The sequence below is a fragment of the Streptomyces anulatus genome (assembly GCF_000721175.1).
Classification (GTDB): Bacteria; Actinomycetota; Actinomycetes; order Streptomycetales; family Streptomycetaceae; genus Streptomyces; species Streptomyces anulatus_C.
In genome coordinates this window covers 57,672-171,279 of sequence record NZ_JOEZ01000004.1, presented here as the reverse complement: position 1 = coordinate 171,279, position 113,608 = coordinate 57,672, and the positions used below count along the sequence as shown (strand labels likewise).

The 113,608-nt window shown below is 70.5% G+C and carries 115 protein-coding genes and 2 pseudogenes (2 of these 117 only partly in view); 82 read left to right on the top strand and 35 right to left on the bottom strand.

The window, feature by feature from the left end; all coding sequences use genetic code 11:
* From IG90_RS41595 to IG90_RS0106120, 5 genes are all read right to left on the bottom strand, one after another.
* Window positions 1-151, bottom strand: partial view of a sulfurtransferase TusA family protein gene (locus IG90_RS41595; RefSeq protein ID WP_078585211.1) — the 5' portion only. 86 nt of this gene lie to the left of the window's left edge; 151 of the gene's 237 nt are visible here — the first part of the coding sequence; its start codon is at window positions 149-151; its stop codon lies beyond the left edge, outside the window.
* The gene (locus IG90_RS0106135; RefSeq protein WP_030578687.1) at window positions 148-1,416 is read right to left on the bottom strand and encodes an MFS transporter; all 1,269 of its coding nucleotides are present in this window, start codon (window positions 1,414-1,416) and stop codon (window positions 148-150) included. The genes IG90_RS41595 and IG90_RS0106135 overlap by 4 nt, the downstream gene beginning before the upstream one ends.
* A 132-nt stretch (window positions 1,417-1,548) precedes the next feature.
* Window positions 1,549-2,733 carry a trans-sulfuration enzyme family protein gene (locus IG90_RS0106130; protein WP_030578684.1) on the bottom strand — a complete coding sequence of 395 codons (1,185 nt, stop codon included), beginning with the start codon at window positions 2,731-2,733 and terminating at the stop codon, window positions 1,549-1,551.
* A gap of 50 nt (window positions 2,734-2,783) precedes the next feature.
* Window positions 2,784-3,965 (bottom strand): cysteine desulfurase family protein, encoded by a 1,182-nt coding sequence (locus IG90_RS0106125; protein ID WP_030578681.1) that lies wholly within the window; start codon window positions 3,963-3,965, stop codon window positions 2,784-2,786.
* Window positions 3,962-4,639: an ArsR/SmtB family transcription factor gene (locus IG90_RS0106120; protein ID WP_030578679.1), complete on the bottom strand. Its 678-nt coding sequence runs from the start codon at window positions 4,637-4,639 to the stop codon at window positions 3,962-3,964. Before IG90_RS0106120 ends, IG90_RS0106125 begins: the two co-directional genes overlap by 4 nt.
* Window positions 4,640-4,726: 87 nt before the next feature.
* Between IG90_RS0106120 and IG90_RS0106115 the strand changes: the two genes are divergently transcribed.
* The 19 genes from IG90_RS0106115 to IG90_RS0106025 all read left to right on the top strand — a co-directional run bounded on the left by IG90_RS0106115 (window position 4,727) and on the right by IG90_RS0106025 (window position 22,566).
* Window positions 4,727-6,106 (top strand): MBL fold metallo-hydrolase, encoded by a 1,380-nt coding sequence (locus tag IG90_RS0106115; RefSeq protein ID WP_030578677.1) that lies wholly within the window; start codon window positions 4,727-4,729, stop codon window positions 6,104-6,106.
* Complete coding sequence (locus IG90_RS0106110; protein WP_030578675.1) at window positions 6,103-7,383, top strand: MFS transporter; 1,281 nt, start codon at window positions 6,103-6,105, stop codon at window positions 7,381-7,383. Before IG90_RS0106115 ends, IG90_RS0106110 begins: the two co-directional genes overlap by 4 nt.
* 181 nt (window positions 7,384-7,564) lie before the next feature.
* Window positions 7,565-8,971 (top strand): AbiJ-related protein, encoded by a 1,407-nt coding sequence (locus IG90_RS0106105; protein WP_030578671.1) that lies wholly within the window; start codon window positions 7,565-7,567, stop codon window positions 8,969-8,971.
* A gap of 96 nt (window positions 8,972-9,067) precedes the next feature.
* Window positions 9,068-9,403 carry a hypothetical protein gene (locus tag IG90_RS0106100; RefSeq protein WP_030578668.1) on the top strand — a complete coding sequence of 112 codons (336 nt, stop codon included), beginning with the start codon at window positions 9,068-9,070 and terminating at the stop codon, window positions 9,401-9,403.
* 111 nt (window positions 9,404-9,514) lie between these two features.
* Complete coding sequence (locus tag IG90_RS0106095) at window positions 9,515-10,081, top strand: hypothetical protein (protein WP_233435927.1); 567 nt, start codon at window positions 9,515-9,517, stop codon at window positions 10,079-10,081.
* Window positions 10,082-10,156: 75 nt separating this feature from the next.
* On the top strand, window positions 10,157-10,519 hold the full coding sequence (locus IG90_RS0106090) for a DUF7715 family protein (protein WP_030578663.1): 363 nt from the start codon (window positions 10,157-10,159) through the stop codon (window positions 10,517-10,519).
* A gap of 52 nt (window positions 10,520-10,571) precedes the next feature.
* Window positions 10,572-11,129 carry a hypothetical protein gene (locus IG90_RS0106085; protein ID WP_233435926.1) on the top strand — a complete coding sequence of 186 codons (558 nt, stop codon included), beginning with the start codon at window positions 10,572-10,574 and terminating at the stop codon, window positions 11,127-11,129.
* The gene (locus tag IG90_RS0106080) at window positions 11,126-12,031 is read left to right on the top strand and encodes a DNA methyltransferase family protein (RefSeq protein ID WP_030578657.1); all 906 of its coding nucleotides are present in this window, start codon (window positions 11,126-11,128) and stop codon (window positions 12,029-12,031) included. The genes IG90_RS0106085 and IG90_RS0106080 overlap by 4 nt, the downstream gene beginning before the upstream one ends.
* Before the next feature lie 78 nt (window positions 12,032-12,109).
* Window positions 12,110-12,349, top strand: coding sequence for a hypothetical protein (locus tag IG90_RS0106075; protein WP_030578654.1), 240 nt, complete (start codon window positions 12,110-12,112; stop codon window positions 12,347-12,349).
* A 66-nt stretch (window positions 12,350-12,415) separates the two neighbouring features.
* The gene (locus IG90_RS0106070) at window positions 12,416-12,742 is read left to right on the top strand and encodes a hypothetical protein (protein ID WP_030578651.1); all 327 of its coding nucleotides are present in this window, start codon (window positions 12,416-12,418) and stop codon (window positions 12,740-12,742) included.
* Window positions 12,743-13,347: 605 nt separating this feature from the next.
* Window positions 13,348-14,085, top strand: coding sequence for a hypothetical protein (locus tag IG90_RS0106065; protein WP_157846296.1), 738 nt, complete (start codon window positions 13,348-13,350; stop codon window positions 14,083-14,085).
* Between the two features lie 249 nt (window positions 14,086-14,334).
* Window positions 14,335-16,398 (top strand): NAD-dependent DNA ligase LigA, encoded by a 2,064-nt coding sequence (gene ligA, locus IG90_RS0106060; RefSeq protein ID WP_030578643.1) that lies wholly within the window; start codon window positions 14,335-14,337, stop codon window positions 16,396-16,398.
* 241 nt (window positions 16,399-16,639) lie between these two features.
* A complete protein-coding gene (locus IG90_RS0106055; RefSeq protein ID WP_030578640.1) occupies window positions 16,640-18,397 on the top strand; it encodes a hypothetical protein in 1,758 nt (585 codons plus the stop codon).
* Between the two features lie 100 nt (window positions 18,398-18,497).
* Window positions 18,498-18,959, top strand: coding sequence for a hypothetical protein (locus IG90_RS0106050; RefSeq protein ID WP_030578637.1), 462 nt, complete (start codon window positions 18,498-18,500; stop codon window positions 18,957-18,959).
* A gap of 549 nt (window positions 18,960-19,508) precedes the next feature.
* Window positions 19,509-20,135: a TetR/AcrR family transcriptional regulator gene (locus tag IG90_RS0106045; RefSeq protein ID WP_030578634.1), complete on the top strand. Its 627-nt coding sequence runs from the start codon at window positions 19,509-19,511 to the stop codon at window positions 20,133-20,135.
* 35 nt (window positions 20,136-20,170) lie between these two features.
* Window positions 20,171-20,560, top strand: a complete 390-nt coding sequence (locus IG90_RS0106040) for a hypothetical protein (RefSeq protein ID WP_030578631.1) — start codon at window positions 20,171-20,173, stop codon at window positions 20,558-20,560.
* A 114-nt stretch (window positions 20,561-20,674) separates the two neighbouring features.
* Entirely contained in the window at window positions 20,675-21,073 is a 399-nt protein-coding gene (locus IG90_RS0106035; RefSeq protein WP_157846295.1) for a hypothetical protein, read from the top strand.
* Between the two features lie 30 nt (window positions 21,074-21,103).
* Complete coding sequence (locus IG90_RS0106030) at window positions 21,104-21,460, top strand: hypothetical protein (RefSeq protein WP_030578624.1); 357 nt, start codon at window positions 21,104-21,106, stop codon at window positions 21,458-21,460.
* A 128-nt stretch (window positions 21,461-21,588) separates the two neighbouring features.
* Window positions 21,589-22,566, top strand: a complete 978-nt coding sequence (locus IG90_RS0106025) for a hypothetical protein (protein ID WP_233435925.1) — start codon at window positions 21,589-21,591, stop codon at window positions 22,564-22,566.
* Window positions 22,567-23,413: 847 nt separating this feature from the next.
* Here IG90_RS0106025 and IG90_RS0106015 read toward each other — a convergent pair.
* Window positions 23,414-24,232, bottom strand: coding sequence for a helix-turn-helix domain-containing protein (locus IG90_RS0106015; RefSeq protein WP_033893745.1), 819 nt, complete (start codon window positions 24,230-24,232; stop codon window positions 23,414-23,416).
* A 135-nt stretch (window positions 24,233-24,367) separates the two neighbouring features.
* On the opposite strand from IG90_RS0106015, the gene IG90_RS0106010 reads away from it, so the two are divergent.
* The 19 genes and pseudogenes from IG90_RS0106010 to IG90_RS41585 form a co-directional block, all read left to right on the top strand.
* Window positions 24,368-25,240, top strand: coding sequence for a helix-turn-helix transcriptional regulator (locus IG90_RS0106010; protein ID WP_030578614.1), 873 nt, complete (start codon window positions 24,368-24,370; stop codon window positions 25,238-25,240).
* A gap of 70 nt (window positions 25,241-25,310) precedes the next feature.
* Complete coding sequence (locus IG90_RS0106005; protein ID WP_030578611.1) at window positions 25,311-26,282, top strand: MBL fold metallo-hydrolase; 972 nt, start codon at window positions 25,311-25,313, stop codon at window positions 26,280-26,282.
* Between the two features lie 309 nt (window positions 26,283-26,591).
* A complete protein-coding gene (locus tag IG90_RS0106000; RefSeq protein ID WP_030578608.1) occupies window positions 26,592-27,116 on the top strand; it encodes a hypothetical protein in 525 nt (174 codons plus the stop codon).
* Between the two features lie 170 nt (window positions 27,117-27,286).
* The gene (locus tag IG90_RS0105995; protein WP_030578605.1) at window positions 27,287-27,511 is read left to right on the top strand and encodes a hypothetical protein; all 225 of its coding nucleotides are present in this window, start codon (window positions 27,287-27,289) and stop codon (window positions 27,509-27,511) included.
* 61 nt (window positions 27,512-27,572) lie between these two features.
* Window positions 27,573-28,151, top strand: a complete 579-nt coding sequence (locus IG90_RS0105990; protein ID WP_233435924.1) for a hypothetical protein — start codon at window positions 27,573-27,575, stop codon at window positions 28,149-28,151.
* Window positions 28,145-29,107 carry a hypothetical protein gene (locus IG90_RS0105985; RefSeq protein WP_030578599.1) on the top strand — a complete coding sequence of 321 codons (963 nt, stop codon included), beginning with the start codon at window positions 28,145-28,147 and terminating at the stop codon, window positions 29,105-29,107. Before IG90_RS0105990 ends, IG90_RS0105985 begins: the two co-directional genes overlap by 7 nt.
* A gap of 18 nt (window positions 29,108-29,125) precedes the next feature.
* Entirely contained in the window at window positions 29,126-29,815 is a 690-nt protein-coding gene (locus IG90_RS0105980) for an SAF domain-containing protein (RefSeq protein ID WP_030578596.1), read from the top strand.
* Window positions 29,767-30,636, top strand: coding sequence for a CpaE/TadZ family protein (locus IG90_RS0105975; RefSeq protein ID WP_233435923.1), 870 nt, complete (start codon window positions 29,767-29,769; stop codon window positions 30,634-30,636). Before IG90_RS0105980 ends, IG90_RS0105975 begins: the two co-directional genes overlap by 49 nt.
* Entirely contained in the window at window positions 30,633-32,198 is a 1,566-nt protein-coding gene (locus IG90_RS0105970) for a TadA family conjugal transfer-associated ATPase (RefSeq protein WP_030578590.1), read from the top strand. The genes IG90_RS0105975 and IG90_RS0105970 overlap by 4 nt, the downstream gene beginning before the upstream one ends.
* On the top strand, window positions 32,195-33,124 hold the full coding sequence (locus tag IG90_RS0105965) for a type II secretion system F family protein (protein WP_030578587.1): 930 nt from the start codon (window positions 32,195-32,197) through the stop codon (window positions 33,122-33,124). The genes IG90_RS0105970 and IG90_RS0105965 overlap by 4 nt, the downstream gene beginning before the upstream one ends.
* Window positions 33,121-34,020: a type II secretion system F family protein gene (locus IG90_RS0105960; RefSeq protein WP_051860015.1), complete on the top strand. Its 900-nt coding sequence runs from the start codon at window positions 33,121-33,123 to the stop codon at window positions 34,018-34,020. The genes IG90_RS0105965 and IG90_RS0105960 overlap by 4 nt, the downstream gene beginning before the upstream one ends.
* A gap of 27 nt (window positions 34,021-34,047) precedes the next feature.
* Window positions 34,048-34,245, top strand: coding sequence for a hypothetical protein (locus IG90_RS0105955; RefSeq protein WP_030578581.1), 198 nt, complete (start codon window positions 34,048-34,050; stop codon window positions 34,243-34,245).
* Complete coding sequence (locus IG90_RS0105950) at window positions 34,242-34,664, top strand: TadE/TadG family type IV pilus assembly protein (RefSeq protein WP_030578579.1); 423 nt, start codon at window positions 34,242-34,244, stop codon at window positions 34,662-34,664. The genes IG90_RS0105955 and IG90_RS0105950 overlap by 4 nt, the downstream gene beginning before the upstream one ends.
* Window positions 34,661-35,098 (top strand): TadE/TadG family type IV pilus assembly protein, encoded by a 438-nt coding sequence (locus tag IG90_RS0105945; protein WP_030578577.1) that lies wholly within the window; start codon window positions 34,661-34,663, stop codon window positions 35,096-35,098. Before IG90_RS0105950 ends, IG90_RS0105945 begins: the two co-directional genes overlap by 4 nt.
* A 12-nt stretch (window positions 35,099-35,110) precedes the next feature.
* Complete coding sequence (locus IG90_RS0105940) at window positions 35,111-35,548, top strand: TadE/TadG family type IV pilus assembly protein (protein WP_030578575.1); 438 nt, start codon at window positions 35,111-35,113, stop codon at window positions 35,546-35,548.
* A gap of 5 nt (window positions 35,549-35,553) precedes the next feature.
* Window positions 35,554-39,384: a LysM peptidoglycan-binding domain-containing protein gene (locus tag IG90_RS0105935; RefSeq protein ID WP_233435922.1), complete on the top strand. Its 3,831-nt coding sequence runs from the start codon at window positions 35,554-35,556 to the stop codon at window positions 39,382-39,384.
* A gap of 196 nt (window positions 39,385-39,580) precedes the next feature.
* The gene (locus IG90_RS0105930; protein ID WP_030578569.1) at window positions 39,581-41,023 is read left to right on the top strand and encodes a DUF2637 domain-containing protein; all 1,443 of its coding nucleotides are present in this window, start codon (window positions 39,581-39,583) and stop codon (window positions 41,021-41,023) included.
* 116 nt (window positions 41,024-41,139) lie between these two features.
* Window positions 41,140-41,379, top strand: a complete 240-nt coding sequence (locus IG90_RS45595; protein WP_233435921.1) for a hypothetical protein — start codon at window positions 41,140-41,142, stop codon at window positions 41,377-41,379.
* A pseudogene (locus IG90_RS41585) lies at window positions 41,312-42,088 on the top strand (DNA-3-methyladenine glycosylase family protein); the annotation flags it as partial. The gene IG90_RS45595 and the pseudogene IG90_RS41585, both read left to right, overlap by 68 nt.
* Window positions 42,089-42,161: 73 nt before the next feature.
* Here IG90_RS41585 and IG90_RS0105920 read toward each other — a convergent pair.
* A complete protein-coding gene (locus tag IG90_RS0105920) occupies window positions 42,162-42,509 on the bottom strand; it encodes an immunity 49 family protein (protein WP_030379323.1) in 348 nt (115 codons plus the stop codon).
* Between the two features lie 85 nt (window positions 42,510-42,594).
* On the opposite strand from IG90_RS0105920, the gene IG90_RS0105915 reads away from it, so the two are divergent.
* From IG90_RS0105915 to IG90_RS41575, 5 genes are all read left to right on the top strand, one after another.
* Window positions 42,595-43,077: a hypothetical protein gene (locus tag IG90_RS0105915; RefSeq protein ID WP_030578565.1), complete on the top strand. Its 483-nt coding sequence runs from the start codon at window positions 42,595-42,597 to the stop codon at window positions 43,075-43,077.
* Between the two features lie 133 nt (window positions 43,078-43,210).
* The gene (locus tag IG90_RS41580; RefSeq protein WP_078585208.1) at window positions 43,211-43,930 is read left to right on the top strand and encodes a prepilin peptidase; all 720 of its coding nucleotides are present in this window, start codon (window positions 43,211-43,213) and stop codon (window positions 43,928-43,930) included.
* A 284-nt stretch (window positions 43,931-44,214) separates the two neighbouring features.
* Complete coding sequence (locus IG90_RS0105905; protein WP_233435920.1) at window positions 44,215-44,574, top strand: SH3 domain-containing protein; 360 nt, start codon at window positions 44,215-44,217, stop codon at window positions 44,572-44,574.
* Between the two features lie 232 nt (window positions 44,575-44,806).
* On the top strand, window positions 44,807-45,649 hold the full coding sequence (gene trpA, locus IG90_RS0105900; protein ID WP_051707564.1) for a tryptophan synthase subunit alpha: 843 nt from the start codon (window positions 44,807-44,809) through the stop codon (window positions 45,647-45,649).
* A gap of 188 nt (window positions 45,650-45,837) precedes the next feature.
* A complete protein-coding gene (locus IG90_RS41575) occupies window positions 45,838-46,518 on the top strand; it encodes a GNAT family N-acetyltransferase (RefSeq protein ID WP_078585207.1) in 681 nt (226 codons plus the stop codon).
* Between the two features lie 108 nt (window positions 46,519-46,626).
* On the opposite strand, the gene IG90_RS39200 is transcribed toward IG90_RS41575, so the two are convergent.
* The 5 genes from IG90_RS39200 to IG90_RS0105865 form a co-directional block, all read right to left on the bottom strand.
* The gene (locus tag IG90_RS39200) at window positions 46,627-47,115 is read right to left on the bottom strand and encodes a gamma-glutamylcyclotransferase family protein (RefSeq protein ID WP_078585206.1); all 489 of its coding nucleotides are present in this window, start codon (window positions 47,113-47,115) and stop codon (window positions 46,627-46,629) included.
* Window positions 47,116-47,128: 13 nt separating this feature from the next.
* Entirely contained in the window at window positions 47,129-47,674 is a 546-nt protein-coding gene (locus tag IG90_RS0105885) for a GNAT family N-acetyltransferase (RefSeq protein ID WP_030578556.1), read from the bottom strand.
* A 22-nt stretch (window positions 47,675-47,696) separates the two neighbouring features.
* Window positions 47,697-49,013, bottom strand: coding sequence for an NsdA family TPR-like regulatory protein (locus IG90_RS0105880; RefSeq protein WP_157846294.1), 1,317 nt, complete (start codon window positions 49,011-49,013; stop codon window positions 47,697-47,699).
* 884 nt (window positions 49,014-49,897) lie between these two features.
* Window positions 49,898-50,386: a TrmO family methyltransferase domain-containing protein gene (locus tag IG90_RS0105870; protein WP_030379314.1), complete on the bottom strand. Its 489-nt coding sequence runs from the start codon at window positions 50,384-50,386 to the stop codon at window positions 49,898-49,900.
* A gap of 78 nt (window positions 50,387-50,464) precedes the next feature.
* A complete protein-coding gene (locus IG90_RS0105865; RefSeq protein WP_030578552.1) occupies window positions 50,465-51,850 on the bottom strand; it encodes an NsdA family TPR-like regulatory protein in 1,386 nt (461 codons plus the stop codon).
* Between the two features lie 209 nt (window positions 51,851-52,059).
* Here IG90_RS0105865 and IG90_RS40620 point away from each other — a divergent pair, with 209 nt between their 5' ends.
* The 14 genes from IG90_RS40620 to IG90_RS0105795 all read left to right on the top strand — a co-directional run bounded on the left by IG90_RS40620 (window position 52,060) and on the right by IG90_RS0105795 (window position 64,642).
* Entirely contained in the window at window positions 52,060-52,611 is a 552-nt protein-coding gene (locus tag IG90_RS40620; protein ID WP_051707563.1) for an ATP-binding protein, read from the top strand.
* The gene (locus IG90_RS46850) at window positions 52,608-53,183 is read left to right on the top strand and encodes a DUF5999 family protein (protein WP_267881978.1); all 576 of its coding nucleotides are present in this window, start codon (window positions 52,608-52,610) and stop codon (window positions 53,181-53,183) included. Before IG90_RS40620 ends, IG90_RS46850 begins: the two co-directional genes overlap by 4 nt.
* Window positions 53,099-53,593, top strand: coding sequence for a DUF6302 family protein (locus tag IG90_RS45585; RefSeq protein ID WP_233435918.1), 495 nt, complete (start codon window positions 53,099-53,101; stop codon window positions 53,591-53,593). The genes IG90_RS46850 and IG90_RS45585 overlap by 85 nt, the downstream gene beginning before the upstream one ends.
* Before the next feature lie 327 nt (window positions 53,594-53,920).
* Entirely contained in the window at window positions 53,921-54,841 is a 921-nt protein-coding gene (locus IG90_RS0105850) for a Scr1 family TA system antitoxin-like transcriptional regulator (RefSeq protein WP_030578549.1), read from the top strand.
* Between the two features lie 331 nt (window positions 54,842-55,172).
* Window positions 55,173-55,796 (top strand): hypothetical protein, encoded by a 624-nt coding sequence (locus IG90_RS0105840; RefSeq protein ID WP_209443548.1) that lies wholly within the window; start codon window positions 55,173-55,175, stop codon window positions 55,794-55,796.
* The gene (locus IG90_RS44220; protein WP_030379306.1) at window positions 55,793-56,209 is read left to right on the top strand and encodes a DUF6302 family protein; all 417 of its coding nucleotides are present in this window, start codon (window positions 55,793-55,795) and stop codon (window positions 56,207-56,209) included. The genes IG90_RS0105840 and IG90_RS44220 overlap by 4 nt, the downstream gene beginning before the upstream one ends.
* Window positions 56,196-57,146, top strand: coding sequence for an SAM-dependent methyltransferase (locus IG90_RS0105830; protein WP_051860012.1), 951 nt, complete (start codon window positions 56,196-56,198; stop codon window positions 57,144-57,146). Before IG90_RS44220 ends, IG90_RS0105830 begins: the two co-directional genes overlap by 14 nt.
* A gap of 14 nt (window positions 57,147-57,160) precedes the next feature.
* Window positions 57,161-57,361 carry a DUF5999 family protein gene (locus IG90_RS0105825; protein ID WP_030379304.1) on the top strand — a complete coding sequence of 67 codons (201 nt, stop codon included), beginning with the start codon at window positions 57,161-57,163 and terminating at the stop codon, window positions 57,359-57,361.
* Window positions 57,358-59,229: a glycoside hydrolase family 15 protein gene (locus IG90_RS0105820; protein WP_063738089.1), complete on the top strand. Its 1,872-nt coding sequence runs from the start codon at window positions 57,358-57,360 to the stop codon at window positions 59,227-59,229. Before IG90_RS0105825 ends, IG90_RS0105820 begins: the two co-directional genes overlap by 4 nt.
* Window positions 59,226-60,416 carry a class I SAM-dependent methyltransferase gene (locus IG90_RS0105815; RefSeq protein ID WP_030578543.1) on the top strand — a complete coding sequence of 397 codons (1,191 nt, stop codon included), beginning with the start codon at window positions 59,226-59,228 and terminating at the stop codon, window positions 60,414-60,416. The genes IG90_RS0105820 and IG90_RS0105815 overlap by 4 nt, the downstream gene beginning before the upstream one ends.
* Before the next feature lie 131 nt (window positions 60,417-60,547).
* The gene (locus IG90_RS40615; protein WP_051860011.1) at window positions 60,548-61,534 is read left to right on the top strand and encodes a helix-turn-helix transcriptional regulator; all 987 of its coding nucleotides are present in this window, start codon (window positions 60,548-60,550) and stop codon (window positions 61,532-61,534) included.
* The gene (locus tag IG90_RS0105805; RefSeq protein WP_078585205.1) at window positions 61,531-63,069 is read left to right on the top strand and encodes a hypothetical protein; all 1,539 of its coding nucleotides are present in this window, start codon (window positions 61,531-61,533) and stop codon (window positions 63,067-63,069) included. Before IG90_RS40615 ends, IG90_RS0105805 begins: the two co-directional genes overlap by 4 nt.
* Before the next feature lie 65 nt (window positions 63,070-63,134).
* A complete protein-coding gene (locus IG90_RS0105800) occupies window positions 63,135-64,160 on the top strand; it encodes an asparaginase (RefSeq protein ID WP_030578540.1) in 1,026 nt (341 codons plus the stop codon).
* Entirely contained in the window at window positions 64,160-64,642 is a 483-nt protein-coding gene (locus IG90_RS0105795) for a PPC domain-containing DNA-binding protein (protein ID WP_030578535.1), read from the top strand. Before IG90_RS0105800 ends, IG90_RS0105795 begins: the two co-directional genes overlap by 1 nt.
* On the opposite strand, the gene IG90_RS40610 is transcribed toward IG90_RS0105795, so the two are convergent.
* From IG90_RS40610 to IG90_RS0105745, 10 genes are all read right to left on the bottom strand, one after another.
* Window positions 64,602-65,180 carry a helix-turn-helix domain-containing protein gene (locus IG90_RS40610; RefSeq protein ID WP_051707559.1) on the bottom strand — a complete coding sequence of 193 codons (579 nt, stop codon included), beginning with the start codon at window positions 65,178-65,180 and terminating at the stop codon, window positions 64,602-64,604. The two genes, IG90_RS0105795 and IG90_RS40610, sit on opposite strands and share 41 nt — an antisense overlap.
* A gap of 40 nt (window positions 65,181-65,220) precedes the next feature.
* A complete protein-coding gene (locus IG90_RS0105785; protein ID WP_030578532.1) occupies window positions 65,221-66,186 on the bottom strand; it encodes a terpene synthase family protein in 966 nt (321 codons plus the stop codon).
* On the bottom strand, window positions 66,183-67,544 hold the full coding sequence (locus IG90_RS0105780) for a cytochrome P450 (protein ID WP_030578530.1): 1,362 nt from the start codon (window positions 67,542-67,544) through the stop codon (window positions 66,183-66,185). The genes IG90_RS0105785 and IG90_RS0105780 overlap by 4 nt, the downstream gene beginning before the upstream one ends.
* Window positions 67,541-69,154: a hypothetical protein gene (locus IG90_RS43325; RefSeq protein ID WP_051860010.1), complete on the bottom strand. Its 1,614-nt coding sequence runs from the start codon at window positions 69,152-69,154 to the stop codon at window positions 67,541-67,543. The genes IG90_RS0105780 and IG90_RS43325 overlap by 4 nt, the downstream gene beginning before the upstream one ends.
* Window positions 69,151-70,257 carry a polyprenyl synthetase family protein gene (locus tag IG90_RS0105770; RefSeq protein WP_030578526.1) on the bottom strand — a complete coding sequence of 369 codons (1,107 nt, stop codon included), beginning with the start codon at window positions 70,255-70,257 and terminating at the stop codon, window positions 69,151-69,153. The genes IG90_RS43325 and IG90_RS0105770 overlap by 4 nt, the downstream gene beginning before the upstream one ends.
* Before the next feature lie 127 nt (window positions 70,258-70,384).
* Window positions 70,385-71,674, bottom strand: a complete 1,290-nt coding sequence (locus IG90_RS0105765; RefSeq protein ID WP_051860009.1) for a cytochrome P450 family protein — start codon at window positions 71,672-71,674, stop codon at window positions 70,385-70,387.
* Window positions 71,671-72,282, bottom strand: a complete 612-nt coding sequence (locus tag IG90_RS0105760; protein WP_030379291.1) for a GTP-binding protein — start codon at window positions 72,280-72,282, stop codon at window positions 71,671-71,673. The genes IG90_RS0105765 and IG90_RS0105760 overlap by 4 nt, the downstream gene beginning before the upstream one ends.
* Window positions 72,260-72,640 carry a DUF742 domain-containing protein gene (locus IG90_RS0105755; protein ID WP_030578522.1) on the bottom strand — a complete coding sequence of 127 codons (381 nt, stop codon included), beginning with the start codon at window positions 72,638-72,640 and terminating at the stop codon, window positions 72,260-72,262. Before IG90_RS0105755 ends, IG90_RS0105760 begins: the two co-directional genes overlap by 23 nt.
* On the bottom strand, window positions 72,637-73,152 hold the full coding sequence (locus tag IG90_RS0105750) for a roadblock/LC7 domain-containing protein (protein ID WP_030379289.1): 516 nt from the start codon (window positions 73,150-73,152) through the stop codon (window positions 72,637-72,639). The genes IG90_RS0105755 and IG90_RS0105750 overlap by 4 nt, the downstream gene beginning before the upstream one ends.
* A complete protein-coding gene (locus tag IG90_RS0105745; protein WP_030578520.1) occupies window positions 73,149-74,465 on the bottom strand; it encodes an ATP-binding protein in 1,317 nt (438 codons plus the stop codon). The genes IG90_RS0105750 and IG90_RS0105745 overlap by 4 nt, the downstream gene beginning before the upstream one ends.
* Window positions 74,466-75,135: 670 nt before the next feature.
* Here IG90_RS0105745 and IG90_RS0105740 point away from each other — a divergent pair.
* The 8 genes from IG90_RS0105740 (at window position 75,136) to IG90_RS0105705 (ending at window position 81,274) form a co-directional block, all read left to right on the top strand.
* Window positions 75,136-76,104: an aldo/keto reductase gene (locus IG90_RS0105740; protein ID WP_051860007.1), complete on the top strand. Its 969-nt coding sequence runs from the start codon at window positions 75,136-75,138 to the stop codon at window positions 76,102-76,104.
* Window positions 76,105-76,238: 134 nt separating this feature from the next.
* Window positions 76,239-76,436 carry a hypothetical protein gene (locus IG90_RS0105735; RefSeq protein WP_030578507.1) on the top strand — a complete coding sequence of 66 codons (198 nt, stop codon included), beginning with the start codon at window positions 76,239-76,241 and terminating at the stop codon, window positions 76,434-76,436.
* Window positions 76,433-76,735 (top strand): helix-turn-helix domain-containing protein, encoded by a 303-nt coding sequence (locus IG90_RS39185; RefSeq protein ID WP_033893736.1) that lies wholly within the window; start codon window positions 76,433-76,435, stop codon window positions 76,733-76,735. Before IG90_RS0105735 ends, IG90_RS39185 begins: the two co-directional genes overlap by 4 nt.
* The gene (locus tag IG90_RS0105725; RefSeq protein ID WP_051707554.1) at window positions 76,732-77,343 is read left to right on the top strand and encodes a DUF6624 domain-containing protein; all 612 of its coding nucleotides are present in this window, start codon (window positions 76,732-76,734) and stop codon (window positions 77,341-77,343) included. Before IG90_RS39185 ends, IG90_RS0105725 begins: the two co-directional genes overlap by 4 nt.
* Window positions 77,344-77,411: 68 nt before the next feature.
* The gene (locus IG90_RS0105720; protein ID WP_233435916.1) at window positions 77,412-78,326 is read left to right on the top strand and encodes an endonuclease/exonuclease/phosphatase family protein; all 915 of its coding nucleotides are present in this window, start codon (window positions 77,412-77,414) and stop codon (window positions 78,324-78,326) included.
* Window positions 78,327-78,351: 25 nt separating this feature from the next.
* Window positions 78,352-79,248 (top strand): endonuclease/exonuclease/phosphatase family protein, encoded by an 897-nt coding sequence (locus IG90_RS0105715; RefSeq protein ID WP_030578500.1) that lies wholly within the window; start codon window positions 78,352-78,354, stop codon window positions 79,246-79,248.
* Window positions 79,245-79,961 (top strand): DUF6302 family protein, encoded by a 717-nt coding sequence (locus tag IG90_RS45155; RefSeq protein ID WP_063739472.1) that lies wholly within the window; start codon window positions 79,245-79,247, stop codon window positions 79,959-79,961. Before IG90_RS0105715 ends, IG90_RS45155 begins: the two co-directional genes overlap by 4 nt.
* Entirely contained in the window at window positions 79,889-81,274 is a 1,386-nt protein-coding gene (locus IG90_RS0105705; RefSeq protein ID WP_233435915.1) for an NsdA family TPR-like regulatory protein, read from the top strand. Before IG90_RS45155 ends, IG90_RS0105705 begins: the two co-directional genes overlap by 73 nt.
* A 435-nt stretch (window positions 81,275-81,709) precedes the next feature.
* Here the strand turns inward: IG90_RS0105705 and IG90_RS0105700 are convergent, their stop codons facing one another.
* The 9 genes from IG90_RS0105700 to IG90_RS0105660 form a co-directional block, all read right to left on the bottom strand.
* Window positions 81,710-82,270 (bottom strand): nitroreductase family protein, encoded by a 561-nt coding sequence (locus IG90_RS0105700; protein WP_030578494.1) that lies wholly within the window; start codon window positions 82,268-82,270, stop codon window positions 81,710-81,712.
* Complete coding sequence (locus IG90_RS0105695; protein WP_030578492.1) at window positions 82,267-83,541, bottom strand: cation:proton antiporter; 1,275 nt, start codon at window positions 83,539-83,541, stop codon at window positions 82,267-82,269. Before IG90_RS0105695 ends, IG90_RS0105700 begins: the two co-directional genes overlap by 4 nt.
* Before the next feature lie 73 nt (window positions 83,542-83,614).
* The gene (locus IG90_RS0105690) at window positions 83,615-84,481 is read right to left on the bottom strand and encodes a dimethylarginine dimethylaminohydrolase family protein (RefSeq protein ID WP_030578490.1); all 867 of its coding nucleotides are present in this window, start codon (window positions 84,479-84,481) and stop codon (window positions 83,615-83,617) included.
* 131 nt (window positions 84,482-84,612) lie between these two features.
* Window positions 84,613-85,047 carry a GFA family protein gene (locus tag IG90_RS0105685; RefSeq protein WP_030578488.1) on the bottom strand — a complete coding sequence of 145 codons (435 nt, stop codon included), beginning with the start codon at window positions 85,045-85,047 and terminating at the stop codon, window positions 84,613-84,615.
* On the bottom strand, window positions 85,047-85,877 hold the full coding sequence (locus IG90_RS0105680; RefSeq protein WP_030578486.1) for a DUF3865 domain-containing protein: 831 nt from the start codon (window positions 85,875-85,877) through the stop codon (window positions 85,047-85,049). The genes IG90_RS0105685 and IG90_RS0105680 overlap by 1 nt, the downstream gene beginning before the upstream one ends.
* Window positions 85,874-87,199, bottom strand: coding sequence for a JmjC domain-containing protein (locus IG90_RS0105675; RefSeq protein WP_030578484.1), 1,326 nt, complete (start codon window positions 87,197-87,199; stop codon window positions 85,874-85,876). The genes IG90_RS0105680 and IG90_RS0105675 overlap by 4 nt, the downstream gene beginning before the upstream one ends.
* Before the next feature lie 50 nt (window positions 87,200-87,249).
* Window positions 87,250-88,395: an inosamine-phosphate amidinotransferase gene (locus IG90_RS0105670; RefSeq protein WP_030379259.1), complete on the bottom strand. Its 1,146-nt coding sequence runs from the start codon at window positions 88,393-88,395 to the stop codon at window positions 87,250-87,252.
* A 111-nt stretch (window positions 88,396-88,506) separates the two neighbouring features.
* Complete coding sequence (locus IG90_RS0105665; RefSeq protein WP_030578483.1) at window positions 88,507-89,553, bottom strand: fatty acid desaturase family protein; 1,047 nt, start codon at window positions 89,551-89,553, stop codon at window positions 88,507-88,509.
* 133 nt (window positions 89,554-89,686) lie between these two features.
* Complete coding sequence (locus IG90_RS0105660) at window positions 89,687-89,965, bottom strand: hypothetical protein (protein WP_030578480.1); 279 nt, start codon at window positions 89,963-89,965, stop codon at window positions 89,687-89,689.
* 502 nt (window positions 89,966-90,467) lie between these two features.
* Between IG90_RS0105660 and IG90_RS0105655 the strand changes: the two genes are divergently transcribed.
* From IG90_RS0105655 to IG90_RS39170, 17 genes are all read left to right on the top strand, one after another.
* Window positions 90,468-91,346 (top strand): amino acid--tRNA ligase-related protein, encoded by an 879-nt coding sequence (locus IG90_RS0105655; protein ID WP_030578477.1) that lies wholly within the window; start codon window positions 90,468-90,470, stop codon window positions 91,344-91,346.
* A 29-nt stretch (window positions 91,347-91,375) separates the two neighbouring features.
* The gene (locus IG90_RS0105650) at window positions 91,376-92,218 is read left to right on the top strand and encodes a TauD/TfdA dioxygenase family protein (RefSeq protein ID WP_030578474.1); all 843 of its coding nucleotides are present in this window, start codon (window positions 91,376-91,378) and stop codon (window positions 92,216-92,218) included.
* A gap of 82 nt (window positions 92,219-92,300) precedes the next feature.
* On the top strand, window positions 92,301-93,428 hold the full coding sequence (locus IG90_RS0105645) for a DNA alkylation repair protein (protein WP_030578472.1): 1,128 nt from the start codon (window positions 92,301-92,303) through the stop codon (window positions 93,426-93,428).
* A gap of 223 nt (window positions 93,429-93,651) precedes the next feature.
* Window positions 93,652-94,491, top strand: a complete 840-nt coding sequence (locus IG90_RS0105640; RefSeq protein WP_233435914.1) for an endonuclease/exonuclease/phosphatase — start codon at window positions 93,652-93,654, stop codon at window positions 94,489-94,491.
* Window positions 94,492-94,746: 255 nt separating this feature from the next.
* Window positions 94,747-96,681, top strand: coding sequence for an ATP-binding cassette domain-containing protein (locus tag IG90_RS0105635; RefSeq protein WP_030578466.1), 1,935 nt, complete (start codon window positions 94,747-94,749; stop codon window positions 96,679-96,681).
* A complete protein-coding gene (locus IG90_RS0105630) occupies window positions 96,678-97,223 on the top strand; it encodes an HIT family protein (protein WP_233435913.1) in 546 nt (181 codons plus the stop codon). Before IG90_RS0105635 ends, IG90_RS0105630 begins: the two co-directional genes overlap by 4 nt.
* Window positions 97,220-98,257, top strand: a complete 1,038-nt coding sequence (locus IG90_RS0105625; RefSeq protein ID WP_233435912.1) for a phosphotransferase enzyme family protein — start codon at window positions 97,220-97,222, stop codon at window positions 98,255-98,257. Before IG90_RS0105630 ends, IG90_RS0105625 begins: the two co-directional genes overlap by 4 nt.
* The gene (locus tag IG90_RS0105620) at window positions 98,241-99,626 is read left to right on the top strand and encodes an MFS transporter (protein ID WP_030578458.1); all 1,386 of its coding nucleotides are present in this window, start codon (window positions 98,241-98,243) and stop codon (window positions 99,624-99,626) included. Before IG90_RS0105625 ends, IG90_RS0105620 begins: the two co-directional genes overlap by 17 nt.
* Before the next feature lie 113 nt (window positions 99,627-99,739).
* On the top strand, window positions 99,740-101,227 hold the full coding sequence (locus IG90_RS0105615; protein WP_030578455.1) for an NUDIX domain-containing protein: 1,488 nt from the start codon (window positions 99,740-99,742) through the stop codon (window positions 101,225-101,227).
* Window positions 101,224-102,492, top strand: a complete 1,269-nt coding sequence (locus IG90_RS0105610) for a protein-L-isoaspartate O-methyltransferase family protein (protein WP_078585202.1) — start codon at window positions 101,224-101,226, stop codon at window positions 102,490-102,492. Before IG90_RS0105615 ends, IG90_RS0105610 begins: the two co-directional genes overlap by 4 nt.
* Window positions 102,489-103,358 (top strand): class I SAM-dependent methyltransferase, encoded by an 870-nt coding sequence (locus IG90_RS0105605; protein ID WP_030578447.1) that lies wholly within the window; start codon window positions 102,489-102,491, stop codon window positions 103,356-103,358. The genes IG90_RS0105610 and IG90_RS0105605 overlap by 4 nt, the downstream gene beginning before the upstream one ends.
* Window positions 103,355-104,800 carry a phosphotransferase gene (locus IG90_RS0105600; protein WP_030578445.1) on the top strand — a complete coding sequence of 482 codons (1,446 nt, stop codon included), beginning with the start codon at window positions 103,355-103,357 and terminating at the stop codon, window positions 104,798-104,800. The genes IG90_RS0105605 and IG90_RS0105600 overlap by 4 nt, the downstream gene beginning before the upstream one ends.
* Window positions 104,797-105,837 (top strand): bifunctional GNAT family N-acetyltransferase/NUDIX hydrolase, encoded by a 1,041-nt coding sequence (locus tag IG90_RS41565; protein ID WP_030578442.1) that lies wholly within the window; start codon window positions 104,797-104,799, stop codon window positions 105,835-105,837. Before IG90_RS0105600 ends, IG90_RS41565 begins: the two co-directional genes overlap by 4 nt.
* The gene (locus tag IG90_RS0105590) at window positions 105,834-106,490 is read left to right on the top strand and encodes a M15 family metallopeptidase (RefSeq protein WP_030578440.1); all 657 of its coding nucleotides are present in this window, start codon (window positions 105,834-105,836) and stop codon (window positions 106,488-106,490) included. The genes IG90_RS41565 and IG90_RS0105590 overlap by 4 nt, the downstream gene beginning before the upstream one ends.
* 43 nt (window positions 106,491-106,533) lie before the next feature.
* Window positions 106,534-108,846 (top strand): methyltransferase, FxLD system, encoded by a 2,313-nt coding sequence (gene fxlM / locus IG90_RS0105585; protein ID WP_030578437.1) that lies wholly within the window; start codon window positions 106,534-106,536, stop codon window positions 108,844-108,846.
* Between the two features lie 40 nt (window positions 108,847-108,886).
* A complete protein-coding gene (locus tag IG90_RS0105580) occupies window positions 108,887-109,645 on the top strand; it encodes a PIG-L deacetylase family protein (protein WP_030578435.1) in 759 nt (252 codons plus the stop codon).
* A 64-nt stretch (window positions 109,646-109,709) separates the two neighbouring features.
* Window positions 109,710-110,639, top strand: a complete 930-nt coding sequence (locus IG90_RS39170; protein WP_078585201.1) for a carbon-nitrogen hydrolase family protein — start codon at window positions 109,710-109,712, stop codon at window positions 110,637-110,639.
* A 77-nt stretch (window positions 110,640-110,716) separates the two neighbouring features.
* Here IG90_RS39170 and IG90_RS0105570 read toward each other — a convergent pair whose 3' ends face one another.
* From IG90_RS0105570 to IG90_RS46625, 4 genes and pseudogenes are all read right to left on the bottom strand, one after another.
* Window positions 110,717-111,283 (bottom strand): peptide deformylase, encoded by a 567-nt coding sequence (locus IG90_RS0105570; protein WP_030578429.1) that lies wholly within the window; start codon window positions 111,281-111,283, stop codon window positions 110,717-110,719.
* 102 nt (window positions 111,284-111,385) lie between these two features.
* Window positions 111,386-112,228 carry an SDR family oxidoreductase gene (locus tag IG90_RS0105565; protein ID WP_030578426.1) on the bottom strand — a complete coding sequence of 281 codons (843 nt, stop codon included), beginning with the start codon at window positions 112,226-112,228 and terminating at the stop codon, window positions 111,386-111,388.
* A 150-nt stretch (window positions 112,229-112,378) separates the two neighbouring features.
* The gene (locus IG90_RS0105560; RefSeq protein WP_233435939.1) at window positions 112,379-113,368 is read right to left on the bottom strand and encodes an XRE family transcriptional regulator; all 990 of its coding nucleotides are present in this window, start codon (window positions 113,366-113,368) and stop codon (window positions 112,379-112,381) included.
* Between the two features lie 198 nt (window positions 113,369-113,566).
* Window positions 113,567-113,608: pseudogene (locus IG90_RS46625) on the bottom strand (helix-turn-helix domain-containing protein); its annotated part runs 123 nt beyond the window's last position; the annotation flags it as partial.

Below are 113,608 nucleotides of genomic sequence, written 5' to 3'. Positions count from 1 at the left end.
CGGCGGGGTCGGTGGCGATGACGTGGATGACGGTGCCCGGCTGGGCGCCGTCGATCTCCTTGCGTAGGCGCAGGAGGAGGGTGACGCAGAGCAGTCCGGTGCCGTCGACGGTGATGCCGGGCGCGGGTGTGTCGGGGGTCGTGGGTTTCATCGGCGGTAGGCGGTGGCGGCGACGGCGGGCAGGAGGGCGAGGGAGAGGGCTCCGCCGGTGAGGGCGAGGGCGGGGTAGCTGGTGGCGGCGACCATGATGCCGGAGGCCATGCCGCCGGTGGCGCCGGCGATGGCGATGGAGACGTCGACCAGTCCCTGGGTCTTGGCGCGGGTGGCGAGTGGCACGGTGTCGGTGATGATCGCGGTGCCGGAGACGAGGCCGAAGTTCCAGCCCAGGCCGAGCAGGGCCAGGGCGAGGGCGAGGAGGGTGACGGAGTCGCCGGGCGCGGTGGCGGCGAGGAGGCCGGCGGCAAGCAGGGTGGTGCCGGAGGCGGCGGCGATCTTCATGCGGCCGTAGCGGTCGACGAGCCAGCCGGTGAGCGGTGAGGGCAGGTACATGGCGCCGATGTGGATGCCGATGACGAGGCCGGAGGCGGCGGTGGAGTGGCCGTGGTCGTGCATGTGGACCGGTGTCATCGTCATGATCGCGACCATGACGAGCTGGGTGAGGATCATGACCAGGGCGCCGAGGACCACGCCGCCGCGGCCCTCGCTGGTGTCGGCGTCACCGCCGTCGGCGGCCGGGTTGGTCGCGGTGTCGGCTTCCTTGGCCTGGGCGACGGCGCGGGCCAGGAGCAGCGGGTCGGGGCGCAGCCACAGGGCGAGGACGAGGGCAGCCAGGGCGTAGGCGGCGCCGGAGATGACGAAGAGTCCGGCGAGGTGGGGGATGTGGAGGTGTTCGGCGAGGGTGCCGGCGGGGGCGGCGAGGTTGGGTCCGGCGACGCCGCCGAGGGTGGTGGCGACCAGGACGGTGGAGACGGCCCGGGCGCGGTGTCCGGGTGGGGCGAGGTCGGCTCCGGCGTAGCGGGCCTGGAGGTTGGTGGCGGTGCCCGCGCCGTAGACGAACAGGGCGATGAACAGCAGGGCGGGGTTGTCCAGGACGGCGGCGGTGATGACACCGGCCGAGCCGACGGCGCCGGTGAGGTATCCGGCGGCAAGGCCGGGGCGGCGGCCACGGGAATGCGAGATGCGACCCACGGCGACGGCGGCGAGCGCGGAGCCAGCCGTGAACAGGGCGCTGGGCAACCCCGCGAGGCTGGTGGTGCCGAGCATGTCCTGGGCGAGGAGGGCGCCGACGGTGACGCCGGCGGCGAGACCCGCACCGCTGAGGATCTGCGAGGCGACCAGGACACGCAGGATGCGGCGCTGGGCCTGGGCGGGGTCGGGTATGGAGCCCGTCGTACGGGCGGACGCGGTGCTGGTCATGTCTCTTTTCCGAAAGCGGCGCTGAGCGGTACGGGACCGGTGAGAGGGGAACTGGCCGGTCCCGGCAGGGGGGTTGTGCACCGGCCCGGTGTCCGAGGACGGCGGTGCGGGCCGGTGGCGGAGCAGTGGGGGTCAGTCGCTGTCGAGGGCCTGGGCGAGGTCGGCGATCAGGTCGTCGGCGTCTTCGAGACCGACGGACAGGCGGACCATGCTGTCGGCGATGCCGCGCTTGGCGCGCTCGGCCGGGTCCAGGCCGTGGTGGGTGGTGGTGATGGGCTGGGTGACCAGTGACTCGACTCCGCCGAGGCTGGGCGCGATGGCGAACAGCCGCAGCCGGTCCACCACCGCGGCGGTCTGTTGCGCGTTCGCGTCCAGGACGGCGCTGAGCATGCCGCCCCCGCCGCGCATCTGCGCATCCACGATGCGCTTCTGCTCGCCGGTGGCCAGCCCCGGGTAGTGGACGCGGGTCACCCGCGGGTGCGTCTGCAGGAAGGCGGCGACGGCCGCGGCGGTCTCGTTCTGCGCGCGGACCCGGACGGGCAGGGAGCGGATGGAGCGGGCAAGGAGGAAGGCGGTCTCGGGGGCGATGACCTGGCCGAGGTTCTTGCGCCACCCCATCACCGGGGCGAGGTGCTCGGCGGTTCCGGTCAGGACGCCGGCGGTCAGGTCGGAGTGCCCGCCGAGGTACTTGGTCGCCGAGTGAACGACCAGGTCCGCGCCATGGGCGAGCGGGTTCTGGTTGACCGGAGTGGCGAAGGTGTTGTCCACCACCGTCAGTGCGCCGGCCGTGCGGGCCTGCTCGGCGATGGCGGCGATGTCGAAGACGGTCAGGGTGGGGTTGGCCGGGGTCTCGAAGAACACGATCCGCGTCCGGCCGGTCAGCACCTCGGGCAGCCGCTCGACTTCGTCGGCGCGCAGGAAGGTGGTGGTGATGCCGACCTGGGGCAGGTTGTCGCCGAGGAGTTCGAAGGTGCCGCCGTAGACCTCGCCGATACACACGATGTGGTCACCGGTACGGCAGTGCGCGAGGAACGTGGCGGCCTCGGCGGCCATACCGGAGGAGAACGCCAGAGCCTGCTCGCCGCCTTCGAGGTCGGCGAGCTTGGCCTCGGTAGAGCGGATGGTGGGGTTGAGACCATAGCGGGTGTACAGATTCCCGGCCTTGCGGCCTTCGACGACGTCGAGGAGGTCGGCGGTGGTGTCGAACGCGAAGGTGGAGTGGTTGTAGAGCGGGGTATGGACGGCGCCCTCGGCGTCGCGGCGCTCGCCGGCGTGGACACTGCGGGTGGACATTCCGTGCGCGCTGGTCTCGGTCATGCCTCTCCTGCTGCTCGTCGGATCTTCTTGCGTCGGGCCGCTCGGCCCGGTCACTGCGCGCCAGCCGCCCGGATGAGGGTTGCTGCCGCCGTCTCGATCTGCTCGGCCGTGGTCCAGCGGCCCAGGGACAGCCGCAGCGCGCCGAGGGCGCGGGTCGCGTCCAGGCCCATGGCGGTGAGCACCGGGGAGGGGGTGTGGGTGCCGCTGTGGCAGGCCGATCCGGTCGACGCCGCGATCTCACCGACGGCGGCGAGGACCTCGTGGCCGAGAGCGCCGTCGACGCTGACGTTCAGGGTGTTCGGCAGGCGGTTCTTCTCCGGCCCGTTGAGGTGCACGCGGCCGGGCAAACCGATCGCCAGCCGCTGATGGAGATCGTCGCGCAGAGTCGCGACGCGGGCTGGAGCGCCGGAGGCCATCTCCTCGTCCGCGAGCCGCGCGGCGGTGCCAAGCGCGACGGCCAGGGCGACGTTCTCCGTTCCCGCGCGCAGGCCCCGTTCCTGCCCGCCGCCGTAGACGACCGGCTCCAGCCGTACCCCGTCGCGTACGAAGAGGGCGGCGGCGCCCTTGGGCGCGTACATCTTGTGCCCCACGATCGTCAGCAAGTCCACGCCCGGCTCGCCGACATCGAGGGGAATCTTGCCGACGGCTTGGGCGGCATCGCAGTGGAACAGCGCGCCACGCTCGTGGGTGAGCGCGGCGAGTTCCGCGATCGGCTGGAGGGCGCCGGTCTCGTTGTTCGCCGCCATCACCGACACCAGCACCGTGTCCTCGGTGAAGGCTGCGGCCACGGCCGCCGGCTCGACGAGCCCGTCCCCATCGACGGGCAGCACGGTCACCCGCGCGCCGTGCAGCCGCTCAAGGGCCCGGCAGGTCTCCAGGACGGCCGGATGCTCGGTGCGCTGGGTGATCACATGCGGGTGGGGGCTGCCGGAGGCCAGGACCGCGCCGCGCAGGGCGAGCAGGTCGGCTTCGGATCCCGATCCGGTGAACACGATCTCGGCCGGCCCGGCCCCGATCAGATCCGCGACTTGGGCGCGGGCCTCGGCGAGCCCCCTGCGGGGCTCCTGGGAGAAGGGGTGGCTGCTGGAGGGGTTGCCGAAGAAGTCGGTCAGGTACGGCCACATCGCTGCGGTGACTCGCGGGTCGACCGGGGTGGTGGCGTTGTAGTCGAGGTAGACCGGCCCGCCGGCCAGTCCTGGGTGCGGCGGGAGGTTGTCGCCCGGGGCGGTCACGTCAGGTCCGCGGCGTCGACGGGCAGCTCCGACAGGCGCCACTCGAGCATGCCGTCGTTGAGGCGGATGGCGCGGCGGCCGCGGTCGGTCAGCAGGCGCACCGCGTCGTAGGCCAGGACGCAGTACTCGCCGCGGCAGTAGACGACGATCTCGGTGTCCTCGGGCAGCTCGTTGATCCGGTCGGCCAGCTCGTCGACCGGGATGGACAGGGCGCCGGGGATGTGACCGGCCTGGTACTCCTCGACCGGCCGCACGTCCAGGACGACGACGTCGCCGGCCGCGATCCGGGTCCGCAGTTCCTCTCGGCTGAGCTCGGCGGCGGTGTCTTCGCCGAGGTAGGCGTCGCGTGCGGCAGGGACGGCGGCCTGGTGGCGGTCGGCGACCTTGCGCAGCAGCGCGAACAGCTGGGCCACGTCGTCGCCGGCGAGGCGGTAGTGGATGCGCACGCCCTCGCGGCGGGTGGCGACGAAACCGGCCTGCTTGAGGGTCTGCAGATGCGCCGAGGCGGTGGTCAGGTTCAGCCCAGCGGCCTTGGCCAGCGCGTCAACGGTGCGCTCGCCCTGGGCCAGAAGATCCAGCAGCTCCAGGCGCTTTCCGCTGGCCAGCGCCTTGCCGCTGGCCGCGAACGCGTCGTACAGCCGCGCCTTCGTCGCGCTCTTCGTGTTCTCCGACATGGCATCCTCCATAAATCCATGGATTATTGTAGTTGAGTCTGGTGGGTGTGACCACACGCCCCCGTTCCCGAGATCTTGGAGGACGCCGTGGGCTTCGCGGACGATCACCTCATACCGCTGGTCGACGAAGGGCTGGGCAACAGCGCCTACCTGCTCGACCTCGGCGACGGACGCGCCCTGGCCATGGACGCCAGCCGCGACCTGCGCGCTCTACGGGCAGCAGCCGAGCGGCGCGGGCTACGCATCGCGTACGCGGCGGACACGCATCTGCACGCCGACTTCCTCTCCGGCGCCGTCCAGCTCAGCCATGACACCGGCGCCACGATCCTCGCCTCCGCCGCCGGGCGCCGGGCCTTCGACCACCAGCGCCTGGCCGATGGCGACGAGGTGGACCTCGGCGGGCTGACCCTGCGGGCCCTTGCCACTCCCGGGCACACCGACGAGCACCTGTCCTTTCTGCTGCTCGACGGCGCCCGGGAGCTCGGAGTGTTCACCGGCGGCTCGCTGATCGTGAACTCCGCCGCCCGCACCGACCTCCTGGGTGCCGACCGCACCGAGGAACTGGCCCGCGCCCAGTACCGGTCGCTGAAGCGGCTGACCGCGCTGCCGGACGAGACCGCGGTGTGGCCCACGCACGGCGCCGGGTCCTTCTGCTCCGCGCCGCCCGGCACCGAGCGCACCACCACCATCGGCGCCCAGAAGCAGGCCAACCCGCTGCTCGCCGCCCCTGACGAGGACACCTTCGTGGCCCAGTTGACCGCGAGCCTGGGCACCTACCCGACGTACTTCGACCGCCTCGGCGAGATCAACCGGCGCGGCCCGGTCGTGCTGACTGCCCAGCCGCTGCTGCCCGCCCTGGGCGCGCAGCAGGTACGGGCCCTGATGGCCGACGGCGGCCATGTCGTCGACGTCCGCCCGGCCGCCGACTACGCGACCGGCCACATCCCCGGCTCGCTGTCGATCCCGCTGCGCGAGCAGTTCGCCACCTGGCTCGGCTGGCTCCTGCCCGACACCGCGCCACTCGCGTTCGTCGTCAACGACGACCAGGACCTGAGCGAGATCGTCTGGCAGGCATACAAGATCGGCTACGAGCGTCTCGCCGGCCGCCTCGCCGGCGGCATGGACACCTGGCTCGCCGACGGCAACGCGCAGGCCACCACCGTGTTCCTCACCGCCGACCGCGCCACCGGCCGCCCCTACCTCGATGTCCGGCAGGAAGCCGAGTTCGCCGCCGGGCACGTCCCCGGCTCGCTGCACATCGAACTCGGCGCCCTCGTCGAGACTACTGCCGACGCACCGGTCGGCCCGGTCGTGGCCTGCGGGCACGGCGAGCGTGCCATGACCGCCGCCAGCCTGCTGGAGCGCGCCGGCCACACCGACATCGCCGTCCTTGACGGCGGACCGGCCGACTACACCGCCGTCTATGGCCAGCAGCTCGCCCAGGGCACGGAGGGCACCCGCTCGTGAACGCCACACCCACCACGACGCCGACCGACGCCGCCGGGCGGCCCGTACGGCTCGGGCTACGGGAGAACTGGCTGCAGTTCACTCTGCTGGTCGTCGTCAACGTCTGCGTCGGCGGCCTGGTCGGCCTGGAGCGCACCACCGTCCCGCTCATCGGCTCCGAGACCTTCGGCCTGACCAGCGACCTGGCCGTCTTCTCCTTCATCATCGCCTTCGGCCTAACCAAGGCGTTCACCAATCTCGCCGCCGGTGCGCTCACCGCCCGCTTCCGCCGCAAGCAGCTCCTCGTGGCGGGCTGGATTCTCGGCATTCCCGTCCCCTTCGCCCTCGCCTACGCACCTTCCTGGGGCTGGATCGTCGCCGCCAACGTGCTGCTCGGCCTGAACCAGGGCCTGACCTGGTCGATGACCGTCAACATGAAGATCGACCTCGTCGGTCCCTCCCGCCGCGGGCTCGCCACCGGCCTGAACGAAGCCGCCGGATACACCGCCGTCGGCGTCACCGCCCTGCTCACCGGCTACCTCGCCACCAGCTACGGCCTGCGCCCCGTCCCCGAACTCATCGGCGTCATCTTCGTCGTCGCGGGCCTCGCCCTGGCCCTCGTCGTCCGAGACACCGCTGCCCACGTCGCCCTCGAACTGGCCAACCACACCAAACCGCTGCCCACGGATGAGGACACCGGTCTGAAGGCCACCTTCGCGCGTGCGTCCTGGCGCCACCGCTCCCTGCGCGGTGCCAGCCAAGCCGGACTGATCAACAACCTCAACGACGGGCTGACCTGGGGCGTTTTCCCTCTGCTCTTCACCGATCACGGCCTCGGACTCGCCGCCGTCGGCCTGATCAAGGGCCTTTACCCGATCCTGTGGGGCCTCGGGCAGATCCCCACCGGCCACCTCGCCGACCGCATCGGCCGCAAGCCCCTGATCGTCTACGGCATGCTCGTCCAGGCCGTCGGCTTCGTCCTCGCTCTCGCCCTGCTGGACCGGCCGCTGCTCGCGGGCATCCTGTCCGCGATCTTCCTGGGCCTGGGCACCGCCATGGTCTACCCGGCCCTCATCGCGTCCATCTCCGACCACGCCCACCCGGCCTGGCGGGCCAACGCCCTTGGCACGTACCGGTTCTGGCGGGACATCGGCTACGCCGCCGGGGCACTCGTCGCCGGCATCCTCGCCGACGCCCTCGGCCTGAACGCCACCGTCATCGCCGCCGCCGTCCTCACCGCCGCCTCCGGGCTCCTGGCGGCCCGCTGGATCACCGAGCACCGGTCCGACACCCAATGAACGACCGCCTGCCCCGGCCGCTGCCGGGGCAGGTCCTGGCGTCCTGTATCTGGGGCGCCCATCGCGCCATGACCAGCGCCGCTCGGCCCTCCGCCCAGCACTGCGAGCCTGACTGCCTAGACAGCTGTCCTGGACGTTACAAACTGCTGACTGCTCGGCGGAGCTCTGGGATCATCGACTGATGGTCAACGGCAGGGATCGCTCAGGACTTCGGCAGCTGCTGGACGTCGTCGTCTCACGCCACCTCAGCGGGAACACGCACGCCACCCTCAACGCAGCGTTCGCGGAGCTGGCCATGCCGGAGATCCCCAAGGAAGAAGGATCGCTGCGTGAACGGATCGAACGCAGCTACGCCCTGGTCTCCGACAACGACCTCCCCCACGTCGCGCAACGCATCCTGGCTCGTGGGAGCCTCACCGCTGCAACTCGCAACGGCATACAAGATTTGCTTTGGGCGGAGTCGTCACCCCCGGCGATACCCAAGAGGGTCCGACGCGAACTGGCCCGAGCCCTGGACCTGGCGGACATGGCACGCCACGAAGCACGATTCATGACGCTGCTGGAGCGCTTCTGGGTACTCGACCGCGAAGAATCCCTCGCTGACCTGCTACTTCCCAGCCCCAATCGCCCGCCGGGGCTGAGACAGCACATCCAGCAACACGTCTTCCGTAACCCGGAGGACTGGTCGGTCGAGGACCTTTTCGAACACCTGGGGGCGTTCGAGGCCGGCGACGCGAGGTTCGCCCGCTTCCTCGAATCGGCTGTCTCCGCCGACGTGCTCCTCGACGAGCCCGCCCAACGTCACCTCGTGGCACAGATCAACGAGCAGATCCGCAGCGCGGGAGTCGAGCTGCGTGAGACCGGGGCCGACGGCGGCTACCCGCGCTTCACCATGGTCTCCACCCGGCTCGCCGACAACCGACGGCCGAAGAACATCATCTTCGCCTCGCTCACCAAGCCGGACATCCGATTCCTCTCCGCAGTGGACAACGACATCGAGATCGTCGGTGACCCCGGCAACGTCCTCGTCTACGACCGCGAGATCACAGGCGACGGCATCCGCTGGCGAGACCTCCAAGCCTGGTGGCAGGACACCCAAAAGATCGCAGACGGGGCCGAAGCCAAGAAGACTCTCTACCACCGGCTTCGCCGCAGCCTGCCCGGCAACTCACCCGGGCAGCGCAACGTCTTCGAGCTCTACCACCACATCCTCGGCTCTGCCGTCTATGACCTCCCGGCGCTCCTACCCGAGGTGTGGCTCCACTGGGACCACAAAACAGTCCGCGAGCGGGGCCCTGAAGCACTGCTGCGCTCCCGCATGGACTTCCTGCTCCTGCTGCCCCATGGCCAGCGCGTCGTTTTCGAGGTCGACGGGTCCCAGCATTACACCCGCGAAGACGGTCAGGTACCTGACAGCTCAAAGTACGCGGAGCTGGTTGCTGGGGACCGCGAACTCAAGCTCCGAGGCTACGAGGTCTTCCGGTTCGGCCACGACGAACTCAGGGACGCGGAACGTGCCAGGCTCCTGCTCCAGGAGTTCCTGCCGGCCCTCTTCCAACGTTTCGAAGTGAACGGCCGCACCAACTGACACCGGAGACCGGGGCACGGGCCGGATGAGCACGGGTACCTATCCGGCCCCAGCCGTGAAGGCTCAACTCGCACGACCACCGCCGAAGACGGGGAAATGGCGTCCGGGTTCGGCGCACTCCGGCTCCGGGATTTCGAGAACCCGCGCGCTTCGGCGCGGTCGATCGCCAAGTTCGTCGCCGGAGACCGTGGTGCCGACGGGTTCGAGCGGCGCATCGCGGCGCTGGGCGCATCGCCGCGCCCTGCAGGGTCCGACCGGCGTGCCTGGCTGCGCACCGCACTGGAGCAGATCGGGGCCAGGCGCCAGCGGCACCCGAGGACCCACAGGTACGCCCTGCCCGTCGGCCGCAATCGGGCCGAGCGGTCGAGGGCGGTCTTCGGCATGCCCGCACTCCCCTACCCGAAGTGGGCAGAGGTCCGTCACCACACCTAGGGCGTTGTGTATTCACGAAACGATATGTAGTGTGGTTGTCGTGATCGAGCGGCGTTTCGCTCTCACGCACACCACCATCCTGGAACCTCACCCAGAGGAACGACCGTGGACATGTCCATCCCCGACCGCAAGGCTGCTCGCTTCACCGCAGCCGCGGAATCCGGCGTCAACATGAACCCCGCACGCGAGTGCACCCTCGCGGACCGCGCCGCATGGGCCCACGCGGCGCTGGAGGCCTACAACAGGCAGGCCCCCAAGGCACTGTTGCCGGTTCCCAAGCTGGCCGAGCGCGTACGGCTCGGCGTCCTCGCGGCCGAGGCCATGGCCCAGATCGCCTTCAACATCCCCGACGACCGGGTCGTGGACGACCAGGAAAGCGCCGATCGCGTAATCGGAGATCTGGTCGCTCAGGTCTTCTGCCTGACGGACGGCCGGGTCACCGCCCATGAACTCCACCAGGCCGCCGAGGGACTTCGCAGCGAGGCGTACCCCGTGAAGCTCGATGTCCTGTGCGCCGTCGCCGCCGCCGGGGCCGAACGAGAGGCCGCCATGCTCGCGGCGCTCCTGGACGCGGCCGAGTCCTTCGGGTGCGACGTCCCCGGCATGGTCGAAAGCGCCCGCAACTACTTCGAAGACCTCAAGGCCGAGGATGAGGAGGCCGAGGCGGCTCACGCCTGAGCCAGCCCCGGGAGCGAGGAACTCGGCCCCGGCGGCCGCGCTCGCTCCCGGCTGGGTCGCCACGGAACACACCCGATGAAACTAATCATCCCCGCCTTCGACCAGCACTACCGCGTGTCCGCCACGGACTACAACTGGACCAACCCCGGAGAGATTCTCACCATCGGCACCGACGACGCCTTCGTCGGCATCGACAGCCGCCGCTACACCACGCACGGCCGCGTCACCGCACTCGATGTCACCCGCGCCGACGTCAATGCCAAGATCATCAGCCTCCTCACCCAGGACGGCTTCTACGTGCCCGGACGTGAGCGGCAGAGCACCGAGACCCGCAGGCGCATGGGCGAAGTCTTCGGCCTGGCCCGCGGCTTCGAGGTCGGCACCGTCATCGGCCTTCACCGCGGCCGACCCCGCCGCCACGACGCACCCCCGAACTGACCCGCTGGGCGCAATCCATCCGCCAGCGCCCGCCGCCCCCAGGAAGGGCCTCATGGACACCATGCCCCCGAACACCCGTACTCAGCAGCACTGGTACCTCGCCACCCTCGGTCACGAGGCGCTGTTGCGGGAGCTCGCACCGCTGGATCTCCCCGCCTCCGCCACCCACGATCCGCTCACCCTCGCCGGACGGTGCCTGATCGCCGACCCGATCGGCTACCCCGAAGCCCATCGAGCCGCAGAACGGGTCCTGGCCCCGCTGCGCACCGCCCAGACATTCACCACCACCGTCCGGGACGAGGACAACGCCCTGGAGCACACCGGCGTCGTACCGGTCCTTGAGGAGCGCCAGGCCGGAGCCGTCACCGGCTGGTACGCCGAACTCCTCCTCTTCGAACACAGCACACTGCTCAACAAGGCCGCCTACCGCCTGTCCCGGATGCCCGGAGACCCGACCTGGATCATCGACAGCGACTTCCAGCGCAGCGGCCACCCCGGGATTCTGCGGCCCTTCGGCTCCCGGCGCCCGGGCAGCAAGCGGACCCTCCTGCCGCCGTTCGTCGCCGAGCTCGACCGCCTCATCGCGCAGGGGCCGGGGAGCGCGGCGTGACCCTGTACGGCATCCCGCCCGCCGGACTGCGCCGCGCCATGGCGCCCGAAAGCGGGCGGGACCACGCCCACGCCATCGCAGACGCCGCACACGCCTGGTGGACATCCAACCGCGGGGGCTCCGGCGACCGGGCCATCGCGGTCGGCACCCTGGCCGCGCTCGCCCTCTGCGCGCCTTCACGGCCGGACGGCCCCGACTACGGCCCGCTCCTGCTCCCCCTCGACGACGAACAGCTCGTCGACACCCTTCGAGCGGGATGGAACTCGTTCTGGACCTACGACCCGGACCTGACCGAGGCCGCCCGCCCGCTCCACGACTGGCTCTCCCACCCCACCGACAGCGACGTCCGCGGCCTGGCCGACTACGCCCGGATCCTCCTGCGCGCAGGGCTGCTGGAGTACTGCTCCGACACCGCCCGCGCCGAGTCCGACGATGTCCTCGGCCTGCTCATCACCCGGATGCGCAGCTACAGCGAACGACAGTCGACCGGCGAGTTCTTCACCCCGGCGGCGGCCGCCGACAACGTCGGCGACATCCTTCTCTCCGCCGACCGCAGGCCCGGCGATCTGCTCCTCGAACCCGCGGCCGGGACCGGCACGATGACCCGGGCCGCCGCTGCCACGATGCGGTACTTCGGCGCCGACCCCGCCGAGTACCGCTGGTGGCTGAACGACCTCGACCCACTCAACGCCGCGTGCTGCGCCGTGAACGCGCAGCTCTGGAGGCTCGGCCGGCACGTAACCGTCTCCTGCGGCGACGCCCTGAAGCATCCCCGGCTTCTGGAGCAGGCCGTACAAGGGCGCGCCGAGCGGGCGAGCGCCGAGCAGAAGGCCCGGCCGGTGCTGTACCCCACCACGACCCGCCCGCCGTTTTGGCCGTGGCAGTTCGTTCCACCCTCCTGACCCGGCGCGGCGGCAGTGCCGCATCCCGCGGCCGGCCGCCGCTCACCTTCTCACCCCTGCACGAAACGGAGCCCTCTCATGGCCATCAACACCACACCGCCGCCCGCCATCGCCACCTTGGTCCCCGACTCCGAGGGACACGGGACGGTCCTGCGGATCGTCTACGCCCACCGCCTGGACGGCGAGTCCCTGGCCCTCCAGCTCTTCCACCGGTACGTCCACCGCTTGCAGGCCGGCACCCAACTCCCGGACGAGATCACCCGCGCCGAGGTGATGGCCCTCCTCGGCACACAGGGCGCGGACTGCGCCGAGGGCTGACACTCCTCTGCGAACGAGCCCACCGAGGAGGCCTCGGACGAGGCGTGGGAGTGGGTCCGCGCGCAGGTGACCCGCCTGTTCCCCGGCCTGCCCTGGAAGGTCGAGCCCGACCGGCGCATGAACATCCCCGGGGTCGACGCCGACAAGGTCGCCGACATCGTGATCCGTGCACGCCCCCTGGCATCGGACGTGACCCGCCCTGCGACCATGTTCGATCCCACGCTCACCTACTACGCGGACGGAACGCACGTCGTCATGCGGGCCCGGGGAACGGAACGCTCCGGGCACACCTTCGGCATGGCCGAGGGCGCCGCCCCGTACGCCTTCCAGGCCGTGCGGTGGGATGACGGCGGCGCTGACCTCATCGCCCCCCCACGTGCTGCATCGTGTTGAGAACCAGACCCAGGACGGCGCGGCTTAGGCGACCGCAGGGGCCGGCGTGCGGAGGGGCGCGCCGCCGCTCCTGGGCTTCTCCGGCGACCAGGTTCGCCGAAAGGGAAGACGCAACGGGGCAGGGTGGTCAGTTACTTGTGACGGACCCGGCCCAGAAAATGGAGCGTTGTGTATTTCTGCTCCAGTGTGTATTGTGGTTGTCGTGAAGGCGGGAAGCCGCCCCACACCAAGCCAATTCCGAAGGAGCCGCGCTTCGCGCGGCTCGCCCTGGCCGTGGCACTCCCCTCGGCGGCCGGGGCCGCGAGGCCCGGACCGACACCCCCCGTCCGGTCCGGGCCTCGCCCCCTCGCCAAGGCCCCAAGGAGACGACGTGACCATACGGACGAGCACGGCCTCAGCCGTGAACAGGGCTCCGGCGTATCGCCTCCAGCTTGTCTTCGATGCCGGACCCACGATGGCAATGTGGAGGCCGTTGCTGCGGGAGCTGCGCCAGTCCCTCGCCCGGAGTGGCCCTTTCCAGAGTGTGACGGTGGCCGTTCTCAAGGCCGATGGCACGCTGCGAGGGCGACAAGGCGAGGACGACCGACTGGTAACCCTCGTGCTCAGTGACTGCTCCAGCCCCCCAGTGGCACCCCGGTCCGGCCGGGGAACGCTGGTACAAGACTCTGCGCAGCTGGGCACGTGTGCGCCCGGTGGCGGTGGTTCAGCCGCTGCCGGAGCGCATGTGGCAGCGCACGGCGCTGCCCGGGACGCCCGGTAGCATCTACGCCCCGGCCGCCGGAGCCGCCAACTCCGCACTGAGCTTCACGGCGTACGACAGTGCGCCCGACACGGGGGCTGACAGCATCCCTGTGCCGGTTCTGGAACCCGCCTCTCCCTGGCTGGAGAACTGGTTCACGCTCCTCGGCAGTGGCGGTTCCGAGGTCCCGGCGGCGGTCGCCTTGATTCCGCCCGCACTTCCGGCCGAAGGGACCGCCTCTCTGACGGGGCTCACTGCTGAGGAACTGGTCCTCCGCTTCCGCGCCACCGCTTCCCCCGAAGCGTTCGGTCTCGCAGGGTACTTGGCGGCAGGCGTCCCCCACTTGCCGGTGATGCAGTTGATGCACCGCTCGATCGGGACGGCTCCGTGCCCGAGCCACCTGGCCGAGGTGATTCTGAGCGGCCTGCTCCGTGCCGTCCCCGGTCGCCCCGGTACTTACGCATTCCGAGAAGACGTTGCCTCCGTGCTGCTGCGCACAGTGCCGCGTTCCTCGCTCGCCCGCACGGTGGCTCTGCTGCGGCAAGCTGAGCCGTCGATGCGGCGCGCCCTGGTGAGCGCGGAGGCTTCGCGACTCGTCGGCTAGGGGCGCGGTCTCAGCATCCACACGTCGGCGCCACCGTTCGCCGCCCCCCCCCTTCTCCCCCAGCACCGCCTGGGGCCGAACAATCCTCTGTTACCTCCTTCTCTTCACCTGCGGTGTTCGGGGCGCTGCGCGTGAATCGCCCGTCCCGACATGAAGCCGGCCGCTCATCTTCGGTGACCCGCGTTGCCCTACGTGCCCTTGCATCCGAGTGCGCGGCCACTGTCAGACCCTTACGAGAGGATCACCCTCATGACGACTCTTCCCGCCGCTCAGGCGCAGTCTGCCGTGTCCAACCGCACCGAGTACGAGGCCGCGCTCCAGCTCCTGCGCGAGGCCTCGCAGGCGTACTACGGTGACGGCGACAGCGCCCTGGACGACGCCTCGTACGATCAGCTCCGACGGTCGGTGCAGGCATGGGAGGAGGAGAACCCCGCCGAGGTCTCCCCGGACTCCCCCACCGGGCTCGTGGCCGACGGTGCAGCGCCCGTCGGCGACGTTGCGCACACCACTCGCCTCCTGAGCCTGGACAACGTCTTCGACGCCGAGGGCCTGGTGGCATGGGGCGCCTCGGTCCAGCGCCGTCTGGGCCGCGCGCCGCAGGGCGGGTTCACCGTGGAGCCGAAGATCGACGGTGCTGCCGTGGCCGCTCGGTATCGCGACGGCCTTCTGGCGCAGATCATCACCCGCGGTGACGGCAGTCACGGCGAGGACATCAGCCACGTCATCGGACAGATCGACGGCCTCCCCGAGCGTCTGGCCGATCCGGTCACCGTCGAGGTCCGCGGCGAGGTCGCCTTCACCCAGGAGCAGTTCGAGAAGGCGAACGAGGTCCGTGCCGCTCACAACGCGCAGGTCTTCGCCAACCCCCGCAACGGCACGGCCGGGACGCTGAGGGCGAAGGACCGGCCGTACCGGCTCCAGATGACGTTCTGGGCCTACGGCGCGGTCGGACTGGACGGCGTATCGTTCCTGCCCGCCGGAGCCACGCACGCCGAGACCCTGGCCGCCGTGGCCACAGCCGGTATCCAGACGACCGCGGACTCCCCGGCCGGGCTCCACGTGGTCGCCGACCTGGCCGCAGCACAGGAGCGGGTTGACGCGATCGCCGCCATGCGTGCGGACCTGCCCGTCGGAATCGACGGGGTAGTGATCAAGATGAACGACACGGGAGAGCAGACGGCGGCCGGGTTCGGCTCCCGCTTCCCTCACTGGGCCATCGCGGTCAAGCTCCCTGCGGTCGAACGCCAGACCGTCCTGGAGGACGTCGTGTGGGAGGTCGGCCGCACCGGGGTCCTCGCGCCGACCGCGATCCTCGCCTCGGTGGAGATCGACGGCTCCAACGTCACCCGGGCCACCCTCCACAACCCCGCCGACATTCGCCGCCGCGACCTCCACATCGGCGACACCGTGACGGTCTACAAGGCCGGCGACATCATCCCCCGGGTGCAGGGAGCCGTGGTCCAGCTGCGTCCGGAGGGTGCACGGGAGGTGCCGCTTCCCGAGGTCTGCCCGAACTGCGGTTGCGAGATCAACAAGGCGCAGGAGCGGTGGCGGTGCGCGAAGGGCACCGCGTGCGCCCTCCCGGCACTGATCGAGTACGCCGCGCAGCGCGAGATGCTCGACATCGACGGCCTGGGCAAGACCTACGTGGCGGCCCTAGTTGCGTCCGGCTACGTCAACGACGTCGCCGATCTGTTCACCTTGACCGTCGAGCAGCTCACCGAGGCGTCCAAGAGCGCCAAGCGCGCCGCCAAGCTCGCCGAGCAGATCGAGGCCGCCAAGGCACTCCCGCTCAGCCGGGTCTTCTGCGCACTGGGCGTGCTCGGCACCGGGCGCAGCATGTCCCGCCGTATCGCCCGGCACTTCGGGACCATGGACGCCATCCGTCAGGCGGACGCTGCCGCTCTGCAGGGCGTTGAGGGCATCGGCCCCGAGAAGGCCCCGGTCATCGTCGAGCAGGTCGCCGCCCTGGCACCGGTCATCGACAAGCTGATCGAAGCGGGCGTCAACATGACCGAACTCCAGGAGGCGTCGGCGGCTGAGGGCGCAGGTCCGCTGGCCGGCAAGGTCGTGGTGGTCACCGGCAAGATGAGCGGGCGACTGGAGGCCTACGGGCGGTCCGAGATGAACGCCCTGATCGAGAAGGCCGGCGGCCGCGCGGGCAGCAGCGTCAGCGCGAAGACGTCCATCCTCGTCGCCGCGCCGTCCACCGGAGGCAAGCCGAGCTCGAAGGCGGTCAAGGCGGCTGAGCTGGGCGTCACGGTCCTCGCCCCCGAGGCCTTCGCTGAGCTGGTTGCCGACTACCTGGCCTGACGCAAGGGGACCGGGGCGGGGCGTCGCGCGGTAGGCGCGACCACCCCGCCTCACCACCCCTGCGGACCAGGGCACCGAACGGCCGGGCCAGGACGCGTGCCTGCTGACCCTGCACCGGCCAGGCTCGGCCGTCCACTCCAGATGTTGCTTATTCATTTTTCAGTGTGTACTATCATTTCATCGCCTGGTGCTCGGCACCCGCGATCTCTCCCCAACTCCCGCGCGTCCAGGTAGGGATGACATGCACTCGAACACGCCCGAACTGTCGGACTCCGAGCTTCTGGCGATTGCGGCCCGGGCCGCCAAGCGGGCCCCGGTCAAGCCCAACGATCTCCTCATCCTCACCGAGCTCCAGCGGGCGCTCTACCGAGAACTGCACGCCTGCGTCGGCCAGTTGGTCCTGCCGCCGGTCCCGGCGGAAGTCTCGCCGGCATCCTCGGCGCGGGTGCGGAACGCCATCGACAGCATCCTCGCCGACGAAGAGGAGATGGCCGTCTTCCGGCAGATGTACGACCACCTGACCCTCGCGGCAGGAGACCAGCGGGTGGCCGATCAGATGCTGGCGCTGTCCAGCGGCCAGCACGGTCCGGGCGGCTCGTTCCTCAAGCGCATGCTGCGGTTCGCGGCGGCTGACGCGTACGCGAACACGGTCCAGATGCTCGTCGTCGACTTCCTGAGGACCACGGACAAGCAGACGCTTCGTACGGTGCTGGCCCAGCTCGCGGGCATGGAGTGGACGCTCGATCCGGACGACAGGCACCAGCGGACAATCATTGATCCGCCGGACGTCGTCGTGGATGACACCGACGCCGAGGTCCGCCGGTTCCGCGAGCTGGGGCTGCACTCCGGTGAAGCCACCCCGGGCCGGAGTCTCGCACGCTCGGACGACGCGGCCTGGGAGACTCCCGACCAGCACCGCATCCGGATCTGGCGTCGCCGGTACGTGGAGGCCCACCGGCAGAGTCTCGAGTGGGCCCGGGCGAAGGCGGAGGTGTACCGCCGGGAGCGCGAGCGGCTGGCGCCCTACGGACATCCGGAAGGCCTAGAGGCGGCCGTGGTGACGCAGCTGCGGCAGGAAGCCGACCGGGCCTCCTCCGCCCGCCTCTTCCAGATCGGCGACTCCCTCGGCCAGATGGCGCTGCGCCGCGTGGTACGGCGGGCCGAAAAGACCACGACCCCGTTCGATCCCGCCCACCTCCCCGCCTCGCGCGGGATGCTGTTCCTCGACACTCCCCTCGCCCTGCCCAACGGCCGACGCATCGTCGGCTACGTGTGGGGCCCGTGGTCACCCCAGACGGAGGAAGGCTGGTTCCTTCTGCGGCCCGACCGGCTTCTGGAGCCGGTGGAGCCCGCGCGCGATGACGCCCCCTGGACATGGGTCACTGCCCTGACGTGCGACGAGTCGCTGCTGAAGCTGCCGTTCTCGCCATACGAGACCCTGCTGGCGCGCCCCGGTGAGGTCCTGGATCCCGAAACCCGGCTTCGCGACCCGGACAACCCTGAGCGGTACCGAAGCGGATCGGGCCGCCAGGGCGGCCAGGAGCTGATGCTCCGCCACGTACGGGCCCTGTGGGAGCTGCTGACCCAGCACAAGCGGTCCACGGTGCGGGTCCTCGCCCACCAGGTCCACCAGCTCAAGCCAGGCAAGCGCGATGCCGAGCGGCGGCGGGGCATCTCCGACTCCGGCCAGGTCGAGAACTGGTGGGTGGACCCGGACGCGGGCGAGCGCTTCCGGGAGCAGCAGCCGCGCGAGCCGCGCGAGGGCGGAACCGGCCGCACGCTGACGGTGCGCTACTGGAGGGAGGAGCACGAGCGCCAGCAGTGCCCGAACTCCCACATGCACGCCGCCCTGGAGACGGAAAAGCCCGGCAGCTGCCCGCACTACGAGATCACCATCCCCGAGCACCCTGTAGGGCCCGCCGACGCCCCGTGGTCCGACCGGCTGCGCCGCGCCCGCCTCCGCCCCTCGGCGACGCCCAATCGTGCCGCAAACCCCTAGCAGTCCCCCTGTGGCCGGGCGAGCCCCGTCCCGCCCGGCCACAGGTCCCACGGCCCGTGCACAGGGCCGACATCCCGAACGTCTTCAGCCGAGGAGAGCCATGTCCGACGACCTCCGTCCCCGCACCGTCCAGCACCGCCACTGTCAGCCGCTGCACACCGTCTACGGGCTGGTGGCGCTGCTCGCCGGCTGCGGCCTCCTGCTGGAGCAGCCCCTCATGTGGCTGTACGTCGGCCCGCTCGGGACCCTTGTCGTCCAGACGCGCCGGCTCGCCCGGCGCCGGGCCTGCGCCGCCCTCCGCAGGCGGGACGAGCGCAAGACCGACCCGGCTCGCGCCCGCTGGGTGTGGAGCGCTGCCGCGGCCGGTCTGGACGCCACCCTGGTGGCAGGAGCCTTCGTTGTCTCCACCGTGCTGCTGCTCGGCCACGGTGACGAACTCGTCCCGCGCGGACGGGCGGTGGACTACCTGGCCCTCGGCGCAGGGGCGGCGTTCGTCGGCGCGCATGCCCTCACTCACCGCATGTCCGCCCGAGACCCGAAGGCGCCGCAGCCCGAGGCGTAGCAAGTCCTCCTGTCGCACCGTGCCGGGCGATCGCCCGGCACGCGCTTCCCCTCACGTCCTCGGAGAGACCGTCATCCTGCACTTCGACCCCACCGCTGCGAGCGGCTCGGCCGTGGCCTCCCTGTTCCGCACGTGGTGCTCCCTGCGCGACGCCGGTCCCGGGCGCTGGCCGGAGGTGGCGGAACTGGCCAGCGCCGTGGAGGAATTGTTCGTCGGCCTCGATCTGGACCCGGCCGGCCCCCTTGCGCAGGTCGAGCTGCCCGCCACGAGAGAGGTTTCCACGGTCATCGGTCTAGGCGCCGCTGTGTCGAACTGGACGGCGACGAGCTCGACTTCTCGCAGTGGACCGACACCTTCCGTGCTGACTCCGGGGACGCGGCCGCCAGAGCCGCGCGAGCGCAGGTCGAAGGCGGGGACTGCTGAGATGCCCCACACCCATCCTGTTGCGTATTCATATTCCAATGTGTAATGTGATTGAACGTCGGGTCCGGCGGCACCGCTGCCCAGACCGGACCACTCCCCTTCCTTCCTCCAGCTCAGGAGACGACTGTGCCCACCCGTGTCGTGACCCGCACCCCCGACCGCCGCGCGCCCAGCCATCGAGGCCTCCAGACGCGCCAGAAGCTGATGGACGCAACGATCGAACTCCTCGCCACCCGGTCCTACCGCGACATCAAGGTGATGGACGTCGCCCAGGCGGTGGGCACGTCGCCCGCGACGTTCTACCAGTACTTCCCCGACATCGAGGGCGTCGTCCTCGAAGCGTCACGCCTCCTGGTCGAGGAGACGAACGCGGCGCTCGGCGACTTCAAGGACGGCTCCTGGTCCTCGGACGGTCTGTCCGGCGCCACCCGGCTCGTCGACGCCGTACTCGACGGCTGGAGCGATCACCTCCCGGTCATGCGCGTGCTGACCGCCGTCGCGGCCGAGCGGGACCCCCGCTTCGTCAAGGCCTACACCGCAGCCACCCGGCCCGTCATCCGTGCGCTTGCGGCGGCCACCCACCCGACCACACGCAACGGCACAGGCAAGGAACTCGTTCACGCCCTCGTGTCCAGCCTGACCGCCGCCGCCGGACACGAGAACGCCGGAAGTGTCCAGGGGCTGACCAAGCACCAGCGGCGCCAGGGACTCGCCCGGCTCGTCCACGCCGTCGTGACCACCGCCGCCGCTTAGAACTCACGCCCCGCCGCAACCCCAGGGGGAACACCTTGATCCAGCCAGCCTCTCTCGCCATCGGCTTCGGCCTCGGCGTCCTCAGCGTCCTGATCCGCGTCCTTGCTCTGCGCATCCGGCCGCGCCGCTGCCCGCTCCCCCTCTCAGTCGCCTCGCCGAGCCCCGAGCTAGCAACCGCCCTGTCTCTGGACGTCGCCGAGCGGTACCCGAACCTCGGAGGGTTCGACTACGCCACCGTCAGCGTCTTCGAGCGCAACTCACCGGAGAACACGGTGCACCTCTACCCCGCGCGCGGACCCCACCGGGGCGCCATACGCCTGGACCCCAGCAATCTGCACGGCCTTGACGGCAGGGCCGCCCGGCTGCTGGCCGAGATGAACCTGCCTCCCGTCGGCGTCCTGGTCCTCCCGCTCGGCCCGCGCTGACCCGGCTCTCGCCGCCCCGGCTCGCTCCGGGGCGGCGTCCGACCGGCCTCCGCGGCGGCGCCACTGCAAGCCGCCCCTTCCCATCACCGATCCCCGACCCGTCAGCGAGGAACCGTGACCAACCCTTCCCGCCAGATGTTCAAGTACGGAGGCTGGGTGTTCGACATCGACCGGGCCATGCGCCTCCTGGAGGAGCACCCGCGGGCCGTCGAGCAGACCTCCGTGGCCGACTGGTCGGCCGCCTACCACCTGAGCCTGCTCAGGCCGGGCTACGAAGGCCCGTCCTGGTGCCCGGTTTTCGGCCCGGATCAGTCCCACTTCAGCGTCGAACACGCCATGCGCACCGACCTCGACCAGCCGGTGATCATCGCCACCTTGGAGTTCGACAGCGGCCCAGCTCGCCTGCTGGTCGACGGAGTGCATCGCATGTACCGGGCAATGACCGAAGGCCGCCAGACCCTCCCAGCACACGTCCTGACCGTCGCCGAGACCGCGACGATTCGCGCGCACTAACCCCGCCCTCCTCCACCCTCGGGAGTCTCCTTGACCTCCATCGGCACCGCACGTCACTTTCAGCCTCACGGCACGCCCGGCCACGTATGCCGCGACCACAACCGGGCGGTCCTAGCCCCGGCCGTCGCCGTCGAGGCCCTCCGCCAGGGCCTCGGGCCCGACCTGACCGACGCCCAGCTCGACCGCTGCGCGGAGATCGCCGAGCGCAACCCGCTGTCCGACACCTCCCTCGCCGCCGTCCGTACCGCTCTGGAGCCCGCGCTGTCCATGCGCAACTCCCCGGCGACCGTGCACCATCGGCTGTTCACCCTCCCAGCCGGGCACCCGCTGCGCGTCCGCGTCGGCGACACCGAGTACTTCCTGGTCCCCATCCCCATCACCCTGTGACCTTCCGCCCGCTGCAGACAGCGGGCGGCCGGAAACCAACACCCCTCACCAGCGCGTCCGGCCCCGGCCGGACGCGTTTTGGCATGATCCCCCTCGACCGAGATCCAATACCTGACAAGGGGGGAACCATGTCCGTGCGCCTGCGCCACGCCCTTCCGACCGTGCTCCTGGCCGGCGCGGTCCTGATCTCCGGCTGCGCCGGCTCCGACAACGGCCCCAAGGCCGATGGCAAGCCGACGAACAGCGCCCCGGAGCCCCGGCCTTCGCCCTCCACAGTGCTGCCGGAGGGCATCGTGAAGCCGGGAACCGCGCTGCCGGTCGGCGATGGGGCGTGGACGGTGACGCTGCAGGGCTTCGAACGGCTGCCGGCCGGGGCCGTGCCCGGCGTGCCGGCCGGCTCGAGCGCATACACGGCGCGGGTGACCGTGGCCAACCAGCGAGCGCAGATCGCAACCGCGCCGCGAACCGCCGTCACCGCCCGCTACGGCACTCTCGGGCGCACGGCTGCCGAGGCCGCCGACCGCAGCACGGCCTCCGCCGAGGAGGAACCGCAGCAGGTGCGCCCCAACGGGTCCGTCGACAGGGACCTGAAGCTGGTGCTTCCCAACCAGGCCCAGGGCCTGCCGGTCACGGTGACTGTGGAAGCGACCGAGGAGGGGCTGGCCGAGCCGGAGCTGCTGTTCTTCGAAGGCGCCCTGCCGGGCGGTGCCGTCGGCTCCCCGGACCCGCAGGCGCCGCAGGGCGCGCCGGCCGGGCAGTCGGTCACACCGCTCGGGCAGTGGAACGGCCACGTGCGCGTGGGCAAGGTGACGGTGAGCGGCGAGGGCGCCTCGCGCACCGGGAGCCTGGAGCTCAGCGTGGTCAACCGTTCCGGCGACCCGATGCCCGGCCTGGGCACCACCCTGCGGATCCTGACCGGCCAGGACCTGCACCTGGCCGCCACCGTCCGTCCGGTGTACGGGTACCGCGACGCCGCGATCGCCCCGTACCGCACTGCCACGCAGACCGTTTCCTTCCGCGTCCCGGAGACGGCCGTCGGCAGCCCGGTGACGGTCGAGGCAGTCGACGCGGGCGGCTCCAAGGTCACCTTCGAGGGTGTCCTCTGACACCGAAGTCGGATCGTTTGCCATCGAAGTTGGACCGGTCAGGTGGTGGTTCCCTGGCGCATCTGCCCGGCACGGCGGCCGCCGACGTCCTCACCCGCTGTGCGAGGCGATCGGCGAAGACCTCGCGCACAGGCTCGCCGCCCGCCGCTCCGTGATGCCCGGGGTCCGCTGTGCCCTGTGTAGATATTTTCTGACGCCGAACCTGGACCGTTTACAACTGGAGCTGGACAGATCTGGCCGGCCTGCGGCTGCGGGGCGGTCGGTTCTCGTCCGGTTCGGAGGTCGGCCGGCTGGCCGACCCTGCGGGCGGAGGGTCAGCCGCAGGAGACATACAGGTCGACGGTGACCTCTGCGCGCCTGAGCGCCAGCGGCGCGGCGGTCTGCTGCGGCGCGGTCGGCCTGTGGCGGCTGGTCCGTGCCCTGTTCCGGTCGGTGCGGGCGGTCCTCCGCACGCTCCGGCGCCGCGCCGAAGGCAAGGCGCAGGGCGAGTCACCAGGGTCCCGTCCTCTGGCGCCCAGACGGCTTCCCACTCGGCGAAGGTGCGGCACTGCTCGGCGGCGCACGCGCGCGGGCCCGGTCTGCCTGTGTGAGGGAGGCTAGGAGCCTGTCGCGGATGACGAACGCCGGGCGGATCGAGCTTCAGCTCGACGGGCGGCGACGCGCTTGTGAGGCAGGCGCGGGCTGAGCGTATGGCGACACGGTCGCCGGTCTCGGCGGAGGCGACGGGCGATGGCGATGGCGATGGCGATGGCGATGGCGAAGCCTATGCAGCGGTTGCCGCCGGTGAGCAGCGTTGAACGAGACACGGAGTGACCCTCCATGGTGCTTCGTGGGCGTTTGCAGTCAATCAGCTGGCCCGGCGCGGGCCGGAACGTGTGAGCTGTCCGCTCATCGCTGCGGCGGTGTCCATCACAGCGGTCACGTACCGAGCGCGGGTGGTTGCTCGTTGCATGGGTGCGTCCTTGGCCAGCAGTGCGACAGATCCGGCGACGGCCGAGCCGTACCAGATGGGCGCGGCGACCATCGTGCGGCCCGGCAGCGGGGATGGCCCGATGGCATGACCTTCCTCACGGACGTGTGCAATGTCGATCTTGTTGCCGCCGATCGAGCCGAGGCAGGCGAGGATAGCCAGACCGGCGGCGTCAGCCTCCAGGGGTGCCGACTCGAGAGACCGCAAAACGATCTGAGGCGATGTGAGGATCTCATCAGCATGTGGACCGTATGCCCGTTCCGCGCAGATTCGCATCGGAGGGCCTATCAGGTGCGGTCGGTAAACGAATGCGACCTGACCAGTTCTTGACTGTAGTGTGACGATCTCTGCCCTCACCGCAGGAGAGGGCGGGACGACCTGGAGAGGTTGGGCGGGCGTCGAAGAGGAGGGACCGTGCAGCGCGTCAGTCAGCGCGTAGCGGGCGCGTGGCCCGCGTTGGTCAACGACACCCTCCCGCACCAAGGCCCGCAGATACCGGTGAACGGTCGGCGCGGGAAGTCTTGCAGACTCGGCAACCGAAGCCAGGGGATGTTCACCCGGGCCGAGACGGGTAAGCGCTTTGAGCACCGCCATGGTGCGCGCCACGGCGCCGCCGGTGCGGTCGGATGGGGTGGCAACGGTATGCAGCAACGCGAACTCCCCCTCGCGGTTGTGGAGGAGCTTCGCGTCTCCCACAACGCGGACTCGCTCCAGTGGCCGATTCTTCCCGGCCAAGATCCCGCTCACCAGGCTCTGAATTTTCCGGTCCTCGAATTTCAGGAGCGAGCGCTTCCGGTATATCTCGAGGCTGGCACGGGGAAGGGTTGAACGTTGAATCAGAAGGAGGCGTTGCAGCAGCTGCTGCGATGGAAGCGGGGGGGGATAGACCCGGTCGAGCTCGGCTGGCCCAAGCGCACCGGCCGGGGACGGCGCTCGCGCGGACTGTCCCAGGCCCAGGTCGCTCAGGCACTGTTCGTCACGGAGAAGACCTACGCCGAGTTCGAGCGCGGGAACACGCCTCAGCCGACCACCGAGTTCCTTGACAACGTGGCCAAGGCGCTGAATATGCAAGAGCGCGAGCGGACCGCGCTCTACGTCTACGCGGTCGGGTACGAGCCCCCGTTCCCCATGGACCCGATGGCCGGGACGAACGTCGACCCGGCCTGGCAGGTGGCCGTCAACAGCGTGTCCGGGCAACCCTGTTACATCAACGACGTCGCCTGGAACGTGTTGGCCGCCAACGACGACTTCAAGCTGATGTTTCCCCAGTCCGAGGGTAAGCCCCCTGAGCTGCCCGAACGCAACTTGATCCGGTGGATGCTCCTGCGCGAGGACGCCAGAGAGCACCACCTGGTCGACTGGGACACACGCTGGGCCCCGCAGGTCGCGGCGCAGCTGCGCACGGCGGTTGCCGCGCATCCCGACAACGAGGACCTCCGGCTGCTCGACAAGGAAGTTAACGACGACCCGGTCACAGGGCCGATTTACCGTGACCACAGCCTTGCGTACATCCACCCCGATGGTGACGCACGGCCGATGCGGCACGCCGGCTACGTGCCCCCGCGCGGCACTGAAGACCACCGCAGCCAGTGCTGCGAGCGGCATGTGCCGTCCCAGCTGGGCACGGTCACCATGTGCGCCGCCCAGCCGTTTGGCAGTCCGGGAGCGCGGTTCTTCCTCCTCCCGTTCGTGCCCCATATCTGACGTCGCACCCGTGGCCCGCCTGGCTGAGAGATTTCTTCCGGGCAGCCACGGTCCGTCAGAATGCAGGCTCATGACAGCCACTGACCTGAAGCAGATCGCCCCCGGCATCTTCGCCTGGCTGCCCGGCCACAAGGCGACCTGGGGCATGGCCAACTGCGGTCTCGTCGTCTCCGCTGGCCAAGCCCTCGTCATCGACACGCCCTACACGCCAGCCCTGACCGATGCTTTCCTCGCCGCGGTCCGCACGGCTGTCGGCCCGGACGTTCCGCTGGACCGGGTCGCCGTCACCCACGCCAACGGCGACCACACCTGGGGCCTTCAGCGGCTCCCCAACGCCGAGGTCTTCGCCACCCACGCCGCCCTTGAACACCAGTGCCTGGAGCCGAAACCTCAGCAGCTGCAGGCACTCGCCCACGACACCGACCCCGGCCAGCCCCTCGGCTGGTACTTCCGGGAGCACTTCGGCATGTACGACTTTGCGGGCATACAGGTGCTTCCGCCGACCACGACGTTCGCCGGTCGCCGCGACCTGGCGGTTGGCCAGGTTCCCGCAGAACTGCACGAGGTCGGGCCTGCCCACACTGTCGGCGACCTCATCGTCCACCTGCCCGAGCAACGCGTGGTCTTCGCCGGTGACATCGTCTTCGCGGGAGACCACCCCTCGCACTGGGCCGGGCCGCTGGAGCGTGTCTCCGCCGCCTGTGCACGGATCTTGGACTTCTCCCCCGAGTGGATCATCCCCGGCCACGGCTCGCTCATGACCCCGGACGACCTGCGAGAATACATCGCCTACCTTGACGACCTCGCGGATCAGGCGTACGTGATGCACGGGCAGGGCCGCAGTGCCGCCGACGCGGCACGCATCTTGATCAAGGAAGACCGCTACCCCGGCCTCGGTCTTCCCGAGCGCCTCGCCATCACCCTCAGCACTGAATACCGCCACCTCGACCAGGACTCCTCCGCCCCGGACCTGCTGGAGCTGATGGACCACGCGGCCCGCATCGCATGGGAGCGTTCCTCGGCCGGCCCAGTCGCGCGCTGACCTCGGCGCTGACAGCGACACCTCGTCAATTCCGGCTGATGAAACATTGACACCCCTCCATTCCGATAATTGAAATGTGAACCTCCTATGAGGCGCGGAGGCTTGCCTCGCGCACCCCGAGAGGGTCAACTACCGGCGTCGGCGCGCCGTGCATGCACAGGGCAGCGCCCACCCAGGCACCGAGGGCTCTCCCACGCCCGTTGACGTGCGCGGTCGAGCAAGCACGCGTTGCTGGACTCGATTCCGGCTGCCGCCGCTGGCCCCCCGGCGGCGGCAGCCGCTCGCAGCCGCTCGTTCCAGGGAGGGTTCATGAGCCCCGCCGTCGCCTTGCCGGCCCCCGCCGTCCCCGAGTTTCTGGCGCCGCGCATCGAGGACATCCGCAACGCCCTCCGAGCGGGCCGGCCCGAGGAGGCCCTGGCAGCAGCCCAGGGCATCAGTCACGAACTCGCCGAGAGTCACGGCCCTCTGCATGTCTACGCCCTCCATGCCCTCGAGCTCGTCGCCTTCTGTGCCCAGCTCGCGGAGCATCCCGCCTTGGCCACCGAGGTCTCGGTGTACACCGCCTCGGCCTGGCAGCGAGTTCTGGACGCCAAGCACCGCCATGTCCGTCAGCAGGCCCGCAACGGCGTCGCCTCCTGGCTCACTGTCACCAACGCGTCCGATGTCGTCAGGACCGCTACTGATGTCCTGGCGCTGCTGCAGTCGGTCTACGGCGAGGACCACCCCTCCATCGCCTTGGTTGAACGGCGACTTAACGCCATCACCGGGGCGGACCAGCGGGCCGCCGCAGACGCTCTGCGGGCGTCGGGCCCGGCCTTGTCGATTAGACCCTGAGGCCCTGGCTAGAGCGCTTCCAGACCGCCTGCGCCAGAGGCATATACCGGAAGTGCGGCTACCGGAAAAAACGGGGCCTGGCCGCACCTGATCTTTCTGGCCAGAATCAGGCTCGGACTGATCGCGTTGTGGGAGACGCCCAGTCCCGGACCGCGAGGGGGACAGTCGCGTTGAACCAGACCACCGTCGGCTCGACGGCCAGGAATCTCGGCTCCGCAAGCCGCTTCGGCCGACCGGCCGCTCCTTCCGTACCCCTCGGCTCGCCCGAGGCTGTGCACGCGCCCGCAACGCCGCAGCACACCGCCGACCTGCTGACGCGGTGCCCGGCAGAGCCCGGCTTCGCCGCCGGCACGGCGGCCCTTGTCAGCTCCGGCTCCGGCCGTGCCCTCGCCTGAGGCTGCGCCTCCTTTCCCTACGCTCCAAGCCGTCACCACTATTCACAAGGGGGATACGCCAGTGTCGATCTCAACCGCATCCGGCACGGACCGCTGGCTGCGCCGAGCGGTGGTCGCGGTCACGGCTCTCAGTGTTGCGGTCACGGCCGCCGGCTGCGGAAGCGGCGAGGAGAAGAAGCCCGAAGCCTCCGCCCGTCCCAGCGCCACCAAGAGCGCCGACCCGCAGGCCAAGGCCAGGGCCGAGGTGTTGGCGGTCTACCGCAGCTACTGGGACGCGCAGGTTAAGGCATACGCGAAGGCCAGCCCCGTTGATACAGGCCTGGACAAATACGCCTTCGACAAGGCCCTCGGCAAGGCAGAGTCCGAGCTCGTCGCGCTCAAGCTGAACGGCAACGTCATCAAGGGAGAACCGAAGCTCTCTCCGGAGGTCACTGCAGTCAACCTGGACGAGACGCCGAAGAAGGCCACCATCACCGACTGCGTCGACGTGAGCAACTGGAAGCTGGTCAAAGAGAAGACCGACGAAGAGGTAAAGCTGCCCAAGGAGCGGCTCACCCGGTTCGTCACCACCATCAACGCCCGGACCGTCGGGGACAAGTGGATGATCGTCGAGACGCAGCAGCAGGACCGCACATGCTGACCCGCAAGGCCGCGGCCGTCATATCCGCGCTCCTTGGCCTCGTCTGCCTGCTCCTTCCGTCCCAAGCCTGGGCGGACGGAGGCGACACGGACGTCGGCTCTTGCAACAGCGCCTGGATCTGTGCCGGTGTGGAAGTCCCCGGTGGAAACGGGGGACGTGGAGGCAACGGCAGCGGTGGCGGCCACAACGGCGGCGGAGGCGGCAGCAAGGGGGACGGCAAGACCTGCGAGAGCGGCGCGAAGGAACGCCCGGGAAGCCCGGGCTGGGAGTGCTACATCCCCGGCGTGGGCACCTGGAGTGAGTCCTACGGCTGCTACATCCGCAAGCTCGACCCGCAGCCTCCGAAGTCCGACCCCGTCTGGGAAGGCCACACCACGGGCGCCATCTACGCCTTCGCGTGCATGTCACAGATCAACGCCCGCCCCACACCCACCGACGGCTTCGCCCGCTGGTCCGAGACGGACCCACTCGGACAGACCGGCCCTACCGCAGCCGAGCTGGCCCAGCGCGCGCTGAGCATGATGCGCCTGGACGGAGCCAAGATCGGCAGCGCACCCCCGGCCGGCTCCAAGGGCCTGATCGGCCTGCCGGTATGGCTCTGGACGGCCCAGACGCCCAACACCTGGGGCCCGCTCTCGACCACCGCGTCGGCCGGTGGCCTGTCGGTGACGGCGACCGCGCGCGTCAAGTCCATCACCTGGGCCATGGGTGACGGCACGTCCGTGACCTGCACCAAGCCTGGAACGCCGTATAAGAAGTCCTTCGGGAAGCAGGAGTCCCCTGACTGCGGCCACACCTACACCAAGGTGCCCGACGGCGGCTCCTACAAGATCACCGCGACGAGCACATGGGTGATCGACTGGACCGCCACCAACGGGGAGACGGGCACGCTGCCGAACGAGACACGCAACGCCGGAACCGCAATCAACATCGGCGAGCTCCAGGTCGTCAACTAACGAGGAAACCCAGCAACCATGGCGACGACGTTCGCAAACAAGAAGCCCGCCGAGAAGGCGCCCGCAGCAACCCCCAGCCCGCTCCCGATCTCCCAGGACGCCCCCCGCCGCCGGCGACGGCCGGTCGTCGTCAGCGCCGGCTTGGCGCTGGCCGCGGCCGGTGCGCTCCTCGCCGTGTGGCAGGTCGACGAGGCCGGGAACCGGGTTCCCGTCATCGCGCTGGCACACGACGTCAAGGCGGGCCAGACCGTCAAGAAGAGCGACTTGGTCGTGGCGCAGATCGCGCCCGACACCGCACTCGCACCGGTGCCGGTCAACCGCAGCAGCGACATCGTCGGCAAGACCGCGGCCGCCGACCTGCCCAAGGGGACGCTCATCACCGACGCATCCGTGCACGAGGGCACGCCCGTCGCCAAGGGCCGCGACACGGTAGGCATCCTCGCCAAGCCCGGACAGCTCCCGGCGCAGCGTCTGCGCACCGGCGACGCGATCGCGCTCGTCCACACTCCGCAGGACGACACCGAGGCGGCCAAGTCGGGCACGCAGAAGGCTCCGGACAGTATCAGCGCTGTCGTCGTCGGCGTTTCGTCCCCCGACGCGAACGGGGCCGTCGTCGTGGATGTTGCTGTTGCGGGAACGGACAGCCCGTCCCTGGCCACGTGGACGGCCAGGGGCGCGGTGACCGTCGTGCTGAAGGCGGCCGGCTGATGTCGGTCATTGCATTGGTGTCCGGCAAGTCCTCCGGCGTCACCTGCTCCGCGCTTGCCCTCGCTCTCTCCTCGCCGAAGCCCTCCTTGCTGGTGGAGGCCGATCCGGCGGGCGGAACGATCCGTGCCGGCTACCTCGGCGGAGAAGGCAGCGCGGCCACCGGTCTGCACCGTCTGGCGGCTGCGGACCGGCAGGGCACGCTCGCCCGCGAATTCAACCAGCACTTCGTGAGCCTGGACCGCGACAACACCGGGCAGCGGCTGCTCCTGCCGGGGTTGACCGACCCCACCCAGGCCGCCTCGCTCAGCCGTACCTGGGAGCCGATCTCCCGCCTGCTGAACGTCATGGACCAGACCGGCCACGACGTGATCATCGACGCCGGACGCATCCTGACCGAGTCCGAAACCCGGCTGTCCACGACCCGCTACCCGACACCGCTGCTCCACCGTGCTGACGCAGTGCTCATGGTGGTGCGCACCACCCAGGCATCCATCACGGCTGCCGCACCAGCCATGAGGGTCCTCAGGGAGGAACTGGCGCATCACGGCACGGGCGCCGACGCACTGGGCCTCCTGTTGATCGAGGAAGGGTCCTTCAACAGCAGCCAGGTCCAGCAGCATCTGCAGGCTCCCGTGGTCGGCATGCTCGCGTGGGATCCCGACAGCGCCGACGTCTTCACCCACGGGGCCTACAAGAAGCTGCCGCGCACGCTGCTGCGCTCAGCCCGGACGGCCCACCAAACGATCAACGAGCTGGTGACCAGGCGCCGCGTGCAGCTGCTGCCGGCCGCAGTGCCGACGGTCGCTGGGAGGGCATCATGACCGACACCCGGCCGGAGGCCCCGGCCACCGACTACACGGCCCTCTTCGCCCAGGCCCTCAAGGAGAACCCCAGCCAGGGGACGCCGGCCCTTCGAACGGTGCCCGCCCAGCTGTCTGCGGCCAGCCTGCCCGAGAGCATCGTCCCCACCTCCGGCACCTCTGCCCCGTCCGCCCTGCCGGTCGGGCACGAAGTGCTTGCCGAGCTGCGCTCCCAGGCCAGCATGAAAATCGGAGAGGCCGCGGGCGCCGATGCGTCCATGACCGAACAGGACCGCCGGCAGCGCGGGCAGTCGATCATCAGGCAGGTCGTCTCGGAGTGGGCGACGAAGTACGCCGCCAGCGGCCAGGACCTGACGCCCCAGCAGGAGCGGGCGGTGCGGGAGGCCGTCTTCGACGAGCTGTTCCGCGCCGGTCGTCTCCAGCCGCTCCTAGACGACCCGTACGTCGAGAACATCATCATCTACGGCGACAAGGTCCGGGTCGACTATGCGGACCGTCCGACGCGGACCTGGGACCCGATCGCGAAGACGGACCGGGACCTGATCAATCTCATCAACCATCTTGCGCGGATGCAGGGGCAGGGCGAACGGGCGCTGACTCCCGCCACGCCGAACCTGAACCTCCGGCTGGCCGACGGCTCCCGCCTGGCCGCCTCGGCCTACGTCACGCCGCGGCCGAGCATCGTCATCCGCCGCCATCGCACCCGTGGCCAGGGCCTGGACGACCTGGTGCGCTGGGGCACGATAGACACCTCACTCGCACACTTCCTGCGGGCCGCGGTCAAGGGCCGCCGGAACATCATCGTGGTCGGCTCACAGGGTGTCGGAAAGACGTCTCTGCTGCGGGCCATGGCCCGGGAGATCCCGCGCCACGAGCGCGTGGGCACGCTGGAGTCGGAGTACGAGCTCCATCTGCACGAGGATCCCGAGGGTCCCGAGGTCGTCGCCTACGAGGGCCGCGAATCCAACGGCGAACGCGGTCCGGACGGACGCCTCCAGGGCGAGCTGACCCTGTCCGATCTCTTCCCCCAGTTGCTGCGTATGTCGCTGCGACGTGTGATCGTCGGCGAGGTCCGCTCCAAGGAAGTCGTGCCGATGCTGCACGCGATGAACGAGGGCGAGGGCGGGTCGATGGCCACACTCCACGCCCGCAGCCCCCAGCTGTCGATCGAGCGTCTGGCCACCCTGTGCCTGGAGGCCGGCATCGGCATGACCGAACCCCTGGCGTACCGGCTCATTGCTCAGGCCGTCGACTTCGTCGTCTACGTACGCCTGGTCGACGAAACCGAACTCGTCGGCCCGGACGGCAAGCCCGGCCGCAAGCACCGTTTCGTGTCGCACGTCATGGAGATCACCGGCATCGGCGAGGGCGGCCGCCCCTCCTACCAGATGGTCTTCGCCCCGCGCGAACAGAACGGCCGCCGCGAGCCGCGAGCCGTGCCGCACGGGAACATCTCCCAGACCTGCTTGGAGGACCTGGTCCGGGCCGGACTGGACCGCAGCATCCTGCAGAACCCATGGGGAAGCTGGGGCGCTCCGCTGGAGACGGTGGTGCCGCTGTGACGCTCACCCTCAACTCCCTGCTCGCCGCGCTCGGCGGCCTCGCCGCCGTCGGCGGCCTCGTCCTGGCCGTGGCCGGCGGCGTCGGCTGGGCGCCCTCGACCACCGTGCGCCGCCGTAGCCGCCTGGAGCGCAAAGTCCGCGCCTTCTTCGTCAACGATGCCCGCACGCCCACCTCCTGGTGGGCGCGCGGCCAGGCCCGGCTGGCCGGCGCCACGCTGGCGGGCCTCGGAGTGTGGCTGTTCACCGGCTGGCTCACCGGCGGGCTCGTCACCGTCGCCGTCGTGCTCGGTCTGCCCTGGCTGTTGAACACCTCCGGCAGCGGCAAGGCTCAGATCGACAAACTCGAAGCGATCGAAGAGTGGGTGCGGCGCATGTCCGACATCCACACCGTCGGCGTTAGCCTGGAGGCCACCATCCAACGCAGTCTGGAGACTGTCCCCAAGGCGATCCGCGAGGACGTACGGCTGCTCGTCTCGCGCCAACAGTCCGGCTGGGTGCCCCAGGACGCCTACCGGGCCTTCGCCGACGACCTCAACGACGCCATGGTCGATGAGGTCGCCGCTCTGCTGATCCTGCACGTCGAGGACCGCGGCAGCGGCCTGAGCAAGGCTCTGCGCGAGCTCGCCGACGCCCTGCAGCACGAGGTTCTCGCGCGCCGCGAAGTCGAAGCCGACAGGCAGAAGCCGCGGACCAACGACCGCTGGGTGACCATCTTCTGCCTGGGGATCTTCGGCATCACCGCGTTCTCCGGCGCCTACGTCGAGCCCTACAACACCCTCACCGGGCAAGTTGTTCTCGCCTTCGTCGGCGTCGCGTTCGTCCTGGTCAAGATCTGGATGCGCCGCATGGCGATCATCGAGCCGGCGCCCCGGTTCCTGTCTCCTGCCGACCGCTCCGGCGGCCCGATCGCCGAGGAGGCGCCGTGATCTTCTCTCCCTACGCCGTCATCGGCGGCGCCGTCACCGGCCTCGGCCTGGTGATCGCCGCCCGCGGCATCCTCCCCGGCCGGCCCGACCTCGGCGACGTCCTCAACCGGATGGACGCCACCCGGCTCGAGAACCTGGACCGCAACCGGGACAGCCAGCCGCGCACCCTGATGGAGAAGGCTGGCGCGCTCCTGCTGCGCACCGCTGGGGAGGGCACCCTTCGCCTGCCTCGCCAGCAATTGGAGCTCGTGGGCCGCTCCCCCGCTGCCCACCTGGGGCGCAAGCTCGGTCTCGCCCTGTACGGACTGCTGTTGCCCGTCCTGGCGGTGACCTTGGCAAATCTGGCCGGCTACCCGCTGCCGTTCGCGATTCCGGCGATCGCCGGAATCGGCCTCGCGGTCGTCTTCTGGCTCCTGCCCGACCTCCAGCTCAAGCAGCAGGCGGTAGAGGCGAAGGAAGACTTCCGGTACGCCGTCAAGGCCTACCTGCGCCTGGTCCAGCTCGAACGGGCCGCGGACGCGGCCCCCACCCAGGCCCTGAAGAAGGCTGCCGAAGTCGGGGAAGGCTGGGTCTTCGCAAAGATCCGAGACACCATCACCCGCGCCGAACTCGAAGGCATCAGCCCGTGGGAAGGCCTCAAGCGCCTCTCCATCGAACTCGATGTCCCCGAACTCGGTGCACCAGCCGACATCATCGCGATCGCCGGCGAGGAGGGCGCAGCCGTCGGCGACACCCTCGGCTCGCAGGCCAGGTCGCTGTCCGGCGCCCTGGTCACCTCCGCGAAAGCCCAGGCGAACATGGCATCCGAGAAGATGGTGATGCCTGTCGCGATGCTGGTCCTGATCATGACTGTCTACATCGGCTACCCCGCGCTCTCGCGGATCATGGCCAGTTAATTCCGTTACGAGACAAGGAAATTCACGATGGGTACCGACCTGAACTTCGCCTTCCTGAAGGCCTTCTTCAGCGCCAGGATCGACCGGCTGCGCAACGTCCGCGACGACCGCGGTGCCATATCGATCGAGACCATGATGATCATCGCTGGTCTCGTCGTCGGTGCCGCCGTGGCCGTCGCCATCATCGCTGCGAAGATCAACGAGAAGGCGGCATCGATCAAGTGACCCGCCTCCGCAGGGCCGTACGGCGCTGGTCCCGCGCGCTCGCAGAACGCGACGCGCGGGACCGCGGAGCCTTGTCCCTGGAGATGCTGATCGTCTTTCCCGTCGTGCTCCTGGCCATCCTGCTGGTCGTGCACGTCGGGCTGTGGTGGCACGCGCGCAATGTGGCGATGTCGGCCGCCCAGCTGGGAGTGGAATCGGCCCGCGTCCGTGGGGCGTCCGCAGGCACAGGCACCGCCGAGGCCCGCGACTTCCTCTCCCGGGCTGGCAGCAGCATCTCGGGGCTGTCCGTCAGCGGCAGCAAGAGGGAGACGGTGCGGATCCGCGTCACCGGCTACGTCGACACGATGATCCCCGGTCTGAAGCTCAAGATCGACCAGCACGCGGACGCGGCCACCGAGCGCATCACGGAGGCCCGGTGACCATCGCCCGAAGGCTCAGGGACGACCGCGGCGCGCTGTCTCTGGAAGCCGTCATCCTGTTTCCCGTCCTCATCATGGTGCTCCTGCTGGTCATCGCGTTCGGCCGCATCGGATCCGCCAGCAATGCCGTCGACACCGCCGCCCGCAACGCCGCCCGCGCCGCCTCGCTAGAACGCAGCGGCGGCTCGGCCAGCAGCGCCGGTTCACAGATGGCGCGCAGCGTCTTGAGCCAGCAAGGGCTGGAGTGCACCTCCACGTTCATCTCCATCTCCACCGGCGGGTTCTCCGCACGGATTGGCGAGCCGGCCTCCACCACCGCCACGGTGACGTGCACGGTCCGCCTCTCCGACATCGGACTGCCTGGACTGCCCGGTTCCAAGACTCTGACCAGCAGCTTTACCTCGTCAATCGACTCCTACCGCCAGCGCGGCTGACAGGACCACCGCATGACACCCGCCCGCTTCGCGTTCACCCGCCGGATCCGTCGCGCCCTGCGCGACGACCGCGGGTCGATGAGCCTGTTCGTTCTTGTCACCGTCGTGGCGCTGTTCCTCGTGGCAGCGCTCGTCTATGACGGTGCCGGCAGACTGCGGGCCCTCACTCATGCCGAGGGCGTCGCGCATGAGGCCGCGCGGGCTGGCGGCCAGGCCGTCGATGCGGGCAAGGCCATCTCCGGCGGAGGCATCACCGTCGACCGCAACGCCGCGGTCGCCGCCGCGCGGAACTACCTCAGCCGCGAAGGTGTCAGCGGCGCGGTGAGCGTGAGCGAGGACGGCGGGTCCCTGGAAGTGACCGTGACCGAGTCGTACCGCGCCCTCTTCCTCGGCGGCGCCAGCGGCACCGTCACCGGCCACGGCAGCGCCAACCTGGTCTACCGAGGGTAACGATCATGAGAAACCGCAGTACCGCAGCCCGGCTCATACGTGCCCTCTTCGCCCTGGTGGCCCTGGTCGCCCTCCTGGCGGGCGTGCCCGCCGTTCTGCTCAGCATCGGGGTCCTCCCCGACCACGTTCCCGGCTTCGACGAGATCACCGCCGCGCTCACCAGCCCCGACTCCGGCCAGCTGTTCCTGGGCACCGTCACCCTCATCGGCTGGTACGGCTGGCTGAGCTTCGTGATCTCGGTCGTCTTGGAAACGGGCGCCGCGCTGCGGAACGTCCGCGCGCCCCGGATCCGCATGCTCGGCGGATCCCAGCAGCTCGCCGGCGCCCTCGTCGGCGGCATCCTCGTCCTGCTGCCGACCGGCACGGCGATGGCATCACCTGCCAGCGCCGCCCCCGCCACCGTGGCCACGGCCACCGTTACCGCCGACGCCCACTCTGCGGAGGCAACCGCCATCAAGGCCGTGGCTTCTTCTTCCGCCGCCTGGGACGGCCCCGTCCACCACGTTCAGGACGGCGACACCCTCTGGGACATCGCAGAGAAGCGTCTGGGCGCCGGAATCGAGTGGCACCGGATCCTCGATGCCAACGAAGGCGTAAGCCAGGCGGACGGCTCCCTCGTCACCCCCGACACCACCGTCCTGCAGCCCGGCTGGATTCTGCGCCTGCCGGCCGACGCCTCGCCCGCGTCTTCCACCGATCAGGACGGAGCCCCTCCGCAGACCTCCGGCTCCACGGCCGCCACCGACCAGACCCACACTGTCCGCGTGGGCGAGACTCTCACCGGCATCGCCGAGGACGAGCTCGGTGACGCCGACGCCTATCCGAGGATTGTCGAAGCGAACAAGGGCGTGAAGCAGGACGACGGGCGCGTCCTCGCCGACCCCGACGAGATCTACCCCGGCTGGAAGCTGCAGATTCCCGCCGCGGCCAGCACCGACGACAGCGACCAGAGCGACTCAGCCCCGGACAAGGCGCAGCCGCCGCACGAGCAGCCCGCCGCCCCGGACAAGGCCGAGGAGCGGCCCGGCGCAGAGCAGACGCAGCCGCCCGCCCAGGACAAGCCCAGCCAGGGCTCCGACAAGGGAGACAAGGGCGAGACTGCCCAGACCCCCGGTCAGGGCGCGGACAAGGACAGACAGGGCGGTGGGCAGCCGACCGCCCGGCCGGACACCCCGACGGAGCAGCCGGCCGTGCAGAGCCCTGCACATGACCGTGAGCGGGAGCAGCACGGCACGCCCACCCAGACACCCGAGACGCACGAAACCGCGGAGACCGCCGACAGCGGTGACCAGAGCGTGCGGACCATCGCCGCGGCGGGGAGCATCCTGGCCGCGGCCGTCCTCTCGGTCGTCGCGACCCGTCGCGCCCGCCAGCAGCGCCGTCGGCGCCCCAAGCGGCGTATCCCGATGCCTTCCGGTGCGACCGCCGACTTCGAGAAGCAGCTGCGCGTGGCGTCCGACATCACCGGCATCGCACTCGCCGACCGCGCCCTGCGCACCCTGGCCGCCAACTGCCTCCAGGCCGGCCGGCCTCTGCCCGAGGTCGAGGCGATGTGCATCACCGCACGCGGCATCGAGCTCCACCTGGCCGCCGTCACCCCGCCCGTTGCGCCGTTCACTGAGAACGAGGGCAACCCGACGGTGTGGACTTGCCCCGCCCGCGGTGCCGCCCTCCTCGACGAGGACGAGGCCGCCGACGTCACGGTGCCCTATCCGGCCCTGGTGAGCCTGGGCGAGACCGAGGACGGCGACGCGGTCCTGGTCAACCTGGAGGCCATTAGCCTGCTGCGCCTGGCCGGCAGCCCGGCCGACGTGCGTGCGGTCATGCTCGCCCTCGCCGTGGAACTTGCCTCCTCCCGGCTGGCGCCCGACACGCAGATCGTCCTCGCCGGCGCCGGCAGCGACCTGCATTACCTCTACCCCGACCAGATCGAGCACCACGCAGATCTCGGCGCCGCCACCACTGACCTCCAGGCGCATGACGCCTTCCAGCGTCAGGCCCTCACCGATGGCGGGCACGACCACCTGCGGGCCGCCCGGCTCAGCGAGGACGGCGGCGACACCTGGATTCCCCGCATCCTCATCGCCACCGCGCCGCCCACCAGCGCGGCGGCCGCCGAACTCGAGGACCTCCTCGCCTCCCGGCCCCGCACCGCGGTCGCGGTCGTCACCGCCGCGGGCGGTGAACTCGACGTGCCGGGCGCCTGGACTCTGCCCGCCCAGCCCGGCAGCAGCGTCGAACTGCCCGACTTGGGCCTCGCGGTCAAGCTCCAGCACCTGGACGCCGACTCCTACGACCGGCTTGTCCAGCTGATCGCAACGTCCAGTCGTACCGACGACGTCCCCCCGCCGCCGTGGACCGGGCACACCGGCCCGGCAGACATCAACGGCCCCCGCCCCACCCCGGCGGGTGAGGCCTCCGCGCTCGCGCCGGAAACCACCGCCGCTCCCCGGGTGAGCACCACGGTTGCCGTCCAGGGCAGCAGCTTGGCGACCGCCGTGCCGAGCTTCACGGCCCCCTCCCACCACCTCTCGTCCGACGACGGAATCGACGGTGACCGCCCGGAGGACGAAGGCAGCGCTCTGTCCCCCGCGGTCGCCGGGCCTGCCGCTGATGAGGCGCACGACGAGCAGACCGCCCACAATGCCTCGGCCGAGCCCTCCGGCTGGGACAACGAACCCGAGCCGGAGGAGGACTCTGAGGCGGCCTCCGCGCTCGGCGAGGACGTCTGGGACAGATCCGAGCCGGGTGAAGACTCCGACGCGGTCCTCAAAGAGGTGCTCGCGGAACAGGAAGACGCCTCGCCCCTCCAGGCGGATGACGACGAGGCAGGCTCCGGCCTGTCCACAGCGGCGCTCGGCGAGGACCTGGACGCATCGGAGACGGGTCCGGCGCCGTCCGGCGAAGAGGACGATGCGGAGTCCGGGCTGTCCCCGGCCACCCACGGCGACCACACGGCGTCCGGAACGGCACCGGCCGCACGGATCATCCCCCGGCCTAGCGCCGCGACCTCCACCGTCCTAGCTGCGCTGGCCACTCCGCCTGCCGAACCCGCCGGCCCTCAGGTTCAGGTCCTCGGCCCGGTGGCGCTGACGGGAACGCAGGGCCGCGTGAGCAGCGGCCGGCGCAACCACCTCATGGAGATCGCCGCCTGGCTCGTGCTCCACCCGGGCCTGGGCCGTCAGGACCTGGACAACGCGATCTGGCCTGGGCTGCGCCGGACCGCCAGCACCCGCAACACCGCCATCTCGCGGCTGCGTGCCTGGCTGGGCCGGGATCCCCACCTGCCCGCCGACGACCCCAGCAGCGCCTACCTCCCTGACGTCACGGACGGCGTCTACCAGCTCAACCCCGCCGTCACCTCGGACTGGGACCGGTTCAAGGAGCTGTACCAGCAGGGCATGCACCACGACGGGCAGGACGCTGACATCGCCCTCGCCCATGCCCTGGCCCTCGTACGCGGCCGCCCCTTCGCGGACGTCGACCCGTCCAAGTACACCTGGGCGGAGGCCGACATCCAGGAGATGATCAGCGCGATCGTCGACGTCGCCCACGAGCTCGCCGAACGCCGCCGTCACGTCCGCGACTACCGGGCCGCGGCCCAGGCCGTCACCAAGGGCATGCTCGTCGACGCGCAGTCGGAGCTGCTTTACCGGGACCTCTTCACGATCTGCCACGAGATGGGCGACCGCGAGGGCCTGGAGCGCGCCGCCGCGCAACTGGCCCGGATCAACGCCGAGGAGGGCGTCGACTCCTCACCTGAGACCGTCGGGCTGCTGCGCACGCTCCTCAAAGGGGAGAGGATCCAGCCCACTTTGGGGTCCGCCGCCTCATGACCACGATCCGTCCGAGATTCACCGACCTCCGGTGTCACACCGCACCGTTCGATCACACCTGTAGAGAGCGAGGGGCCTCTTCGGCCGTCCATCCGACGAAGGAGACCGCGCACATGAGCCGCCGCCGGCAGCACGCCGCCGTCCCGCCCGCCGGGCCCACCACCCCGGCGGCCCGCTCCAGGGAAGGGAGCTGCCGATGACCACCTTCCAGTGGTCGCTGTTCGCCGGCCTCGCCGTGGCAGGGATCGGGACCGCGACGACCGTTGCACTGCTGCTGGGCAGCCGCCGCCGGGCCGCAGAGCAGAACGCCACCGCCGAAGAGCGCGCAGCGCTCGCCCTCCAGCGCCGCAACGCCTGGCAGCGGCGCCTCGCCGTGATGGCGCTCGGCATCGGCTGTCTGATGATGTTCGTTCTCGCGGGCATCGCCGCCTGGCTCTCCTTCGGGGCACAGCGCGAGTACGCCCACGCGCACAACGGCGGCGACTGGGACGCGGCGACCGGCTTCGCGCTGCTCCTGGACGCCGGCGCCCTCAGCCTCTCCCTCATCCGCTTCTTCGAGGCCCTGACCCTGCGGTCCAGCGCGATCACGCGGATCCTGCTGCTCGCATTCGTGTCCGCCTCGGCGGCGATGAACCTGCTCCACGCCCCCGGGGAGGGTGCTGGCAGTGCGTTCCTCGCCGTGGTGCCGCCGCTGGTGTACGCGATCCTGCTCGAGATGCTGCTCTACAAGATCGAGCAGGTCATCATGGGCCGGCAGAAGCGCCGCAAGGACGACCAGGACCGCGGCTACAGCCTGCTGCTGTGGCTGCCCTGGCCGATCGGCGCACCGGTCAAAATGTGGAAGGCGTGGCGGTCCGAGCTTCTGGCGACCGTCGACAACGTCCGCGTGATCGGCTCCCAGCGCCCCCGACCGTCCGGCCCGGCGGAGGTGACCGTGGAACGCGTCGCCCCGGCCGAGATGGCGTCGGTGAACGCGCTGACAGCCGGCGCCCCGTATGCCGCCACCGTCGAGGAGATCGAAGAGCCCCTGGTGAGCGCGGTGACGCCACCGGCCACTGCTGCCTCCGCGCCGGCCATCAGCTCGCAGGGCGAACAGGCGTCGGTCGCGGAGGAGACTCCGGAAGCTCCCACGGCCGAGCCCCGCCCGGCGGCCATTCCGGAGCCGAAGGCAGAGCCGGAGCCGGAGCCGGGAACTGAGCGAGAGCCTGTCGAGGCTGCCGCCAAGGGCGCGCCCGCCAGCGAGCCGGATGAGAAGTCACGGCCAGGTGGTGGCGAGGATGCGCACGAAGACAAGGAGCAGGAAGAGAAGCGCGAGCGCGAGAAGCCCGCCGCCGAGCAGCACACCCCGCCGAAAGACGAGGAAGACGAAGAGACTCAGGAGCTGAGAATCGACATCGACCTCTCGGTGTTGCCGAAGAACCTCACCCATCGGCAGCGCGCCGAGCGGATCTACATCGCCCACCAGGCCGCCGGCGTCGCCCTGTCGCAGGTCGACCTCGGCAAGTGGGCCGGGTACAAGAACCCGAACTCCGGCGGCAACGAGTACCGCCGCCTGGAGAGGGAGCACGGCCCCATCGTGGTCCGCGAGGGTGCCACCCACGTCGACCTGAACTGGTCCCTCGAACCGGTGGCGGCCTGAACTGGTCTGACTCGCACCTCCCCGGCCGGTAGGACCGAGCCGGGGAGCGTGGCGTGTCGGACCATGCGGGTAGCCTCACTGGGCGACACCACACCGGGTACAGAAGGGGGCGGCCGGTGAGCAGCCGCTGGCATCGAGCGATCGCCGAGCTGAGCGCCCAGGGTCATGCCGCCCGGGCCACCGCCCAGCGCGTGGACGACGCTCCGAGCGAGGAGCGCACGACTGCTGTAGCGATCTCCTACACGGCCGAGACCGACTATCTGCGCAGCGCGAGCACGCTGCTGCGTGCGCACCTCACCGACCGGCGTCCGCCCCGGCGACTGCCGGTCGCCCGGATCGCGCGTGGTCATCGGTGAGGCGTGGGGGCCTGGCGCCGACTGCGCGCTGGAGACACTGCCGGCCCTGCTGGGCACCGAGGACGAGCCCGGCGAGTTCACGGCACGGCACCGGATCGTCGCCCAGGCCGTGCGCCGGAACCCAGGGCTGCGCCTGACGCGGACCGGACTCGTCATGGAGGCCCTGGTCGCCAGCGTGCTGGAACAGAAGGTCTCCACCGGGAAGCGTTCGCGGCCTGACGCCGACTACTGCTGCGCTACGGCGAGGCCCCTCCCGGGCCCGCACCCGACGGCATGCGCGTCTCGCCCACGCCGCGGCAGTGGTCGATGATCCCGTCATGGGAGTGGCACCAGGCGGGCGCCGACGACAAGCGCGCCTCAGCGATCCTGCCGCTACGCGCCGCGCCGCGAAGAAGCGGCCGACATGGACCTGCCGGAGGCCATGCGACGTCTCCAGCTCGTGCCCGGGATCGGGCCATGGACCGCCGCCGAGGTACTGCAATGCTCCAACGGGGCTCCCGACGCCCTCACCACGGGCGATCTACACCTGCCCGGACACATCGGCTATGTCCTCACCGGCCGCCGCGGCCTTGGCGACGCGGAGATGCTGGAACTCCTGGCCCCCTACGCCGGGCAACGCCACCGGGCCGCCCGCCTCATCCTGCTCACCGAGCGCATCCCCTCCCGCCGCGAGCCACGGGCCCCGCTCGGACGCATCGTCCGCCTGTAGTGGTGTGCGCGGGCGCGGCCGCAAGCCGGCGCAGGCCTGAGACGGCGCGGGGGCGTTCTGCCGCGACCAGCCCCTAGAAGGGTTCAGCGGACTGCAGGAGGCGCTGCGGGAGGTAGGGGGATTCGACGCGGATGGCCCAGCCGCGGCGACGTGCGTGGCAGGCCAGGGCGAGGATGTCGAGGTTGACCGAGGCGTCCGGGTCGCCGGCGCGGTCGGCGACCTGGTAGTAGTCGCGGTGGGCTTCGAGCGCGTCGGCCAAGGCCAGGTTGAAACTCTCCTCGTCCCCTTCCACGAGCTGCGACAGCAGCACGGCCGGCGGCATGGCGAAGCCCCAGTCTTTGGCCTTCTCTGCCTGCTGGAGTGCCCGCTGCGCGGCCTGTTCGGGGTCGGTACCCCGCTCCCAGGATGAGAGCTGGGTCATAGTAGTAGCGTCCACTCGTGGACGACGGCCCCACCTCCGACGGTGATGATCAGATCCTCAGCCGTGTCCAGGAGGGGGTATCGCTGTGCCGGTCCTGCGCCAGATCACCACATGCACCGAGCCGTCGACCGTTGTCATCGAACGCCGCGTCCGCGCCCGCGCCCGATCGGTGGACTACCGGCTGGAGGTCTGCCGGCGCCACCGGTGGCTGGCGAGCAACTGGACCGGACGCCGTAGCACCGCCGGTGCCGGCGGACAGTGCGGCACCGTCACCGACTACCGCCCCTACGCCCAGATCGTGCAGTCCCATACCGACCTGTGGCTGCGGCCACTGGCCACGAACGGCCCCGAAGACCACGGCGGTAACCTCGCGGCCCCACTGCGCGCGGGGTACGCGTTGCTCACGGCGCACCGGGAACCGACCGGCGTGGCGATCGCGCTGGAGCACGCGGCGCGGATCGCCGAGGCGGTCGCCGCCGGAACCCTGCCCCTGGCCGAGGGACAGGCTCAGGTCCTGGCGGCTCTCAGCGCGGCGGAGACCCTTGACGCCGGAGCACGTGGGGCCTGACGCGCTCCGCCCCATCCCGATCCCGTCCGAAACCACGGCGGCGGCGTGGCGGAAAGGTACGGTCGCGCGGGCCATAGGGTCGAAGCCCACCGGCCCGTCACGGGGAGGCCGGGCCGCGAACGAGGAGTCTGTCTTGTCCGCCCTCAGTGTTGCCCTGACCACCGCCATCGGAGCCGTGGCTGGCGCTGCGGCGCGCCCCGTGATCTTCGCCCGGTCTGTGCCGGCGCCTGAGGCCGCACGCAGCAGCTGTCCGCACTGCGGCAGCGCCGTCCTCGACCGCGGGCTGCCGGTTTTGCCCCTCTCCGGGCGCTGTCCGGCATGCGCGAAGGCGATCGGCCCGCGCCCGCTCCTGCCGGAGGCGGCGGCCGGGACCGCCTTCGCAACCATCGCCGTGGGTGGGGCGAGCGGATGGTTCGCCGCCGTCCAGTACTGGGTGGCCGCGTGCGGGGTTGCGCTGGCACTGATCGACCTCGCCGTGCAACGGCTCCCCGACGTCCTCACCCTCCCTGCCTGCGGCGGGACGCTCGTCCTGCTCACCGCGGCCGCCCTTGCGAGCGAGCCTGGAAGCCTGGGCCGCGCGGCGGCCGGCGCTGCCGTCCTCACTGCCGTCTTCCTCCCCATGGTGTTCGCCGGAGCCATGGGCTTCGGAGACGCCAAGTTTGCCCCGGCCATCGGGGCGCTTCTGGGCTGGAGCAGCTGGACGGTCCTGTTCTGGGGAGCGGCTGCGGGCTTCGTCGTCGGCGCTGTCTCGGAGGTGGTGCGGATGGCGGCCGGCCGTGCCCGTCGCACGCACGTGTCCTTCGGCCCCTACATGGTCATCGGGGCCCTGGCGGTCTCCGTCACCGCGTCCTGACCACCCTGAACTGTCGGAAACTCCGCTTCCTGTAATCGCTCTTCCTGAATATCGATTTCCGGAACGCCTTCTACCGGCCTCGATGTTCCGGAATTCGATTTCCCGGAATGAACCGATCTTGGTCAAGTCTTCCACGCGGCTCGAAGATCGAGTCCTGAATCAAGACGAGACGCGTTCCGGACTATTCCTCGCCTGCCTCCGCCAGGCTCACCGGCACCGTGATGGTGAGGCCTTGCGCAGGCCCGCGAGCGCATTCTGGCCGACGACACCAGGAAGAGCCGCACATGAACACCCTCACCCGCCGCGTCGCGACCGTGGCAACCACCGGCGCGCTGCTCCTCGGCGGCGCCGTCGCCACCGCCTCCACCGCCAGCGCCGCGACGGTCGGCAGTGGAGCCTGCACCCACCAGATCAAGCTGAACACCGACGTGTACACGACGGTGAAGTTCCGCACGGCCCCTGGCACCGGCTACACCGCCACCGGTCAGCTCTCCAGGGGCACCGACGTGTACTGGCAGTGCAACAAGGGCGACAACGGCAAGCCCGGCGCCTGGGGCTACGTCACGGTGAAGTCCGGAGCTCACAAGGGCAAGAAGGGCTGGGTCGCCGCCCAGTACATCAACGTACTGATGCAGCTGGACTGACCCCGACCCTGCCGGCAGAGACGCCCGACCCGAGCTCTCCCGGCCCATCCAACGCCTGAGCCGTCACTACGAACAGGCCCAGGACGACGCGACGGCGGCCCGGCCCCCTGTGAACCCGGGCCGCCGTCCGCGTACCCCGCACCCGGAACCCGGCTCCCATCCCGCAGATGGTCTTCCGCCGGTCCGAGCCCGAGAGCCGCCGACCGGGCGATCGAATCCCAGGACGGGCACCTTGAATCTCACTTCCTCGTCACTCCGCGCACCGGCGTCCCACCTGGAGCGGGCACTGGCCCGCGCCCGCGGGCAGGAGCGGGCCGCACTTGCTGCCTACCTCCCCGCCGGCTACCCCACGCTCGACCAGAGCCTCGACGCCCTGCACCTGCTCGCGACCACCGCCGACGTGATCGAGATCGGCCTGCCCTACAGCGACCCCCTCATGGATGGTCCGCTCATCCAACGAGCCGCCGAGCAAGCCCTCCGGGCCGGATTCCGCACCGAGCACCTCTTCACCACCGTGCGGGAACTCGCTGCGGCCTCCAACGCCGCGCTCGTTGTCATGACCTACTGGCAGCCAGTCCACCACTACGGCCCCGCCCGGTTCGCCCAGCGCCTCGCTGCGGCCGGCGGGGCGGGCGTCGTCATTCCCGACCTGCCCGTCGAAGAGGCCTCCGACTGGCTGAGCGCCGCCCACGAACATCACCTGGACACCGTGTTCGTCGTCGCGCCGAACGCCACCGACCAACGCCTGGCCCGCGTCTGCGCTGCCGCCAGCGGCATGGTCTACGCCCCCGCCACCACCGGTGTCACCGGCAGTCAAGGTCCCCTTCACCCCGGTCTGCCCGCCTTCATCGACCGTCTGCGCACCCTCACGCACCTCCCCGTCGGCGTCGGCATCGGTGTCTCCACCCCGGAGCAAGCAGCGATCGTCGGCACCTACGCCGATGCCGTCATCGTCGGCTCCGCCTTCATCCGCGCGCTCGACTCCGCACCCGGCCCCGCTGGCGCCCTCCAGGCCGCTTTCCTCGCCCAGCGCCTCACCGACGGGCTCTTGCGCTCACGGCCTGCCGCAGCCTGACATCGACGAGGTGACGGACTACTAGCGAACGCTTGCGGGGCATCCCGCCGCATACGGGAAGACCGCACATGACGATCTGGCCCAGAGCTCAGAGGATCGGTGTGCCTACCAGGCAGTAGAGGTTTAAGGTGCGGACCGGACCACCAGACTGCCGACCGCTCATGGACGAGCACACAGGAGCGGACCGCATGCTTTCAATGCGCCCAGCCACGCCAGCTGACCAGACCGGCCTCACCGTGATGATCCAGGCGCGCTCCGACTGGATGAAGGCCAACCAGTGCCCGAACTGGCGCAGCTGGGGACGACACGTCCACGAGTTGGCCAGCAACTGCACACGCCGCCAAAGCGAGATGTGGGTCCTCACCGAACATGACCGGATCCTGGGCTGCACCACGATCCTGCGGACGTCCGCGCCCTGGACCTGGACCGCGGCCGAAGCCGCCGACACTGCCTACTACCTCAACGGCACCGTCACCGACCCTGCCGAACGGCACCGCAAGCTCGGCACGCTCATCGCCGAATGGGCCGTCGACCGCGCTGCACGCGAGGGCGTCAGCCGTGTACGCCGGGACTGCAGCTCCCCAGCACTCGCCGCCTACTACCAGCAGCAGAATTTCCAGCTCATTCGAAAGGTGTCATCCCCAAGAGGCCTCCCCTCGTACGCCTTAGAACGCAAGGCAGAACGCATTCACGAGCTCGGTGCCCGTGTTGTCTCAGGCATTCCGATGCCAGGACCCCCGGAGAGTCCGATGACACCCCCCGCCAGAAATGCGCTATCGAATGCGGTGGAAGCAGCTCGATTCCTATCGCGGTCATTGCGCGGCACGGCTGCGGTGTCCGTTTCGATGGAGGCCGCGATCGGGAGATGAGAACCAGAACGGCCCGTCTCCGCTCCAGAGACGGGCCATCCGTGAGCGCTCAGCGGCAGGACCGCTTCAGTGGCGTGAAGGGGCAGCGCGCCGAGGTGAGGCGGCGTCCTACTCGCCCTTCGGCCGCCCCGCGGCCAGCCCAGGAGCAAGACGCGCACAGCGGGCCGCGTAGGCAGCCAGGTGTTGGGCTTCGAACTCGGCGGCGTCCCAGTCGTCCACCCGTACATCGCCTCCGGGCCAGACGTACGCCCAACCTCGCCCACCGTTGGCCAGCGGCAACTGCCGCAGCTCGTATCGAGCGTCCTCGAACGCGTCAAAGATGCGCCACTCTTCGCTACTCAGGTCGGTCAGTATCAGCCCGGGGGCAAGGTCGGCGGACGTTCCAGCGACGAGGCCTGGGTAGACGCGGCCTTCGAGCGCGGCAGCACGGTAGCCGGGCGCGGACGCCGGGGACTTCTGCGGAACTCGGCCCAGCAGGCTCCGAAGGACGGCATCGAACTGGAGCGTTCCGTAGCAGAACAGCACGTCGGGACGTTGCGAGAGTCGGTCCCGGTTCTGAGTGGCTTCCGGGGCGGAGGTGGTTATGGCTTGCGTCATGTGCTTTCCGGTCTCAGTGGGAGGTCAGGTACATCGCGTCGTAGACGGGTGATTCCGGGGCGTGCTTGATCTGGCCCAGGATCGTGTACCCCCACCGGAGATAGGCATCGTGGGCTGGCTGGTTATCCACGATGCAGGTCAGGGCTGTGACGTTCTCCTCCCGTCCGGAGATGACCGTGCCGTGGATCTGGCGTCCGAGACCGCGATTCTGCTGAGCGGGCAGCACCATCAGTTCCCGCAGCCAGAAGATGCCTCCGGAGGCGGCGAGTTCTTGCAACGGGGCTGGCCGCCGAGTGCCGAGGGACGTCCACCAGGGCTTGTCGTGCGGCAGGGTGGCGCCGTGAACGTATCCGACGATCCGACCGTCCAGCCGGGCCGTCACCGTCTCGAAGCCTTCGGTGTCGAATGCGGCCTCGAGTCGGCTCTGGAAGGAGTCGACGGAGAAAAAGGGGTCACCGACGTAGGGCGGCGTGTCGTACACCGTGGCGTAGACGTCGACCAGCTCGGTGAGCATCGCCTTCGCTGACTGCGCGTCGTGCCGCTGGAACTCCGGGTCCACCGTCTGCACTCTCCTCTGCTGCTCACGCGACGTGAGTTCGGATCTGTTCGAGTAGGTCCCCCACGCCGCGGGCGCGTCGATGGGGAATCAAGCCGTCATGAACGATCGTCAACTGCGCAGTCGTCCGTGTGGACGACATCCCGCTTTCGACGAGCTGGAGTGCCTGCGTCGCGGCGGCCAGGCCGTGGTCGATGTCGCCGTTCTGCACAGCCGCGACCGCGAGCCGGCCAAGGCACATCCCGCGGTTCCTGGAGTGGGCGACGTCCTGAAGCGTCTCAGACCGTGCGAGAAGCTCTTGAGCTCGGGCCACCTGTCCGAGGTCGAGCCGGCACATGCCCTCCAGACATGTCAGCTCGGCCAGGTTGAGGAAGTGCGCCCAGTCCGGGTCCAGCTCGTGGTCTCCGCGCTCCCACTCCTGCCAGGCGCGCCTGATGGCAGCCTCGGCGTTGAAGACGTCCCCGATGCGTGCGTGGCCCTGGGCCTCTCGGATAGCCAGCAGTGCGGTGACGCGGCTCGGCGCGTTCCAGAGCTCGGCATGCCGCTGTCCGAGCTTGGCGAACCGCACGGCTTCCCGTCCCTTGTTCAGGTCGACGGCCTGGCGGGCCATGTTGCTCAGGGTGCGGCTGGCCAGCACGTCGTCGCTGGTGTAGTTGGCCGCGTTGAGTGCCTCGGAGAAGTACTGGCGGGCCTGGGTCTGCAGTCCTGCGTCGTAGCAGAACCATCCGAGCGACGTCGTCAGCTTCCCCGCGAGCGCGTGCAGCCGCTGGCCGAGTGCCTCGTCGTAGATACCCCGGTCGATCATGTGGTGTGTCCAGAGCAGATGAGCCCTGGTCGGTCGCCACAGTCGATTCGCGCCGAACTGCTGGTCAATCGCGTAGTTGTCGTCGGCTGCGCCGGACAGCAGCTCGACCTCCTCCGGCGAGATTCGCCACTCGCCGCTGCGGTTGGTACCGGTAGTCGTCTCGGCCAGCCATGGGGGCGGCGCCTCATCCGTGAGAGGACTGGAGCCGGCGGCGACCAGGAGAGGACCGGGTGAGGCCTGGCTCACCAAAGGCACCGGCGTGAGAACCGCAGGACCCGCCTCCTCATCCGTTGGCGGGCGGAATCCCAGTTCCTCGACGGGGCAGTTCCAGTAGGCGGCCAATACCGCCCGGCTGTCAGGATGCGGCCAGGGAGGAGGGTCGGAGTTCTCCCACTTGGAGTACTGGCGGATCGTGAACGTAGGCGTCTTGCTCAAGCGCCCTTCTGCCCGAAGGCGTCGGGCAAGGGCTGAGAGTTCCCGTACGACGTCCTCTTGCGTGCGGTTTGCACGGGTGCGTAACCGCTTGAGTTCACGCATGGCCACCTCCTCACCGTCTGGATGGCCTCACGGTAGCGACTTCGACAGCCTCGCGTGAGGGTTCATCACCTAAATCCCCAGGTCAGAGGGAAAGGGCAGGTGAAAGGGCGGCCAAAGGGCGTGTAGGAGGCGGCCAGAGTTCCGGGGAAAAGACCTGTTCACCGCTCCAGTCGTTCGCTGCACTAGGTGACGTTGCAGACACCGTGTGTTTCATCGCGATACGTGGGAGAGCTCATGGAGGTCGGCGAGGTCGCCGAGAGCACGGCTCTGTCCGTGTGGTTCTCCACGGCTACCCCGTGCCCGGACACGGCGGCCAGCTGGTGGCAGGAGAACCCTCACCTTCCACGCCGTCTTAAGTGCGGCGTGACCTTCGACGTCGTCATGGCAGATCGGCAGCTGATCGAAGCTGCCTACCGGCTCCTTGATCAGTACGAGCAGCCCCTTGGGCCCGCTGTGAGGTTCACCAGCCTCCGCTCCGCCGCCGTGTTGGTGCCGAGCGGCACAGTTGAGAGCTGGAGCAGTCTGGTGGCGGCCTCCCAGTGGCCGAGTGGGCTCCCCAGGCCGGCCTGCCTCGGCCTAGGCCACGCCATCCTCGTGCCCGCCCCCGCCCCCCGATTGGCGACCGGAGTCGCACAGTGGCTCGTCCCGCCCGACGAGGAGCAGGCGATCGGCGGAGCGCCGCTGCTGACAAGCCCTGCGCCGCTCGCCCGATGCCTCGCGGAGGCTCTCACCCTCCACGCCCCCGCGGAGCAAACGCCACTGCGTCGTGCCGTGGCAGTGGTCAGGTCCGCTCTGCCGTCCTCCAGGAGGTCGTGATGGCGACGACACCAGCACAGACGCCGCGTACAGCTGTATCGGGGCGACTTCCTGGGGAACAGAACGGCTCAGGGGCGCTCGCTAGCGTTCTTCCAGTAGTTCTGAAGCATGTCGGTGGGCCATGGCGGCTGGTGCACCGTTCCGCGGGGCAGCATCTCCTGGAAGACCGGCGCCAGGTCGACGACAGGGGTGCCGGCGTCCGCGTCCAGGTCCGTGACGCGCAGGTCCCGTCCTTCCACTCCCAGCAGGCGCGGGTAGGAGATTCCGATCCGGGCCGGCCGCCTGTGGTTGCGGTGAACGAGGCCGCCGGTGGCCGGCCAGTCCGGATTGCCGCGGGGACTCCGGGGCTCGAGCTCGATGTCGCTGTCCGATCCCAGGCTGAAGTGCCAGACCACTTCCAGGTGGCTGAACTCCTCGATGCCCTGGAGGGCACTTTCGGGGATGCTCGGGACGAGACGGATGATCGACTCGACTCCGCCTTTGTAGTCGTCAAGGCGACCGGTCTGGCCCCCTACGACCGTGGCGATCACGGGCACCTGGATGAACTGGTCGAACACGCTTCCGCTCCCCTCCTGGACCTTCTCCTCGGGCGCCGACGCACGCGCGTTCCGCTCCGGGCTTCCTTACCGTACGGGCTACCGGTCTGCGAGGACGGCACGGGCTCGTACGTCGAGGTCGGCGGCCGGGCCTCCGCCTCGGCGGAGAACGGGGCTCAGCGCGCGGCGCATCTGCACCACGGTCTGTCGGGCTCGCCCGGACTGGACGCCGGTCATCGTGTCGAGTGCCTGATGCCACGTGGCGCAGGCCGCCTCGAGTTGCCCCTGCTGGACCTGTACCTCACCGAGGTACCCGAGGGTGACGGAGTGGGTCCGCTTGAACGGCGTTTGGCGCGTGCGGACGCTCCGCTTGAACTGCTGCTCAGCACCCTTCAGATCGCCCATGTCCCGCAACGCGGCGGCGGTCTCATGTGCGAGGCTCGCCTCGCCGAAGAACCACACCCGAGCGGGCTCGTCGCCGTCCTGGGGGGCGCGCGAGAGATCGGCCTCTGCACGGTTGAGCGCCTCCGCGGCCTGCTTCTTGTAGCCAGCGGCAGCCAGTCCGCGGGCATGGACGACGCCGAGGAGGGCCTTCTCCCTCCAACAGGCCTCGGCGTAGCGCCGGCTGGAGAGAGATCCCTCGGCCAGGCGTACGGCTTCCTTGGGCTGATGCAGGTCCACGGCCTGGTGGGCCATCGCCCGCAGCACGTGCCCGGCGAGCGGCGCGTCGCCGGCCTCCTCGGCCAACTGGGTTGCGAGAGTCAGCCACCGCAGCGCAATCGGGTGTTCCCCAGCGTCGAAACTCGTCCAGCCCGCGAGGTAGGCCAGCTCGGCAGCGGCCGACGTCATATCCCGGCGCAGACCATCGGAGGAGAAGCGTCCCCCAAGGAGTTCGGTGACGTCGGTGCGCAGGTAGGCCACCAGGGCGGCGCGCCCCACCCCCCGGCCGCCGCGTTGCTGGTCCCGCCGGGACAGGAAGGCCGTCATCTCGCGCACGCTGGTGACGTCCTCGGCCGTCACCGTGTGCTTCGACAGGGGCTTGCGGGTGCGGGCTCGGGCAGCAGATTCCTGCCACCAGCCTTCGGTGGGCAGGGCCAGGCCGGCGACCGAGTAGGCCGACTGTGCCAGTACCTGGCGCCGTGCAATGTCCATGTCCGTGCTCCCGAGGGTCGCCAGCGTCGCGAGGGTGTCGACGCTCCACGTCGGCGTCTGTGGGTCGGCGGCATCGTCCGTTGCCAGCCCGATGTCGGTCAGCGTGATGGTGCGGCCGAGGCCACGGGAGAGCGTCTCGGCCAAGATATGCGCTGCACGGCCTTCGGGTGTGGCGCCACCGATCCAGCGGGCGATGCGGGAATGGTCATAGCGCAGGAGCTCGGTCGCGCCGTTCTCTGCGGCGACAGCCCGGAAGCGAGCGGCCAGTTGCCGCTGCGACAGGCCCCATTCCTGGACGACGGCTTCCAGTCGAGTGTTGCGTGTGCGCCCCATACGTGTGCGCCCCTGTCCCCGAAACGATCTTGCACCACGTGCACCACATCGGCGCGCTGGCCGGGATTCCCGTCAGCCCTCGCACGCGGTTGTCTCGTGAAGACGATATTCCTCCAACCCTCCTGCCTTGCAACGGAATCGGCCACGTCATGCCTACGAGCTCGGACGGTGACCGGAATTGGCCCCTATGGGGCTGAGAAGGGGAGCTGATGAACGTGCACGACTCCGCGGTCGACCTCTACCAGCCGGCCAACGCCACCCTGGCCGCCCGCAGTCTGCAGGGGCCTAACGTTGCCGAAGCGGTCATGGCCCAGGCGCCCGGCCGTATCTCGCCGACGTTGCTTGAGTGGCGCCCCTTCGAGAAGGTGGTCGTGGTCTCTGCGGACCCGGCCGCTGTGCCCCAGGCCCGTCGACAGCTGCACCGGTTGATGTGCAATTTCGGACTGGCCTTGGTCGCGGACGACCTCACGCTTGGCGCCCAGGAGCTGATGGCGAACGCGGTGACCCACGGTTGCCGCGGACAGGCGGCAAGGGAGTTCACACTTAAGGCGTCCTGCCTGCGTGGACGTGTTCGGATCGAAGTGCAGGACCCTTCCCCCGACCTACCGCTCCCTCGTTCTGCGAGCGACGACTGCGAGGGAGGCCGGGGCCTGGTGCTCGTCAACGAGGTCGCCACGCGCTGGGGATCCAAGCCGGGGCCCGGCCAAGGCAAGACGGTGTGGATGGAACTGGACGCTGCCGATGAGGAGGCCGCGTCGTGAACCTCCGTCTGTCACGGGTCACCATTCGCCGCAGGTCCGCTGAGGTAGTTGGCAGCTCCCGCTCTTTTGCAGCTCCCGTCAGGGAGACCCTGGCCCTGGTGCTCGACGAGAACGCACCCATCCTCGACAGCGACCAAGACATCGACGACGTAGTCCTCCGTCTGCGCGGTCACCTCATGGAACTCGGTCATGCCACGCCCGAGCCGCCACGTCCGGCCATCGAGAAGGCGTTCAAGGCAGCCCGGCTGCTTGCGGACATCGACGTGCCGACGGGGCACGTTCAGGCTCGCGTTCATCTGCGACAGCTGGCCGAAGCCGTGAACCTGGTCATCACCGAGCTGACCAACGCCGGCGCGGTGTGCGGTCACCAGCCCGAATGTCCCTCCGTTGAGAACCGTGACTTCCAGGCCGCGCAGGTACGTGTTCGCCACTCCGAGATCGGGTGCAGTGAGCTGTGCAACGGTGTCCTCGTCTTCGACGACACCGGATGTCTCCTCCCGTCCGGCAAGGTCGTCGACCCGCGGCGGCCTCTGCCTCTGGTCGCAAGCGGACCGAAGGCGGTGACGTCGTGATCTCCACGTACCTGACTTCTCCCGCTCGGCAGGACCTGGGAGTCCACATCCTTGCCCCCGAGGAGGCGTGCGACTTCGAGTACTGGGCCGCGCGGCTCGTCCACATCGAGCTTCTGCGTGACGCAGTAGCGGTGGCCCTGTACCGGCTCCCCCTCCTCGCGGTCCCGGCCGGCAGGGGACGCCGCGGCGGTCGCATGGACATGGTCTTCGCCGGCTGCGCGGAACTCGCCGCGCGCGAGCTTCACGGACGCCCCGGATTCCAGCGTCGCAGCGATAGGGACGGACGTCGTATGGGGCGAGCCGGTACCCAAGGACCTGACCCCCGATGCCCGACGCCGGTTCTTCGGTCTTCAGCACAGCCCCAGGCCCGGCCGTTGACCGCGTACCAACGGCAGGCGTGCCATGCCTGAACCGCCGTCGGTAAAGCGATCACGGACATGGCGACCGAGCCGTCTTCAGGTCCGCATCGCGGTCTTCGTCCTGGCGATGGTCACCATCAGCTATGCCGGATCCGGGCCGACGCCGTGGTGACCACCCCCGGTGTGATCATCACCGTTCTCATCGTGACGGCCATGGGCCTCCTCATCCACTTCGGAGCGCGAACCGGCCGGCCTTGGCCGCCTCGGCCGGACCACAAGCCCTCGACGCGAACGCACGAGCGCCCTGATCACCACAGTCCGTCCCCGCCGCGCGACCTGTCCTGACTCAACCGAACGACGACACAAGGACCCACCTCCATGCTTCATGCCGTTCCCGCATCACCCACTGAGGTGCCGCAGGCGCCCGCCCGGATTGTGACGGGCCTCTACATGCGGTGCCTGCGTGAAGCGAGAGGCACCACGCTCGAGGACGCGGCCCGCGCCGTAGGGGGGTCGGCCTCCGCCGTCAGCCGGTGGGAGCGTGCTGAGTCCCCCATCCGGAAGGACGCGCTGCAGACGCTGCTGACGCGCTACGGAGTGGTGGGGAAGCACGCCGCCTTCCTGATGCTGCACATGCCGCCGCAGAGCTACAGCCGCGACCAGCGCGACGAAGAGGGCCTCGCCCGGCGGGCTCCGCACGACTTCTGGGCGGATGTGGCCGACCACAAGGCGACGGCCCGCTACATCGCGGTGATGCGGACAGCGAGCGAGGTGACCCAGTTCTGCATGGCGGTCCCGGCCGGCCTGCGCACTCCGGCGTACCAGCAGATCGTGCTGGCCCCCGATGTCTGTGCCACCCCCGATGAGCTCGTGCTCGGACTGCCGTCATGGGTGCACAGGGTCCCGTGGGCCGCGGGCCAGCGGCGCACGGTGCTGCTGGACGAGACCGTGCTGACCAGGGGAGGCAGCCAGTCCGAGGCGGTGGCCGGCCAGCTTCGGCATCTGGCCGACCTCGTGAGCCGGGAGGAATCCGGCGTCCGGGGCCTGGTCGTCCGCATCCTGCCGATGAGCCCGGTCCTTTTCGTCCACACGGTCGGCTCGTACGCGGAGGTGACGCTCCACGGGCACCGCCTGGTGACGAGCATCGGCCTCTTCCCCACCTACGAGACCGGCTCCGGCGCAGCCCGGACCATAAGCGCCGGGCTGAGGGAGGCCGTCGCCGCCGCGTGCAGTCGTGAGGAGACCTACGACCGGCTCGTGCGCGCGGCCGACGCCATGCAGCGGAGGGCCACCTCGTGATCCTCGCCCGCCTGCTCACCCTCCTGCTCGGCGTCGCGCCGCCTGACGTGCCCATGGCCCGGCTTCTCGTCCTCGATGAGGAGGCCTTCATACGGCGTGTCCGTACCCCACGTCACGACGACAGCGACGGCTCCGAGATCCGGCGCTCCGGGCGCAGGGGTGCGGGCAGGACCGCCCCCGCCTGCGCCTGCCTTGCCTCGCCTGGAGGCCGCACGCCATGACCGCGATGCTGCTGAACGCCGAAGCCTCCCGCTGCCCGGTGTCCCGACCTCGGCCGGAGCCCGGGATCGTGATGCGGTCCGACCAGCGGATCCACGCCCCCAGGCTCCGTATGAGCCGGGACGGCCTCACCTACGACGGTGCCGGCCCGGCAGACCGCGACCCCGAAGGCTTTCTGTGGCCACAGGTCATCGGCCCGGAAACCGGCCGTTACCTCTACGCTGACGTCAACCCAGTCAAACAGCGCCTCGCGATGCAGAGTCCGCACCGGCTGCTGTGCCAGGTCGGGATGGGCCCGGCGACCAGAACCGCGACTGGCGTGCTGTGGCTCGTGCCCAAGGCCACCGGCACGGCCCAGGATCCCGTCCACCCGCGATGGCCGGAGATCAGAACGACCGAGCCCCCGGTGTGCGCCTTCCACGCGCCGTACGCCGCTCGCGACTGCAAGCGGATGCGCCGTTTCGGGTACGGGGCCTTCTTCGTCCGTAAGGCGGAGCTCGTCGCCGTCGAGGGCACCGTCTACCGTCCGTCGCCTGCCGGTGGGATCGAGGTCTTCAAGGGAGCGGTGTGCGAGCTGGACCCGTTCGGCGAGGAGGAGCAACCCGAGAGCATCGTTGATCCGCGCTTCATGCTCGCCCGGCATCTGGTGCGGCGCCTTCGTGGCATGACCCCGGTCGATCTTTCCGATCCGGAGCTCTACCTCAACGCTGTCCCCTGCAACCAGGAAGAGGGATGAGCAGCGTGCTTGTGCGCCTTCTTCCCGCAGCGCGGGCCAGTGACTACCAGGAGTTCCGTTCAATCCTGGACAATCCCGCCCTGGCCGATGAGGGAATCGCCGTCCAGACATGGGGCTCCCCTTTGCTTCTCGTTCCGGTCGGCGGTCGGCGCCGGGGCGGCTACTACCCGGCCGCGACCTGGAGCACCACCCTGCAGGTCTGGCTCCGCATCAGGCGCCAGCCGGGCTTTCCCGGGACACGGATCCGCTGGTCCCGCGATCTCGAGGTGTGCCACAACGTCATCTGGGGCGCCGAACCTCCGCAAGAGGGCGACAGGGCGCGCGGCCGGTTCTACGGCTACAGCGAGACGGCGATCAACGCCTTCCTCTCCCGCTTCCCGTACGTACAGGAGATGCCCGATGCCCCCGCATGATTCCGACCACGAGGCCGGTTCCCCGCACCTGAGGCTGTGCCGCCCGCTGCCCGGGGGGCCCGCTGGCCCGTACGGCAATGACGACTGGACCCAGCGCCCCGCCATCGCCCGGGTCACCGACTACCTCATGGGCGGGACCGACAACTACGAGGTCGACCGGGAGTTCACCCAGCGGCTCCTGGCCGTCGCCCCGCCACTGCGGGCCATGGTGCAGATCAGCGGCGAGTTCCGGCCCCGTGCCGTAACCGTCCTCGCGCGCGACCTGCGGATCGGGCAGTTCATCGAGCTGGGATGCGGTCTGCCCTCGTACGGCCTGCCGTCCACGCCGCAGTCCCGGGAGAGCCGATTCCCCTGGCCGGCCCACACCTACGACGTCGCGCGTGCATTCCACGACAAGCCCCGGGTCGTCTACGTGGACAACGATCCCCGCGTAGCGGGTCACGCCAACGTCAGCCTGGCCGAAGAGCCCGGCACCCGGCACCTGCACGCCGACGCCCGGGACGTGACCAACGTGCTCACGTCGGACGCCTGCCAGGTTCTCGACTTCGACCGGCCTGTCGCCGCCCTCGCGCACGACCTGCTGCCGTGGATGGACGACGCCGACGCTGCCGAGATGATGCAGGCGCTGCGCGAGCAACTGCCAGCTGGCAGCGCCATCTCGGTGACCCACGCGACCACCGACGTGGCTCCCGGGATGATGGCGGCGCTCGTCGGCCACTACGCGGACGCGGGCATCCTCTACCGGCCGAGGACGCTGCAGCAGATCCAGTCGCTGCTCGGAGCGTGGACCATTCTCCCGCCCGGCATCCTGCCGACCGGCCTGTGGCGCCGGGACCAGAAACTTCCGCCCGGCATCGGCCCCTCGACGGAGAAGAGCCACCGCTTGCCCCCGGGTGACTACTCCCACGCCTACGCCGCCATCACCACTACCCCGTAACCCAAGGAACTGTCATGTGTATCGACGAGCCGCGCTGCCCCGGCGCCGAGGCCGCTGACCGCGAGGCCGCGCGCCTGCGGGCGCACCACCCCGAACAGGGCTGGAGCCTGCTGTGCAACGGCGTCCTGCTCTTCGAGGACACCGGTGAGCTCCTCCCTGACGGGCAGGTCGTCGCCCCGCACCGCGCCATGCCCGCCAAGGCGGTGGCCGCGTGAGCCTCGTCCCCTCCCCCCGCAAGCCCGCCGAGACCCCCCTGACGAGACGCCGTGCGGGCCGGATCGAGGACCATGCTTACCTCGGCAACATGCGCACCGGCGCGCTGGTCGACCGGGACGGCAGCATCTCGTGGATGGGCCTGCCGCGCTTCGACTCCAAGGCGCACTTCACCAGCATCCTGGGGACCGAGGAGCACGGGCTGTGGCGCATTGGCCCCATCGGCCCGGACGGCGCTGCGCCCGTGGCGGACCGGCGGCGCTACCTCGATGACACCCTCATCCTCGAGTCCGTCTGGATCACCGAGGCTGGCACCGTCAAGGTGCTCGACTTCATGCCCACCACCGGCGACGCGGCGCAGCTGGTCCGTATCGTCCAAGGCGTCAGCGGCTGCGTCGCCGTGCGCTCTGTTCTGCGGGCGCGGACGGGCTACGGACGCACGACGCCGCAACTCGTCTTCGGGGGGCGCCGGGTGAGCGCCAGCCTGGACGAAGGCAGGTTGTGGCTCGACGCGGACGTCCACCTCGGCGCGCGCGGCGATGACCTGCTCTCCGAGTTCGCCGTGTCCGAGGGCGAGCAGGTGGCGTTCACTCTGTCGTGGCAGCCGGACCAGACCACCCCGCCGCCGCTGCCCGCGCCCGCCGCCCTGCTGCGGCAGACCAAGGACTTCTGGACCACCTGGGCCTCGCGCTGCACCCACACCGGCGCCCGCCGCGACGAGGTCATCCGTTCGCTGATCGTGCTCAAGGCGCTCACCTACGAGCCGACCGGCGCCATGGTGGCCGCCCCCAGCGTCTCGCTGCCCGAGGAGATCGGCGGCACCCGGAACTGGTCCTACGTGTACTGCTGGCTGCGCGACTCCGCATTCGCCGCCGAAGTCCTTGCCGAGTTCGGCTACCGGCAGGAGGTGCAGGACTGGATCGGCTGGCTCACCACCGTCATCGGTGACGACTTCGACAACCTGCAGATCATGTACGGGGTCGGTGGCGAGAGGGACCTGACCGAGGAGGAGCTCGGCTGGCTGCCCGGACACGCCGGTTCCCGTCCTGTCCGGATCGGCAACGGTGCGGCGGGGCAGCTCCAACTCGACGTGTTCGGCGAGGTCGTCTGCGCCCTGTACAAGGCGCAGCAGCACTATCCGGACCTGGCGCCGGCGGTGGCACCGCTCATCACCGGGCTCGTCCGGTGCGTGGAGACGCTGTGGCGGGAGCCGGACGAGGGGATCTGGGAGGTCCGCGGACCGCGCCGTCACTTCGTCCACTCCAAGGTCATGGCCTGGGCAGCCCTCGACCGGGCCGTCCGGTTCACCGAGGCCGGCCACATGGACGGGCCGCTGGAGCACTGGCGCGCGCTGCGCGACGAGATCCACCAGGATGTCTGCGAGAAGGGCTACGACCCGCAGCGCAACACCTTCACCCAGTACTACGGCTCCACCGAGCTGGACGCCGCCGTCCTGCACGCCCTGCTCTCCGGTTTCCTGCCCGCCGACGACAAGCGGGCCATCGGCACCATCGAAGCGGTCCAGCGGGATCTGTCCATCAAGGGCGGCTACCTGCTGCGCTACCGCACCAGCGACGACGGGCCGGGCGTCGACGGCCTGACCGGACACGAGGGCACCTTCCTGATCGGGCTGGGCTGGCAGACCGTCTGCCTCCGGCGCATCGGGCGAACCGACGAGGCTGAAAGTCTCACCGCCGCGCTGCTCCATGCCCGCAACGACGTCGGACTCCTCTCCGAGGAGTGGGACCCGCATGCCGAGCAGCAGCTCGGGAACTTCCCGCAGGCCTTCTCGCACACCGCAGCGCTCCTGGCTCTGGCGGCCGCACCCACCGCAGTAGAGCAGGCCTCGGCGGAGGTGGCCGTCCAGTGAAGGCCCTGAACCCCCCGACGTACGCGCCGTACGACGCCGTCCCCGCCCGTCGGCTGTCGGCGGAAGTCCTCGTGCCGTGCCGGGCAGCGGCCGGGTCGGCCGTCCCCGTCCGACCGCCGGTGAAGATGGTGCGGTGGCTGCGGCACGCCCTCCACACGGGCGTCTACCTCGCCACACTCCGTCTGCCCGTCGGCATCGCCGCGTGGGTGTACGAGCGCCGGCCTCGGGCTCGGCGGCGCCTTGCCTCGGACCGTGAGCCGCTCCTGTCCCTCTTATGGGTCGGAGCCGTCATCGGCGGCCTGGTGCTGGTCGTCGTGATCACCGCCGGCGAAGCCGCCGCCACACCCGCTGGAACGATCGCACCGGCCTCGTACCCCCTCGCTACCGAAGAGCAGTCGCCTCACGCGGCGACCAATGCCACGGCGGCACCTGGCGGCACCAACCACACTCCCGATGACGGAAGGCCACAGACCCAGACTTCCGGCGAGCGGGCAATCCCAGGAAACGACGTCCTTCTCGGTGCAGTCTGCGCGATCGCTGTATCCGGCCCGTACGCCGCGCTCCCCCAGCAGACTCAGGAGATCAGCATGACCAGGACGGCCGTACCGCCCTTGACGGCCGAGGTCTGGAATCACCTCTATGCCTCCGGGCGGGTGGCACCCCGGCTCATCGGCGACGGTGAACGCCGGGCCGCCCACAGCAGGTTGTCCCTGGTCCGCGGTATGAGTGCGGTCGATCTTGGCTGCGGCACCGGGAAGTGGACACGGCAGCTCGCGGCCTGGGGCCTGGACGCGATCGGCTTGGACTTCTCCCAGGTCGCCCTGGAGCAGGCCTGCGCTGCAGTGAGCCGCGCACGCTACGAGCTGTGGGACATCGACAACAACGCGACGTCCGGCCTGCTACTTCCGGGCAGCGTCGACATCGTTTCCTGTCGGCTCTCCTTCTCGTTCTTCGACCGATCCCGGCTGCTGCCGAACGTGCAGCGGTGGCTGGCCCCGCGAGGCCGGCTCTACATCCTCACGGACGTCGCCGATCAGCACGACGGGGAGCTCCCTCCGTACGAGTGCGCAATGACCGAGGAGGAGATCTCGTCCCTCGGCAATGACGGCTGGCATGTGCGGGACATGTTCCGGCTCAACCGGCGGGCGGGGATCGTCCTCCAACCGTCCGGACCGTCTGGGCCGTGAAGCCCCTTCCCGCCGCGGGGCGCGCGCCAGACCCCGAGCAGCCCTGCTGATCGTTCCGCGGAGCGGAAGCGTCACCTTCCCACGCGGGGCCCCCGCACTTGATCGACACCCATGAAGAAAGGCAGGTCCCCATGACCGCGTCACCCACGCAGCCCGCTCGCGGTACGGGTCGTGTTCCGGCGGACTCGGCCGACGGCGTCTGGACGTGGGCCAACGAGGGCGACCCGGAGTGGTCGTGGCTTCCTCGGTCCCGGACCGTCCCGGTCCCGTGCGGGAGGTACTTCGACGCCGTCCGCATGCCGGCCGACATCGCCATGCCCGTCCTCCGGCGCCTCGGCAGCGGTTCGGGGCCGGTCCTGGCCAACGACGTCACCCGCGTTTGGTGGGTCCTCCTGCCGCTCGGGGAAGCCGAGCCGGGCCGCTGGGCGCCCGGGGTCCGGGTCCTGCGCCGGGGCACCGTCATCGGCATACCGCCGCGCGAGGTCACGGGAGGCAAGGACGTCCACTGGGTCGTCACCCCGGGGGCCGACACCACCTCCGCGACCCGGCTGCGCGAGGCCCTGATCGCTGCCGAGACCGCCCCCTCCCTTCCCGTGCTGCGCCCGGTGAATCGCCCCATCTCACCGGCGAGGCGTCTGGCCCCGGCGCCGGACACAGCAGCGCTCCCTTTGAACCCCCGGCCGCTCACACCGACGCAGCTGCGCACCGGCCGGCTCCTGCTCGCCGGGAATACCAATCAGGAGATCGCCGCCGAACTGAAGGTGTCCGTGACGACCGTGCGCGAGCACCTGAAGGGGATCGGCTACCGGGCCGGCGGAACCACCCCGGCTGGCCGAGCTGCCGCCCTCCTGGCCGGCGGACATCTCCCACGGCCGCAGACCGCCATGGCCGCGCCCGACTTCACCTCCGACGACCTGGCCCTCATCCGAGCCGTCGCAGAGCTCTCCCACCCGGCCAGCGTGCCGATGCACCTGCGCGACTCCCAGGAGGACCACCTCGCGCAGCTTCGGCAGGTGGCCGGAGCCAGAAGCAACGCACACCTCGTCGCCCTGGCCTGGACACAGCTCACCGCTGCCCAGAGCCGCCCGATCGCGATGTCGGGCACGGAGGCATCATGACCCACCTCAACAACTCCGTGGCCGTCAAGGAGTCCGGAATGCCGCAGCCGCAACCACGTACCCTGCTGCAGCATCTCCTGGAGACCACCCCCGGGTTGAACTGCACTACGTGGGCCCGGTTTCAGGTTCTGTGGGGACGCATGGCGAGCGAGGCAGCACAGGGCTTAGGACTCCCGAAGCTCGCCCAAGTCCGCGTATCGCGTTCCAGCTACCAGCGATGGCTCTCCGGCGCCCACGTCACCAAGGGCGACACGGCGGTGATCCTGGAGTGGTACTTCGGCAAGAGCGCTGCCGAGCTGGCCCGGCCCGTACCCCACCGGGAGATCGTGCGTCCCAGCCCGCTTGACCCGAGCACCCTCACCGCCGCCACGCGGGCCCTGGACTACACCTGGAACACCTCCCGATACGTGCCGGGCGAGCCGAACACCGGCGTCATCGGGACCTGGGAGCTCTCCGGCGGCCGGCACTTCGACGGGACGGCCATCGGCTTGCAGCTGTACGAGGCCGCGCCCGACGGCGATCAGGTCGAGCTCAAGGAAGCCGACCTGCCGCACCTGCAGTCCTACGTCCGATCGTCGCGCCGTGGGGTGGTCCTCGCCTCCCTCGGCGCCGCGGGCGGGACAGGCCTGTATCTGCTGGACGCCGCGCACGCCCGCCGTCAGCTCACCACCGGCCAGGTTCCTCGCATCCCTGCCGCCTACCAGCTGGACGATCTCACCTTCTCGCTCGCGCGGGCGCTGTACGTCCTGGACGACGGCATGCTCGCCGACGACCTGCCGTTGACCGACCGGGCAGAGGAGCTCGGCTACTACGTCAAGACCGGTGACTCGGCACCGCCGAGATCGGACATGCCGGAACTCTCACCGGTTGGCGCCGCGTGGCTCGGCTCCAGCCTGTGCGCGCAATACATCACCCGGCGTCTCGACGAACTGCCTGCCGTCCCCGTGTTCTGGACCCGGGAAGCCACCGGCGACGAGTGCGCTCCCTGGCTCCTGTTCCGGCACAAACACGAGTACCTCCAGGCCGTGGCCAGCCGCTTCGCCGGCGCAGCCAGCCCTCTGGGGCGTGCCTTCTGCGTCCCGCAGCAGGCCGTTGACAGCACCGAGCCGTCTGAGCGGATCCTGCTGCTCCTCACCGTCGCGATGATGGAGATGCACCGGATCACGGTGTGGATCACCAGCGACCCGGCCTACGCCCAGACCGAGGGGTTCGTCCTGGCCCAGGACCGGGCCATCCTGGCCAACTGGGTACGCGAGGACTCCGTGTGGCGTGTCGCCACCACGAGCGCCGTCCAGGACGTCGCCCCCTACCGGGAAGCGATTGCGCACGCCCAGGCACACAGCATCGTCGACGGGCCCACCCCTGCCGCCCGGCTGCAGGCGCTGGCCGAGTACCTCGAGCTGGACTGGACATGGCTGGTTGTCCGGTGTCGCGCGCTCGGTGAGAGCGGGATCACTGGCATGCTGCGGCCCCGCAGTCGTCATCTCACGCTCATGGCCCTCGACCAGACTCTGCGCTTCCTCGGCGCGCTGTAGGCAGCCGCGGTGGAGGTCGATAGGCTCAACCCGCTCCGCTCCCAAGGTGATCTGAGGAATCAACGTTGACGAAGGACCGCACCCGTCCCACCGTTGTCGTGGTCGGCCTCGGTGGCACCATCGCCATGATGCCCTCCGACCGTGATGGAGCGGCTCGCCCCACCCTGAGCGCGGAGGACCTGCTCGCCGCGGTACCCCAGATGGACGGTTCGGACGTCGACATCCAGACGCTGTCCTTCGCGGGCAAGCCCGGCGCCTCGCTGACGCTGGATGACATCGACCGCCTCGCGAACCGGCTCCGGGCGATGGCCGGCGAAGGCGCCGTCGACGGCATCGTCGTGACCCAGGGAACCGACACCCTGGAGGAGACCGCCTACCTGCTGAGCCTGCTGTACGCGGAGCAGGCCCCACTCGTCGTCACCGGAGCCATGCGCGCCCCGCACCAGGCCGGCGCCGACGGGCCCGCCAACCTGCTCGCCGCCGTCACCGTCGCGGCCAGCCCCCACGCCCGCGGCCTGGGCGTTCTCGTGGTCTTCAACGACCAGGTCTTCGACCCCGCGCGTGTCCGCAAGGCACACAGCACCAGCACCAGCGCGTTCACCGCCCCCGACACCGGGGCCCTCGGCGTCGTCGCGGAAGGCGCCCTCCGCCTGCTCGCCGTCCCCGCACACAAGCCCCGCCCCCTCGCCCCGCCCCTCGACAGACCAGCTCGCGTCGCCCTGTACCCCGCCACCCTCGGCGACGACGGCGCTCTACTGGAGGTGCTGCTGCACCAGGTCGACGGCATGGTCATCGCCGGCTTCGGAGTCGGCCACGTCCCCGAGGCCTGGGTTCCCATCCTCGCGAAGGCGGCCCAGCGGATCCCGGTCGTCCTCGCCTCCCGCACCGGAGCCGGCACCACCCTCACGCGCGCGTACGGGTTCGACGGATCGGAGAAGGACCTGCTCTCCCGCGGTCTCATCGGCGCAGGACACCTCGACCCGTACAAAGCCCGCCACCTCCTGACAGTGCTGCTGCGCAGCGGCGCCGACAACGACACGATCCGCGCGACGTTCGCTCCCGCCGGAACGACCGCGGAGGGACGAGGCTGATGCGAGCCACCGAACTGACCCTGGGGCGCTCCTTCGCGCTGGCCTTCGACGACGGCGACGACTTCGTCAAGGAGCTCACCGGCTTCTGCGCGGAGCAGGGGATCCGGCAGGCGATCATCCCGATGTTCCTCGGCGGATTCCGGCGGGTGCACCTGGTGGGGGCCGCTGGCCCGCTGCAGGACCCGGAAGCGCCCGTGTGGGACAAGACGGTCCTGGAGACGGTGGAGGCCGTCGGCGCCGGGACCCTCGCCTGGAGCCCGGATACCAACTCCCTGGCCCCGCACCTCCACGTCGCGGTCGGACGCAAAGACCTCGAGGCCGCCGGCAGCGTGTCCCATCTGCTGTGGGCGGAGGTCCAGTTCATCCAGGAGATGGCGTTGCAGGAGGTCATCGCGCCGTCGATGCTGCGGCCCGAGTGCGGGCCGCACAGCGTCCCGACGCTCACCTTCGAACCGTCGCCGGGGACCGTCCCGCCGTCGTAGGCGTCGCGCCCCGCGGCGACCGGCTCGCATGCAGAGTCCGGTATACGGCGTGGAACGGCGTGGTGCCTGCCACCTGGGCGGGGCCGGTGTTGAGGAGCCCCCAGGCGTGGCCGAGGCCGATCAGGTGCGTGTCGTTGGCGGCCCCGGCCTTGTCGACGAGGTCGGCGATCATCGGGCGGACATCGGCTGGGGCGATCTCGACCGCCCGGGCGATGTCGTGGGTCTCCGGGTGCTCGGCAAGCGCGCGCAGCAGCCGCAGGTCCCGCTCGGTGAAGTCGGGGATGCGCTCGGGGGCCGGCGGCGGAGGTACCTGTCCGCTGGCCAGTACGGCGTGGGCGCGGGCGGGCCGGCCGCTCCGGCTGGTGATGCCGTACTTCTTGCCGATGGCGACGATGTGGCCGGTGAACGTCGTGGTGCTGATGCCCAGGGCCTGGGCACCCTTGGCGTTTGATGCTCCGGCGACCAGTTGTCCGGCGGCCCGTTTCTCGGCGGGGGTGAGTTGGGTGAGTTCTTGTGCGGTGCGGATCTTCGCAGGCATGGGAGGTGCTTTCGGTGGTGTGGTGAGTGCCCGGCTCAGGTCACGGGGTGGTGTACCGGTCGTGGTCGATGTGCCAGATGAACGCGTGGACGATGTGCTTCAGGGCCTGGGCGTGGTGCGTGAGCGGCAAGGAGCCGGTGGCGGACAGCTCGTCGATGAGAGCGCGGGCGAGCACGGCCTGCTCGTCACACAACCGGGCGGCGGCCCTGAGCGCCTCGGGAAGCTGCAGGCGGTGCTCGCGCATCAGCAGTGTCGGCAGGCTCAGCGGCGGCACGGGGCTCCGGCTCGCCTCCCGCGAGTAGGAGGCGAGGTCGTTGACCCACCCGGCCAGACATGCGACCGCGAACTCCGACCGGTCCACCAGGTGCGCAGCGCCGTGCCGGTCGGGCAGTTCGTAGGAGAGGGCGATCGGTGTGATGGCGGTGAGGGTGCGGGCGAAGACGGTGAGGGGCCGCATCGTGCGGTAGGTGTGCAGCGGGACGCGGCTGGGGTCGTTCAGGTAGTGGGCCTCCCAGAGGAGCCCGCGGAGGTTTCCGTGCAGGTGTCCGGTGAGGGTGAGGTACTGGCTGGGCGTGGCCCTGTCCCGGATGCGGTCGAGGAGGTCGAGCAGCGCTGTCGTGAACGGTCCTGGCGGTGACGTTGGGGCGTTGTCGGCCAGGACGCCGGTCAGCTCGTCGACGTGGCCGGTCAGGGCGGCGGGGTCGGCCGCGGCGGTCGTCTCGCCGTGGGTGTCGTCGAAGGCCACGAGCCACAGGAAGAGCTCGGCGGCGAGCAGAAGGCTGTCGAGATCGGCGGTGGGCAGCGCGCGGACGATGCCCTGGCTGGTGATGCCGCACAGGGTGCGGAGCTCGTCGGCCGGCACGGGGAGGTTTCGTTCGGCGGCCCAGCGTCGGAGGTGTCTGTCCGCGGTGACAGCGTGGGGGCTGGTCGGGAACGGGCCGGGGAAGGCGGCACCGAGATCGGGCAGGGTGAGGGGGACGGGCGCGATGCCGGGGCCGCTGTTCACGCCGCCACCCGGGCGGTGCCGCTCTGGCGGGCTTCAGTTCTCATCCGCAGGACGGACGGGTGGACCGTGATCGCGCCGACTGGCACGGGCCGGATCCCGGGGGCCGGTCGCAGCCGCCAGCGGGAGGCGATGAGGGCCGTGATGACCGTCATCTCGGTCCAGGCGAACGCGTCACCGAGGCACTGGCGCTTGCCGGCGCCGAACGGGATGAAGGCGTTCTTCGGCGGCTGGGGCCGGTCCGGCAGCCAGCGGTCGGGGTCGAACCGCAGCGGGTCCGGGTAGAGGCCGGGGTCGCGGTGCAGGGTGTAGGGGCTCCAGACGACGTCGGTGCCGGCGGGCAGGGTGAAGTCGCCGAGCCGGACCGCGGCGGTGGCCTGCCGGGTCACCAGCCAGCCGGGGCTGTACAGGCGGAGGGTCTCCTGGACGAGGGCGCGGGTGAACGTCAGCCGGGGCAGGTGGTCGGCGGTGAGTTCCTGTCCGGCCAGGACGGTGTCGACTTCGGTGTGGAGTCGTGCCTCGAGATCGGAGTGGCGGCCGATCTCGTGGAAGAGCCAGGCCATTACGACGGCCGTCGTCTCAGATCCGGCGGCGAGCAGGCCGGTGACTTCGGACAGGATCTCGTCGTCCGGGAGCGGGGCGCCGGTCTCGTCCCGGGCGTCCAGGAGCATCGAGACGACGTCGTCGTAGTCGTCGGGGCGTGTGAGGTGGTCGGTGATGATGCCGGCCACCGCGTGGTGCAGGGTGCTGCTGGCGCGGGCGAGCCTGCGGTTGTGGCGGGTGGGCAGCCGGTCGAGCAGGGGCAGCGGCACGAGGGCGCGCCGGAGGGCCGCCTTGAAGAGGGTGTCCACGCTTGTGAGGATCGCTCGGGCGGTGTGAGGTGCGGGGGCGGCGGAGAACGCGGCGCGCATGACGATGTTCTGGGCCATCAGCTGCATCTCGGTCTTCAGGTCGAGTTCGCCGCCTTCGCTCCAGGCTCCGATGGCGAAGGCGGTGGTGTCGCGCATGGTCCGGACGTAGCCGGTGACCCGCTCGCGGTGGAAGGCGGGCTGCATCAGCCGGCGGCGCGCGAAATGCCCGGGGCCTTCGGCGACGGGAAGGGCGTCCTTGCCGAAGAGCCTCAGCTTCTCGAAGAGCAGCCCCTTGGTGAAGTGACCGGACTGGGCGGTGAGCATCTGGTGGATCAACTCGGGCGAGTTCACCACGGTCACGGACTTCGGACCGAGCATGATCCGCACGATGGGGCCGTGGGCGCGCAGTTGCTGGAGGAAGCCCAGCCGGTCGCGAAGGAGCGGCAGCGCGTGTCCGATGAGCGGGCGCCTGCCCGGAGCGATCGGCGCGAGCCGGTGGTCGGCCGTCACGAGGCCACTCCTTCCGTGTGCCGTCCGGGGCCGTGCCGAGTCAGCAGTTCGCGGGCGGCAAGGATCTCGGCCTGGATCATCGCGGTGGGGGCGTAGAGCGTCTTGTCGTGCCACAGCGCCGGGGGCCGGTCTCGGCTGCCACGGTCGTCGAGGGCGTTCTCGGCGCGCTGGAGCGCTGTGCGCCACCCGGGCCGGGTGGCGGCGGCGGGATCGGCGAGGAGGATCTGCACCGCGTACGCGGTCTCCTCCGCCGTGCCGCCCCAGACGCCCCAGGTTCCGTCGTCGTGCTGGCTGGCCAGGACCCGGTCGACGGCCGTCTGGATGGCTCGGCGGGTGCCCGGTCCGGGGTGGCCGAGGAGGGCTCGAACACACCGCTCGGTGGCGTAGTACGGGGAGGCGTGCCACTTGTCCGTCCAGGCGCCGTCGGTCTGTTGATCCACCAGCCAGTCGCGCACGAGGTCCATGCGCGGGCGGTGGACCGGGCGCGCGGCCGGCCGCAGACGGAGGTGGGCTGTCAGGGCCTGGAGGGCGTGGGCGTTCGCCGTGACGGATCCGGTGTCCTCGCCGATGTAGCACCGGTAGTGGGTGTCGGCCCAGAACGCGGCGAGCGGGGCCGGGTCACAGGCTGTGCCGGTGACGGCGGCCACCAGCACGGCCATCGAGGTGTCGTCGGCGTCGGGCAGGAGACCCGGGGCACCGCGGACCCCGGCCGGGTCGTAGATGTCGTGTGCCCAGCCCTCGGCCGCGGCGCGGCACGCGGGCGGCAGGCCGGGGCGGGCGAGGGCGGCGGCGACCCACAGCCGCTCGAAGACACGGACCGGTGCGGCCTCCGGCAGGAGCCCGCCATAACGGCGGGCCGCAGCCGACAGGGCCGCCCTCGCCTGCTCTCCCTGCGCACGGTCCGGCTGAGAGGCGAGCCATGCGGCCGTGGCCGCGGGCGAGCTACCGAGCAGGCCGTCCGGCACGGGCACCACGCCGCCGGGCAGATGCCGAGCGACGCCCTCGAAGGTGTGGTGGAGCTTGCCCGGGACACCGGCGCGGCACCGCTGCGCGATCTCCTCGTGCCGATCGGGCCGGAATCCGGGCGGCACGCTCAGGCGCGCCCCGCGCGACACCGGCCCGAGGCGGGGCAGCGTGCCGAACCCGGGCCGGTCCAGGAGGTCGTTGATGCGGGCGACGAGGCTGGGGACGAGGACTTCGATGGCTGCGGTGTCCGGCCACGGCCCGTCGGCCGGCAGGGCGCGCAGCGCGGCGACGCCGTCGGCCGCAGCCGACGCGAGCCGGCCTCGGGTCGAGACGGCGGGGGTCTCGTCCCGGACGATGGTGGCGAGCAGGGCTTCGACAGCGCTGAGCGTCGGAAGCAGCCGGTACCGCGCCGGCCCTTCGCCCCAGGTGCCATCCCGCAGCTGCTGGTCCAGCAGCCATCCGAGCCGGGTACCGTGCCCGTCGAGCTCCGGTGCCAGGGAGATGACGCGCGCCGTCTCGTACACCGACGCGCGGACGCTGCCCCACGGGTCGGCGTCGATGTCCGCCATCAGGCGGACGGCCTGGGAGTCGAACCGCCGAAGCGCCTGCGGTATGACAGCGGTGCTGGCCCGGGTGCCGGTCACGACTGCCGCACCGTGGCTATGCCGGCGATCTCCCTCAGGGCCTCGGCGGCGGGGAAGGGAAACGGGGCCCGGTCGAGTACGGTCAAGGCCGCATGGCGTCGGGCCGTGATCATCGTCTCGACCTGCCGGCGAGCGCCGGAGTGCTCGATGACGTCACGTACGCGCCCGAAGTCCTCGTCCGACAGGTCCGGGTTGCCGACCGCCGTGCGCAGCAGCCGCCTGCCGGCGGCGGAAGCCGATTGCAGGGCGAGCGCCATCAGCACGGTGGCCTTGCCCTCCCGTATGTCGTCACCGACCGGCTTGCCGGTCTTGGACGGATCGCCGAAGACGCCGAGGAGGTCGTCGCGCAGTTGGAAGGCCTCCCCCAGCGGGATGGCGAACTCGCTGCAGGCGCTGTGCACATCGGGTCCGGCGCCGGCGAGAGCCGCGCCGATGCGCAGCGGCCATTCCACGGTGTAGGAGGCGGTCTTGTAGCGCACGATCCGCAGCGCGGCCTCGACGTCGTCGGAGGGGCGGCCGGTCGCCATCAGGTCGAGGTACTGGCCGTACACGAGCTGGCTGCGCATGGTCTCCAGCAGGGGCTGGATCTGCCACGTCGCCTCCGCGCCAGGGCCGGTGCGGATGAGGTCGTCCGACAGCGTCAGGACGAGGTCGCCGAGCAGGAGGCCGGCGGCCAGGCCGTGAGCCGTGGCCCGGCGGGGCGGGTGCCCGTCGGCGACGTACGCCGTGGCGAGCGCGCGGTGCGCCGTGGGGCGGCCGCGACGCAGGACGCTGCTGTCCATCACATCGTCGTGGATCAGAGCGAAGGCATGGAAGAGTTCTAGGGACGCGGCCATACGCAGAATCCGGTCCCGGTCGCCGCGCCCCTCACCGGCGTACCAGCCTGTGACGCACATGTGTGCCCGCAGGCGCTTGCCGCCGTCCAGGAGACTGCTCAGCGTCGTGAACAGCGGAGTCATCTCCGGTCCAGGCGCGGCCTGGGCCCTCTTGACGAGGAAGTCGGCGAGGATCGCGTCGACTTCGTCCCGTACGGCGGGCAGATCCGGCAGGGCGGTGGCGGATGTCACCGGTCGGCGTTTCCCCGTCTGGTCGAGGACCGTCATGGGGGCCTCCTTCTTCTTCAGAGCGGACCGAGATGGGCGGCTGTGAGGGGGCGGGTCGGCGTCGCCGGGCCGGACTTACCCGTGGCGCGGCAGCACTCCTTGCTGCGTGGTGCGGGAAAGGCGAGGTTCAGCGCGGCCGGGCGGAGGCCGGCAGCCGCCCGGCGGCGGGCCGTCGCGGCTCGGTACTAGCCGGGCGAGGCGGGGTGCTCGGTGCCGGTGTGAGCGGGGTGAAGCGGCAGGGAAGTGCCGTCAGGACGCGGTAGATGGGGTCGGGCCGGTGCGCCAGCTGCTCGGCCGGTACGGCGAGTTCGATGTCCGGCAGGGTGGCGGTGAGCCGCTCGATCGCGGCGATCGCGACGACGAGGGCGATGGACTGCGCGGGGCACTCGTGCGGGCCGGCGGCGAACGCCAGGTGCGCCTTGCGGTCGGAGCGGAATCCCTCACTGGTCTGTCCGGTGTAGGGGCAGGTGTTGATCGCGGCGTAGGAGACGAAGACCGGTTGGCCCTGCTCGATGTCACGTCCGTGGAAGTGCACGGAACGATTCGGCCGGTGGAGGCTGTACATGGCCAGGGGCGGGTCGTTCCACAGGACGTCGTCGATGGCGTGCGGGATGGGCAGACTGCCGGTCGTGAGGGTGCCGCGGTAGCGGTCGTCGGAGAGTATGCGGGCGGCGGTGTTGGCGATGAGACCGGCCAGCGTTTCCCAGGCGGCGCCCTGGGTGATCAGGACCTGGTTGGTCACTTCTTCCGGGGATAGGCCGTTGGGGTGGTCGATGAACCACGAGGTGAGGTCGTTGCCTCGCTGGTCGGCCTTCGTCTGGTAGAGCGCGCTGAGGTAGGCGCCGAGGGACTGCTCGCCTTGGGCCTTGCGGGTGAGATCTGTGCTCGTCATCGCTTCGACCGCACCGATGAGCTGGGCCGCGGCAGCGTCGGGCATCCCGAAGAGGGAGTTGAGCACCATCAGGGGGAGCCGCCGGGCGTACTGGTTGACGAGGTCGGCGCGGCCGGCGTGGGAGAACTCGGCCAGGAGTGTGTCGGCGTGCCGTAGCGTCGTGTCCCGCACGTGCCGGGGGTCGAGGAGCGCGAAGCTGTCCGTGATGACCCGGCGCAGGTGTGCGTGTTCCTGCCCGTCGGCGAAGAACAGGCTGGGGCGCCACTGGAGCATCGGCATGACCGGACTGTCGGCCGGGACGTGCTGCATCCATCCGCGGGTGTCCTTGGTCCACAGGCCGGTCTGGTCGTGGAAGAGGTCCAGGGCGGCCCGGTAGTCGGTGATCACCCAGACGAGGACGCCGGCGTCGATCTCGGCGAGTCCTACGGGGCCCTGCTCCCGCAGGCGGGCGAAGCTGCGCTGGGGGTCGGCGGCGTGCTCGGCGGTGTAGAGCGGCACGGCGGAGAACTGGGGGGCGGACGTCATGAAAGATCGGCTCCGGCGCGGGATACGAGGTGGTCGGCCAGTGTTCTGAGGGCGTTCAGTACCGACGTGCGGTCCCGCGCGTCGCAGGTGACCAGGGGGGTGTGCTCTTCCAGGTCGAGCCTTTTGCGCACGAGGTCGAGTTCGTGCTCGGGGGTGTCGGGGAACTGGTTCAGTGCGACGACGTAGTCCAGTCCGGCCTCCTCGACGAGGTCCATCACCTCGAAGGAGGCGCCCAGTCTCCGGGTGTCGACGAGGACCAGGGCGCCGAGGGCTCCCTGGGCGATGTCCTCCCAGATGACCCGGAACCGCTCCTGCCCGGGCGTCCCGAACAGGTACAGGACGATGCGGGCGCCGGGCAGCGTGAGGCGGCCGAAGTCGAGGGCGACCGTGGTGGTGTTCTTGCCGTCGACGACCAGGTCGTCGACCGAGGCCGCGGCCTGTGTCATCGGCTCTTCCGTGTGCAGGCTGCGGATCTCGGACACCGTCTCGATGGCCGTGGTCTTGCCAATCCCGAACGGCCCGACGATGAGGATCTTCACCAGGTCGAAATCCCCGTCGGGCAGGTACACCGGTGACGGCGGGCTGCTAGAGGGCGGTGAGGAGACCATCGCGGACCCTTTCCAGGAGAGACTTGGGGGGCCGCCCGGCCCCGGGTGTCCGAATGCCGTCGGGAATCCCGGAGAGAGGCGTTCGTGCCATCAGGTCGCCGTCGTCGACGAGCTGGGAGGCGAGCATCTTGCAGACCCCCATCGGCAGTCGCAGGTAACCGGCGGATTCTGCGACGGTCAGCGACCCCTTGGCGGTCAGGTCGAGCAGCCGCTGCTGTGCCGGGGTGTGGTGGGGCTTAGCCGGAAGGCCGGTAGCGATAAGTACGGTGAGCGCCTGCAGTGAGTTGCGGGTGGGGGCGCTGCTGCCTCCGGGCGCCAGGTAGCTCGGGACGAGCCTGCGTCCCTGGCCTTGGCTCATGAGGCGGGGCCGTCGTTCCGCGACGACACGCTCATGACCTTCTCACCGAGCTTCTTCGCCCGCGTGGCCATGGTCTGTGCGATGATGCCCATCGGCGTCGCCGGGCCGAACGCGGCGGCCAGGTAGGCGTTCGTCCCTCCACCCACCGGCATGACCATGAGGGTGCCGGCGCTCACGCCGTCCTGCGACGTGGGGTCGACGTCCAGCTGCACGGTGATGGTCGAGATGGGCGTCTTCTCGTGAGCGCCGAGGGCCTCCACCGCCGCGGCACGGCTCGCTCCGTGGAGGGACGAGATCGCCGCGGAGACCCGGTCGACCATGTCCCTCTTGGCACGGTCGTCCATGTCCCTCTTGGCCCGGTCGGCCGTGCCCTTGGCGGTGCCTTCGGACACCCCCACGACGATTCCGTCAGAGGAGATGATCAGTGCGATGTGGACACCGCTGATCGTGGTGATCGGGTCCAGGACCCAGGACGGATCGGCGATCTGCGCGGCGAGGGTGGAGCTGCTCATGTTCGGTCCTCATTTCGGATGTCAGAAGGGGTTCCGGCTCGTCCAGCGGCTATCCCCTGTTCGAACGCGTCCCAGGTGTTGCGGGCCTGCTCCGGCTCGGGGGGACGACCTCCGGGTACGGCGCGCTCCTCCAAACCGGGCACCCTGCGGCCGCGGCGGTGCCGCTGGGGCAAAGCCCCGCTGTCCGAGCTGGCGGCCCCGGGGTCGTCGGAGGTGATCGCTCTGCGTGGTGCGCGGGGAGCAGGGGCCGGCAGAGGGGACATGGCGGATAGGGGGGCCGTGTGAGGGTCGATCGAGGTGACCAGAGCCGGGGGAATGGTGATGATCGCGCGGACCCCCGAGTAGGGGGACGCCTGATCGACGGTGACCTGGAATCCGTGGTCAGCGACCAGCTGGCCGATGGCCGCGAAGCCGAGGGCGGGAGGATCACCGAGCTCGGTCAGCAGAACCTGCTGCCTGCCGGCGAGCAGTTGCGCCGCGCGACTGGCTTCCTCGGTAGTCATGCCCTTGCCGGCGTCGTCGATCTGGATGCACACCGCCCCGTTGTCGGTCTGCAGGAGGGTGACCTCCACCGAGAGGTCCGCCCGTGACGACTCCAAGGCGTTCGCCAGCAGCTCCGTGCAAGCCACCGCGATCGGCTCCGCAGCGCGTCCGACAACGCCGATGGTGTCGGTGCGCAGCTTGGAGTGGAGGTGGATGCGCTCGAAGCCGTGCAGACGGGAAGTCGCCCCCGTGACGAGGTCGGGCAGATGCGTGTCCGGGCGGACGAGGCCGGGCCAGGAGCCGGTGACGATGGCCGCCTTCTGCACCAGGCGTACCAGCTGCTCGTTGACGTGGTCGAGACGGAAGTAGTTCTGGAGGGTCTCGTCGTCCTCGCATGTCTGCTGCAGCGTGTCGAGATCGGTCTGCAGCTGGTACGACTTCGCCTGGATCTCCATGCAGGCGCCTCGCAGTGCGGCGCGTGCGGCCGCATCCACACGCTGCCGCTCTTCGAGAACCGCCCTCGCGAACATCTCCTGGAGGGAGTCGAGGAGAGCCGCGAACTCGGTGCCGAAGAGGCTGGTGTCCATCAGGCCAGGAACGGGGTAGTGGGGGCTGCGCAGATGCAGAGCCTGGCTGGGCAGCCGCACATTCACGAGGTGCTGCAGCGCCTCGTTCCTCCGCAGCTCCTCGGCCTCAGCGGCCGCTCGGCCCTCGGCGTGACTGCGAGAGAGGGCCCGGCGTGATCGCGCCATGAGGGCCACGGCGGCAGTGACGCCGCCGACGGTTGTGCCGCTCAAGGCCGCGATGGCCACTTCGTGTATCGCAGTCACGGTCAGGTCCTCGGGTATCGAGGCCGCTTCCCCGGACACCGTTGGGTGATGTCAGGGTCACCCTGGGGGATGCCCGGCATCCGGGGAAGTGGCGGATGGTGACAGGCGAGTGGTCGAGTGCTCCCGGGCCCTCGCCTGAGGGACGTGAGGGGTGGTGCAGTCGTCAGTACCAAGTCCGGCCCCACCCCACAGGACAGGGCCGGTTTGGAACTGATCAACACCCTGCCGCGCTCCTGGAGGGTTCCGCCAGGGCGCGGGTGTGTCACCTCGGTGGTCACTTTTCCTGCCCCGCCCCACAAACCCGAGCGGCGAAAATGGCACAACCCTTACAAATCCCGGATCCATTGAGGGCTGGCCGCTGGAAAAGTGACCATCGGGGTGACACACCGGTCTCCTGGACGCGGGTACCGGACGAATGCCACGGTGAGTGGCGGCTGGCTGGCAGCACCGCCGCCGCCCACCAACTTCTTTCGCGCCGACGCGCCCGCGCCCGCCTCAGCAGGCCGAAGCGGCGCCCTGATCCCCGCGAAGAGAGCGAGCCTTCGTGACCGCTTCATACCTCTCCCCCCGGCGCCTGATTGCCGGAAGGGACGAACATCCCCTGGGGGTCGGCTGCCGGCCCATCGGTGGTCCGGCGACCAACGAAGGCCGTCCGGTCGGATGGGCCCAGGTGGCCGACAGCAGCGCGGTCGACGCCCTGCTCCGCGCGCATGCCCTGGGGGCGACCGTGTACGACACCTCGGACGTCTACGGGCTGGGCCACTCGCAGAGGTTGCTCGGCAAGATGCTCGCCCAAGTGCCGCGCTCAAGCGTGAGCATCACGTGCACCGTCGGCACCTACAAGGGGACTGGCCAGCACGCCTACAGTTCCCTCAACCTCTTCCGCCAGGTGGAGCAGACCCAGGAGAACCTGGGCGTAAGGCAGCTCGATGTGCTGGTCCTCGCCCACGCCGACTTCGGGCCGGGCGACCGCTACCTCGAAGAAGCGCGGGACACCCTGCAGGCCCTGCGCGATTCCGGCGACGTCGCGGCAATCGGGATGCGCGTGCCTGGCATCCTGCCAGCAAGCTCAGCCACTTCCGATCCGGGCGTCGGCCACTGGGGAAGCCAGCTGCGCTACGACTTCCTCTTCGAGCAGCTCAACCCGCAGGTCCTCAGCACCGCCGTCAATCCGCTCGAACCGCAGACCGATTACGCTGCCGCGGCCGAAGCTCGTAGTGGGGAGAGCGTCTTCTCGTTCGCGCGCCGACACGGTGCCGCCACCATGATCCACGAACCGCTCCTGCACGGACTGCTCACAGGGAAGTACGGTCCCGACGCGGCCTTCTCCACCGGCGACGTTCGCTCCCGGTACACCCCGGCGGACCTCGAGATCGTCAACCGCGGCCTGGAGGCGCTCCGCACTCGCTTCGGGAGGGACCCGCAGGCTCTCGCGCGGATTGCCCTGCACTACTGCCTCAGGCGCTGCCCTGACTCCATCGTGCTGGCCGGGGCCTCCAGCCCAGAACAAGTGCACAAGAACTTCGAGGGTCTCAATGTTGAGGTGAGTGACGACGACTACGCCGTCGCGGAGCGAGCGTATTCGACTCTGCACGCCGAGTTCGCCCGGCATGCCGCCTCGACGACGGCAGCGCCCTAGCGGCCGTCAGAAACGGGACGACTCCTGGCCCAGTTCTTTCGCGGCAGCCTCGGAGTCAGCGCTCAGTGCCGATAGCGTCCGGCGGTCTCTTGAGACCGCGGCACTCTCCCTGGCCTGTCCGCACTTTCCACCTCATGGGGCCGACTGATCCGGTCACACAACACCAACTCGCCAGGCTGCTCGCCGCGGCCCGGCGCCGGGAGACCCACGGCATCCTCGCCGCCTCCCGGGTCGATATCAGCGATGCCGATAGGGAGTACGAGGCGATGCTCGAGAACATCCGAACCCTGAGAGCGGGGCTTGCTCTCGCGCGTGAGGAGAACGTCCTGTGACCTCACCGAGAACGCCCACGGCCGCCGTGACGGCACGGAGCCCGGAGACGATCCCTCCCCCCGGACGCCTCGATCTGCCTTTCATCGAGACAGGCAAAAAGCTCACTGGCGACGCGCGAGCGGAGTTCGCGAAGAAGGTTGTGGCCGCCTACCGCACCCCGGGCCGCACGATCACTATCCGGGAGATCTGCGAGGCCACGAACCGATCCTATGGAGCCATCCACTCCCTCCTGAGCGAGGCCAGGGCCACCAAACGCGGACGCCGCACCGCCGGCACGGAAGAGCAGGCGAGCTCGTGAACGAGCCCCACCGGCCCGAACCGGGCTACCCCGCTCTCGCGGAGGACCTGCTGGCCCGCGCGCAACGGGCTAAGGAACACTGGCGCACGCCCGGCGCCGAACGCCTCGGCATGTCACCACACGCGCTCGCGGCCCTGGCCCAGACCCAGCACGACAATGCCGCCGGGCTGAAGCGGATCGTCGAACGGCTCGGGCAGTGGCCGGGCCGCAGCACCGTGGGGACGGACGCCTGCCAGGCCGCCGTGGACATCGCGGTGCACAGCGACCACAACCCGGCGCTTCAGCGGACGCTGCTCGGTCTGCTCCAGAGAGCCGTGGAAGCCGGTGACGCCACCAGCGCCCAACTCGCTCACCTGCACGATCGCTGCCTGGTCAACGCTGGCCAAGCCCAGCTGTACGGAACCCAGCACTGGTACCGCCCCGACGGGCTCCTTGAACCGCACCCGATCGCCGATCCCGAACAGTTCGACACCCGCCGAGCCGGCGCGGGCCTGCCGCCGTACACCGACCAGGCCCGCCGTCTGCGCGAGCGACACGGGCCGATCGCCTCCTTATCTGCCCCCGCCGCGGTTGAACCCACTCCTGCACCCGACACACGCGCGGCGTGACCGCGCCACGACCCCAATCCACCCGAACCGGTCCTGCGTGCCGCCACCCGTCCAAGGAGATGGCCCCCTTGTCCCTTGCACAGCCCACCTTCGACAACGAAATCCGCGTCGTGTGCTGGAACATCGAGCACAACGGTCGCGGCCGACACGGAGGGGAGGACCACCGCGAGCTGGCCCGCGACATCCTCGCCTCCATCAAGCCGCACGTGGTGCTGCGCCAGGAGCTGACCGGCGCTTGGGATCGCGGGAAGGCGGACCTGTACGCCGAGGCCAACCGGCTCGGCGGCCTCACGCCGTTCATGTCCGCCCCGCAGGAAGGACGCAGCCGCAACCCGGTCGGCGTGATGGTCGACCCCAACGTGTTCTTCGTCGACGGCGACTTCGAACACGACATGCCGTGGAAGCCGATCTGCAATCCGCGCGTCCGCCTCAAGGGCTGCCCGAAGCCGATCGACTTCGCCTCGGCACACCTGTGCCACTTCGACCCGGACCTGCGCGCGACCGAGGCACGGCGGCTCACCACCCTCGCCGACAGCGCCCGCAGTGCCCTGGTGGGGATGGACGCGAACAGCTACCCGCACCGCACGGACCTGGAATCCGTGGCGCTCCCGGACTGGGACAGGGTCGAGGACCGCGTGCACTACCAGCACCGGACCATCGAGCGCGCCGACCGACGTGTCTCCGACACCCGACCGGACGAGATCCTCTCCGGCGGCAACCCGGTCTTCACCGACCTCGGCCTGCACGCCGCCACGGTCCTCGGCCAGCCCGGCGCCCTCGCGGCTACGGCGAGCCTGAAGCGCACCGACCAAGGGCCCGCCCAACGCATCGACCGCATGTACTGCACCCCCGACCTCGTGCCGGCCCTGACCGCCTTCGAGGTCCTGGCGACCGACGACGTCCGAGCGGTCTCCGACCACGCCCTGCTCCTCGCGCGATTCGACCTCGACGTCCTTCGTCGAGCCCTCACGCCCACCCGCTGACACCTCAACCTCTGGGGGGACCTTCGTGCTCATCAACGCAGCGATCTGCAACTTCGAGAACAACGGCGGTGGCGACCGCGACCTGTGGCAGCGCATGCACGACCGCCTGGCCTCGCTCAACCTGCATCTGCTCCTGCGGCAGGAGATGTGGAACGCACAGGACAACGGCAACGAGCTCGCGGACGCGGCCGAAGCCGTGCTGGGCATGCCCGGTTTCATCGGCCGCGAGTGCTGCACCGCCGTCTACCACGACCCGAAACTCTTCACCTCGGTCGACGAGTACCCGAAAACCGGCCCCGTGTGGGCACTCCCACCGACCGTGTGCAGCTTCCAGCTCGCCGGAACGACCCCCAACGCCGCCCCGCTGATCGTGGGCTCCTACCACCTCAACTACTGCTCCCCCACGTCGCGCCTGGCGGAGGCCGAGTGGCTGACCAAGTGGAACGACAAGTGGGTGAAGGACGGCGACCGCTACGTCCACTACCCCGCGCTGCTCGGCGGCGACAACAACAGCTACCCCGTCGTCGGAACCCCGGGAGACCCGGCCCTGCCCGTCCTGGAGGAGATCCAGGATGAGCCCCACCGGGCGCATCGCTCCTACCTCGGGGCGGACGGCGTTCGCTGGATGGACGACCGGCCGGACGACACCCTGCGCGCCGCCGGCCTCCAGGACGTCGCCCGCCACCTCGTGGCGACCACGGGTGACACCAGCGCGGTCGCGCCCACGGTCGACGTCTGCGACACCCACGGCCCGGACGCGCGCATCGACCGGATGTACGCCAGCAAGCAGCTCTTGCCCGCCGTCCGCGAGGTCGAGGTCGTCGACATGAAGGGCCTCTCCGACCACCACACGGTCGTGGTGCGCCTGGACCGGGACACCCTCACCGAGATCCTCAACTACCCGCTTACCCGGGCGGCGTGACCGATTTCTACGATGCGAGGCCCGCGCCTTCCATGCCCCGCTTCCCGCTGGCGCCCATCGCCGCTCCGCTCTGCCGCCCCTCACCCGAGGAGTGCGCTGAGGACTACGCCTGGTTCTGGGAACGCCTCGCCGACCCGGACCTCCTTGACGGCGCGGTTGGTGTGAAGGTGGACGGCGCCGTACTCCTTGCGGTGCCCGCTGGCGGCAGCCGCCGTGGCGGCTACGTGTCGGTGGGCACTGTGGCCGATGCCGTGCGCGTCTGGGCGGCTCTGCGGGGCCGGCCCGGATTCCCGCGGGTCCGACTTGGCCTGTCGGCCCATCGAGACACCTGCCACACCGTCAACTGGGGGCCGCGCCAGCCCAGGGATGATGCCGAGCGGGGCAGGCACTTCGGGTACGCGCCGTCGGCCATCGACGCCTTCGTCCGCCGCTCGATCCCCGACCGCCCGGCGGCCCAGGTGGGGCACGCCCCGCACCAGGACGACGAGCGGTCCTGGGACCGGGATCCGCTGAAGTCGACGCTCCGCGATCTCGGCGGCTGCCTCACCGTGCTTCTGCTGGGCGTTCTGATCACCCTGCTCGTCTCGGCGGCCAAGGTGCACGCCACCGGCCCCGCCTCTATCTCCCCTCCTCTCTCGACGTGGGCGCCAACTCTCCCGGTTGGCACCACTTCGCCCTCTCCACTGACCTCACGACGATGGGCGGCGCGATGACGAAGCCGGGCTCCGCGAAGGCGGAGCGCAACGAGGTCTTACTCAAGCATCTGGAGACGCTGGACTGGTCCATCAGCGGCTTCGCCCGCCGGATCGCCGCTCGGTGCGAGGCCGTCCACCTGCCCTACACGGTGGTCACGAGCACCGTCTCGCGATGGTGCAAGGGCGCAACCCCCAGCGCCGACCTCGCGGCCGCCGCGTGCCACGTGCTGTCCAAGGCCCTGCACCGGGTAGTGACGCCAGAGAGTCTTGGCTGGCCGTCCGACACCGGCCTGGTCGCGGCGCAGTCGCTGGAGTACCTGGACGTCCCTCACGCTGTGCTGATGCTCTCGAAGCTGTGGGCCCTGGACGCCATGCGCCGGCGCAACGTCGTCAAGAGCGCATTCTCACCAAGCGTCTTCGGCCCCGCCTCGAGGGAGGCACTCGTCATGCCGGCCGACGCCGTAATCGGTGGTCACGGGCAGCACAAGGTGAGCGCGGCGGACATCGACCTCCTTGACGAGCAGACACGGCTGTTCGGCAAGCTCGACTCCCAGCACGGCGGGGGCAAGTTCCGCGGCGCGTTCGCGTCGATGATGGACACACACGCCACGCCGATGTTGAACGGGAGCTTCTCCGCCCGGACCGGGCGCAGGCTGTACGGCAGCGTGGTGGACGCCGTCCTCGCGATGGCCTCGATGGCCTATGACGACCAGCTTCCCGGTCTCGCCCAGCGTTACGACCTTCAGGCGATGCGGCTGGCCCAGGCGATCGGCGACCGCGCCCGCATCACCCGGGTCCACATCCACCAGGCCCGGTTGGCGGCGACGCAGGGAGGCCAGGCGGATGTGCTCGCACACGCGCGTAGCGCTGTGCTGGCGGCCCAGGGAGCCCCTTCTTTGGTCAGGGCCTACGCGTACGTGACCGAGGCCCGGGCGTGGGCGCTGAACGGTCAGGCGGACCAGGTTGTGGCAGCGGTGAAGCGGGCCCGCGAGTTCTTCGACCGCGCCCAGAGCAGTGTCAGCCCAGCCTGGCTTGAGTGGTTCGACCTGCGCGAGCTGGAAGGGCAGGCGGCGTGGGCGTTCGCCGTCGCCGGTCTGGCCGAACATGGCGCTCAGGCGTTGAAGGAGGCATCGGCCCTTCCGTCGGACCGGACGCGCGACACGGTGGAACTCCTGATCACGGAGGCCCAGCTGGCCCGGCTGCGCGGTGACGCCGCCGAGCACACAGCGGCGGCGAGACGGGCCTCCCAGGCGTCGCAGCACCTGATGAGCCGACGGCTCTCCGAGCGCCTGGACCGCTTGAACGCGGGCGAGCCGTTGCGCGACTTCTGAGCGCCACGCTGACGCCGCAGTGCACCCTGGTCATCCACAAGCGGGAGACGGATGCCGTCTCCTACCGACCTGCAGATGTCGCCCAACGGCTGGAGTACCAGTACCCCCAGGCGCCACCACCCGTACCCGCCAGCCAAGCCCACGGCGACGGCTGGGCGTTGAGCAACGCGCAGCAGGCGATAGTGAGAAGGGCTACGCCGAGGGCCGGGATGCTTGCGAAGCCCAGACGGGTCGGGCGGTCGAGAGTCGCCATGTTTCTACTCTGTCAGACTCACTCCGGCTTGAAGAGCTGTTGCGCGCCCCGGAGACCGGGTAGCCGGTAGTCCGTGAGGTAGGAGGGCTTCCACCCAGTGGCGACCGAGAGACCGACGGACCGGTCAGCCCCCGGAAGAGACTGCGGTCGTGGAGGTCGACGAGTCGGCGGGCTCAGCCGCCTCAAGACCAGGCCATCTTGCCGCGGACGTCGCACGGTGCGCGCATTTTGATGACCTCGTCCGCCGGCCGCGTCCCGACGTACAGCCAGCCCAGGAGCTGTTCATCGTCGTCGATGCCGAGGTACTTGCGGACCTGGGGCGCCTGGACGGCGCCGCCTGTGCGCCAGATCGACGCGAAGCCGTGGCTGTGCAGGAGGAGCGACAAGGTGGTGACCATGCCAGTGGTGGCGGCCAGTTGCTCCCACTCGGGGATCTTCGGGTGGTTGGGCATGGGCCGGTGCACGATCGTCAGGAGCAGGGGCGCACGCATGGGCTTGCCAGCGGCGCGGCGGGCTTGTTCCGGTGTGGCGGCGGCTTCTGCGAGCGCGTCGCCGAGCTGGCCCCGCTCGTCGCCGCTTACTGCGACCAGCCGCCAGGGGCGAAGCCGCCCGTGGTCGGGTGCGGTGGCCGCAGCCTGGATGAGGCGCTCCAGATCGGCGGGGCTGGGGGCGGGCTCGGTCAGGCGGGGCGCGCTGCGCCGGGTGAGGACCGCATCCAGGACCGGGTTCGGGGAGCGGGTCATCGGATCGCCATTCGGGCCGGGGCGCGCTCGGGATCGTCATGCGGTGCTGGCGGGGTCATCCGCGGATCGTCACCGGCCACGCGGCGGAGGATCGGGCCGGTTGCCGCGGTGGTGATGACGGTCATGATCACCAAGAGGGTGAACAGAGGCTCGGTGATGACGCCGGTCTGCAGGCCGATACCCAGGACGACGAGTTCGGTCAGGCCGCGGCAGTTCATGAGCGTGCCGACGGCGGCCGACCAGCGCCAGTCGGAGCCGGTGAGCCTGGCGGCGCCGGCAGCGCCGCCCCATTTGCCGACCACGGCGACGGCGAGGATGGCCGCGCCCCAGCCCCACTGTCCGGCGGGCAGGGCGGAGAAGTCGGTGTGCAGGCCGGCGTCGACGAAGAACAGCGGCAGCAGGAGCGGCAGGACGACAGCGCGGATGCGCGCGGCGCTGCGCTCGACGGCCGGCAGGCCGCGTGGGGCGGCGGCGCCGAACAGGAACGCGCCGAAAGCGGGGTGCACGCCGATCTGGTCGGTGGTGTAGGCGCTGAGGCACAGCCCGGCGAAGAGGAGGGCCAGGACGAGTTCGTCGCTGGTGCGACCGGCGCGCTCGAGCAGGGTGCGCAGCAGGGGGCGTATGAGGGTGAGGCCGATGGCGAAGGCGGCAGTGAGGGCGAAGGTGGCCAGGGCTGACAGGGCGGTGCCGGTGCTGGCCAGGGCGATGGCGGCGGTGAGCAGACACCAGGCGAGGGCGTCGTCGGTGGCGGCGCAGGCCAGGGCAAAGGTTCCCAGGGGCGTGGTCTCCAGGCCGCGGTCGGCGAGGATCCGTGCGAGGACCGGGAAGGCGGTGATGCTCAGGGCGACGGCCACGAACAGGGTGAACGGCAGCCGCCCGACGCCGTCTGGGGCGAAGTGCGGGTAGAGGGCGGCGGCCAGTGCGGCGCCGAGGGCCATGGGGAGCAGGAGCCCGGTCAGGCTGACCGCAGCGACAGCGCTGCGGGTGCTGCGCAGGCTGCGCAGGTCGAGTTCCAGTCCGATCAGGAACAGGAACGCCAGGAGGCCGAGGGTGCCCAGGGTGGAGGTGACGGGGAGAACCGAGGGCGGCAGGAGGTACTGCTGGACGGTGGGTGCGAGCCAGCCGAGCAGCGAGGGACCGAGGAGGATTCCGGCCAGGATCTCGCCGATGACCGGCGGCTGTCCGAGCAGCCTGACAGCCCGCCCGCCGGCCTGGCAGGCGAGGACCACGACCGGGACGGCGAGAAGCACGGGCAACAGCGCGTCGGACACGACAGCTCCAGAAGTCGGGCGAGAGACCGCACGGGCGGCGCGGCGGCCGGGCGGGGCGGGAACCGGGGGTGGATCAGGCGCGGATCAGTGGCAGGGTGGTACAGCGCAGCGAGCCGGGGATTCGCGTGACCTCGCTGTAGTCGATGGCGAGGACCTCGAGTCCGCGTGCGGCGAGCTGCCCCGCGATGCGGTCGCTGCCGGCGATGACGATCACGGTGTCCGGAGCGATCGCCAGGACGTTGGCCTGGACGGCGCGCGCTTCTGCGTCGGTGACGTCTACAAGGTCGAAGTGCTTCTCGAAAAAGCGCTGTTCGGCGTGCGGGAAGACGTCGCGGTGAATGAGAGCGGTGCCGGGCGCGACGATGGTGAAGTGGTCGTCCAGATGGACGATGCCGCGGGTGGCGAAGCGGACCGGGCGGACCTCGCGGTCGACGCCGTGGTGGGACAGCGCCTGCTGCAGTGCCGCCACACCCGCGGGGGACGTCTCTTCGCCGAGGCCGACGAGGACAGTTCCGGTGTGCAGAGCGACGTCTCCGCCCTCGATGGTGCCCTCGTCCAGGCGGGCGACGTGCGGGGCGCCGGTCAGCAGCGGGGCGAGGGCGTCGGCCTCGGGGCGGCGGTGCGTGGCGTTCAGGCGCGCCACGACCAGGAGGTGGTCAATGACGAAGGCGATGTCGCGGGGGTAGTGCTGGACCGGGCAGCCCGGCGCGGCGCCGAGGAGGGTCACCTCGGTGCCCCGGCTTCGGAGGAGGTCGATCAGGGTGTCCTGCTGGGTACGGACGGTGGCCGGGTCGTACGGCTGCCAGGAGCTGGTGGTCTTCTGGCGGGTCAGGACGGGGTGGACGTCGGGACCGTCGAGGTCGGGGGTGACGTCGCTCGCGTAGCGCATGGCGACGTGGCGCAGGGCGCCGTACTCGCTGGTGGCGTGAGGGGTGAGCACGATGGGTCTCCTGGGCGGGGTGCGGGACGGGCCGTCGGAGGTGAGCCGGACGGGGCGCAGACGGTCCCAGGAGGGTGCGGTCCGGGGGCCGGCAGGGTCAGGGCTGCTGGCCCCCGGAGGTCTCGCGGGTGTCAGCCGACGGGGCTCTTCTTCTGGGTGTCGGGGACCTGGTCCAGCCAGTGCACGGCGTCGCCGCGGAAGGACTGGTTGACGGGCACGAGGTCGTCCCCGGTGGTGTCGTCCAGGGCGGTGACGACGATGCCGAGCTCGGGGACGTCGCTGTCGATCGCCGCGAGGCGGCTGCCGCAGTTCGGGCAGAAGCCGCGCTGAGCCTCGCCCTCGAACGTGCTGTACCAGGTCGGCTCGACGCCGCCTGTCCAGGTGACGTTCTCGGGAGCGAAGCCGACCCACCACATCATCGGTCCGCCGCCGAGCTTCTTGCAGTGCGGGCAGCTGCAGGTGTGCGGATAGACGGCCTCGCCCTTGACGGTGAAGCGGATCTTTCCGCACAGGCATCCGCCGGATCGCTCCTGGGCGGCGGCGACGATGTCGGGGGTGGCGTTCATCAGTTCATCTCCGAGGCGCGGTGGGCCAGTTGAGCCCACCAGTGTGTCATCCCCTCCGTGATCGTCAGCCAGCCGTCGAGGGCCTGGGGCAGGTCGATGTGGAAGGTTTCACTCTCCTTGATGAACCTCGCCAGGCCCTCGATGTGGGCGGCCTCGACGCTCATGCCGCCGACCTGGGCGGCCTCGTGCTCGTCGTCGAGGTGGAGTTCGTAGTAGTAGTGCAGGGCCTTGAGCTCGCTGCCGCTGCGGCCGATGGTCAGCTCGCCGTAGCGGTTGGTGATGTCGCGCAGGATCTCGGTCTCGGCGATCGCCACGGCCTCGGTGGCGTAGTAGGCGCCCGCGATGTGGCTGGGCATGTGCGAGCCGACCATCCACTGGTGGAGGTTGACCAGCGTCTCGGTCTCGGGGGCGGGCACGTGGCCGTTGACGAGCAGGCCGAGGTCGGAGAGGAGCGCGTTGGTGTAGAGGACGTAGTGCGCGGGCACCTTGCCGCGCTCGCCCCCCTCCTCCAGGTGGTTGCGGCGCAGCTCGTGGGCGAGCTCAGGGCAGTAGCCCTCCACGGCGGTGGCGGCCGCCTTGAGGTACTGGGCGTTGTAGCGGGCGAACACCGAAAGTTCCTCGATGTACATCCGGGCCTGGCGCTCGTTGAGGTCGGCGGCACCCACCATCTCGGCGATCCGCGCGTACGCCCAGTCGACCAGCGGGGCCAGGTGCGCGGTGACCAGGGCGGTGCCGGAGGTGAAGTTGCCCAGCAGGGTGCCGTTGACGGCGCTCTGCGTCTCGGGGTGGGCCTTCAGGTAGGCCTGGACGAGGCTGTTGTCGGGTGTCATGCGTCGGCGTCCTTGAGGTCGGAGGGGCGGGGGGTCAGGTGCAGGCCGCCGGTGGCTCCCAGGGCGCGGACGGCCGTCAGGAGTTCGGCGTTGTCGGGCAGGACGAGGGTGTCGCCGCGGTTGAGGGCGGTGACGGTGTCCCGGTCCAGGCCCGCGCCGTCGAGAGCGATCCCCGGCTGGTGGCCGCGCAGCAGGACCTGGTGGGAGTCGCCGTCGTCGTCGAGCAGGGTGGTCACCTGGTAGGGGGCGATCACGCGGATGCTGGCGCCCGGCGTGACCTGCTCGGGGTCGAAGGCGTCCGCGGCTTCCTGGCGGGAGAGGTCGCCCTCGACGAGTTCCCAGCCGCCGTTGCTCAGCAGGGTGGCCCACCGCTGCTCGGCGTGCCGGCGGGCGGCGCCGCGGACGCGGTCGGCGGCGACGGTCAGCAGTTCGCGGCCGACGCCGGCCAGCCGGTCGGCGACGGCGCCGGGCCCGGCGGCCGTGTCCGCCATCGCGGAGGGCTCGTTGAGCGGGTCGTCGGGCCCGTCACCGGCCAGGTCGGCGAGGACGTCCGGGATGATGCGGCTCTGCAGGATCTGCGCGTACGGGTAGGTGTACAGCGGCATGGCCACCGAGACGGAGAAGGTGTCCTGGGTGCCGACGTGGAAGACCCGGCGGGGCAGGAAGAGGGCGTCGCCCGGCTCCAGCAGGAAGTGCTCGGCTTCCTCCAGCAGCGCGCGGTAGTCGCCGTAGGTGGGCTCCTTGCCGCCGGTGAGCTTCTCGTACTGCTCGGCGGGCCAGCAGTAGAAGTTCTTGGCGTTGGGGCCGAGGTGGACGAGGAAGGCGTCCTCGTAGCCCTCGTGGATCCCGAAGGCGGTGCCCGCGTAGTTCCCGGCGAAGGCGACCTGTTCGGCGCCGCCCAGCGGCAGGCCCCACCCGTCGATGAGGGTCTTGAGGAAGGTGCCGAGGCCGGCGGCGAGGGCGGGGCTGACGGTCTCCAGGTTGTTGATGACCAGGGAGAACCGCTCGGCGGCGGCGAGGTTCTGCATCCACGGCACGAAGGCGTCCACGCCTCCGTCCCAGGACGGGGCGGTCAGCGCCTGGGGCAGGAGGTCGTCGCGGCGGTCCTCGCCGACGTAGACGCGGGCGTGCGCCTTGATGTCGGTGCCGGCGGCGTGGGCCCGGCGGATGGCCTCGAACCCTGCCAGGACGTCGTCGGGGCCGGCCGCCGTGGCGGGGATGATGCCCTTGAACAGGAAGGGCGTGGTCCGTCCGGTGGTGTGGTCGGGGAAGGTGCTGGTCCAGAGGGTCTGGTCGGGCGGCCAGGGGTAGGCGGTGTCCATCAAGGATCTCCTGACGTCGGGGCGGAGTGCCGTGTTCGGGGGCGCCGGGCTTAGCTGAGGTAGTCCTCGGGGCCGCCGCGGCGGACGGTGTCGAGGGTGAAGCAGTGGAAGCCGCCGCCGAACAGCCGCCGGTGGCGGTGGCGGACCGGGACGACGGTGAACCCCCGGCGCTCCAGGACCTCGATCAGCTCGGGGTACAGGGAGTTGACGACGACGGTGTTCTCGTCGATGGACAGCAGGTTGATGTCCATGTACCGGCTGCCGATGGGGATGACGAAGCCGAGGTCGCTGTAGTCCGGGAAGTTGCTGTCGTCGGTGTCGGGGGCGTAGATCACGTCCCAGGACTGCATGGCCTTGGGCAGGTACTTCAGGTAGGCCGGGGAGCGCAGCAGCATCAGGCCGGGGCGCAGCGGGACCAGGACGCTGTCGATGTGGTTGTCGGCCATGGCGTCCAGGCGGTGGAACCGCAGGTCGCGGATGTTGTCCCTTAGCCAGCGCAGGGCGAGTTCGTGGTTGTGGTTGGCGACGTTGACAAGGACGTCGCGGCCCAGGCGCATGCACTGCGCGCCGTCGAAGACCATCTCCAGGCCCAGGCCCTCGATCGCGCCGGCGCTCTCGCCGTCGGTGGCGCGGCGGACGTCCAGGTTCTGGCGGGTGAAGTAGGCGGTGTCCAGGGAGTCGCGGGCCAGGGCCGGGCGCGGCATGCTCAGCCAGTTCGCCCCGTCCTGGTAGTAGCGGTAGAAGGCGGGCTTGAGCAGGTCGTTCTCGAAGATGCGGGCGCGGACGTGGGGCGCGGTCTCCACGATGGTGTTGCCGAGGATGATGGTCTGGTCGCGGACGTTGAGCGGCGGGGTGGCCCTGGCGTCCCAGTGCGGGGAGCGGATGTCGATGTCCTTGCCGGGCGCGGCGGGCCGCAGGACCTTCACCCCGCATCCGGTCAGGGCCTCGGCCAGGCCGGCGATGTCCTCGTTGAGCTCGTCGACCAGCTGGGTGGGGATCGGGAGGAGATCCTCCCCCGACGGGCTGGTGTGCTGACCGAGGACGGGGGCGACGTTGTCGTAGAAGAACAGCCGCCACGAGGTGTCGGTGTGGTGGGCGTCGTAGTGCTCGGCGCGGCCGAGGAGGACTTCGTCGAGCCGGGTGAACTCGTCGAAGCTGTTCAGGGCCGGCGGCGAGGTGGGCGCGGGCTGTGGCATGGTGGGCCGCCTCCTCGGCGGCGGGCGACGGCGCGCCCTCGCCTGCGGCGCGCGGGTGCGAGGCCGGGGTGGGCGGTGCCGTACGGGGTTCGAGGTCGGGCGAGGACGAGGTCAGGCGGCTGAGGCGTGCCGGGGCGGGGTGCAGGCGGTGCCGGGGGCAGCGGCGAGCCGGGTGATGATGTCCTCGATCACGCACGGCTGGTCCGGGGTGGCGCGGCGCCTGAAGAAGTAGCCGGAGCACCAGGGAACTTCGCCGAAGCGCGGCAGGTGCTGCGCGGCAAGGGCGCGGGCCTCGGGCAGGCGCCGCCAGGGGATCTGCGGGCACCAGTGGTGGATGGGGTGGAACATGTCGTCCAGATGGCCGCCGAGCAGGTGCCGGGTGAGCCAGTGGGAGGTCCAGCCCCGGGTCTGCAGGAGGACATCATCGTTCTCGATCAGCCCGGCGTGGTTGCCGAGATCGGTGATCCAGGTGACGACGGGCCGTACCAGGACGAGGGGGAGCAGCCAGTAGAGCAGAAGGTAGAGCACGCCGCCCACGGGCCACAGCGCGGCGACGACGCTGGCCCACAGCACGGCCCGGGTGGCCAGGGCCCGCCAGGTCTCCCCCGGCGCGCGGGTGACCAGGGTCTGTACCGCGGTCTTCGGCAGCCGCCACAGGGCGTTGCGCACGATGACCTGTAGGACGAAGGCGCGGCGGCTGGGCGCTCGGCCCGCGGCGCGGATGTTGCCGGCGCGGTAGGACTGGAACATCGGGTCGTCGTCCGAGCCGAGCTTGGCGTGGTGGACGTAGTGGCTGCTGCGGTAGGGCTCGAAGCCTTCGCCGAGCAGGCCGGTCAGGAGGTAGCCGACGATCCGGTTGGCGCGGCGGGTGGCCATGAGCTTGGAGTGCACGCACTCGTGGCCGAGGTTGGACAGGTGGCGCTGGCGCACTCCGATGTAGCAGACGGCGAGCAGAGGGCCGACGACGTGACCGATGAGGTGGCCCGCTATCGCTGCGGCGGCGATCCCCATGAGGTCCCAGACGACGTCCCACAGGCCGATGGTCGGGCGCCCGCAGAGCTTCTCCAGGTCGGCGATGAGCTGCTGCCCGAGGGCCTTGCGCACAGGGCCGGAGGCTCCGGTGCCGTTGCGGGTCCTGCCGGCGGCGGGGCTGCCCATCAGTTCTCCAGTCGACGTGGTGCGGATGAAAGGAGGCCGGGCTCCGGCACGCCCCCCGAGGGGCAGGCAGCACGGGCAACCTGCCGTTGGGCAGGCGCGCCGGAGCACGACGAAGGGGTGGATCAGCCGCGTGTCAGGCGGCGACGAGGGCGCTGTCCGGCCGCATGCCGGCCTTCAGCGCGGCGGCGTCGGGGCGCATCCCGAGCTTCAGGTCCGCGGCGTCCGGCCGCATGCCGGCCTTCAGCGCGGCGGCGTCGGGGCGCATCCCGAGCTTCAGGTCCGCGGCGTCCGGCCGCATGCCGGCCTTCAGCACGGTGGCGTCGGGGCGCATCCCGAGCTTCAGGTCCGCGGCGTCCGGCCGCATGCCGGCCTTCAGGCCGATGTCCGGGGTCATTCCAGCGGAAGCGGTCATCGAGTTCTCCCTGCTCGGTCGCGGGTGATCCGCGAGTCCGGGTGATCGGGTTATGGAACTGCCGGGCCGCCGGTCGGGTGAGGTGCTGAACCGTCGGCTCGGCACGCCGTGGTGTGGGCGCACGCCAGTGGAGGGGTCGCGCCGGAGCACGTCTCCTCCACCTGTGGAGGAGCGCTGCGTGGCGGTCACGCCGGGCGCTTGGCCAGTCACGCTAGGACTCGACCGAGGAGCGTCGCAACGGCTCTGGCCGTTGCGTCGGTTGCACGGGACCGTTGCGTCACCGTTGCGCGCACACCCCGGTTGACCTGCGAGAACACTGAACTCTGTCCCTGGACGGGCCTCTTTTTGGGCCCGTTGGACGCGGGAGGGCAGGCGGGAGGGCTTCTGCTGCTCGTGCGGGCGCGGCTACTTTGTGGCCCCGCCGAGGACCCGAACGACAGCTCGCTGTGGGGCCCGGCTTCCCGCGAACTCCGCCCGAAACCAACGGTCTTGAGGAGTACCCGTGCTCAACCCAGTCGTCATGAGGTCCGACCTGCTGTTCAGCCTGCGGGACACCCTCCGCGCCGAGGCCTTCGTCGAGGTGACCACCCCGACCATGCGCAGAGCCGACCTCGGTCCGGGGCGCCGTCTGCCGGTGGACCACGACGGCGGACGGTTCCTGCGGGCGATGATCGGCCCGGCCCTGCGCGTGAACCTGGAGCACCACCGGCGCATCTTCGAGATCGGTGCGTGCTTCCGGCCCGAGAAGCCCGACGAGCTGCACGCGCCCGAGTTCCAGATGCTCGACCTCTACGCCGCCGGTGAGGACTTCGACTTCCTCCTGACGCTCGCCGAGAGGCTGATCGGCCCGCACCTCCCGTACGCCCTGCAGCGCGTGTCCGTCGCCGGCCACGTCCGCGACCAGTTCGGCATCGACCTGCGCCGCGAGCCCCTCGGGGACCTGCCCGCCCAAATGGCCGCCCACCTGGGCATGAGCGCGGACGTGCCGTTCAAGACAGTGCTCGGGCAGTACGTGGAACGCGAGGTGGAGGTCCAGAGCACCGGCGCCGCGCTGTTCCTGACCGAGTACCCGGTCGGCGGGGACGAGCCGTGCGCCCGACTGGCACCCGGCACGACGGCCGTCCTCAACCGCTTCGAGGTCCTGGTCGACGGCATCGAGGTCGTCCACGGCTACGAGGACGAGCCCGACGGAGCCGCGCTCATCGACCGGGCCCGCGCGGTGGACCTGTACGACGACGAGCAGGCCCTGGCCAGGGAGGCGATCGACTCGGGACGTGTGCCGGCCACCAGCGTCGGACTCGGCATCGGCATCGAGCGGCTGTGCATGGCAGCCTCCGGCGTCAAGGACATCAGCGTCTTCCAGCCCTCGCTCCAGTTCTGACCCCAGGTCACAGTCCGGAAGGAGTAGCGATGGACCTGTCGCTGCGCCCGCTCGACGAGAACGGCTTCGGCGCCATCGTCGACGCCAACCTCGCCATCCACGCCGAGAGCCTCGCGCCCCAGCTGGCGGCGGCCCTGCATCAGCACCGGCTGCTGATTGTGCCCGGCCAGCACCTGACCCACGCCGACCTGCTGACCGTCGCCTCCTGTTTCGGGACGGTGGACACCAGCGTCGACCGCCGGTACGCAGTCGGGGGCTTCCCGGGCCTGACCGTTATCAGCAACATCGTCGAGGACGGCAAGCACATCGGCGTCTACGACGGGGACAACGAGGAGGAGTGGCACGCCGACAACAGCTTCAAGCCCCAGCTCACCTCGGCGACGATGCTCTACTCGGTCATCACCCCTCAACGCGGCGGCGAGACCCGCTTCGCCGACGCGACCCGCGCCTACGCCGGCCTTCCCCCGGCGGTGCAACAGCGGATCGAGGGGATGCGCGCGGTGCACTCCATCGAGCAGCTCGGCGAGCTCCAGAGCCAGGCCAGCGGAGGTCAGTCGTCGATCGCGGCCGGGAGCCTGGCCGCGAGCCCGGAGGTCATCCACCCGCTCGTCCTGACCCACCCCGTAACCGGCGCCCGCTCCCTGCTGCTCGGCTCCATGGTGATCAGCGGCATCACCACGCTCGCCGAGCAGGAGAGCCGCACGCTTCTGGAGGAACTGCTGGAGCACACGACGAGCGCGCCCTACGTCTACAGCCACCGTTGGAAGCAGGGTGACCTGGTCGTGTGGGACAACCTCGCCACCCTCCACACCGCCTCCCCCTGCGACAGCTCCCGCCACCGCCGGCTGCTGTACCGCGCCGCCGTCCGATAGCGAAAGCCCTCGCGTTCACACCGCCGGATGACCTGCGGCGAGAACACGAGGTTGCCCCCGTAGCCGGCCCTAGGGTGTGCCCATGACCGCGAAGGTTCCCCTGAAAGAGACTGCTCTCAACGCCGAGCGCATCGCCCGCATCGGCCGTGAAGTCCGCGCCGTATGCCCCGAGTTCGACGCCGACGCGTTCGTGACGTCGGTGATGGCGGACATTCCCCGGCTCGAGCTGGGCGCCCGGATCGCCCGGACCAGCGAGGGCCTGCACACCTACCTTCCGGTCACCGGCTCCCAGGCCCTCGACGTGCTGCTGCGCTCTCTGCCGCCGACCGCGGAAGCGGCCGGCGTGCCGAACGACTTCGGCCTGCACACCTACTCGCCCCACTCCCATTTCGTGGCGCGCTACCTTCGCACCGGCGAGTACCTGGACCAGGCCCTGGCCGCTCTCGCGCGCCTCACCCGGTACTTCTCGGCAGAGGTCGCCGCGCGGCACTTCCTCAACGACTTTCCCGAGGAGACGATGAAGGCGGTCGACACCTGGGCCCGCGACGAGGACTACCGGACCCGCCGGCTCGCAAGCGAAGCCACCCGTCCGCTGCTGCCCTGCGCCCCGCGCATCTCCCTGCCGGCTGACGCGGCACTGCCCGTACTCGAACAGCTCTACAGCGACTCCAGCACCTACGTCCGCACGTCGGTCGCCAACCACCTCCACGACCTGTCCGATACGCAGCCGGACCTGGTGCTTACCACCCTTCAGCGCTGGAAAGACTCCGGTCGCACTGCCGACAAGCACTTCGCCTTCATCGCCCGGCAGGCCCTGCGGAGCAGGCTGAAGAAGGGCTGGCCGGCTGCGTACGCCTTCCTCGGCTACGCCCACGACGCACCGATCGACCTGTCGCCCCTCACTCTGGAGCGCACCGAGCTCGCCGACGGCGACACGCTCAGCTTCTCCGCCACGCTGACCACCACGGCGGCCGCCCCCGTGCACGTGATGTTCGTGGTCTCGTCAACGACACCGACCGGCAAGCCGCGCGAGAAGGTGTACCTCCTGCTGCGTGCCACCGCCGAGCCCCACAGCGAACTCCAGCTCACGAAGGACCACGTGCTGCGGTCGACGGCCACCGCGAAGCTGACACCCGGCGCCTACTCGATCGCCCTCCAGGTCAACGGGCGCCGATTCCCCGCGGCCGCCTTCACCGTCCTCACTCCCTGACCACTCCCCTCCCCGGCCCGGCCGACCCAGACCCTCCCTGCTCAAGGCAGCGCCCTCCGCGCCGCTGCCACCCCAGCCATGCGCGCACGACGACCGCACGCCCGGCAAGAACGCGGATGGCGAAGAGAACTAGCCGGCCTAACTACCCGGCGCCCCTCGCCTGCGTTCGCCGGCCCTGGAAGACGTCTGCATGATCCAACTACGCGAAAGTGATACCAGCCGTATGACTGACTCGCCACTCCTCTTACCGGCGGACCGGCAGCTGCGTGTGGGCAGCTACAACCTCCTCAACGGCGGCCAGGAGCGCTGGACGGACCAGGTCGGCCTGCTGGGCGGCCTGAACCTGGACGTGCTGAACCTCCAGGAGGCCAAGCACTGGGACCAGAAGGACTCCGAACGCGTATACGCAACCGCGGAACGGCTGGGGATGCAGCCGCTGCTCGCACGGTCGCGCAGTCACGGATGCCACCTCGTCACGTACTACCGGTGGCCGCGGGTGCCGTGTCTGGGGTTCTCCCCCGACGGTGCGTGCGGCAACTTCCACCACACCGTCCTGCGAGCCCGGTTGCGCATCACCGGGGTCCGGGAGCCGGTCCTGCTCCTTCACACCCACCTTGACCCGTTCAGCCCTCAGGACCGGCTGGCAGAAGTCCAGTGGCTGACCGAGCACGCCGGCGCACGCACCCTGCTGGCCGGAGATCTCAACACCCCCGGCGCCGACGACGAAGAGCCGGAGGACTGGGATCTGATCCCGGCGCACCAGCACTCCGGGCACCGCCTCATGCTGCCCGACGGCTCATACGGCGGCACAGACCGCCGGGCGATCCGCGCGCTCATGCACGCCGGCTTCGTCGACCCGCCCGTCCACCTCGATCAGCCCATCCCACGCACCGCGGGCCACCTGTGTCCGGAGCAGAAGTGGGACCACCGAGCCGACCATGTCCTGCTCTCCCCCACGCTCGCCCCGGCGCTGCACTCCTACGAGGTACTCGACGACACCGTCACCCAGCAGCTGAGCAATCACCTCCCGGTCATCGTCACCCTCGACATCTCCCGCATGTGACCCCGCCGGGTGAACCGGCCGAACATCCGCTGTCCTGCCGGACCTCTCGACGTACGGGCCCCGACACGAACCTCGGCGTTTCGGCCAACTGCATGAAGCATCTGCACCCGTAGACCCCAAGGGTCGGTGCATCCCGCAGCCTCCGCCGCGCGCTCAATTCCGGGGTTCCCAGCTCGACTGAAACACAGGTGTTCGAAATCCATGTCGGGTCGTTGAGCTTCACGACCCAGCCGCAGCGACCGTCAGGGGGCCACGTTGACCTCGGCCAGCACACAGGATCAGCCGGATACCGGCGCACCAGAGGCGGGTGCTCCGGACGAGACGAGCAGAGCCCAGGACGAGGAGTTCCTGTACCGGGACGAATCGAGGCATCAGGCTGGGGCGCAACTGACTACCGGCACCATGGCGCGACGGCTGCCGGCACTGGTTCTGCGGTCACTGAAGATGGCCTGGCAGGTGGACCGGGGTGCCACGGCCGGACTGCTCGCGTGCCAGATCGGCACCGGCGTGCTTGCCGCGCTGGGGCTGCTCGCCGTCACTGGGTCGATCACCGCGCTGATCTCGTCGGGCGACATCACCGAACGCCTGTGGGAGGCGGCGCCCCAGCTGGCGGTCGTCGCCGCGGCCACCGGGCTGCGGGCGCTGCTGGGGATCACGGTGACGTGGCTGACCGGGCGGCTGCGGCCGGTGCTGGCCCGGGCGGCGGAGCTGACGATGATCGAGGCCGCGCTCGGCGCGGAGTTGGCGGCGAACAACAAGCCCGGCTACAACGACTTCTACGACATCGCCGACCGCGGCGCCCAGGTCACTCCGGACCTGGTGGACGAGGCGCAGGACGTGTTGGCGGCCACGGCTACGCTCGCCGCCGGTGCGACCGTTCTCGCCGTGCTGCACCCCGTGCTCCTTCCTCTGCTCCTCCTGGCCTGCCTGCCACAGGCCGCCGCGTACGTACGGGCCGCCCGGGTGGTGTACCTGGCGGGCCTGGAGACCTCTGGACGCCGCCGCATGCTGCACAAGCTGCGCTGGCACATGGCGTACATGGAGTCCAGCGAGGAGATGCGAGCCTGCCTGGCCGGGCCCTTCCTCACCGCCCGGTACCGGCGCCTTGCCGCCTCGGTCAACGCCGCGGAGCGCAAGGCCGCGAACACCGGCGCGTGGATGGGACTGGCCGGTGCGGTTGCCGGTGGAGTGGCGGCGACCGCAGTGTGGGCAGCGCTGCTGTGGCTCCTCGCCTCCGGGCGCATGAGCCTCGCGGCAGGAGGCGGGGCGGTCTTCGCACTGCAGACGGCGACCGGTTCCGTGCGCGGCATCATCAACGGCGGGGCCCGACTGGTGCGCACCGGCTGGTACGTGCAGGACTGGCAGAACTTCCTCGACAACGCCCACGGGCAGGCCATGACCGCTTCCCGCGGTACCAAGACGCTGTCCACTCCGCCGGAGCGGTTCGAGGTCCGCAACGTCACCTACCGGTACGACGGCGCCCCGAAGGACAGTCTCAGCGGCGTCTCCCTCCAGGTGCGGCGCGGGGAGATCATTGCGCTGGTCGGTGAGAACGGGTCGGGCAAGTCGACCCTGTCGCGGCTGATCTGCGGTCTGCTGCTGCCCACGGCAGGCGAGGTGGCCTGGGACCACGCGGCTACGACCGAGATGGACCCGTGGGAGGCGTGGAAGCATGTCGCCCTGGTGCCGCAGAAGTACACCTACCTGCCCTTGAGCATGCGGGACAACATCACGTTCGGGCAGGGGGACACCACAGACGCCGCGGTGCTCGCCGCGTGCGAGGCCTCCGGGGCGACGGACATGCTGCCCCATCTGCGGTCCGGTCTGGACACCCTGCTGACGTCCGAGTGGTTCGGCGGCCAGCAGCTGTCCGGAGGCCAGTGGCAGCGCGTCGTGCTCACCAGGGCATTTCACCGGCAGGCGGCTCTGCTGGTCATGGACGAGCCCACCGCTGCGCTCGACGCGCGAGCCGAGCACCGCATCTTCACCGGGCTGCGCGACCTGGCCAAGGACCGGGCGATCCTGCTGATCACCCACCGGCTCGCCAACGTCGCCATCGCGGACAAGATCATCGTTCTCGACCAGGGACGCATCGTCCAGGAAGGCTCCTACGAAGAACTCACCCGCGAGCCGGGGCTGTTCCGCTCCCTGTGGGAACTGCAGCAGCGCACCACCGGCGAGGCAGCATGATCCCCGACCCCCCTCAGTCCCACTCCGCGCACTCACCAGTCGGCAGCGCCTGGCCGGCGGACTTCACCGCGCACCGGATCGGCGCCGGCTGCCCGATGTGCCGAAACGACTTCGACGCCGACGACATCGGCTGGGGCCTGCTCGTACGGCGCGGTGAGGTCAGCAACGCCTACCTGTGGCGCAGCGGCCAGGTCCGCGGGTATGCCGTCGTGATCTACACCGGCCGTCATGTCGCCGAGCCCACCGAGCTGGACGAGGGAGAGGCGGCCGCGTTCTGGCGCGACGTCCTCGCCCTGGGCCGCGCGGTGGAGGCGCTCTACGAGCCGCTGAAGATGAACTACCTGCTGCTGGGGAACCAGATCCCGCACGCCCACTGGCACTGCGTTCCCCGGCGGGAAGCCGGAACGGACCCGGCTCCGGGCGGCCCGCTGCCCTTCGACGTGCTCGATCGCGGACGGCAGGACGAGGAGCAGCTGCAGGCGGATGCCCGAGCACTGCGCCAGCTGCTGCCTCCCTCCGGCCGGCCGGGGGTTCGGCGATGAACGGCGCAGAGTCGGACGTGATGGTCGTGGCAGGGATCCTGACGCTGTTCTACCGGATCGTCCCAACCGCGGTCGGCGAAGGTCCCGCGGGGACCGCCACCCGCAACTACGTGGCCCGGGACAGCGACGGAGCCCGGTGGTTCGTGAAGGCCTACCCGGCCGGCACCGATCTGGACGCGGAGCGCCGGGCGCTCGAGCTCGGCGAGTTCGCGCGGCTCGGCCGGATCCCGGTGCCGGTAGTGCGCAAGACCCTGGAAGGTGACCTCATCGCGGCCGCCGACGGCATGGCGGTGTCGGTCGCGGCGTACGTCGAGGACACGGAGACAGCAGAGGGCGGCCTGTCCGGCGACCGGTGGGCCGCGGTGGGCGAGACCGTCGGACGCCTTCACCGGACCCTGGCCCGGCACCCGGCCGGACCTCCGCGCCGCGTGCCCGCCCGGGAAGTCTGCGACATGAAACGGGCCCGGCAGCGCCTTGACCGGCTGCTCGCCCTCTTCGCCAAGAGGCCGCCCACCTCGGGATTTCCCGCCTGGGCACGGGAGACCGCCGCCCGGCGGCTCGACGCGCTGCCTGCCGTGGCCGCCATGGTCAAAGGACTGCCGACGACGTTGACGGTGCAGACCGTCCACGGCGACCTGGCCTCGCCCAACCTGCTCCTGCGCGGACAGCAGGTGGCGGCATTGATCGACTTCCGGCCGCCCGGTCACCGCAGCCCCGCCTGGGAGCTCGGGCGGATCGTCCTGGACCCACGCACGGTTCTTGCAGAGCCGCAGTGGCCCACCGGCCTCGCCGAAGCTGTCGCTGCCTACCGGGCAGCCAACCCAGCGCTGCCGGCCGAAGAACTCCTCGCCGTGCCCCGCCTTGCCGCCGGATACCTGGCCTGCTCGGTGTATCCCCTGTCCGAGGCCGTCGACGACCCGGCCGCCGTCACCCCCGAACTCGAAGCGTACGGGCGCAACCGGCAGGCGGCCATGGCCGAGCTGTGCGAGCGCCTGCCGGAAGCCGAGGAGGTGCTCCATGACCTCCTCCACTGACCCCTCCTCCTCTCCCGGCACCCGGCCGTCGTTGTGGCGGCACCGCAACTTCCGCCGCTACCTGACCGGGCAGGCAGCCAGCGTGACCGGCAGCTCGATCAGCAGCATGGTGATCCCCGTACTGGCGGTCCTCGACCTGGACGCCACCACCGCCGAAGTCGCCTGGCTGACGTTCCTGGGCCAACTGCCGCCCGCACTGCTGGCCTTGCACGCCGGGGCCCTCGCCGACCGCCACTCCAAACGGAAGCAGATGATCACCGGCGACCTGGTCAGCGCCGCCGCGCTGGCCAGCGTGCCAGTGGCGGCCGCGCTGGACCGGCTGTCCCTGACCCAGCTGATGGTGGTCGCGGCCGTGCAAGGCGCGGCGGGGGTGCTGCACGATGCCGCCGCGATCAGTCTCCTGCCCAGCCTGGTCGACCGGTCCCTGCTCCAGCGGAGCAACAGCCGCATCGGCAGCCTCTTCGCCGTCGCCGCCACCGCGGGCAGCAACCTCGGCGCCGCCCTGACCGCGCTCCTCGGCCCGGCCCGGGCGCTTCTCGGGGACGTCCTGTCCTACCTCATCAGCGCCTGGTGCACCGCCCGCATCCAGGCCCCCGAAAGCCCCCGGCCGGCAGCGGAAGGCCGCCGGCTGCACACCGAGATCGGTGAGGGCCTGCGCTACGTGAACGGCGACCACCGGCTGCGCACCCTGACCCTCGTCAACGCGACGACGTCGTTCGCCCTGGCGCTCCTCAATACCTTGTGGGCGCTGTACCTGCTCCGGTCCCTCGCCATGGGCGCGACCGCCTTCGGCGTGGTCCTGGGCATCGGAGCCCTGGGCGCGGCGGCCGGCGCTCTGGCCGCCCCCTCGCTCGCGGCGCGGTACGGGCCCGGGCCGATGATGCTCGCCGCCCTCGCGATCACCCCGCTCACCCAGATCCCGCTGCTCCTCGCCTCCCCGGGCCTGGTCTGGCAGTTCACCATCGGTGGTGCGCTGTTTCTTCAGCTGACCTGTGCCGCGGCCGCGGGGACGACCCAGCGCACCATTCGCCAGGTCGTCACCGCCGACGGCATGCAGGCCCGGATGCAGGCCGTGAGTACCTGGCTCACCTCCGGTGCACGGCCCGTAGCCGCGCTCCTCGCTGGCGGGCTCGGCACCTGGATCGGCGTGCGCCCCACCCTGGTCGCCGGCGCCTGCCTCCTCCTCGTCCCCCTCGTGGTCCTCTACCGCTCCCCGCTGCGCAGTCTGCTGGACATGCCCAGCTCGCCCGACGTGGCTTCCCCTTCAGCCGAGGCCGTCACACCTCCGACGCCGTCGGGGCCGACCGTCCCCCATCCCGCAGTCGCCGTGGATGTGCGGCACGACCGCTCCTTGGAAGGTGGCCCGTGAGCATCCACCTGCACACGCACCCCGGCCCGGAGCCGTCATCGGCGGACCCGCCGCCAGGCACGCCTCTCCCTCCCAGCCCGTACATCCCGTCCCACACGTCCCGAGGTGATCACGTGCCGCCCTCCCGCTCTGATATCCGCGCGACCATCGAGACCTATCTCAGCCGACATGCCGAGGAACGAGACTCCCTGGAAGGGCTGTTGGCTGTCCTCGACGCCGCCGAGGAGCCGACCAGCCGCGCCACGCTGCCCGGACACGTGACCTGCAGCGCCGTGGTCATCGACCGCGACCACCGGGTGCTCCACATCGGCCATCGGGTGACAGGGCTGCTCCTTTGCCCCGGCGGCCACGTTGAGGCGGGTGACCGTACGCTCCTGGCCGCTGCCGTGCGCGAGGTGTGCGAAGAGGCCGGGCTCCGCCCCGGCGACCTATGTCTGACACCGCAGTTCCTCGACGAGCCGATCGACGTGGACGTCCATGACATCGACGCCAACCCGGCCAAAGGCGAGCCCGCTCACCAGCACTTCGACTTCCGCTTCGCGTTCTACCTCACCGCCGAGCGACCGCCCGCGCTCGCTCTGCAGGACGAGGAAGTCGCCGGGGCCCAGTGGCTCCCGTACGCCGATGTGCGGTCCCCTACTCTGCGGGCCAAGCTCCTGGCCGCCGAGGCGGACGGCCTCGATGGGTGCCCTGAGCCCGTCAACGCGAGCGCCCTGATCCACGACGGGGCCGGCCGGTACCTCCTTCATCTACGAGATGACCGGGAGGGCATCTGGGAGCCCTGGGTGCTGGCCCTCCTCGGTGGCGGCCGCACGAGGGACGATTCCTGCCTTGAGGCGACGCTGCGACGGGAGCTCGCCGAGGAGGTGCCGGGTCTGGAGCCCACGGAACTGGTGCCGTTCGCCGTGGAGGAGGCAACGAGCGTCGACGGCCTTGCGGTGCCTATCCAGGTCTACGCCGGGCGCTGGAGTGGAGATGCCGAGGCGATGGTGCTCCGCGAAGGTGTCCTGCTGACGTGGTGCACTGTGGACATGCTCGACCGGCTACGCCTGAGCCCCGGTCTCGGGGAGCTGATCCGGCGCCACACGGCCGAGCACCCCGCGCCCGAGGGACCGCCGGACGACACCGATTCGCTGCCAGGGGAGGCCCCGCCGGGGACCGAGCTGCACATCGTCGGCGTCCACCTCCATCTCCAGGACGACCAGGGTCGGATCCTCCTCGGCCGGCGCCACCCTGATTCCGCCTTCGCGCCGGACACCTGGCACTTCCTGGCCGGCCACTGCGAGCGGGAAGCCGCGATCGACTGCCTGGTCCGGGAAGCGAAGGAGGAAGCAGGCCTCACCATCGCGCCCGAGGACGTCGACCTCGTCCACACGGTGCACCACGTCGACTCCCCCAACGTGCGGCCCAGGATCGCGCTCGTCTTCCAGGCTCGCTCCTGGACCGGCGACCCGGAGGTCCTGGAGCCCGACCGGTGCGTGGAGTGGCGTTGGTGGGAGCCGCAGGAACTTCCGGCCGCGGTCGTGCCGTACACCCGACGGGCGATCGACGGAATCCTTCGGGGGCGTGCGTACTCCGAGGACGGCTGGGGCGAGCGATGAGCACTCTGGACACCTGTCCCGACGCCGGACCGGTCGGCGGGACCACACCGACGGATGCACAAGCGGATCCGGCAGCCGCGCGGGCGGCGATGGTCGCCCGACTCGAGGAGGAAGGGTCTTTGCGGCCGGGCCCGGTCCGCGACGCCCTCCTCGCGCTACCCCGCGAAGTGCTGATGCCGCAGGCGTACGTACGGCGCAGTGCCCCAGGCAAAGAGCCGCCGCGCTGGGATCTGCTGGACTGGTCGGCGCCCCAGGACCGCCCCGAGCTCCTCGGGCTGCTGTACAGCGGGGCCAGTGTGCTCGTCCAGCATGACGGGGAGCCGCTGCTGGGTCGGGCACGGGGGACGCGGTCGGGGGCGTCGATCACGTCGATGTCGACGGTGATGGGCTTGACCGCCTCGCTGCTGGAAGAGCTGGATCTGCGCCCGGGTCTGCGCGTGCTGGACGTCGGGACGGGCGCGGGGGTGACCGCCGCGGTGGCCTGCCGGGTCTGTGGCGACCGGGGGGTGACGACCCTCGACCGGGACCGTCACCTCACCGACGCGGCCGCTGCCCGGCTGGCCGACCTCGGCTTTCGGCCGCAGGTGGTGTGCGGATCGGGCGAACAGGGCGTGCCGGGCCGGGAGTTCGATCGGATCTTCGTGTCGTACACGGTGGAGCGCGTGCCGACGGCCCTGGTCGAGCAGCTCGCGCCCGACGGCAAGCTGCTGGCGCACGTGACCAGCGCGTCCCCGTCGTGGCCCGGCCTCGCTGTCGTCGGACGCACCGCCGACGGGCGGATCACGGCAGAGCTGCGGGCCGTGGAGTTCGCCCACCGTGCCGGGCACGGCATGGCGCGGATCTGGCTCAGCGAGGAGTTCCGGCAGCGCATGGACACCGAGCCCGGCACGTGGACCCAGCGGAGCATGCTGTCGCCGCCCGCGGACAGCGACCGCGGATTCTGGCTGGCGGCCGACCATCTCCTTGGAGGCGGTCTGGTGCGGGACTTCGGGTCTGAGCACCTGGCGATCGGCGCACCTGGCTGCGGATCCTGGATGCGCGTGGAGCCGGTGGGCCACCGGCGCTGGAGCGTTACCGTCCAAGGGCCGCGGGACATCTGGAAAGAGATCCAGGACCTCGCCGACCGGTGGCGGGCCGCACGCTCCCCCGACCGGTACCGCCTCTACTTCGACGCGGACGGCGGGCAGTGCGCGGCGTCCGAGTGCGGGCGCCTGTCCTGGCACCTATCCGCCCCCCACCCGCTCGATGAGGGAGCCACCTCGTGACCTACCCCGACGGGCCCCTTCCGGGCCTTGCACCGGAGCAGGAGATCATGTTCGAGGGCGCGGCGTTGGCCTACGCCCGGCACCGCCCGGGCCTGCCGGAGGCGGCGGTGTGCCTGCTCGCCGGCACGCTGCGGGACCGGCCGTCCCCGGTGCTGCTCGACCTGGGCACCGGAACCGGGCAGGTGCCCCTCGCGCTCCTGTCCGCCGGCGCTGAGCTGACGCACATCGAAGCGGTCGACGTCAGCCCGCAGATGCTGCATCAGGCCAGGCAGGCCCTCGCCCCCGTGCTCGGCCACTGCACCCTCACCTTGGTCCACGCGGCGGCCGACGTCTACGAGCCGCTCGCGACGCTGCCCGGCGAACCGGACTCCGGCCCGGACCTGATCACCTTCTGCCGGTCCTACCACTGGATGAACGGTGAGGCGGTCCTGGAGATGGCCGACCGGGTCGCCACACCGGGCGGCGCAGTGGCGATCATGGGCGACGGGAGCCTGTGGACCAACGACGCCGACTGGACCCGTGCGCTGCGCGAATTGATCCAGCGCTACCTGGGCGCCGAGCGCCGGGCGGGCGCCCGCCGTGCCTACGCCGAGCCCCGCCGCTCGTACGAGGAGGACCTCGCCGACTCGTCCTTCAAAGACGTCACCGAGCACCTGTTCCCGGTGACCCGCGCCTGGGCGCCGCACGAGGTGCTCGGCTACCTGCGCACCACGTCGTTCGCCGCTCCCGAGCTCTTCGCAGAGCGGCACCAGGCATTCGAGGACGAAGCCCTCGCCGTTCTCCACGCGCACGCGGTGGACGGGTCTCTGGTCGAGGAAGCGACGTTCAGGGTTCTGCTCGCCCGGCGTCCGCAGGGAGCGCGATGAGCAGCGAGCAGCGGCACACCGAGCCGGTGGACGTCCACCTGATCCTGCGCCGGGAGACCGCCGACGGCCCGCAGGTCCTGCTGTCCCGGCGGGCCGGGCAGGTGTACGCCGCCGGCCTGTGGCACCTACCGTCGGGGCATCTGGACGGTCCGCACGAGGACGTGGTCACCGCCCTGATCCGCGAGGCACGGGAGGAGACCGGAGTCGTCCTCGACCCGGCCGACGTGCGGGCCGCCGTGACCGTGCACCACCGCAGCCCAGCAGGCGCCAGTCGTACCGGGCACTTCTTCGAGGTCCGGCGGTGGAAGGGCGAGCCGGAGATTGCCGAGCCGGACGTCTGCGACGCGATGGACTGGGCACCCCTTACCGCCCTGCCCGCCCCAATGGTGGCCTACTGCCGTGCGGGCCTGGACGCCTACAGCGCCGGCGCGCGGCTCGCCCTGCACTTCCAACTGCCCGGCGACAGCATCGCCTTCGACGCCGGTGCTGACCGGCTGCTCATCGTGCCGGACGTGACCGGCCAGACATCTGCCGCCCGTCCCGACGCTGCGGTCGTGGAGTTTGCGGAGCGGGCGGTCGGCCGGGTCGCGCAGTGGACGGATACGTCGTGGGCGCGCGAGGAGAGCCGGGTGTGGCGGGTCCACGGCGTCCAGGGCGGCACTTGGTATGTGAAGGTGCACCAGAGCGAGCGGTTCCACGGCAGGGAAGTACGGGGGCTACGGACGTGGGCACCGGGGCTGGGGGCGGCCGCCCCCCGGCTGGTCGCCGCCGACGAGACCCTGCGGGCGGTGGTCCTCACCGCGGTGCCGGGCCGCCCGCTGCACGGCGCCGTCCTTGCCCCGGAGCGGGAGAGGAAGGTCTTCCACCGGATCGGGGCGCTGGCCCGCCGCATCCACCAGTCCTCTCCCCCACGGCCCGCTCCCGCCGGCAGCGGCCCGGCCGTGGCCAAGGCCGACCGGCACCTGGCCGGGGCGCGGTCTCATCTGCAGCAGGGTGATGAGGAGTTCGTCCGCGAGCTCGTTCGGCAGGCCGAAAACCTGCCACCACTGGAGTGGGTGGAGACCCACGGAGATTTCCAGCTCCGCAACATCCTCGCCACCCCCGACGCCGCCGACGAGACGGACGACCGTGAGGTCTTCGTGGCGGTGATCGACCTCGAGCGCAGCGAGCCGGGGCCGGCCGTACGGGATCTGGTGCGCCTGTCCGACGCCTGGGCTGGCCGCGACGACCTCTTCAAGGCGTTCCTGGCCGGGTACGGCAGGTCCCTGACCGCCGCCGAACAGGCCCGCCTCCTCATCGACGCAGCGCTCGATTCCGTGAGCGGGATCGCCTACGGCGCCACCCACGGTGACCCCGAACTGGTCGAACGCGGCCGGCGAACCCTGGCTCGGCTGCGCGCCGAGCACTGTGCCGCCCTCTCACCGACAGGAGATGCCCAGTGAACGCCGACACAGCACCCACTGCCGCAGCCGAGCCGAGCGACGCCGCCGGACGGCCGCCGGTCCGCGCGGCGACCCCCGCTGACGCCGAAGCCATCACCCGGATGCGCTCCGCATACGTCCTGTGCGCACCGTTCACCGAGGACTGGGTCCGGCAGTGCACGGACGAGCTGGCGCCACGGCTGACGCCGGAGGGAGACGCCTGGGCCTTCGTCGTCGACGCCCCGGACGGCACGATGGCCGCCTGCGCCCTCGGCCTGATCCACCCCGTGCTCCCGGCCCCGGCCTACCCCAGGGGCCGGGCCGCCCGCGTACAGATCGTCGCCACCCAGCCCGAGTTCCGCCGCCGCGGTTACGCCCGGGCGGTCTTGTCCGCGCTCCTCGACTACCTCGCCGACATCGAGGACGTCACCCTGTTCGAGCTGCACACCAGCCCGGAGGCTGCGCCCCTGTACCGGGAGCTCGGCTTCAGCGGCAGCCCGGCGCTGATGCGGATGACCCGCCACCGTCAACGTGCCGGTGCTGTGCCCGGTGCGCAACCTGACTCGACGTGGGTGCCGCCGCAGCAGTACGCCGACTCACTGCCCCGGGCGGCCGCGTACGTGTGCCTCTACGTCACCGACGAGGACGACCGGCCCCTGCAGCTGCACTCCGTCTACTCCCCCGGCCACCCCTGGCACATGATCGGTGGCGCGATGGATCTGGGCGAGCGGCCCTGGGACGCGGTGGTGCGCGAGTGCCGGGAAGAGACCGGCATGACCGCCGCGGGGCCGCCCCGGCTGCTGGCCACCGTGTTCGGGCTGCCCCGGGAGCAGCGTCCGTACAGCACTCTGCAGCTGATCTTCGACGGCGGTCGCCTGACCGATGAACAGATCCGGGGCATCACCCTCAATCCGCGCGAGCACGACGGGGCCCGCGTCCTGCCCTTGGCCGAGTGGGAGGCGTTGATGCCGGCCCGCGATTTCGTGCGGCTGCGCGCCGTGGAGGAGGCCCGCCGCACCGGCGTGGCCGCATACGTCGACACCTGGGGGAACGCATGAGCGCCAGCAGCATCGTTTTGATGTCCGACCGGCGGGTCGCCGCGATCCCTGTCCAGGAGCGCGGCGAGGTCCTCCTCGACGCCCGCGCACACGGCCTGATGGTCGACGACCGCAAGCAGGACGCTGCGGGCGCCTGGGCTCACGTCCGTCAGGGGGTGCTCACGCGGCTCCAGCAGGCGCAATCGCTGCTCCCCGGCGGTGTGCAGTTGCTGTTCATCGAGGGCTACCGGCCCCCCTCCCTGCAGCGCCGGTACTTCGAGGAGTACTCCGACGAGCTCGCCCGCGCCCACCCGGGCTGGAAGGCCGCCGAGCTCCGGGAGGCCGCCAGCCGCTTCGTGTCACCGCCGGAGATCGCGCCGCACTCCGCCGGCGCGGCCGTCGACGTGACGCTGATCGACCACCAGGGCCGCGAGCTGGACATGGGCACGCGCGTCAACGCCTCCCCTGAAGAGTCCGAAGGCGCCTGCTACACCGACGCCCCCAACCTGAGCGCCCGGGCCCGCACGAACCGGGCCACCCTGGGCGACGCGCTGTCCACCGCAGGCTTGATCAACTACGGGACCGAGTGGTGGCACTGGTCGTTCGGCGACCGGTACTGGGCGCTGCAGACCCAGCAGCCGGCCGCCCTCTACGGCCCCGTCGAACTGCCCTGACACCGCACCACCACCCCCGCCTTTCACGAACGAGGAGCGACCTGTGGGATACACCCGGACTGACTGGTCCGAGCACTACACCGAAGGGCGAGGCTTCCGGCGGCTCGGCGACGAGGAGAAGCGCCTGCTCGTCGAGCATGCCCCGACAGCCGAGGGCGGCCGCGCGCTCGACGTAGGGTGCGGAACGGGCGAGATGTCCGTCTACCTCACCTCGCTCGGCTACACCGTCGACGGAGCGGACTTCGCCGAGGGCGCGCTCGAGCGGGCCCGCGCGGAGCACGCCGGGGTGGAGGGGGTGCGCTGGCTGAGCCTGGATGTCGAGCGCGACGACCTGGCCGCTCTTGCCGAGGACGGCTACGACCTGATCGTGCTGCGGCTGTGCATCGCGTTCGTCTGCGATCGCGCCCGTGTCCTTCGCGCTCTGGCCGCCCGGCTGCGCGAGGGTGGGGCGCTGGTCATCATCACGCCGATCGTGGAGAACACGCCGGAAGAGCGGCGCCACATCGCGCTGGACGAGAACGAACTAGCCGCGATCACCGACGGGTTCGAGGACGTCGAGCAGTTCGACGCGGAGGGCCTGGCGGTGCTGGTCCTGCGCGGACCGGCCGGATTCAGCGCGGAGGAGAAGCTGCGACCCGAGCCGCAGGCCGTCTTCGGTGCCGCAGTGGTGGTCACCGATACGTTCGGCCGGGTCCTGCTGGGCCGCTCCACACGAGGCATGTGGGAGCTACCGGGCGGCCGCATCGAGACAGACGAGGCCGCACCAGCGGCCGCGGTGCGGGAGCTGAACGAGGAGACCGGGCTGACGGCGCGCGTGGAGGACGCTCACGTCATCACCGTGCTGCACGACGACCGCTTGGATGTACGCCGCGTCACCGCCGTGGTCCGCATCTCCCGCTGGGACGGTGAACTCTCTCTGCCCGAGCCACACCGCTTCGTACGCTGGGAGTTCCAAGACCTGAACACCTTGGTGACCCTCGGGAAGATCTTCGCGCCCAGTGCCCAGGCTCTGACCGCGGTGTGGCCCGGGGTGCTGCCGGGGCTCCCGCCGGTCCACTCCTACGCGTGCTCCGCCGCCGTCCCTCCGGTGCCCGGGGAGCCGGCCGAGGCGGTCCGGTTGCGCGAGCGGATGGCGGACATCGTGATCAGCAAGGGCTGGGCGCCCTCGCCGCGGGTCCAAGCCGCGTTGCGTGAGGTGCCACGGCACCGGTTCGTTCCCGAGACCCGGCTGGAGACGGCCTACCACGACGACCTCGCCGTGGTGACGGTCCGGGAGTCACCCCAGAGGGCGCTCAGCTCCGTCTCCGCGGCCTGGCTGCAGGCCGACATGATCGAGCAACTCCGGCTGGAGCCAGGGATGACCGTGCTGGAGGTCGGCTCCGGCGGATACAACGCGGAGCTCCTGGCCCACGTCCTCGGGGAACGCGGGCGCGTGGTGACCGTGGACGTCGACCCGTACGTAGTGCACCGGACGCAGCGGCTGTGCGCGGAGGCCGGCAGCGGTCGGGTCACCGCCGTCCTCGGCGACGGCGGGCTCGGAGCGCCGAGCCACGTCCCGGCCAACGGGTTCGACGGGATCGTGATCACGCACAACGCGTCCGACATCGCACCCGCATGGCGGGAGCAGCTCGCCGACGGGGCCCGGCTGGTCGTGCCGCTGGAGATGGGCGGCTACACCCGCTCCCTCACCCTGGTCCGGCGCGGCGACGTGCTGCACTGCGAGCGCTGGACGTACTGCGGGTTCGTGCGGGACCGCGGTGCGGCCGCCCGGACCGCCCCCGCCGTGCGGCTGGCCGACGGCAAGGTCACGGTGCGGTGGGAGGACGGGACGCCCGGCGACACCGCCGGTCTCGACGAGGCTCTGCGCGGTCCCCGGCACGAGCGCTCCACGGGCCTGGTCGTCCGGGGGATCTTCAACTTCGAGACGTTGCAGGTCTATGCCGCGACGACCCTGCCGGGGTTCTGCCGTCTGTCCGCGCCGAAGGGGTCCACGTTCGTGGAGCAGCAGGACGCGGCCGCGATCCTGGCGGACGGCTCGCTCGCCTACTTGACCTACCGGAAGGTCAGGGATGCCCCGGAGCCGGCCGACCGCATGACGGAGTTCTTCATCCACGCCTACGGCCCAGCAGCGGAAGAGGTGGCGGAGCGCTTCGCCGAGTGCGTGCGCGTCTGGGACCGCGAGGTGCGCGAGAGCGGCTATCCGCCGATGACCGTCCACCCGGCCGCAACGCCCGACGACCAGCTGCCGCCCGGCGATGTGCTCGACAAGCCCAGCGCACGGCTTGTCCTCCAGTGGCCGGGCCGGACCCCCGCCGGCGCACTGAGCCTCTCGGCCGCAGGGGGACAGCGTGCCTGACTGCGACGAGTTGATCCCCGAGAAGGCGGCGTCCTCGACGATGCCGTCCCTGCTCGGCGTGTTCGCCCATCCCGACGACGAGAGCCTCCTCGCCGGCGGTGTCCTCGCCCAGCACGCCGCCGCGCACGCGCGCACCGCCGTCGTCACCATGACGTGGGCGCCCGACAGTCCGCGGGCTTCCGAACTCGCCGACGCCTTGCGGGCGCTCGGCGCGGGCGCCCCTCGCATGCTCGGATACGGCGATGCCCGCAACGAAAGGGCGGCCCCCGGCCGTCCCCGGCTCGTCGACGCGCCACTCGACGAGGTGGTCGCCGCCCTGGTCCAGCAGATCCGCTCGTTCCGCCCCGACATCGTGGTAACGCACGACGCCCTGGGCCAGCTGACCGGTCACCCGGACCACCGCCGCACCCACCAGGCCGCTCTCCTCGCCGCTCAGGACGCGGGGCTCCCGCACCTTCACCCCGCGGCCGGCAAGCCCTGGCAACCGCGCGCCGTGTACTGCGCCACGCACCCCGAGTCCGGTGTCGGCGAACTCGGGCCGCTGCTGGAGTTCGTCGGCAAAGCCGCGCTCGCGGTGCCGGACGCCTACGCCACCACCACCGTCGACGTCTCCCCCTGGCTGGAGCAGAAGTGGCGCGCGATCCTCGCGCACCGCGGTGAGGTCGCACGCGAGCGGCCACTGCCCGGCATCCTCGCCCGCCTTCCCGAAGCCGACCGCACCCAGATCATCCAAACCGAGTACTTCACTCGCCTCACCCCCGGCCCCACAAAGGGCGACTCCGCCGCGCTATCCATCTGACACCGCAGCCCCGTGCCGACCACCCTTCACCGCCCACGAGCAAGCACTCACCGATCGGAGAGAGATGACGACGACTTCTGCACCCGACGAACGCCCCAGTGTGGCCAGGACATTGCGGCTGGCAGTCGCACAGAGCACGGTGCCGGAAGACCCCACTGATCGAGGAGCACTGCGGGCGGCCGGGCAGGAGATCCGGGCCCTGATGGTTGAGGCCGCCGAGGCTGGTGCGCGGTTGGTGCAGTTCCCCGAGGGGGCAGTCACCTATCCGAGCAAGCACGTGATGGCGGCGGGCACGGCGGGCGAGCTGGTGCCGGCTGATTGGAGCCGTGCCGCGTGGGATGTCCTGCGCGAGGAAGCGGAGTCGATCACCGTCCTGGCGGGAAGGCTTGGCCTGTGGACGGTGTTCGGATCGATCCACCCGCTCACACCGCCGAACCGACCGCACAACAGCCTCTACGTCGTCTCCGACCGCGGCCAGCTGGTCGCACGGTACGACAAGCGGTTCCTGTCGCACACCGAGGTGTCCTACTTGTACTCCCCTGGACATCAGCCGCTCGTCGTCGAGGTGGACGGGATTCGGTTCGGCTTCGCGCTGTGTATCGAGGCCAACTTCCCGGAGGTGTTTGCCGAGTACGAGCGCTTGGACGTCAACTGCGTCCTGCTGTCGGTGATGGTCGACGACGCGCCCCGTGCCCGTGTCGCCCAGGCGTACGGGACGCTCTACAACTACTGGGTCGGCTACTCCGTCCCGTCCCAGTTCAGCGCCACGGTGCCGTCCGGGATCGTGGCGCCCGGCGGTCGGTGGCTGGCGCAGTGCCCCGCCGATGGGCAGCCTGCTCTGGCGGTCGCGGACATCGACCTCGACTCGGCCGACCCGGACATCGACGTGGCTCTTCGGTACGCCCGGCCCTGGCGCCGCCGGGCGCAGGAAGGGCTGTACGAGGACCGGCTGGTAGACGGGGACCCGCGCAGCGACATCCGCACGGCCTTCTGAGAACGCCCGCGCCTGACCCGCCAGAGCTTCTTGGTCGCGAGTATGTCGCGCCCGCCCACGGTCGGCCCCGCCTCCTTCTACTCGTACGACCAGGGTCGGCCAGTGGCCTCGGCCGTCCTGCGGTACTCCTCGACGGGGACCGGTCTCACGCCGGGCCGTATCCGGTCCATCAGCAGAAGTCCGTCGAGGTGATCAATTTCGTGCGCGATGAGCCGCGCGTCGCCCCGCTCGTAGACGGCTTTCTCGGTACTGCCCGCTGCTGTCATCGTTTCCACCGTGATCCGCAGGGGTCGGGGAACCTGTGCCCGTACGTCGAAGAACGACAGGCACCCTTCGAACCTCTCGTCCATGTCCTCGGAGGCGTCGGTGACACGGGGGTTGAGCAGAACGATTGGGTCGGATCCAGGAGGCTGGACGACGGCTGCGGACCGGCCGATGCCGATCTGCGGGGCAGCCAGGCCCAGGCCCTTGCCAGAGAAGTCGTGCGCGCGGCGGATGCGCTCCATGACCTCAAGGAGCTGACCGACGACTGTGTCGAGGGTTTCCCGCTCGTCGGGGAGTGCGAAGGGGCGGGCGGGGTCACGCAGGACAGGCGCGCCATACTGAACTATGCCGAGGTCGCGCATCTGCTGACTGGGTCGCATCGGACCATCTCCCCCTTCGCGAACGGTCATGGAGAGTCTGCCCACGGCTTGTCACGGGGCGGCACGTTTCGCCCTCAATAGAGGCAGGGTGGTGGGTGACTGTCAGGTCAGCTCCGGGCTGTTCCCGCTCAGGAACTCGCGGGCGCCGCGGAGCCGGGTGCGCAGCTTCTGCTGGGTGGTGCGGCTGTCGAGTCGTACGTCGAGCCCGCCGGGCAGCCCCGTATCGGAGCGGCGTGCGGAGGCCAGCCGGGCGGGGTCGAGCCCGTCGCGGCGGGCGATGAGCTCGCCCAGCTCGTAGCGGCTGAGCGCGTCCGGCCCAGCGAGGTGGAACACGCCGGCGGCGTCGGACCGGGTGATCTCCCACAGAGCGACAGCCAGGTCTGTCACGTGGACGGGGCAACGGACGTCGTCGGTGAACAAGGCGCCCTGCCGGGTGCCGTCCGCCAGCGCATGCACCAGCCGCTCGTGCTCGGACCGGCCGTTGCCGATGATCAGGGAAGTACGGGCGACGGCCGCGGTGTTGGGGCATAGGAGGCGTACGGCGGTCTCGGCGGCTGCCTTCGCGGCCCCGTAGGGAGTGAGTGGGTCCGGAAGGCAGGACTCGTCGTAGCGGTCGCGGCCCGTGCCGGAGAAGACGGCGTCACTGGAGACGTGCACTAGGCGGATTCCTTGGCCGGCCACGGCTTGGGCGAGGCGGATCCCGCCTTCGGCGGTGACCGCCCAGTCCGCTCCGCCGCTCGTTGCGTTGATCACCACGGCCGGAGCCACCGTTTCGAGGACTTCCTCCAGGCGGAGGGGGTCGCGAAGGTCGAGGTGATGCCAGGTCGCCCCGTCGTCACCGGGGCGGGAATGGAACGTGGCGACGGGGTGCAGGCCGGCGGACACCGCCTGGCGTACCAGCTCGGCGCCCAGGAAGCCGTTGCCGCCGATGATCAGTACAGTCATGCCGCCTCACGCTACGGGCGAGCGCCACCGCCCCGAGCTACTTCGGCAGAAATCACCGATCAGCCAGCCAAGGAGGCATGAGCGTCGGCCCGAACCACGCATACCGCTCCGGCTGTCGGTCGGCCTGGCCAGCCGGTCAGTGCTCTCTCCTCAGGCAAGAACGCCGCTGCGTTCGGCGAGGCCGCGGAGTTCCGTTGACGTGGGGCCGGACACCAGCAGGCTGGAGATCAAGGCCTTCGTCGCAGGTCGGGCGTGGGTCTCCTGTGGAGCGCATCGCTCGGCGGCCAGCAGCGTGCGGACGCAGTCGCTGCGGCGGCCGAGGCGGTCGTAGGTGACGGCGATGTCCCCGAGGGCGCGGGAGCGGCGTTCGACGCTGGGCAGCGCCTTCAGCGAGATCGTGCGAGCGGCATCGAGCGCGGCCCGGGGATCGCCGGCGTGGTTCTTGGCGCTGATCCTGTGAAGTTGCACGGTGAGGGGGCTGAAGCCGCCGCCGTGGTCGCGCAGCAGGGTGGCACCGCCGAGTTCCTTGGCGATGGCGGCAGCTTCGTCGGTCAGGTCCCGCATTCCGTCCCGGTCGCCTCGGCGCGCGAGGGTGTACGACGCACTCTGGACCAGGAGGCCGCGGACCGCAGCCCCGGCGCGTCCGGTGCCTCGCAGATCCGGGTGATCAGCGGCTGAGAGCGCGATCGACAGCGCCTGGTCATGCCACCCCGCCTTCCTGGCGAGCACGGCCAGCTGACGGGCGCACTCGGCAACCGCGAGGACGTCTCCCGCCGACTCGGCGAGCTGCCGCGCGCGGTCGGCCGCCATCCAGCCGAGCTGCTGCTCGTCCATCTTCACGAGCATGCGGGTCGCCAGGAGGTAGCTCTTGGCCAGGAGAGCGTGCTGCTCCGTGTCGTCGCCGCTGGTGGTGGACAGCGCGTGGCCGACGCGGATGAGGCGGGGCAGGCGCACGGCCAGGGATGCGTAGCGGCAGGCGTCGAAGTCGGCGAGCGCGCGGGTGAAGTCGGTGACGAGCGCCTCGGGCGACGATGGCGCGGCCGTGGCCGCTCCAAGTCCGAGCATCGCGTCCCGAAGGCGGGTGACGAGCAAGTCGCCCAGCAGGGCCTCCTCGGCCTGCGCGTCTCCGGTCCCGAGCAATGGGGCAGCGGCCGTGGCCGCTAGGCCCACGAGCAACTTGCGTCGACGCACCGGTTCTTCACCGTCCTCCCGCCCGGGTGTACCTACCCTAGGGTCGGGGAGCCGGGGAAAGACGCTGATTGCGGCGACCGGCTGACCATGTCGAGTGTCCGGCCGGGGTGCGGGCGGCGTTAGGCCGAATGCCTGGTGCGGGAGTTCCAGGGCGTCAGCGAAGCACCGCAGGACGTCGACGTCGGTCAT

What these genes read in the sequence shown, in the direction of transcription:
- IG90_RS0105935 (WP_233435922.1), top strand. Translation starts at nt 35,554, where the DNA reads ATGAGAAACCGCAGTACCGCAGCCCGGCTCATACGTGCCCTCTTCGCC.
- IG90_RS0105590 (WP_030578440.1), top strand. Translation starts at nt 105,834, where the DNA reads ATGAGCGCCAGCAGCATCGTTTTGATGTCCGACCGGCGGGTCGCCGCG.
- IG90_RS0105770 (WP_030578526.1), bottom strand. Translation starts at nt 70,257, where the DNA reads ATGACGGTCCTCGACCAGACGGGGAAACGCCGACCGGTGACATCCGCC.
- IG90_RS39200 (WP_078585206.1), bottom strand. Translation starts at nt 47,115, where the DNA reads ATGACGCAAGCCATAACCACCTCCGCCCCGGAAGCCACTCAGAACCGG.
- IG90_RS0105565 (WP_030578426.1), bottom strand. Translation starts at nt 112,228, where the DNA reads ATGACTGTACTGATCATCGGCGGCAACGGCTTCCTGGGCGCCGAGCTG.
- IG90_RS0105880 (WP_157846294.1), bottom strand. Translation starts at nt 49,013, where the DNA reads ATGCGTGAACTCAAGCGGTTACGCACCCGTGCAAACCGCACGCAAGAG.
- IG90_RS0105980 (WP_030578596.1), top strand. Translation starts at nt 29,126, where the DNA reads ATGGCGACGACGTTCGCAAACAAGAAGCCCGCCGAGAAGGCGCCCGCA.
- IG90_RS0105650 (WP_030578474.1), top strand. Translation starts at nt 91,376, where the DNA reads ATGGACCTGTCGCTGCGCCCGCTCGACGAGAACGGCTTCGGCGCCATC.
- IG90_RS0105905 (WP_233435920.1), top strand. Translation starts at nt 44,215, where the DNA reads ATGAACACCCTCACCCGCCGCGTCGCGACCGTGGCAACCACCGGCGCG.
- IG90_RS0105865 (WP_030578552.1), bottom strand. Translation starts at nt 51,850, where the DNA reads ATGGGGCGCACACGCAACACTCGACTGGAAGCCGTCGTCCAGGAATGG.
- IG90_RS44220 (WP_030379306.1), top strand. Translation starts at nt 55,793, where the DNA reads ATGAGCAGCGTGCTTGTGCGCCTTCTTCCCGCAGCGCGGGCCAGTGAC.
- IG90_RS0106000 (WP_030578608.1), top strand. Translation starts at nt 26,592, where the DNA reads ATGAGCCCCGCCGTCGCCTTGCCGGCCCCCGCCGTCCCCGAGTTTCTG.
- IG90_RS0105600 (WP_030578445.1), top strand. Translation starts at nt 103,355, where the DNA reads ATGAGCAGCGAGCAGCGGCACACCGAGCCGGTGGACGTCCACCTGATC.
- IG90_RS0105570 (WP_030578429.1), bottom strand. Translation starts at nt 111,283, where the DNA reads ATGCGACCCAGTCAGCAGATGCGCGACCTCGGCATAGTTCAGTATGGC.
- IG90_RS0106055 (WP_030578640.1), top strand. Translation starts at nt 16,640, where the DNA reads ATGCACTCGAACACGCCCGAACTGTCGGACTCCGAGCTTCTGGCGATT.
- IG90_RS0105625 (WP_233435912.1), top strand. Translation starts at nt 97,220, where the DNA reads ATGAACGGCGCAGAGTCGGACGTGATGGTCGTGGCAGGGATCCTGACG.
- IG90_RS0105640 (WP_233435914.1), top strand. Translation starts at nt 93,652, where the DNA reads ATGACTGACTCGCCACTCCTCTTACCGGCGGACCGGCAGCTGCGTGTG.
- IG90_RS0106120 (WP_030578679.1), bottom strand. Translation starts at nt 4,639, where the DNA reads ATGTCGGAGAACACGAAGAGCGCGACGAAGGCGCGGCTGTACGACGCG.
- IG90_RS0105825 (WP_030379304.1), top strand. Translation starts at nt 57,161, where the DNA reads ATGTGTATCGACGAGCCGCGCTGCCCCGGCGCCGAGGCCGCTGACCGC.
- IG90_RS0106005 (WP_030578611.1), top strand. Translation starts at nt 25,311, where the DNA reads ATGACAGCCACTGACCTGAAGCAGATCGCCCCCGGCATCTTCGCCTGG.
- IG90_RS0106050 (WP_030578637.1), top strand. Translation starts at nt 18,498, where the DNA reads ATGTCCGACGACCTCCGTCCCCGCACCGTCCAGCACCGCCACTGTCAG.
- IG90_RS0105685 (WP_030578488.1), bottom strand. Translation starts at nt 85,047, where the DNA reads ATGAACGCCACCCCCGACATCGTCGCCGCCGCCCAGGAGCGATCCGGC.
- IG90_RS0105665 (WP_030578483.1), bottom strand. Translation starts at nt 89,553, where the DNA reads ATGGGCAGCCCCGCCGCCGGCAGGACCCGCAACGGCACCGGAGCCTCC.
- IG90_RS0106085 (WP_233435926.1), top strand. Translation starts at nt 10,572, where the DNA reads ATGGACACCATGCCCCCGAACACCCGTACTCAGCAGCACTGGTACCTC.
- IG90_RS0105620 (WP_030578458.1), top strand. Translation starts at nt 98,241, where the DNA reads ATGACCTCCTCCACTGACCCCTCCTCCTCTCCCGGCACCCGGCCGTCG.
- IG90_RS0106075 (WP_030578654.1), top strand. Translation starts at nt 12,110, where the DNA reads ATGGCCATCAACACCACACCGCCGCCCGCCATCGCCACCTTGGTCCCC.
- IG90_RS0105760 (WP_030379291.1), bottom strand. Translation starts at nt 72,282, where the DNA reads ATGGTCTCCTCACCGCCCTCTAGCAGCCCGCCGTCACCGGTGTACCTG.
- IG90_RS0106105 (WP_030578671.1), top strand. Translation starts at nt 7,565, where the DNA reads ATGGTCAACGGCAGGGATCGCTCAGGACTTCGGCAGCTGCTGGACGTC.
- IG90_RS0105840 (WP_209443548.1), top strand. Translation starts at nt 55,173, where the DNA reads ATGAGCCGGGACGGCCTCACCTACGACGGTGCCGGCCCGGCAGACCGC.
- IG90_RS45585 (WP_233435918.1), top strand. Translation starts at nt 53,099, where the DNA reads ATGTCTCCTCCCGTCCGGCAAGGTCGTCGACCCGCGGCGGCCTCTGCC.
- IG90_RS39170 (WP_078585201.1), top strand. Translation starts at nt 109,710, where the DNA reads ATGACGACGACTTCTGCACCCGACGAACGCCCCAGTGTGGCCAGGACA.
- IG90_RS0105985 (WP_030578599.1), top strand. Translation starts at nt 28,145, where the DNA reads ATGCTGACCCGCAAGGCCGCGGCCGTCATATCCGCGCTCCTTGGCCTC.
- IG90_RS40615 (WP_051860011.1), top strand. Translation starts at nt 60,548, where the DNA reads ATGACCGCGTCACCCACGCAGCCCGCTCGCGGTACGGGTCGTGTTCCG.
- IG90_RS41575 (WP_078585207.1), top strand. Translation starts at nt 45,838, where the DNA reads ATGCTTTCAATGCGCCCAGCCACGCCAGCTGACCAGACCGGCCTCACC.
- IG90_RS0105645 (WP_030578472.1), top strand. Translation starts at nt 92,301, where the DNA reads ATGACCGCGAAGGTTCCCCTGAAAGAGACTGCTCTCAACGCCGAGCGC.
- IG90_RS0105755 (WP_030578522.1), bottom strand. Translation starts at nt 72,640, where the DNA reads ATGAGCCAAGGCCAGGGACGCAGGCTCGTCCCGAGCTACCTGGCGCCC.
- IG90_RS0105580 (WP_030578435.1), top strand. Translation starts at nt 108,887, where the DNA reads ATGCCGTCCCTGCTCGGCGTGTTCGCCCATCCCGACGACGAGAGCCTC.
- IG90_RS0105610 (WP_078585202.1), top strand. Translation starts at nt 101,224, where the DNA reads ATGAGCACTCTGGACACCTGTCCCGACGCCGGACCGGTCGGCGGGACC.
- IG90_RS0105735 (WP_030578507.1), top strand. Translation starts at nt 76,239, where the DNA reads ATGGGGCCGACTGATCCGGTCACACAACACCAACTCGCCAGGCTGCTC.
- IG90_RS0105795 (WP_030578535.1), top strand. Translation starts at nt 64,160, where the DNA reads ATGCGAGCCACCGAACTGACCCTGGGGCGCTCCTTCGCGCTGGCCTTC.
- IG90_RS0105765 (WP_051860009.1), bottom strand. Translation starts at nt 71,674, where the DNA reads ATGACGTCCGCCCCCCAGTTCTCCGCCGTGCCGCTCTACACCGCCGAG.
- IG90_RS0105675 (WP_030578484.1), bottom strand. Translation starts at nt 87,199, where the DNA reads ATGGACACCGCCTACCCCTGGCCGCCCGACCAGACCCTCTGGACCAGC.
- IG90_RS0106090 (WP_030578663.1), top strand. Translation starts at nt 10,157, where the DNA reads ATGAAACTAATCATCCCCGCCTTCGACCAGCACTACCGCGTGTCCGCC.
- IG90_RS0105680 (WP_030578486.1), bottom strand. Translation starts at nt 85,877, where the DNA reads ATGACACCCGACAACAGCCTCGTCCAGGCCTACCTGAAGGCCCACCCC.
- IG90_RS0105630 (WP_233435913.1), top strand. Translation starts at nt 96,678, where the DNA reads ATGATCCCCGACCCCCCTCAGTCCCACTCCGCGCACTCACCAGTCGGC.
- IG90_RS0105955 (WP_030578581.1), top strand. Translation starts at nt 34,048, where the DNA reads ATGGGTACCGACCTGAACTTCGCCTTCCTGAAGGCCTTCTTCAGCGCC.
- IG90_RS0106025 (WP_233435925.1), top strand. Translation starts at nt 21,589, where the DNA reads ATGTCCGTGCGCCTGCGCCACGCCCTTCCGACCGTGCTCCTGGCCGGC.
- IG90_RS0105700 (WP_030578494.1), bottom strand. Translation starts at nt 82,270, where the DNA reads ATGACCCGCTCCCCGAACCCGGTCCTGGATGCGGTCCTCACCCGGCGC.
- ligA (WP_030578643.1), top strand. Translation starts at nt 14,335, where the DNA reads ATGACGACTCTTCCCGCCGCTCAGGCGCAGTCTGCCGTGTCCAACCGC.
- IG90_RS0105670 (WP_030379259.1), bottom strand. Translation starts at nt 88,395, where the DNA reads ATGCCACAGCCCGCGCCCACCTCGCCGCCGGCCCTGAACAGCTTCGAC.
- IG90_RS0106095 (WP_233435927.1), top strand. Translation starts at nt 9,515, where the DNA reads ATGTCCATCCCCGACCGCAAGGCTGCTCGCTTCACCGCAGCCGCGGAA.
- IG90_RS0105850 (WP_030578549.1), top strand. Translation starts at nt 53,921, where the DNA reads ATGCTTCATGCCGTTCCCGCATCACCCACTGAGGTGCCGCAGGCGCCC.
- IG90_RS40620 (WP_051707563.1), top strand. Translation starts at nt 52,060, where the DNA reads ATGAACGTGCACGACTCCGCGGTCGACCTCTACCAGCCGGCCAACGCC.
- IG90_RS0105940 (WP_030578575.1), top strand. Translation starts at nt 35,111, where the DNA reads ATGACACCCGCCCGCTTCGCGTTCACCCGCCGGATCCGTCGCGCCCTG.
- IG90_RS40610 (WP_051707559.1), bottom strand. Translation starts at nt 65,180, where the DNA reads ATGCCTGCGAAGATCCGCACCGCACAAGAACTCACCCAACTCACCCCC.
- IG90_RS0105920 (WP_030379323.1), bottom strand. Translation starts at nt 42,509, where the DNA reads ATGACCCAGCTCTCATCCTGGGAGCGGGGTACCGACCCCGAACAGGCC.
- IG90_RS0106135 (WP_030578687.1), bottom strand. Translation starts at nt 1,416, where the DNA reads ATGACCAGCACCGCGTCCGCCCGTACGACGGGCTCCATACCCGACCCC.
- IG90_RS0105805 (WP_078585205.1), top strand. Translation starts at nt 61,531, where the DNA reads ATGACCCACCTCAACAACTCCGTGGCCGTCAAGGAGTCCGGAATGCCG.
- IG90_RS0105660 (WP_030578480.1), bottom strand. Translation starts at nt 89,965, where the DNA reads ATGACCGCTTCCGCTGGAATGACCCCGGACATCGGCCTGAAGGCCGGC.
- IG90_RS0105970 (WP_030578590.1), top strand. Translation starts at nt 30,633, where the DNA reads ATGACCGACACCCGGCCGGAGGCCCCGGCCACCGACTACACGGCCCTC.
- IG90_RS0106100 (WP_030578668.1), top strand. Translation starts at nt 9,068, where the DNA reads ATGGCGTCCGGGTTCGGCGCACTCCGGCTCCGGGATTTCGAGAACCCG.
- IG90_RS0105750 (WP_030379289.1), bottom strand. Translation starts at nt 73,152, where the DNA reads ATGAGCAGCTCCACCCTCGCCGCGCAGATCGCCGATCCGTCCTGGGTC.
- IG90_RS0105930 (WP_030578569.1), top strand. Translation starts at nt 39,581, where the DNA reads ATGACCACCTTCCAGTGGTCGCTGTTCGCCGGCCTCGCCGTGGCAGGG.
- IG90_RS0105830 (WP_051860012.1), top strand. Translation starts at nt 56,196, where the DNA reads ATGCCCCCGCATGATTCCGACCACGAGGCCGGTTCCCCGCACCTGAGG.
- IG90_RS0106130 (WP_030578684.1), bottom strand. Translation starts at nt 2,733, where the DNA reads ATGACCGAGACCAGCGCGCACGGAATGTCCACCCGCAGTGTCCACGCC.